Genomic DNA, 90,647 nt, shown 5'->3' with positions numbered 1-90,647 from the left:
GGGGGGGGGGGGGGGGGGGGGGGGGGGGGGGGGGGGGGGGGGGGGGGGGGGGGGGGGGGGGGGCGGGGGGGGGGGGGGGGGGGGGGGGGGGGGGGGGGGGGGGGGGGGGGGGGGGGGGGGGGGGGGGGGCCCACCCCCCCCCCCCCGCTTCCTACTATTCGAAGGTGACGATCATCGGCGACCTCGAGCGCGCCCGTCAGCTGGCCTTGGCTGCCAAGGAGGAGGCCGCCAAGGAAATCCTGCTTTCGCTGCTGGCCCGGGTTGAAGAGGCCGACCGCGACGATCTCGCATGCGAGGTGCTGGCTCAACTTGCCGAGATCTATTTGGTGCGCACGGCATACGACGGTGTCGAGGAAGGTATCCGGCGGATCCGTGAATGCCTGATGGCCTATGCCGACATCCGCTCGGGGCAGCGGCCCGATCTTGCCGCGCAGGTAACCATGTCCGATCACGAGGTCGACCACCTGATCTGCCGCTATACCCGGCGCGCCGAGTTCCTCGCGGCGGGCCTGGCCGCGGCGAATGGTGATCACGACGGTGCCGCGGCGAGACTGCAAGCATTGATCGAAACCGCTGGGGATTTCCAGGATTTGGCCGCCGAACACCGTGGCCTCATCTGCTACGCCAGGATTCTGATGGCCAGGGGTCTGTGCGACGACGACATGTACGCGGACTCCGTTCCGGTGTGGGCCGAGGTTCTCGATCTACTCGAGGAGTATGCGCGCGAGGGCGACCTGGAGTCCGATCACCTGTTCGTCGACGGTGCGCTCGCCTATGGCCGGTTCTGTGTCGAGACCGGCCGCCTGGATGAGGCCGAGCCGTGGCTGCGGCGGGCGGAGGCGCGTGCCGGGGCGCGGGACTGGCACCTGGCCGGTGCCCGGGCGCAGTTGGAACGTGCCGCCGCCCGGTGGGCGGACGGCGATATCGCCGAAACCCAGACGCTCGTCCATCGCGCGTACCCGGCGATCGCCGAGCATGTCCGGGCGCACGATGTCTCGCGCAGCTGGTTGTACTTCGGCCTGATCCGATTCCGGATGGGTGACCTGGACGACGCGGACGAATGCTGGGGACATGCCGAGCGTCATTGGCGCGAGATCGAGAAACCGCTACATATTCACCGAATTCTGTTACAGCGCAGCTGGATCTGCATTGTGCGTGGAGATTTCGCCGAAGCGGCCGAGAAGGTGACGCAGGCCCGCGAATTGCTGGACTCGTATCCGCGGCACAGTTGGCTGCAGTACGCCCGGCTCGACGATCAGCTGGGCAACATCTGGCGTGCCGACGCGCTCGCCGATATGGGCTTCGATCCTGCCGCCGGAACCGTGGACTGCGCCGAGGACAGCGCCGAGTACGTGCGCGCCATGGCCAAGCTCGAACAGGCCGCAGAGCTCAAGGTGCCGGCAGCGCTGGCGGTCGACGCCGTGCGCTACGCCATTCCCGAGGCCGGCGCGAGGATGCGCTGGGCCAGGTGTGTCTCGGCGCCGCTGCTGGCCGGCGCCTTCGCGGTGGCACAGGAATGGGAGCACACCGCGCTGGTGAGTGAGCTTATCGAATACCACAGTGCGCGAGGTGCTTTCACCGCTGATCTGGAGGATGAGGTGGACGGTCCGGTGCCGGGCGCGTGGGCGGCAACCGCTACCGCGGCCGTTCCCGCCGAGGGTGATATGGCGCTCGTTGCCGCGGCGCCGCCGGTGCAGGCGGACGGTGGTCTCACCCGCCTCGGGCCGCTGCCGCCCCTGCGGATGGACCCAACCGGCGATCCGATCATGAGCCGCTATCGGGAGCTGGCCCGCCAAAAGTACGGCCGCGAGGTCACCGCCCTCGACGAGGAGTGGTCGACGTGGCCGTGACGCCCACCCTGGTTTTGCGATTCGCCGATGTCGGCATCGCCACTTACGCGAGCCTGCGGGTGGTGAGTGACCCCTCGCGCACCGTCACCTGGGTAATCGAGCAGCAATCCATCGAAAAAACTTGCGATGCACTTGATTCGGCGCTTCCCGACCCGAACGGATCCGAGGCGCCGACCGATGCCATCGAACGTGCGTTGGCCACGGGAGCCTTCAGCGATCCGGCCGCAGAACTCGATCTGGCCCGTGTGCTCGGCTCCGAGCTGATCGCCGCCGACGGCTGGAAGCTGTTGTCCGAATGCGTGGCGTCTCCGCGTGCGGTGCTGTTCGTGACGCCCAGCCCGCGATTGGCGCGGGCGCCCTGGGGACAGCTGGCCATGCCGGGCGCGGACGGTTTCCGATTGATGGAGCTGGCCGACGTTCTGATGGCCGTGCCGCCGAACATCGTGCATGCGCCGCGCGAGCCCGCGCGGTGGCGCGATTGTCAGAACGGTCCGGTCGTGCTGCTGCTGGATCCGCGGATTCCCGGGCAGCGACCGGATTCGGCGTTGGGATCGGTACTGGGTCGTCCGGCGCCGGATAACCCGCTGACCCGTCATTTCGGCGAGCTGATGGACAACCACCGAGTGCTGCCCGTGGTCGGCGCGCCGGTTGAGTTGTTCCGACGGACTGATATCGACCGCGACTGGCTTGCCGGGGTGTGTGCGCAGCATCCGGCCCGGCTGCTCTACGTCGGGCATGCCAGTGCCGCCGAGGGCGCCATCGGACACGCCGAACGGGCTGCTCTGCACCTGGCCGAGGAGCGTCCACTGACCGCGGCCGACATGATGGTCACCCGGCTCCCGATCCCGCCGCGGGTCGCGCTATTGGCCTGCTCCTCCGGCGGGGACTACCGCTTCGACGAGGCCACCGGGCTGGCCGCCGCGATGATCCTAGGCGGAGCCGAGCTGGTGACCGCCACCCTGTGGTCGTTGCCGACGACCCTGGCATACCGCCGTTTTAGCTCTCACACAAGCGATCCCATGGCCGAAACAGTCGCCGCCATCGATCTTGCGCACCGCGAGGAGGACGCCGGCCGCGCGGTGAACCGCTGGCAGCGGGCCCAGCTGCGGCGCTGGCGCGACGGTGACCGGGCGGCCAGCCCGCTGCACTGGGCTGCGCTGATCAGCTTCGCCGTCGACGGCGCCCGCTGAATCAGTCGGCACGCACCCGCACCGCGATGATGCTGTGATCACCGGGCCGGTAGTACGCATCGATCACGCTGCCCGGCGCCATCTTCTGCAGCGCGGAAGCGGGTATCACCGCAGTTTCGCGTGCCGGGAACTGGCCGCCGTCCGGCCGGGTCACCATGAGGTCCAGTTGCATCTCGCGGCCCGAACCAGTGGCGCTCAACCCGGTGACGACCCCGCGCGAGCGGGTGCCCCCATGAATCACGGCGCGCTGTGCCCCGGTCAGCAGCCGCTTGCGGATCAGCACATGGTCGAATCCGGCGGCGAATTCCTCGATCGTGACGAGCCGCTCATCGGCCTCCGCGTCCGGGTCTGCCGACGTCTTCCGGCGGCCGGACAGCAATGCGGCGCATCCACCGAAAACCCTGGCAATGGTGGGAAATCGTCCTGTGGTCATGTCGATATCGTCGACCCGGCCGGCCGCTACCGAACCCAACTTTTGGGCGGCCGACAACGATTACCCTTATGACGGTGAGCATCGGTTCGGCAACATCCGAGGCCGCTGTCGCGATGCGGTCGGCGGTGCCTCGCCGCGCCGTGATCGATCGGGCCTGGCGGGCGATCGGCTCCGGTGTCGAGGTGCTCAGCGCCGATGACGGTGGGCCGCTGCGCCGGACGGTGAAACGGATTCTGGATCCTCTGGTGTTGAGGTTGCGTAGCAATGCGGCCTTCTCGGCTCCAGTACTGGGTCCCGAGGTGGCCGCGGCCATGCATGCTCTGATCGTGGGCCATGGTCCGCAATTGCGGGCCACGGCGGACTGGTTCGTGATGCTCAAGGCCGCGCGGCGCAGGCAGCGCATTACCACCGGTAACGCTCAAGAGCTCTACTTCCCGGTGTGTTTCGAATTGGCAGTCACCAAAGGCGTTCCGCAGGTTACGGATCAGCACACCGCGACGGAGGTTCTGCATGACCTGCACCGCGATCGGGACCGTACTGCGATCGAGGTGCTCAACCGTCATGTCGATGAGCCCGACGTGGTGGCCGGACTCGCCAAGTTGCGGGACCGGAGCTGGCGTGATGTGCGGCCGGACGACACCATCACCGGCCCGTTCTTCACGGGTCTGACCACAGTGCTCGGCACGGCCGGTGGTCATCGTGAGATGTCTGCGCGCCAACGGGTCTGGACAGCGTTGATCGCCGATGCCACCCCGTACAACCTGGGGGCGAGCGCGCATGGTCCGGTCGCCACGCTGCCATGGTCCATTGTCGAGATCGGATTGAGTTCCACTGAACCACAACGGCCCCCGGCCATCGATGGAGACACCGAGGGCGACCGTCCGATGGATCGCAGCGTCGTTGATCGGGTACGGGCCACATTACGCCGGGCACTGGACCGTGACGAGCTGCCCGACATTCCGCTGTTGTGTGCCGAGGAGGTCGACCGGGCTTGCGCCCCGTGGGGCCTGATGAGTGAGGACAAACAGGCCGCGCTGCTGGCCGGCGTTGAGGTAGCGACGGACCTGCGGCCACTGGATGATTCGGTGACGACGCGTTACGACGTGTCGGGGCGTATTCAGGCGCGGCTGGTGAAAGAGGCCTACGTGATGCATGCCCGGCGTTATCTCGTCGACGGTGAAGCGATCCACCCCCGGCAGCGACAGGTTGTTGACGACCTGGCCGCGTTCACGCGGCCCTACCTGAACCGGTTGTGGGCCAGGTTGCACGGTCGCGATGTCTGGCAGGAATCCTGTGGTGACGTCGATGATCTTCGGTCGCTGCTGGAAGGGGTGGCACGGTCGGTAAGCCTGGACCACCGGCAGCGGATCAAGGCCATGCTGGAATTACAGGCCACCGCATGAAGCTGAACAATGAATTCGGTATGTGGGCAACGGGTCCCGCACCTGCTCCGGTCGGTGCGGTGGCCGTTCTCGAGGTCAGTGGCGCCGTCTTGTCCTGGCCGATTGACGACCCATCGCATCCGCCGGTGATCAGTTTCACCGACGCGAACAGGGCCGACTGGATGTGGAGGGTTCTCGGTGAGGCCGGACACGTCGCGATCATCGAGGCGCTGCGCGGTCGTGATCCCAGCGAGGTGATCGAGTTGCCGTCGGTGACGATGCTGCCGGGGTCGACGGATTCCTTGCGGCGGTTGGCGTTGGGCCATTGGCTTCGGCGATGGTGGCCGACCAGTCGCCGCGACGGTATCGCTGCGCTCGATCGGCCGGTGCTCGACGCTGAGCTCGCGGTGCTGACCGCGGCTGCCGAGGACTATTTCACCGACGACACCCTGGACGCCGATGTGTCTGAGCTGTTGGCCCCCCATGGCGCGGCACTCGGTTCTTATCGCGATCCGCGAGTGGATGCACTCGCGGCGCGGTGCCGGGGCCTGGCCGACGAGGTCGGACTCCAGTGGGGTGTGCCGGGCGCCATGGCCCCGCGGCGCGAGGATTATGCGCTGGCGGCCGGTCCCGGGGGCGAACCCGAGCCATCGGGCGTCGTCGCCTCGGGGGACGTGACCATTGCCTGGTCGGACGTGCCACCGGGGATCTTCGATGCGGCCGAACGCAATCTGGCCTGGGGCGTTGTCGCCGAGGGCGCGACGGTAATCGCCCAGTTGCGGGCGGCGCTCTCCGGCCCTGAATCAGCCGCAGGCATTCCGGTCTCGTTGTGCTGCGGTGTGTTTCAGGCCGCCGGCGTCTTGGATGCAGAGGGCGGTGCCGTGCTGCCGGTGTTCGACGGTGATGGCCGACCCGCCGATGAGGCGCAAGCCTGGAATGCCGACTGGTCGGCGATGCGGGTCAGCGTGGGCGCTGGGAAGGCCGCCGAATCGAGCGAGTTACGTGATCGAGTTCGGGCATTCGCGCGCGCACGTCTGGCCACGCCCGCCCGTGATGCGTTCCTCGCCGAGCTGCTGGCCGCCGAATCGGACTACTGATGTCGCAGTCGGGGGTCATCAGCTGATCTGTTCGGATGTGGCGACCGTGACCGATCTGCCCGCCACCGCGATACCGGCGGGCCGATCCACAGCAGGCCTGCCGGTAGGAGTGCAGCTCATCGGTCCAATATTCGAGGACCGCACACCGCTAGTGGTGCCTCGAGATCCAGTCGGCGATAAAGCCTTCTTCCACCCGGAACAGGTCGTTGACGTGGTAGAGGATCAGGTCTTCGAGCTTGCCCCCGATGAACGGGATGTACACCTTGCACGTGCTGGAGAGCCTGAGCTGAGAACCCTGATCGGTATCGGAGAGCCTGCACACCCCGGTGAACGCCCCCGGTCCGGCGAGAACTGAGGCACCGTAGCTGCCCATCGCGGATCCCTTGCCCTGATCGAACGGGTCGAAATGTTGCGTCCGGGTGATGATCATGTCGCCGAGCATCACCTTCTGCGCGATCGGCGGCAGATACATGCGGGGCAGGTGCTGTTTGACCACCACATCGATGCCCCGATCCGCGACCGTAAACGAATGAATCTCCGAGACCGGTGTGATCCACCCATACGCCGACATCAAGGTTTCCCAGTAGTCCCGGCTCGCAAAGTCTTGATAGATCTTCTCGGCCGGAGCCGGAAAATTCACCGTGAACACCGAACGCCTGGACATCGGAACCAGGTTAGCCGTGGGTGGCGATCCACTCCGAGGTGAATCGCTGTTCGGCAGATAGCAGGTCCATGAGTTTTCCGCCGACGAAGCCCTCGATCTTGCCGCCGACCAGGGGGATCTTCACTTCGACACCGGCCTTCAGGTCCTGTCGTGAGCCCTTGGCCCCCGGGTGTAGCCGCGCGGTACCGGACAGGGTGACGGGTGCGCCCGCTATCGAGCCCACCACGGTGCCTTCGGACACACCGCCGGAGATGGCGCTCCATTTCTCGGTGCGGACAATCCGCAGGTCGCCTCGGTGAAATTGCGACACGATGCCCGGCAGCCGATCGCTGCGCAGCACCTGTGTGGTGACGATTTCGAGGGCGCCGCCATCGGATTTCAGGGAATCCAGTGTGGCAGTGTCAGCGCCGGAGCCGGCCAGCCGTTCATGCCAGTAGCTCTCGTCGGCGAAGGCCGCGTGGACTTGCTCGACGTTGGCCGAATACTCCACTGACAGGTCAAATGCGCGTGCCATGGGTGGCAAGGCTACCGTTAGCGCCCGTGAGCTTGGATGAGCCGCTTGCGCGAAGACCGAAAAGGCTGTCACCAACAACGCGCGCGAAGATCGAGGATCTCGGCGCCGCGGTGACCGACGACGCTCCCCTTGCCTCGTTGACGACCTTGCGCCTGGGGCCGGTGGCATCCACGCTCGTTCGGTGCGAGAGCAGCGCGCAGGTGACCGGCGCGCTGGCCGCGCTCGACGGTCATCCCGTCCTGCTGCTCGCCGGCGGCTCGAATCTGGTTTTGGCTGACGAACTTCCGGACCTCACGGTGGTGCACATCGTGTCGACCGGTGTGACCGTGGACGGGCCGCTGCTGCGCGCGGACGCGGGCGCCAATTGGGACGAGGTGGTGGCGCTGTCACTGCGGGCCGGCCTGGGGGGACTGGAATGCCTCTCGGGAATCCCGGGCACCGCGGGCGCCACGCCGGTACAGAACGTGGGTGCCTATGGCGTCGAGGTGGCCTCGCTGCTGCGGCGCGTGCGGGTGCTCGATCGGACGACCGGCCAGGTGCGTTGGTATGAGCCCGGCGAGCTGGGGTTCGGCTATCGCACCAGCATTCTCAAGGGTACTGATGCACGCGTGGTGCTCGGGGTCGAATTCGGTTTATCCACCGACGGTCTGAGCTCTCCGATTCGCTACCCGGAGCTCGCCAAGGAGATCGGGGTAGAGCCCGGGGAGCGTACCGATGCGCTTGCGGTGCGCGAGGCGGTGCTGGGCCTGCGGCGGCGCAAGGGCATGGTGCTCGACGAGTCCGACCACGACACCTGGAGTGTCGGTTCCTTCTTTACCAATCCTGTCGTTGCCCAAGGTGATTTGGACGGCATTCGGGCACACGTCCACGGACTACTGGGGCCCGATATCGCCATGCCGCAGTATTCGGCCCCGGACGGGGTGAAACTCTCGGCAGGCTGGCTTGTGGAGCGGGCCGGGTTCGTCAAGGGCTATCCGGGCACGGATTCTTCGGTGCGGGTGTCCACGAAACATGCACTGGCACTGACCCATCGCGGAGGAGGGAGCACTCGCGACTTACTGGAGCTCGCGCGTACCGTTCGCGACGGGGTCTTGGACGCCTTCGGTGTCCGTCTGGTCCCCGAGCCTGTGCTGGTGGGTTGTGCGCTGTAACTCGCCGCACGCCGCGCACAAGATCAGTGCGCGCCGTTCTGTGCCGTGCAGGCATGGCCGGTGCTTTCCCGGCACCGGCTCTCAGTGTCCGCGGCGGCCGCCACGCCGGAGCTAGTGCTGCTTCCTATCCAATAGCATAGTGCGCCAAGGCTGATCGCGGCGCCCAGCAGACAGACTCCGCCCCATCCGTGGGTCGAGTACACCCACGTCGACACGATGGCGCCGACAGCGCTGCCGATGGAATAGAACGTCATGTAGGCGGCGGTGAGACGACCGTGAAGGTCGGTGTCCAGCCGGTAGATGAGGCTTTGGTTCGCCACATGTACCGACTGCAGTCCGAAGTCGATGATCACGACCGCGACGGTTAGCCCGAACAGGGCCCAGCGCAGCGTCGCGGCGAAGGCCCATGCCGCCAGCATCAACGACAGGCCCACGCCGGTAACCCGATTGGTCCAGCCTCTGTCACACCACGATCCAGCCTTGAACGCACCCAGTGCACCCGCTGCCCCGGCCAGCCCGAACAGCCCGACTTCGGTATGCGACAAGTGATATGGCGCGGAAGTGAGCGATAACACCATGGGTGTCAACAGGACGGTGATGGCGGCGAAGGTGAGCATCGCGATGATTGCCCGCGAGCGCAATACCGGCACGTCGCGCAGGAGCCGCAGCGTGGAGGCGATGAGTTGTCCGTAGGGAAGCCTCTGGTGTGTGCGCGTCGCGTGCGGCAGAGCATGCGTCAAAATCGCCGCGGTCGCGACCGCGGCGATGGCGGCCACCACATACACCGCACGCCAGCCGAATAGGTCGGACAGGGCACCGGACACCGTGCGTGCCAAGAGAATACCGCTGATTATGCCGCTGGTTACCACGCCGACGGCCCATCCCTGTCGCTCCGGCGCGGCATGCACCGCCGTGTAGGCGACCATCACCTGCGTCACCACCGCGAGCGCACCAACCGCGGTGACGCTGAGCAGGAATGTCCACGCGTTGGGTGACATCGCCGTGGCAAGGAGGGAAACGCCCAGCGCAATGGTTTGCCCGATGATGAGCCGACGTTGGTTGACGGTGTCGCCGAGCGGCACGATCAGTAACAGGCCGATGGCGTACCCGATCTGAGTGAGGGTCAGCACGATACCGACTTGTGCTGTGGGCATGGAGAATTGCGCTCCGATGGTGTCCAGTAATGGTTGTGAGAAGTAGATGGTCGCCACCGCGAGCCCGCAGGCAATCGAGAACAACACGATGACGGGTCTGGTCAACATGGGCGCTCCTCGGTAGAGTTGGTTTCACTTCGCAACCGTTTGAGCTTGGCATGAATGGTTGCATATTGCAACCAAAGGAGGCTGTCCATGGTGGGTCGCGCCAGTCATGCGGACTCGAGCTGCACCTTGGCCAGGCCGCTGGGTGAGATCGGGGACGGCTGGTCACTGCTGATCGTTCGTGACGCGTTTGACGGACTGCGCAGATTCGGCGAGTTCCAGCGGAGTCTTGGGCTCGCGAAAAACATCCTGGCTTCTCGGCTGGCGACGTTGGTGGACAACGGCATCCTCGAGGTTGTTCCCGCCGGAGCGCGCCATGAGTACCGACTGACGGACAAGGGGCGCGGGCTGTTCCCCGTTTTGGTGGCCCTGAGGCAGTGGAGCGACGAGTTCTGTTTCGCGCCCGGGGAGCCGCGCGTATCCCTGGTCGATCGCGAGACGTCCCGTCCGGTGCAACGCTTCGAGCTGCGTGCGGCAGACGGTCGCGCACTGGCTCCGGAAGATACGGCCGTGGCGGGCGTCTAGTTCTGGTCGAGCCAGAATCCGCGCCTTGCGCATAGGCGCGTGACGGTCGTCTACCGTTCGGATGTCCCGGCACGAAAATGTCCCGGAACGAAGGAGGACCCATGCGGATCGGATTCCTAGTGCTGTTGGTCTGGGTCGGGTTACTCGCGGCGCCGCTCGCGACGGCCGACCCGGGTGCGACGCCGGTGGACCCGGCGTCCCCGGAAGCAGCCGCGATCCTGGCGCCGGCGCTCGCGGACGTGACGGCCCAGCTCGGCAAGCCGGTGCGTTTGGATGTGCGCAGCCTCAAGTCCGCCGAAGGCTGGGTCTTTCTCTGGTCGGCCATGCAGGAGCCCGACGGTAGCCCTGTCGACTACACCGGTACGCCCTTTGCCGAAGCCTCCGCCAACGGCGTCCTGTCGAAGAAATACGTAGCCCTGCTGCGCCAGGGCGAACAAGGCTGGGTGCTCGTCGACAAGCGGGTGGGACCGAGTGATGTCGCCTGGGCCGGCTGGGGTGCGCAGTACGGTGCGCCTGCGGCGATCTTCGATATCCCGGTCTACTAGCCGCGATACTCGACAAAACCCCAGGTACCGCACGATCCGATATGTGATCCTGCTCGGGCCGGGCGAAGCTGTCCGCGGCGGGCCGTATCGTTGGGTGTCGTGAAGTACCCCAGACCAGATCTCAGTGATGCGCTGACGCGACGGCGCGCGCTCACGATGTTGGGTCTGACGGTGCCCGCTGTTGCTGCCGCCTGCACCACCGTCGGCTCGAATGCTCCCCTGGACGCCCCGTCACCGGGAGTCGTCCTGACCTTCCTGCCCGACGACAAGGCCAAGGAGGTCAATCCGACCGCGCCGGTCAGCGTGACCGTGGCCAACGGGTGGTTCCAGGACGTGAAGTTGGTCAACGCCGACGGCAAGGTCGTCGCCGGAGTCCTCAGTCGCGACCAAACGAGGTTCCGCACCACCGAGCCCCTCGGATTCGACGTGACGTACACCTGGAAGGGTTCGGCGGTCGGGCTGGACGGTAAGGCCGTCGCGGTGTCCGGCACCTTCACCACCCTGGTACCGACGGCGAAGGTCAACGGTCAATTCCAGCTCGCCGATGGGCAGACGGTGGGTATAGCGGCTCCCGTGATCATCCAGTTCGATGCGCATATCGCCGACAAGGCCGCGGCGGAGAAGTCGCTGAGCATCGTCTGCGACCCGCCCACCGAAGGTGGTTGGGCCTGGCTGCCCGACGAGCAACAGGGTTCTCGAGTGCATTGGCGATCACGTGAGTACTTCAAGGCCGGCACCAAGGTCGGAGTGAAGGCGAATCTCTATGGAATTCCCCTTGGGGACGGGGCATTTGGAAACGAGGACATGTCCTTGGATTTCAGCGTGGGGCGCCGCCAGATTGTCTATGCCGATGCGCCGAGTCACCGCATCCGGGTGACCACCGACGAAGGCACCATTCTGGACCTGCCGTGTAGCTACGGTGAGGCGGACCTGCCGCGCAACGTCACCCGTAGCGGGATTCACGTCGTCACCGAGAAGTACGAGGATTTTTGGATGTCCAACCCGGCGGCCGGGTACACCAACGTTCACGAACGTTTCGCGGTCCGGATCTCGAACAACGGCGAGTTCATCCACGCCAACCCCAATACTGTTGGACAGCAAGGCAGTACCAATGTCACCAACGGCTGTATCAACTTGTCGTTGGGTGATGCCGAGTCGTACTTCCGAACCGCCATCTACGGTGATCCCGTCGAGGTGACCGGTACCTCGATCGAGCTGTCATACTCCGACGGCGACCTATGGGATTGGGTGGTGGACTGGCCGACCTGGCAATCGATGTCGGCGCTCCCTCCGAATCCGAAGGAACGGACGGTCACGTCGACAACCTCGTCCATCCCGACCACCGTCCCGTTGACCCCGTCGGGAGCACCGACGCTGTCGGGGACGCCGACGTCAGCACCGTTGACCCCGTCGGGTGCGCCGACGCTGTCGGGTACCCCGACAACCACGCCCCGATAGTCCAGTGCGGATCTGTTTGTTGAAGAAGAGGATTGGCGCGTTCAGTCGCGTGTCGCGCGGCGCGTGGATGAGGCCTGATCTCGCGGTTTGACGACGATCTGGTCCAGATTGACGTGCGGGGGCCGCGACGCGACGAACGCGATGATCTCGGCGACGTCCTCGGCGACCAATGGGGTGATGCCCTGGTAGACCGCGTCTGCCCGGTCCTGGTCACCGTCGAAGCGCACCACCGAGAACTCGGTTTCCACCGCACCCGGTGCGACCTCGGTGAGCCGCACGGGCTTTCCGAGAAGCTCGCCGCGCAGCGTGCGGTGCAACGCCGCCTGTGCGTGCTTGGCTGACGTGTATCCGCTGCCGCCGTCGTACACATCGAGCGCGGCGATAGAGGTGATGGTGACGATGAGTCCATCGCCGGAGGCAATCAGTTTGGGCAGCAGGGTGCGGGTCACCTGCAGGGTGCCCACCACATTGGTTTCCCACATCCAGCGCCAGTGCTCCAGATCTGCCTCCAGTACCGGTTCCAGCCCCCACGCGCCGCCGGCGTTGTTCACCAGCACGTCCACCCGGTCCAGGCTCTGCGCAAGGGCGGCAACCGAATCGGCGTCGGTGACGTCGAGCACAACCGCGCTGCCCCCGATCTCCTCGGCCAGGGCGTTGATGCGGTCCTCGCGACGAGCCGCAACCACAACGTGAAATCCAAGGGCGGCAAGAGATCTAGCGGTTGCCGCACCGATTCCTGAGCTGGCACCGGTAACGACCGCGACCCGGCCGTCGAACGTGGGATTGGTCATGGACGCCACTGTAGTCAGAACTCCTACTAGGACATCGGCTCGTAGGGATGCTAAATTGCGCCTGTGTCCATCAAGCGTGCCGCCGAACCCCGGGTCACTTTCGTGATCGCCGGTATTGGTTCTCGGCTGCCGCTGGCTCGCGAGCTGTGTTGTCGCTGCGTCTGTCGCTGCGCCTAGTTTCTGCACGTCTTTCCTGACGTCTCGGGCGTGGTATCGCCCCAGTTCACAACACCATTAGCCCTTGTAGCCCGCGCTTCAGCATTCGTCTGAATCCGGCCCTTCCGCCAAAGGACCCTTCTCATGACTTCTCCGGTTCGCCGACCTGTTTCTCGTCACCAGATTCATCCCCCCGCCCTGTACATCGGCGATAGCGCCGCGTCCTCGGTATTCCGCGCCGCACGTGTCCGCGGACCCGTGGCCCGCGATGCGATTGCCCAGGTCACAGGTCTTTCCATCGCCACCGTCAACCGGCAGGTCACCGCGCTGCTGGACGCCGGGCTGCTCCGTGAACGTGCTGATCTGGCGGTCTCCGGCGCCATCGGGCGTCCGCGGGTTCCGGTGGAGCTCAACCACGAGCCATTTCTGACCCTGGGCATTCACATCGGTGCCCGTGCCACCAGCATTGTGGCGACCGACTTGTTCGGACGGACCCTCGATGTGGTGGAAACTCCCACGCCAAGCGGTCCACAGGGGGCCGCATTGGCCTCGTTGGCCGGAAGCGCGCAACGGTACCTGGCCCGCTGGCACCGCCGTCGCCCGCTGTGGATCGGGGTGGCCACCGGTGGTGTGGTCGACGGACCGGCCGGAACGGTGGATCACCCGCGTCTGGGCTGGACCGAGGCGCCTGTCGGCCGAGTCTTCGCCGACACGCTGGGTCTGCCGGTATCGGTGGCCTCGCACGTGGACGCGATGGCCGGGGCCGAGCTGCTGCTGGGACTGCGGCGTTTCGCGGCGCGCTCCCTGACGAGCCTGTACGTATATGCCCGTGAGACAGTCGGTTTCGCGCTGGCCATCGACGGACGGGTGCACAGCCCGGCGAGTGGTCCGGGCACCATCGCGGCGTTGCCGGTTGATTCCGAATTGCTGGGCGGTACAGGCAAGCTGGAGACCACCGTGAGCGACGAGGCGGTGTTGGCGGCCGCGCGGAGGCTGCGCATCGTGCCGACAGGGGAGGGCGTCTCGGTGAGCGCGGTGTACAAGGCCGCGCGCGGCGGCAATGATTCTGCGCGCCAACTGCTTTCCGAACGGGGCCGGGTGCTGGGCCAGTCGGTGGCGCTGCTGCGTGACATCCTCAATCCCGACGAGGTGATCGTCGGTGGGCAGGCCTTTACCGAATACCCTGAGGTGATGAACGACGTCGAGACCGCGTTCCTGGACCGATCGACGTTGTCCAAGCGCGATATTCGTGTGACGGCGTTCGGTAACCGCGTACAGGAGGCCGGCGCCGGAGTGGTGTCCCTCGGCGGGTTGTTCGCCGATCCATTGGGTGCCATGCGGCGGGCATCGGCCCGGCGGCCGGAGACCTCCGCGCTGGCTTAGGGCTCCAGGCGCGGCGAGTGTGAAGCCACGGCGGAATTTGCCGCGAATTTCCGACGTAGCTTCACATTGGGCGAGGTGGTTGCTGGCGTTTTAGCCGCGAATCTGCGACTCGGCGCCGAAAAGTGATAGGGATGTGCATATGACGCATATCCACCACGTGTCCTCCGCAAAGGTGCCGATGGCATACGCCTTCGACTACGTCAGTGATGCGCACCATCTGGCGGACTGGATGTTCGGGATCGAGCACGTTCGCTTTGTCAATGACGTGTCCCGGGGGCTCGGAGCCAAATACGACATCGCCATCAACCTCGGCGCCACCCTCCGGTCGACGATCGAGGTGACGGGGTGGGATCCGGACACCCTGTTCACCACCGCGTCGCGCTCCGGGATCGACAACCAGATCGAATGTCGGTTCCGGCCCGTCTCGGAGGACGAGACAGAGCTGGAGATCAACATCGACTACCGGCTGCCCGGCGGGCTTGCCGGACGTGCCCTGGGCAAGGTCATCTCGCCGTTCATCTCGCTGGCCATCACGCACTCGGATGAGAAGCTGCGCAAGATCCTGGAAGAGGGATATCGCCAGAAGCTCACGGCGCGCTGAGGCTCAAAACGCTGGTAGGAGTGCTGCGCGTCGACAGCTTGTGTGTAAGTGACAAGATGGCGGTGTGCTTAGTGGCGATGAGTTCGCGCGCCGGGCGGTTTCGGCGCTGAAGCCGCGCCGCATCGCCGTCCTATCCGTACACACCTCGCCACTGGCCCAGCCGGGTATCGGCGACGCCGGCGGCATGAACGTCTACGTGCTGCAAACGGCCCTTCAGCTGGCCCGCCGGGGTGTCGCCGTCGACATCTTCACCCGCGCCACCGCGTCTTCCGACGAGCCGGTGGTGGCCGTTGCGGACGGGGTGACGGTGCGCAGCATCGTCGCCGGCCCGTTCGAGGGGCTGGACAAGTACGACCTGCCGACCCAGCTGTGCGCATTCACCGCCGGAGTGCTGCGTGCCGAGGCGATCCACGAGCCCGGCTACTACAACCTGGTTCACTCGCACTATTGGCTTTCCGGTCAGGCGGGCTGGCTGGCCCGTGACCGCTGGGGCGTTCCGCTGGTCCACACCGCGCACACGCTCGCCGCGGTCAAGAATCAGACGCTCGCCGAGGGGGACCGCCCGGAGCCCGCGCTGCGCGCGGTGGGGGAGCAGCAGGTCGTGGACGAGGCCGACAGGCTCATTGTCAACACCAAAGATGAAGCCGAGCAACTAATTTCGATACATAATGCGGACCCCGGCCGCATCGATATCGTTCACCCTGGCGTCGATCTGGACGTCTTCACGCCCGGTGACAAGACTGCCGCCCGCGCCGAATTCGGCCTGCGGACCGATGAGCAGATCGTCGCTTTCGTCGGGCGCATCCAGCCGCTCAAGGCCCCAGATCTGCTGGTACGCGCGGCGGCGAAGTTGCCGGGGGTTCGTGTTCTCATCGTTGGCGGGCCGTCCGGCAGTGGTCTCGACGAGCCTACGGCGCTGCAGGACCTCGCGGCGGACCTCGGCATCGCCGACCGGGTCACCTTCTTGCCGCCGCAGTCGCGAGAACGGCTTGCCCAGGTGTATCGGGCGGCCGATATTGTTGCGGTGCCGAGCTATTCGGAATCCTTCGGACTGGTGGCCATCGAGGCTCAAGCCTGCGGCACCCCGGTGGTGGCAGCCGAGGTGGGCGGTCTTCCGGTCGCGGTCGCCGACCAACGCACCGGCCTGCTGGTACCGACCCACCGCACCGAGGACTGGACGGACGCCATCGGGGACTTGTTGGTGCGCGCCGGGGCCGAGCTCAGCCGCGCAGCCGTCGAGCATGCCGCCGGTTTCTCCTGGTCCAGCACCGCCGATGCCCTGCTCGCCAGCTACAGCCGGGCCATCTCCGATTACCGTGCGCCACAAAGGCCCTCGACGCAGCGCCCGTCGCGTTCGCGGTTTCGGTCACGTCGGCTGTCGGGACTGCGGCGATGACCACCGCAGGGGACGCCTACGCCACCATCGTCCGGACACTCGTGGAGCGGGAGGTCGTCTTTACCGAGCATCATGGGCCAGACGGCAAGCCGGCGCTGATCGTGGAGCTGCCCGGTGAACGCAAGCAAAAGATCACCACGATGCTCAGCCCGGGCGAGCACGCCGTGCGCGTGGAGGTATTCGTCTGTCGTCACCCCGACGAGAACACCGAGGGTGTCTACCGGTACCTGCTCAAACGCAACCGCCGGTTGTACGCCGTCGCCTACACGATCGACAACATGGGCGACATCTACCTGGTGGGCCACCTGCCGCTGCCGGCGGTCACCCCCGATGAGATCGACAGATTGCTCGGACAGGTGCTGGAGGCCGCGGACAACGACTTCAACATCTTGCTGGAGTTGGGGTTCAAGACGTCCATCCAGAAGGAGTGGGCGTGGCGGACCTCGCGGGGCGAGTCGCTCAAGAATCTTGAGGCCTTCGAGCACCTCATCGAGGATTGACCCCGTCGATCAGTCGAGGCCCGAAGAGACTCAGAAGAGGCCAGGACCATCAGCACGGACTAGACGCGGCGTGCAAGACTGTCCGGCGTGACGTTCCGTAGCCCTCTGCCCGACGTTTCCATTCCCGACTGCTCTGTCTACGAGTACGTGTTCGGCGACCCGAGCGGAGACGACGATCGTGTCGCGCTCATCGACGGGCTTTCCGGGGCGCAGACCACCTTCGGCGAGCTACGTGCGCAGATCGACGCGGCGGCGGCGGGACTGGCCGACCGAGGGTTTGGCCTGGGCGACGTCGCGGCGGTCTTCCTGCCGAACTGCTCGGCCTTCGCCGTGGTCTTGCACGGAATCCTGCGCGCGGGCGGCACCGCGAGCACCGTCAACGTGTTGTACACCGCCGAGGAGCTGGCCAAGCAGCTCATCGACTCCAAGGCACAGCTCATCTTCACGGTGTCGCCGCTGCTGTCGCGCGCACTGGAAGCGGCGGAAATCGCGGGTATTGATGCCGCCGACGTGATCACCATCGACCCCGTCGAGGGACGCCTCTCGCTGGCTGATATCGTGCGGCCCGACCTGGCGCCGCCGGAGGTTTCCTTTGACCCGGCAACGCATTTGGCGGTGCTGCCGTACTCTTCCGGAACCACCGGCAAGGCCAAGGGTGTCATGCTCACCCACCACAACCTGGTCGCCAACATTGCTCAGGCCAAGCACCTCTACGGGGTGGAACGAGGCGACCGGGTGCTGGCCGTCCTTCCGTTCTTTCACATCTACGGTCTGGTCGTCCTGCTCAACGTGCAGCTCAAGCTGGGCGCCGAGCTGGTGATCCTGCCCCGGTTCGAGCTCGACACCTTCCTCGGCTCCATCGCCAACTACCGCGTGGACCACGTCTTCGTCGCCCCACCGGTGGCGGTCGTACTGGCCAAACACCCGGATGTCGACAAGTACGACGTCTCCTGCTTGCGCTCGGTGTTCTCGGGCGCTGCCCCGCTGGACGAGCAGCTGGGCAATGCCGTTGCCGCACGCCTGAATTGCCGTGTCAGCCAGGGCTACGGAATGACCGAACTGAGCCCCGTCAGCCACCTCATCCCGCCGGGTCGGCCCGATATCCCGCTCAACTCGGTGGGTATCCCGGTCCCGAATTCCGAGAACAAGCTCATCGACACCGAGACCGGCGCGGAGATCGAGATTCCGGCCGAGGGCGAGAGTGCGCCCGGGGAGCTACTGGTGCGTGGCCCCAATGTGATGGCCGGTTACCTCGGAAACGACGAGGCCACCGCCGCGACGATCGAACCCGACGGGTTCCTGCACACCGGAGATATCGCGGTCGTGCGCGCCGACGGGGTGGTGACGATCGTCGACCGGCTCAAGGAGCTCATCAAATACAAGGGCTACCAGGTGCCGCCCGCCGAGTTGGAGGCGCTGCTGCTGACGCACCCTGGTATTGGCGATGCCGCCGTGATCGGCGTTCCCGACCCGTCCAGCGGTGAGATTCCCAAGGCCTTCGTGGTGCGCACCGATCAGGACCTCACCGATGAGGCGGTCATGGCCTTCGTCCAAGAGAAGGTGGCTCCCCACAAGCGGATTCGGCAGGTGGAGTTCATCGACGCCATCCCCAAGAGCGCTGCGGGCAAGATACTGCGCAAGGATTTGCGCGCACGCATCTGAGCTGCGAATCCGCTGGCGGGTTGTCAGACCCGAGTGGCACCCTTGAGCCTATGAGCCACGTGTACGAGGAGATCGACGACAGGCTCGCTCGATGGTTGACCGAGCAGCCGGTTTTCTTCGTGGGAACCGCGCCGAGCGGCGCGGACGGTCACGTTAATGTCTCCCCCAAGGGGATGGCCGGAACCTTTGCGGTGCTGGGGCCACACCACGTGGGCTACCTGGACTACTACGGCAGCGGCGCGGAGACCATCGCGCACGTGCGCGACAACGGGCGCATCGTGCTGATGTTCTGCTCATTCGACAAGCGCTGTCGCATTATCCGGCTGCACGGCCGGGCTCGTGTGGTGCAGTTCAACGAACCCGAATACCCGAAGCTGCGTAGCCACTTTGCCAAGGAGCTCGAAAAAGGTGTGCGCTCAATCATTTTGGTTGACGTCACCCGGGTGGCCGACTCCTGTGGCTACTCGGTTCCGCTGATGGACTTCGTGGGTCATCGAGACGTGTACGAGAAGCATGTCGAGAAGACGCCCGCGGAGAAGATGACCCTGGAGAGTGCGCTGGAGCATAACGGCAGCTCGATCGATGGCCTCCCCGCGCTGCAGTAGTGTTCGCGGTACGACTAACCGGACATTAATCTCGCTGACCCCTTGACAAGCGGCCGGGCGTGACACACCCTTGGTTTACGTTTATGCGTGATGCGTAAGCGATAAGCGAAGGGTGATGCCAATGACGGCACCCGACGCGGGAGCCTGCCCGCGCCGACGTCCGAAGGTCAGCCACGGGGCCAGCGCGGTGGTGACGGGCGCGGGCAGCGGTATCGGACGCGCTTTCGCGGAGGCCATCGTGGCTCGCGGTGGTCGGGTGTTGTGCTCCGATATCAACCTGGCCAGCGCGCAGGAGACCGCCGACAAGCTTGGACGCGACAACGCGCACCCCGCGGTTTGTGATGTCAGTTCGTACGACGAGGTAGTCGAGCTCGCCGATACGGCGACCGCCTGGCTGGGCCACGCCCCTGATCTGGTCATCAACAACGCGGGCATCGGAACCGGCGGCAAACCCATCGGCGAGGTGTCGATGGACGACTGGAATGCCACCATCGGCATCAACATGTGGGGAATGATCTACGGTTGCCAGGTCTTCACTCCCCGGCTGCGTGAGCTGGGATTCGGCGGCATCATCAACGTATCGTCGGCCGCCAGTTTCGCGGCCGCGCCACTGATGGGTCCGTACAACGTCAGCAAGGCTGCCGTGCTCGCGCTGTCGGAGACGTTGCGTGCGGAGCTGGCGGGCAGTGGTGTGCGGGTAACGGTGCTGTGTCCCACGGCCGTCAAGACCAACATCCTCGACGGCGCGCGTATACCCGGGCCACTCACCAACCTCGCGAGCACTGCGTTCAAATGGATGGGCGTGTCGCCGGAGTGGATCGCGAAGACCACCCTCAACGCGCACGATCGGGGGCGGCTGTATGTGGTGCCGCAGCCCGACGCCAAACTCATCTGGGCGATGAAACGCCATGCACCCGTGCCCTATTCGTGGGGCACGGGAATCATCTCGCGGTTGGGTCGGCTGTTGCCCGAGGATGCCGATCCGCATGAGTTGTGGGATTCTGCCTACGAACAGCAATCCCCGGTCAAGGTGGTGCGCTGATGACGGGCCGTGCGCTGCCGGTGGTCGTCGTCGGCGCCGGATACACCGGCCTGGGCACCGCGGTGGGTTTGCGCGAGGCCGGGGTCACCGACTTCACCGTGCTCGACCGCGCCCGCCCGGCGCCGGGAAGCTGGCGCGACGACACCATTGCCCTGTTCAAACTCGGCCCCCACGTGAAGTTCGGCAATGATGTCACCCGGGTCGCGCTCGACGGCGACGTGTGGATCGTGGACACGGAAGCCGGACAGCGCTTCACCGCACGCGCGGTCGTGCTGGCCACCGGGTCGGTGGACGATGGCACCGACATCCGGGGTATCCAGGGGTACACCGGAAAGACCCTCGATGCCGCCCGGATCGGTGACGGTACAGAGCTCGCCGGGCTGCGCGTCGCCGTGGTCGGCAATAGTGCAGCCGCCGCATCGGTGCTGCCTGCAGTGGTGCGAAATGCCGCCAGTGTCAAGTTTTTCCAGAGTTCACCCGATTGGATACTGCCGCGCACGAGTGGCCGCGTAGGGCAGCTGGTCGATCGCACGCTGCGCCGCGAGACGCGCGAGGCCTGGTTCTCGGGTAGGCGTCCGACAACGCGCGGGCTACTCGAAGTGGTGGCTCAGCGGAACCTGCGCCGGTGTGTGCAGGACCCCTGGATCCGGCGTCAACTGACGCCGCTGAGGCTCACCGGTCGCCCCAACGTCGTGGTGACCGATGAGTTCCTTACCGCACTGCAAGCGCCCAACTGCAAGCTGGTGACCTGGCCCATTGCCCGGTTCAGCAGCGGAGGCATCCGAACCGCCGAAGGCATCGACCATCAGTGTGATGTCGTGGTCTTCGCATCCAGTCCAGATGCGGGATCGACCATCGCGGTGGTGCCGGTGGTGGGGGCCCAGCATCGTGCGTTGAAGCCGGCGGATTGCGTTTCGGCCACCGTGGCGGGTTTTCCGAACTTGTTCATCGCGGATCTGCCTGCCACCGAACCGAGTCGCGACAGCGCCCGCAAGACACAGGCGCGGATCAACGCCGTAGTCGGCGGTGTGTCCTTGGCATTGCGTTCGGCAGACATGGCCGCAGCAGTGGTCTCCGAGGCCTCGCGGCGCACCAAGGCCACCGCGGCGTTCACCGCCATCGGGTTGCGGCCAGTGCTGTCCCGAGCCCGCCTGGATAAAACCGGCAGGCCGGGCGTGCTGCTGGCGCGGCAGATCGTCTCGACCATCATGGCGGCCGGCGGATCGATGCCCCGCGGCACCGAGGTGAGACGGTTGAGGGATCCGCTACGGGGAGAATGGGTTCGGGCGGGGGCGGCACTCAGCGCCGACGACCCAGGACCGGTCATCCTGTACATCCACGGCAGCGGCTACGTCATCTGCTCGGCGAAAACCCACCGCTCGATGGTCGCCCGCCTGTCGGAGGCAACCGGGCTGCCGGCCTTCACCGTCGACTACCGGTTGGCGCCCGAACACGTTTTCCCGGCAGCTGCCGACGACGTTCGGGCCGCCTACGACTGGCTGTTGGAACGTGGTCATGATGCCCAGGGCATCGTGCTCGCCGGCGATTCGGCGGGCGGGCATCTGGCGGTGGACCTGCTCATCGAGAACCATCGGCTGGGTGTGCCCCAGCCGGGCGCGGTGGCGTTGTTCTCGCCGTTGCTGGACCTGACGCTCGGTCTGGCCGCCGAACGCGAGAAGGTGGAACCGGACCCTGTCATCACTGCCGCCGCCGCCAAACATTTGGTGGACAAGTACACGCGCTTTGAGCCCGCCGAGTCGCCGCGGCTACGTCTGAGCTTCCCCGCGGGGATCTCCCTGCCGCCCATCCTGATTCAGGCCGGTGGGGCCGAGTTCCTGGCCGCCGACGCAGAGGAGTTGGCGCGAATGATCGAGACGGCAGGTGGGCACTGCGAGCTGCAGATTTGGCCTGAGCAGATCCACGTATTCCAGGCGCTGCCCCGGCTGATTCCGGAGGCCAACGCGGCGCTGGGCGAGGCCGCCAGATTCATCAACGGGGTGCTGACCCAACAGCCCTTGCGCACGGCCCGGACCGCATAGGAAGGCGAAGAGATGGCCATTGTTCTGGAAGACATGCTGCAGACCATCAAGGACAAGCAGTGGGCCCTGGCCGATGTGGACTGGGAGGCTCCCGGCGCCGAGCAGATCACCGACGCACAGCGTCCCAAGCTGAAGGCCTTTATGGCCGATCTGGTATGGATAGAAAACATTGGTGCGCGCGGGTTTTCGGCGTTGGCCAAAAAGGCTCCCAATGAGACGCTCGCGGAGATCTACCGGTACTTCCACGCCGAGGAACAAAAGCACGCCAACGCCGAGCTGGCGCTGATGCGGCGCTGGGGCATGCTCGAGAAGGATGAAGTTCCCGTTCCGAATGTGAACGTGCGTTTGGCTATTGAATGGCTGGACCGGTATTCGGACGGGTTGTCGCTCACCGTGCTGGGCACCATCATCCCGTTGCTGGAAGTTGCCCTGGACGGTGCGCTGCTGAAGTTCCTTCTGGAGGAGGTCAATGACCCGATCTGTCACCAGGCCTTCCGGCATATCAACTCCGACGAATCACGCCATCTGGCAGTGGATTTCCACGTCCTAGACATGATGGGACAGGGCAATCTGCGCCGCGTCATCATCGAGAATGTCGCCACTGCACTCAACCCCTCGTTACTGATGGGATTGCTGCTGGGACTCGGCACTGGGATCCCGCTCATCAACAGGATCAAGGGCAATTTGATCGGCATGGGTCTGCGTGAGCAGCGCCTGTACGACGCCATGGAGAGATTCGTCAACGTCGGCAGCCGGGGCAACGGCACTCGATTGCTGGTGTACCAAGTCCTGCGGCTCGGGGCGGCGATGATCACCAACGCGCAGAACCCACTTCACCGCCCGTATCACGCGGTGGCCAACACCATGGTCAAGCTGTCCGACTACTACCCGAAGCGCTGGCTTGCCGAACAGCCGAGCTGGTCCAAGGAACTCACCTACGAGGTCAGTGCATGACCGACCAGCCTGATCATTATGTCGCCGTCATCGGTGCTGGGCTGGCTGGATTCGGTATCGGATTGGAGCTGCGCCGCCGGGGTATCGAAGACTTCGTCATCTACGAACGCATGGACGGCGTTGGCGGCACCTGGCGCCAGAACGTTTATCCCGGTATCGGCGTGGACATTCCGGCACAGGCCTACCAGTTTCGCCATGCCCTGAACCCCGAATGGACTCGGTTCTACGCCAAGGGCGGGGAGGTGCTCAGCTATATCGAGCGGCTCTACCGAGAAAACGACGTGCAGCGTTTCGTCCGATTCGGAAGCGATGTGGGCGCCCGCACCTGGGACGAGGGCGCGAAGTTGTGGCGGCTTCAGGTCAATGGGCGGGAGGTGACGGCGAGATTCGTCGTCGTTGCCGCCGGTCCTTTTCCTGAACCCAAACCGGCTGAACTGAAGGGGCTGGATGACTTCCGCGGCACTATCCTGCGTTCGGCGGCCTGGGACCACAGCATCGATCTGACGGGTAAGCGCGTCGCCGTCATCGGTACCGGGGCCAGTGCCGTACAGATCATTCCTGAGATCGCGCGCGAAGTGGGTCATCTCGACGTCTACCAACGCACCCCCATCTGGGTTTTCCCCAAGATCGACCCAAGCATGCCGACACCCTTGCGCGCGTTGTTCCGCCGGGTGCCCGCGACGCAACGGCTACTTCAGGAGGGCCTGGAGTTCATCGTGGGCGGTGCACTCGTCTACGGGGTGCTCTATGCCGGTCGTCTCGGAAACACCCCGGGGGCGCTGCGTTGGCTGCTCGGCAATGTCTCCTATCGATTGCAGGTACCCGATAAGGAGCTGCGGGCCAGGCTCACACCGGATTACGACTTCGGGTGCAAGCGGCCTGCCACGTCCAACACCTACCTGCGTACCTTCAACCGGGCCAATGTGGAGCTAGTGACCGACCCGATCGACACCATCACCGAGAACGGGGTCCGAACGGCGGCGGGTGTGGAACGGGAGATCGACGTCTTGATCCTCGCTACCGGTTTCCGGTTGTTCTTCGATCCGCAGGTGTACCGGGACCGGCCGGTGAGCGGGCGGAAGGGCTTCGATCTGGCCGACTTCTACCAGAGTCACCTCCCCCAGAGTTATCACGGCTTCTCGATACCGGGGCTGCCCAACAACTTCAACGTCTTCGGTCAATACGGCTGGACCGGTGGTACCTACCACAGCGTGGTGGACACCGCGGCCATCCACATCGGGCGGGTCATCGGGGAGGCGCGGCGGCTCGGGGCGACGGACGTCGAGGTGCGGGCCGACGCGGCCGACGCCTGGACCGAGGATGCCCGCTCGCGGTACACCTACTCGTTGTTTCAGACCGGCAACTGCGCCACTGCCAACAGCTACTACTTTGACCACAACGGTGAGTCCGCGTACATCCGGCCGCTGTCGACGCAGGCCGCGCGCCGCTCGTCGCGCACCTTCCCACTTCATGACTACGCCTTCGAAGCCTTCGAAGAGCCGGTCCACACAGTCGCGGCGGCGGTGACGGCGGAATAGGCGTCACCTCCTTAACATGCTGTTCTGCGCCGTGATCAGGTCCGGCGCTGCGCATCGGCCGCCCTGCAGCCTGTGTCGATGCCGTAGTGCGTGGCAATATGGAAAGTATCGGGTACTTTAAGTATCGATAACTGTGTGTATCGAGTACTTGGCTTGCCTAAGGAGCTTCATGCCCGAGCTGCTGCCGCCGCGCGTTCTATCGCCTTCGGAGTCTGCGTTCGTCGTCTCGGGTGCCACTGTGGCGCAGCATTGCTATGGCACGGGAACGCTGGACGAAGCTGCGCTGGAGGATGCCCTCGCGGGCATGATTGAGCTTTACCCGTTGTTGGGTGGTCGAATTCATATGTCGCGCAGAGGTTTTGAACTACGTTTTGCCTCGCGCAAGCGACCGCGGGTCACATTCCGGGATGTCGATGATGCCGACGTCGGGGACTATGTGGTGGCCGGTAGGTCGGCCTTACCCCTTGGGCAGGTGTGTGCGCTGCGGGTATACCGGTCTGCCGGGAAGTTCCGCATGACGTTTCTCTTGCACCACGCCATCGCGGACGCCGACGCTGCCCTGGCATATCTGCACGATGTGTGGACGCTCTACGCGGAGCGAACGCGGCGGGCGAACGGCGTCGTGAGGCCGATGGGTACGCCGCCGCATCCCATTCCGGCTAGTGCCGAGACTCTGCTTCGTGCGCGTGGCTACACCGAACCGGCGTCCGCGCCGATGATGGACCTTCGTCCGGCATACCGCGGGCCCGAATGGATCTGGACCGCTCTGCGTCCACGTCGTGCGCAGCGGGCACGCATTCACCTGTCGGTAGAGCAGACCGATCGTCTCCTCGAGGTGGGGCGCGCGCATGGCGTCACGCTCAATGGGCTCATCAGCGCGGCACTGGTGCTCGCCGAGCGCGAGATATCGGGGAAAAGTGAACTGTCCGTGGCGATGTCCTCATTCGTGAACTTGCGCTCCCGGATAGATCCGCCGGTTGCCCCGACCGAGGGCACCAACGTGCTGGGCATCGCCGAGATTATCCTTGACGTCGGTCGGGGCAGCGACGCGCTTGACCTCGCCCGCCAGGTTATCGCCGACATCCGCGATGGGTTACAAACCAACCGCATTCACCACACCGCATTTGTCCGCGGTGATATCCGACGTGCGCTGTCTCTGGCGAGGCGGTACTTCCTTCTCGTGCCGATGGGGGGATTGGTGCCAACCTTCACCGCCATCCAGATCACCAACTGGGGAAGGGTCTCGGAGTTCGCCACGCCGGCCGGCGTGGACATCAACGACTTTCGTTGTGGTGTCGAGCTTCATCCTGTGACTGCATTCATCGCGACACGGGCCGTCGCGATGGTGGAGGGTCGCATCTACTTCGTGACCAGCTACAACGGAAGGCTGAGTATTGACTTCACCAAACTCGTGAGCGGTGAGAACAGTGCGCGGCGAATTGAGCAGATATTACAGACTGAGATCGAGAAATTAGTTCCTGCAAAGGTTCTCGAATGAATCGGCGGGAAGAGCCCCGGGACCAATGGTCATCCATGATCGCGGGAGGTGTCGAAGTGAAGTCGCTTTTTGGCTCGTCGGGCTGGGGCCGAGAGCAGATGGGATTCACCGACGACGCCGGAATTTTCGAGGTCGCGGCGGCAGCTGCGGGCATCACCGTGTCCGCCGGCCTGTCGCCCCGGGCGGTCACCGCCGTATTTTTCGCCTCCGGTGCCGCTGCGGGACGAGGCGCCCCCGTCTACATCCAGCACGTCCAATTTTTTGAAGCGGCGATAGCCGAAGGGGTCCTTCTGGACATGGTTGTCCAGGAGCTCTCCGCGCCCGGCGCGGCGCAGCCCAGAATTGTCGATGACCCCGCGGCACGAAAAGTGAACGCATTGGCCGCGGTGATGAAGGTCCCGGCGCCGCCGGCGCCCCGATGGTCGGGCGCCGTGGTGGCGTTGCATATCGCCAATGCGCTCAACGTGCTCCGTATCAGCGTCGGCGTGGTGCGCGACCCGGTCGCGTGCCGATATTCCGTCAGCGAACTCGTGACGAATGCGTCGGTCATCGTGCGGGACATGCGCCGCGCCGAGCTGAACAGGGAACTGGGTTGATACGTCGAGAGCAGTCGGATAGCCACATGAGAGACTGGCGCCCATGAGCGGCGAGACCTCCAGTCAGGCAAACGGAGCCATCCTGATCCTGCTGCGCCACGGCGAGAGTCAGTGGAACGCGAAGAACCTGTTCACCGGCTGGGTCGACGTCGACCTGACAGAAAAGGGCAGATCAGAGGCTCAGCGCGGTGGTGAGCTGCTCGCTCAGCAGGGGCTGCTGCCCGACATTCTGTTCACCTCGCTGCTGCGCCGCGCGATCAACACTGCGCACCTGGCCCTCGACACCGCTGACCGGCTGTGGATCCCGGTACTGCGGGACTGGCGCCTTAACGAGCGCCACTACGGAGCCCTGCAGGGTTTGGACAAGGCCGAAACCAAGGCCAAGTACGGCGAGGACCAGTTCATGGCCTGGCGCCGCAGCTACGACACCCCGCCGCCGCCCATCGAGCGGGGCAGCCATTACAGCCAGGACCAGGATCCCCGCTACGCCGATATCGGCGGAGGACCGCTCACCGAATGTCTGGCCGATGTGGTGGCGCGGTTCGTGCCGTATTACGAAGAGGCCATCGTGCCGGAACTTCGCGCGGGCAAGACGGTTCTGGTTGCCGCCCACGGTAATTCGCTGCGGGCCCTGGTGAAGTACCTCGACGGCATCTCCGACGAGGAGATCGTCGGGCTCAACATCCCCACGGGTATTCCGTTGCGGTACGACCTTGACGAGAACCTCAAGCCTGTCACCGCAGGTGGCGTGTACCTGGACCCGGAGGCCGCTGCCGCCGGTGCCGCGGCGGTAGCCAACCAGGGCGCAAAATAGCCCCACGCTGAGCCTGGACCCACCAGAAGTTCGCCAATCGGCGAATATTCGGTGAACTCACGCCTAACACCTGTGCTGGAATGTGTGACTTGCTCGGCATTTAGCCGCACGCTGCTGGGGTGACGTTCACCGAATGCGTACGCTTTTCGCGTGACCGCCGCATCGGGCTCTCTGGTTGTGATCGTGACGATCGCGGCCCTGGCGGCGCTTGCTGCGGGGGCGGGGCTGGGCGCGTGGTACTCGCGTCGCTCCTCGACGCATCACAAGACCCGGAAGGGCTCGCAAGTAGCCCAGACCGGCCTGACCGTTTCCCAGATGCTCGAGCGCATCGTCGCCATCTCACCGACCGGAATCGTCGTCGTCGACAGGCATCAGGACGTCGTCTTGGTCAATGCTCGTGCTCGCGAGCTGGGCTTGGTGCGCGACCGCCAGCTCGACGAGCAGGCATGGAACGCCGCTCAGCGGACCCTGGCCACCGGTGAGGCCGTCGAAGTGGATCTGACCACCAAACCGAAGGCGCCGGGCCGTACGGGGTTTAGCCTGCGCGGGCACGTGCGCAGGCTCTCCGACGCCGATCCGCGCTGGGCGGTCATCTACGTCGACGACGACTCCGAGCATGTCCGCATGGAGGCCACCCGCCGGGATTTCGTGGCCAACGTCAGCCACGAGCTCAAGACGCCTGTCGGTGCCATGGGTGTGCTCGCCGAGGCGCTGCTGGAATCCTCCGATGAACCCGAGACCGTGCAGCATTTCGGCGAGCAGGTTCTCGCGGAGTCCCGCCGCTTGGGCAACATGGTCACCGAACTCATCGCGCTCTCACGGCTACAGGGGGCCGAAAAACTGCCCGACCTGGAGGTTGTCGATGTCGACTTCGTGGTCTCCGAGGCGCTGAGCCGGTCCAAGGTGGCTGCCGAGAACGCCGATATCGCGGTCACCACGGACGCGCCCAGCGGTTTCGAGGTGCGCGGTGACCCCACGCTGCTCATCACCGCCATCAGCAATCTGGTGGCGAACGCCATTGCCTACTCTTCGCATGGATCACCGGTATCGATCAGCCGCCGGCGCCGCGGCGACAAGATCGAGATCGCCGTCACCGACCGTGGCATCGGAATCGCCAAGGAACATCAGGAGCGCGTCTTCGAACGTTTCTTCCGGGTGGACAAGGCGCGCTCCCGTGATACCGGCGGCACCGGCCTGGGGCTGGCAATCGTCAAGCACGTCGCCGCCAACCACAATGGCGCCATCAAGCTGTGGAGCCAGCCGGGCACGGGGTCGACGTTCACCCTGTCCCTCCCTGTCTACGAAGACGAGGATGACGGGGTTGAGGAATCCGCAGACCACCCGCAATCAGACCAATCCATGTCTCGCAAAGAAGCGATCAACCACGCCCCGCCGCACGCATCAACCAGCCGCTTACGCGAGGATCGCCAAGCGACTACACGAGAGGAACATGTACGTCGATGACCAGTGTCTTGATTGTTGAGGACGAAGACTCGCTGGCCGATCCACTGGCCTTCCTGCTGCGTAAGGAGGGCTTCGAGGCGACCATCGTCAACGACGGTCCCTCGGCGCTCGCCGAATTCGAGCGCGCCGGTGCCGATATCGTGCTGCTGGACCTCATGCTGCCCGGAATGAGCGGCACCGATGTGTGCAAGCAGCTGCGCGCCAAGTCCAGCGTGCCGGTCATCATGGTGACTGCGCGCGACAGTGAGATCGACAAGGTCGTCGGGCTGGAACTAGGTGCCGACGATTACGTGACCAAGCCGTATTCGGCGCGCGAGCTCATCGCCCGTATTCGGGCGGTGCTGCGCCGCGGCTCGGATTCCGAAGAGACCGCCGCGGGTGACGGCGTGTTGGAGGCCGGCCCGGTACGCATGGACGTTGATCGGCACACGGTGTCGGTGAATGGGGAATCGATCACCCTGCCGCTCAAGGAGTTCGATCTCCTCGAATACCTGATCCGCAACAGCGGCCGGGTGCTCACCCGCGGCCAGCTGATCGACCGGGTGTGGGGCGCCGACTACGTGGGCGACACCAAGACCCTTGACGTGCACGTCAAGCGGCTACGCTCCAAGATCGAGTCGGATCCCGCCAATCCAGTGCACCTGGTGACGGTGCGTGGTCTGGGCTACAAGCTCGAGGGCTGACCTCGCACCGCGCATGGCCCGGCGCGTACGTGTTTAGACTCTGACGGCAATGAAGTGCGCGTACCCGCGCGCGCCTCGGATCGGTTCGGTCAGACACGTCGATGGAGCAACTAGTGGCGCAGGATCCGCCTCGCCGAGGACGGCCCCCGGTGTCCGGACTTGCCGACAGACGCCGCCAGCAGATTGTCGACGCGGCCTTCGCGGCATTCACCGAAAACGGCTACGAGCAGACCAGCATGTCCGATATCGCCACCCGCGCGGGTATGGGGCAGGGCACCGTCTACCGGTATGTCGACAGCAAGCGCGAGGTCCTGGACCTGGTCTTCGACTATGCCGTGGAGCGGCTGGTGGACACCCTGGCGCTCGACGATTTTCTCGACGTGGTCGGCGGAACGGCCGGTATCGAAGAACGAAACGACATCATCATGGAGGGCGGCCGCCGCCTCTATGCGTTGGTGGATCAGGAGCCGGCGCTGCTGAAGCTCCTGACGGTCCAGTCGGCCGCCGCCGATAAGGAACTCAAACAGCGTGTCCTGGGTATTCAGGCGATGCTCGATTCGTACGTGCAACGGGGTTTGGATAGCGGCCGGCGCGCCGGGTGGGTTCCGGAGGACGCCCAGAACCACGCCGTGCTCGCACGGCTGTTGCCGGCGCTCGTGCTCCCCGGCTTTCTGCTCGCCCAAAGTCGGCACGATAACCCCAGCACCCGAGAGCGATTTGTGAGTACCGCTTCGCAGATCGCGGAGACCGGTATTTTGCGTGACGGCGTGGTTCTGGAGCCCGGTGCCGGGCATCCGGACGCGGAAACCATTGACGCCGTGCATATTCAGGTGCCTGTTGCCGCCGACCGCCGTAATGAGCTTCTCGATGCCGCGCTTGGTTGCTTCCTGTCCGACGGCTACCACGGCGTTGGTGTGAACGAGATCGTGGAGCGGCTCGGGGTCAGCCACGGCACGTTCTACAACTACTACCAGAACAAACGCGACTTGCTCGATGCGCTGATGGTCCGTGAATTTTCGGCGATGGAGCCTGTGCTGTCGCGACCAGTCGGCCGTCTCGATGCGCGTCAGGACATTGAACACGCTCTGGCACAGGGATTTAGAAACGCGCTCGAGGCGGTGGCCGGTCGGTTATCGGCGCTGATTTTCGTGTGTACGGAGGCCGCCGGAGTGGATCCGGAGGCGCTCCAGTCCATTATTCAGTTCTTCCGCTTTGCGTCGGTGCGCAGCGAGCAATCCGTGTACTCGATGATCGGCGCCGACCGGATCAACCCGTCGATCGACACCGAGTTCCTCGGCCAGGCCTTTGTCTCGTTGCTGGTCGGTGCCGTCACCCTGATCGTTGACGACGACGGGCGGACGGACCATATTGACGAGTATGCGCGAGCCATCACGCAGTTTTTGCTCTATGGTCTGAACCCAGCGCCGTAGACCGGCGTGGGAAACGAAGGAGCACTCCCATCGGCGAACCGGTTGACAACGAGGTCAACGCAACTCGGGCCGGCGTGCCGCTGCGCGCGAAAAGGGCTGCGGCGCTGGGAAAGGTTGTTGCCGGTCACGCTGTGCGCTCGGCGATCACGACGGCCATAAAGCCGGTCGCCGCGGACGTGGCCGCCCGGCGGGACGCCGATATTCTGCGGTTCGCCGACGATCTCGTGGCCGTCGCGGGCTCGATGAAGGGGGCCGCGCAGAAGCTCGGCCAGCTGCTATCTGTCGTGGACGTGGGCATCACATCCAGCTCGGCCAGGGATGAGTTCACCGCACGGCTTGCGCCCCTATTCGACAATGCGCCAAGGGTTCCCGACGAGACGATGCACCATGCGCTGGATCGCGAGCTGGGCGGCCTACGTGCCAGGATCGTGAGTATCGAGGCCGGAGCCATCGCGTCGGCCTCCATTGGGCAGGTGTACCGCGCCCGCCTGGACGACGGGCGGATGGTCGCGGTCAAGATCCAGTACCCGGATATCGCGTCCAAGGTCCGGGCGGACCTGAAGAACCTGCAGCTGATCACCAAGCTGGCGTCCAAGAAGATGCCCGCGAGCAATAGCCAGGCCATCGTCGCCGAGGTGCAGCGACAGATGATCAAGGAAGTGGACTACCGCACCGAGCTGGCGCATCACCAGCGGATCTTCGAGGCATTTCGCCAACATCCCGGGTGGCGTATCCCCGAACCGATCACCGAACTGTGCACCGAACACGTTCTGGTGACCGAGTACCTCGACGGTGTGCCCTTCGACGGCCTCATCGGTGAGGATCAGCCGGTCCGGGACCGAGTGGGGGAGGCGATTTATCGCTTCTACTGCGGCGAGATGTACCGAACGGGATTCTTCTGCGCCGATCCTCATCCCGGCAACATCATGCTGCTTTCCGACGGACGGGTCGGTTTTCTGGACTTCGGGCTGTGTATGGATATGGATACCGAGGACGCTGATGTTCAGCGCAAGGTGTTCCGGGCGCTGCTCACCGGGAATGACGACGAGGCGTTCGAGCTCGCGGTGGCGGCGGGATTCCTGGCAGATCCGGAGGCCATGGAGCGAAGTGCTGCCACCGAGTACATCCGCGCTGTCAGCAGCTGGCATCTCGGGGACGGGAGCGTGCGGATGACACCGGATATCGCTCGGCGTTCGGTCGCCGATGCTGTGCTGCCCTCCTCCAAGTTCTACGAAGGCATTCGTAACCAGCGTTTGGTGGAGACCCACACGATGGCGCGGCGTACGGAGCTGTGTGTGGCGGCATTACTGGGCAAGCTTGGCGCCGAGGCGCCCTGGTCGGCGATCGCCCGCGAGTATCTCGGCCTCGCTGGTATCGCCACCCCGATGGGCGAAGCTATAGAAAGCTGGTCTCAACAGCGATAACGGCTCACCTGGCGTGCACGGCAACACTCTCTTGTATTTTTATGAATGGCATGTCAGTCTATTAAACAGTTGCCCATGCACGAGATCACCGAGGAGTGTCGATGACGGCCGATGTGGTGCCGCTGCACGTGGAGCGTATGCATGTGGAGCGTGTGCAGCTCACACGCGTTGAGCGAGGCTCGCTGACGGTTCTGCTGCGATTGGGGCGGTGGGGCATCCGGCTGTTCGCGTATCCGGTGATTGCGCTGTGGGCACGATTCCCGCGGTTGCCGTGGCCGTACCGAGTCGTCGACCTCGCGGCCGTGGTGCTGCGGCCCGTCCGGGGCGTGCGCCGTTCACGTGTGCGGCTTGCGCACTGCGAGGCCGAGCTGATGGTGCCCACGGGCGAGTCGCCCAGCGGTGCTGTGCTTTATCTACACGGTGGGGCCTTCGTCGTCGGCGGGCTGAACACGCACCGCAGGCTCGTCTCGCGCATCGTCGTGGGCGCGGGTGTCACCTCCCTGGCCGTCAATTACCGCAAATTACCGGGGCACCCTGTGTCGGCGGCGGTCGAAGACGCGCTCGACGGATACCGCTATCTCATCCATAGCGGATATCAGCCCGGAGAGATCGCCATCGCCGGGGATTCCGCCGGTGGCTTCCTCGGCTTGGTCACGAGCCTGATCGCACAGGGGCGCGGGCTCGGCTCACCGGGTGCCCTGGTGTGCATGTCACCCCTGGTGCAGCGCGACCCCGCGGGCAAGCTGGTGCTGGCCGGCCAATCCAACGATTCGTTGTTCCCGCGGGCGGCGCTGATCGCCATGGAGCGCCTCATGTTGTCTGCGGAGGGAACCACGGCGGGACTTGCCACCCTCGACAGCTTTGTCGAGGGTGACCTCGCGGCGCTGGCCTGCCTGCCGCCGACACTCGTTCAGGTGGGTAGTGACGAAATCCTGCGCCCCGATGCCGAATTCGCGGCTGTTCGGCTAGCCGAGGCCGGGGTGTCGGTCGAACTGCAGATATGGAGAAACCAGGTGCACGATTTCCAGATGGCCGCGGACGTGCTTGGCGATGCGAGGGCCGCCGTTGGCGACATCTCGACGTTCGTCAGGACTCACGTGGGCCGGCCGGCCGCATGAAGTTCACAGAGATCCAGATAGAGAGCGCCATCGCGTTGGTCACCGGTGGCGCCCGCGGCATCGGTTTGTCTATCGCGCAACGGCTGGCGCGCGAGGGGGCGCAGGTGATGATCGCCGACCTTGATGGCGAGGCCGCTGCACGAGCGGCACGTGACATCGGTTCGGGTGCACAAGGATTTGCGTTGGATGTGACCGACTCTGACGAGTATCTACGGGTAGTGGCTGAGATTGAAGAGTCCTTGGGGCCCATCGACATCGTGGTGAACAACGCGGGGATCATGCCCGTAGGCCCGCTGCTGGAAGAGTCGCGCGGGGTGGCCGAGGCGACGATGCGCGTCAACTTCTGGAGCCACTACATCTCCTATCAGGTACTCGCCCCGCGGATGATCGCCAGGGGGAAGGGGCATTTCATCAACGTGACGTCGGCGGCCGGTGCAATTCACTCACCAGGCCTGGCCAGCTATGTCGCATCGAAGCATGCCGCCACCGGATTCGCGCGCAGTGCCCGCGAGGAGCTGGCCGGTACCGGGGTGACGATCTCGACGGTCATGCCGGCGGCTGTCCGCACCCAGCTCGTGGACGGTATTCCCTTCAAATGGTGGGAGAAACTGGGGATAATCCCGCCCGGGTGGGTAGCACGCGATGCGGTGAGGACCGTGCGCAATCGGCCCGCGGTGGTCGGTTCCCCGAGGGGTACGGTTCTCGCGCTGCGTCTTCAGCACCTCGTTCCGGAGTGGCTGTGGCTGTTGGGTAGGCGAGTGGTGAATGCGGACAGGACCGTGGGGCCCGTGGACCGGCGAGCGCGCGGTGAATACGACGGCCGTATCGAACAGCAGGTCGAGGCGATCCTATGAGTAGCACCCCTCAACATGAGACCGTTGTCATCGGTGCCGGGATAGGTGGGCTCGGTGCCGCCATCGGGCTGAAGCGCGCAGGACTGACCGATTTCGTCATCCTCGAGAGGTCCGCCGGGATCGGTGGCACCTGGTACAACAACCACTATCCCGATGTGGCGGTGGATGTCCCGGGGATCGTGTACCAGTTCTCCTTCGCGAAAAACCCCGACTGGTCGCGCACCTTCCCCAAGGGGCGAGAGGTGCAGCAGTACATCGCGAGCCTGGTCGACCAGTACCGCCTCAACGACCATCTTCGGTTGGGGCACGAGGTCATGAAGCGGGTCTGGGACGAGGACAACCACCTATGGCGCCTTACTCTCGCCGACGGCCGGGTGATGACGTCCAGATATGTCATCACCGCAGTCGGGGCCTTCGTCGAGCCGAAGGTGCCGGATATCCCGGGCCTGGATTCGTTCGGCGGCAAGGTGATCCAGACTCAGAACTGGGACCATGATTTTGATCTCAAGGGTAAGCGGGTGGCGGTGATCGGTACCGGGGCCACCTCGGTTCAGCTGATTCCGCAGATGGCGCGGGTGGCCTCGCATGTGGATGTGTACCAGCGCCGTGCCATCTGGGTGTTTGCGAAACCGGACTTCCCGATACCGCGCATCGCCCGGCTGGCCCTGAGATATGTTCCCGGTCTGCAGTCGATGATCCGGGGCATCGCCGCGGCCGCGGTAGAAGTTGGCCTGGTGGCAATCACGGTGTACGGCAAGCAGATCGCTCCTATCACATTGATCCCGAAATGGGCCTGCCGCGCGTTCCTTTTCAGCCAGGTTCGAGACCAGGAGCTTCGCAAGAAGCTGACGCCTGAGTATGGATTCGGGTGCAAACGCCCGAGCGTTTCGAACATCTACTATCGCACTTTCACCGAACCGCATGTGGACTTGGTGACCGATCCGATCGCCAAGATCACCCCGACCGGGGTTGTCACCAAGGACGGTGTGGAGCGAGAGATCGACGTCTTGGTGCTCGCTACCGGGTTTGAGATGTCGCAAAGCCCTGAGGTCTACCGTGCACGTCCCGTCAAGGGGCGCGACGGCTTTGATCTAGCCGACTATTACGAGAACAATCGCGCTAGGGCATACGAAGGTGTGACAATGCCCCAGCTGCCCAACACCTTCATGGTTTTCGGTCCGTTCGCGTGGAGTGGCAGCTCGTGGCACGTGATGGTGGAGAACGCCACGCGTATCGCCGTACGGGTGATTACCGAGGCGCGCAAGCGTGGTGCGACGGCATTCGCGGTAACCGAAGAGGCCAATGATCGGTTCTTTGATTTCATTGCACCCAAAGCGGAGTCGACGCTTATGCATGGACGCGCATGTGCCAATGCCAACTCCTATTACATCGACCGCCATGGCGACTTCTCATTCCTGCGTCCCACCACGGCGTACCAGTCGACGCGGGCCAGTAAGAGCTTCCCACTCGACGACTTCCGGTTCGAGAAGCTACCCGTTTCGGGCGGTCGCACTGCCATGGCGGAATCCGCTGTCGGACCGGCGAACTAGCCGAGCAGCCGAAAGGGAGATACGTATCCATGCGGCTCTTGATCCGGATCGCTGCAGCGCTCAATAGGGCGATCCATTGAGGGGACACCAGCGTCGTGCCACGGCGGCCTCGGAGGGGGTCCGGGCCGGACTGGCGCGACTGGGCCAGTCCGACCCGGGCCATGCGGAAGAGCTGACATGGCAATGGCTGGACGAACTGGGCAAGGCGGGGGACATCGCGGCGCTCGAAGCGGTCTTTCTCACGGGAACCCCGTTGGGCCAACGGGACGGCCTGACACAAGCCAGATATTTGGCCAGCCCGTATGGCCGGATCGTAGACTCGCTGCTGCGATGGGGCCTCGGGCGCTGGTGGCAGGGGCATCGCTTCTCTGACGATGGGCGGCGCGGGATCTCGAACACGCATCGTGAGTTCCGGTGGGTGTGGCGCCTGATGTTTCCCGGCTACCCGCGCCCGGCGGGGTGTCGGGGTGAAGAGGTATTCGATTTTCGCACCGTGACCGTTGACGACGCCAAGAACCCGCAGCATTCGGTTACCGTGCTGGACTGGCATCTGCCCGCTGGGAAGATGAACCGCTGGGTGACCGCACTGGCACGTCCAGTGGTGCGGTGGTTCGTGTGGGATCTGACGCGGAGCGAATTGGTCGGTGTTGTTGGCGGACAGGTCATCCTGGCCCGGATCCCGGTGCGGATTCCCTTCGGCCGCCGTTGGCGCACTACCACTTTCTACATGCACAGATGGTTATCGCCATCGGACGAGTTATCAGTGAGCTGTCCACCCCGGACATCGAGTGAGGAGTCTCCATGACCACATCAATTCCCGATCATCACGTCGTCGTCATCGGTGCGGGCATCGGGGGCCTGTGTGCCGGCGTGCGTTTGCAGCAGTCGGGTGTGGAGGACTTTGTGATCCTCGATCGGGCCGCCGACTTGGGTGGGACCTGGCGCGACAATGTGTATCCGGGGATCGCGGTCGATATCCCGTCGGTGATCTACCAGTTCCCGTTCTTCCGCAACCCGCAGTGGTCTCGCGTTTTCGCACCCGGAGCCGAGGTGCAGGCCTACCACCAGCAGGTGGCCGAAAGATTCAATCTGCGACCGCACTTCCGTTTCGGAGTCGACGTTCGCAACGAAGTGTGGGACGAGGAGAACCACTGCTGGCGCCTGAATCTCGCGGACGGCACGGTGATCACCGCGCGGTTCGTGATTGCGGCAAAGGGCCCCTTCTTCGATCCCAAGCAGCCCGGCATCAAGGGGCTGGAGAGCTTCGCCGGCACCCAGGTGACACCGGTGAATTGGCTGCCGGAGCACGATGTGCGCGGCAAGCGGGTGGCCGTGATCGGCACCGGGGCGACCGGCGTCCAGTTGTGCGGCGCCATAGCGGACGAGACCGAATCGCTGGTGGTGTTTCAGCGGACGCCCGTCTATTGCATTCCTAAACCCGACTTCCGGATCCCCGTCATTGCTCAATGGGCACTTCGCATCCCGGGACTGTTCTCGGTGATCGAGTGGGGAGCACTACTAGGCGGGAGCCTGGGGCTGTGGTTCCTCATCAACACGCCAGGAGCCATCATGCGCCCGCTGATGCGGACATTCGACAAGGCCGGGCGGGCGCTGTACGGGGCCTACCTGCGCGCGGTGGTCAAGGATGAGCAGGCGGCGCGGGATCTACTCCCGTCCTTCGGGCCGATGGGGAACCGGCCAACCCTCAACTCGGCTTTCCCGCGGGTCTTCAACAAGTCGCACTGCTCGCTGGTCACCACGCCGATCGCGGAGGTGGTACCCGAGGGAGTGAAGACCACTGATGGGACCGTCCACGAGGCGGACTTCCTCATCACCGCAACGGGTTTCGACCTGTTCTCCGAACCGGCCTCCTACAAGCGTGGCTGCGTCGTCGGAGCCGGTGGGCGTGACCTCGGCGATTTCTTCAATACCCGTGGGATGCAGGCGTACGAGAGCGTCTCGATCACCGGATTCCCCAACCGCTGGATCATCGTTGGGCCCTACTCCTGGACCGGAAACGGCGGATGGCATGGGCTGGCCGACACCGCGGTCACCCACATTGTCCGGGCCATCTCGCTGGCGGGTGAACGTGGCGCTACTCGCATGGAGGTGCGGCAGGAGGCGCTGGACAAGTTCCACCAGAGCATGTTGCGCAACGGCCGCAACCTGAAGTACTACTTCACCGAACTCAATCAGGGCGTGCGGTCGTACTGGAAGAACGCCGACGACGATGTGCCGTTGCTGCGGCCCACCACGACTCTGCAGGCGCGACGCGCGGCGAGGAACTTCCCGGCCGGCGACTATCAATATGCACAACAGGCTCGGTCCATCGATTCGACTGCGGTCCTGAATGATTCGCAGGTAGTAGTCTAGCGAGAGAGATTCTGGCGGTATGCACCGCCGCATCGCATCACCTACTCCGCGGTGGCGGGCACATGGCCCTTGCTGAAGCTGTGGGCGGAGGACTACGTGCTTACCCGCACCCCTGACGGCTGCGCCGTCGACTGGACCGTCGCGATAACCGCGCGATTTCGTGTCCGGGTTACCACTACGCTGGGTCCAGCCGTTCCTGCGGGTGGTGTTCGCGTGGGGTTTTCGGCCGGGTATGCGATCGCTCATTGCGCGCTTGGACAGTGCGGGCCCACCTCACGAGGCGTGTGGGACTTAGCGTCCTTGTACGCGCCGATTGGTCTCCACCCGCACGGCGTCCGGCCAAATCGACTTGGCCGCAGGCGAATCACAGAACACGGGCGAGTCCTGCCAGTCCATGTCGATGGCTCCCAGGCCGGACTGCTTATGCACCATGCAGCTTGCGGTGAGCACTTTGTGGGTGTTCGGGTCCACTTCCTCGGTGGTCATCGTCAGGGTGATGATGTGGGTGTACCCGGCCGCGGTCGGTAGGTAGAAGTCGAGGTCGCGGCTGGAGAACGCGCCGCTGTTGACCACGACATAGCCGTCGCCGCTGGGGTAGATGGCCTGCCCGAACATCTGAACCCGCTCGAAGTGGGTCGTTTGCTTCTCGGCGCGCCATACCGAAAATCGGCTGTTCACAGCGCCATTCATGACACGGGTTGCGATCGGAATGACCATCTCGTCCCGGCCGTCACCGTCGATGTCTTGTAGACCGACCGGCGCGGGGCTGGTCGGCTCCAGTAGTTCGTTGACCTCTTGCAACCTTTCGCCGGAGGAATTCTTGATGGTGACCCGCACCGACAGCGGTGGGTATTCCGCAGCGCCTTCATGGTCGGAGTTTGGTTGCCAGTACTCGACATCGAAAGTGATCCCGGTGCCGTCGGCGGCCGACAGGCGGCAATCCGTGTGTGCCATAGAGCGTTCCGGGACGATCATGGTGGTTCGGCTGGGGCAGGGCGGCAATGCCGCCCGCGCCACGGCAACCGGGTGGATCGCCTGCGCCGAAGTCAGCAAGACAGCCGCGGCGACACCCGCACCCAGCTCACGCATACGCCGGGGCATGGCCTACTTCTGACCGGGCAGTGCAGGCAGCGGCGGGAGGCTGGGGGCGGGCACTTTTTTACCGGGCGCCGGGGCCAGCTCCTCGGGAAGCAGCTTCTGGTCGCCGGGATGCATGATGGTGCCGGTGGAGCTGGCATTCTTGGGTCCGATGTCGGTCACCTGCCATCCGTCTCCATCTTTTTTGACGGTGATTTGCAAGACCAGCGTGGTGGCCCGTGGCTCTGGGTTCTGCACGTTTCGGGTGGTCTGCCGGGTGGTGACCACAACCTGGTAGATGCCGTTCTGCTGCGCCACCGCATCGGAGGCGATGATTTCGCCCTTGGATGTCACCTGCGCCTGCAGCATGATGGCCTTGAGGAGCTTCTCGGCATCGCTGTACTTGCTCTGAAGTGGTTCGGAGGCACCTTCTTTGACGCTCTTGAAGAACCTTTCGGGGTCTTCATAGCTGTAGGTGAGCGACTTCATCGCGTATGCGGATGCCGCATCGGTGGCCGCGGTGCGTTCGGTATCACTCGCGCGGGTAGCGGCGAGGGTGTCGGACAACTTCTGGTATTGCCAGACCCCGAGAACAGCACCGAGGACTCCCAAGGCGAGCAGGCCGATGGCAAACCATTTCCAGATATTGGCACCGCTGTCGGGTGGGTCCGTATCGGATTTGTTTTCAACGACTTTCGAACGCCGTGCGGGCTTCTCTTTGGCCTTCGAAGGGCCCTCGGTTGCCTCGCCGGTGGTCTCCGAGAGTTCCTCGGGATCCGCGTCATCCAGGGTGAGCTTGCGCTCGTCGATGTCGGTCATGATCCGGGCCTTCCTGCTGTCGCTGTCTGTGGCGCCGCGGTTGTTTTGGGTGCGGCTGATTGAGCTCCTGGTGGAGCCGGTTTGGCTGCTGCTGGGGGCGATTCGGGCTGTGGCCACTCGGGCACGCCGAGGTGGACTCGCACTCCGCCCTGGTTGTTGAATGTCGAATCCCAAAAGTCCAGCCAGTGTCCGGCGTCCAACTTGATATCGCGTAGCGGAGCGACGATCGGCTCGAGGACCGTCACGAATTCCGAGAGCGGTTCGGACAGGGCATTGACATAGTCGAAGAGCTTGTCCACGAGGTCGGTCAGCGGCTTTCCGTCGCCCATACCGGCTTCGACGAGCGGTTCGAGCTTCTCGATCACCTTCACCAGGGCCACCAGGCCGTCCATGCTGGCCGGGACGGTTTTGGCGGATTGCTTCATGATCTCACCCGCTCTGATTTCGCCGAGTCCATTTGTCAGGGAAGATGTGTTGCCGATCAGCTGTGCCAGATACTGCTTGTCGTCCTTCACCATTTGCGCGAACAGTCCTGCGGTGGTGGCCAACTGGTCGATGGTCTTGGTGTTATCCATGAGTCCCGCCGCCACGTTGTTGAGCGTGATCTCCAGGTCGTCGGCGTTCATGGCCTGCATAAGAGCGTTGCCCTTCTGCAGCAGGTCGCTCACGGTGTACACGGGCGCTGCCTTCGAGGCCGGGATAACGGCTCCGTCGCTGTAGTACGGGGGCTCGATGCGAACGGGTTTGAACTCCACATACTGCTCGCCCGCGGCCGAGAGGTTCTGGACGCTCACTTGGCTGTCGACCGGGATGGGATAGCCGCTGTCGAGGGCCATCGAGACTGCCAAACCTGTTGGGGTGGCTTGAATGTTGGTGACCCGTCCCACCTTGATTCCCCGCAGGGTGACCTGAGAGGTGGACATCAATCCGCCTGAACTGTCCAGCATGAGCGTCATGCGATGGGTCTTGTTGGTCGAGGCGATATCGAGTACACCAAACGCCATATAGATGGCGCCGACAAGCGAGATGATCGAGAGCACCGCGAGGGTGATTATCACATTGAGCCTCATCGCACCAGCCCCATCGTCTGCATATTGCGTATGACCGAATCGGCACGTTCCCCGGGGCTGACACCCAATGTGCCATCGGGGGTTTGAATATCGGTGACGGTGTACTTGGGGCCGCCGTCCTTGAAGAACGGAATGATCCTGTCCCGGAGGGTCCGGACCATCTTGTCCCCGAGCACGGGGACGGTGGTGTCGGTGGTTGAGGTGGTGTGGATGAACGGGGTGAGGTAGGACAATATGTCCATGATCGCGGGGTAGTCCAGGATCTCTCCGACCTCCCGCCCGAGTTGTGCGCCGTTGATGATCAGATCGCTCAGGCTCAGTACCACTTTGGCCAGTGAGGGCAGCTTGGTCGGGCCCTCGGCGAGCAGCCGCCGATACGTTCCCTTGTTGGCCCGGAACGACTCGCTGATGGTTTGCATGTTGGTCAGGATCCGGTTGAGGGTGTCCTGGTTATTGGACAGATCATTGACCATTCCGGCCAGCGACCGATGGATACGGTCGAGCTCCTCCGGTGGGGGAAAGGAGCTGTTCATGTTGGCCACCGTGGTCTGCATGGTGTTGAGGCTGCCTCCACCGATCAGGTTCGACATGGACCTCATGAGGTCCTCCACATTCGCGGCCGGGACGGTGTTGGCCAGCGCGATGGTGTCGCCGTCCTTGAGGTGGGCGGGCGCAGGATCTGTCGGCGAGATCATGGCGATGTAGATATCGCCGAGCACGGTGGCCTGTCGGAGCTCGGCCTTGACGTTCTGCGGGAACCTAGCGCTGCCATCGATTTCGACGTACGCGACGGGAGTGGTGCCCCTGAGCTCCACCCGGTCCAGCAGGCCCACCTGTACGCCGCCCGAGTCGACCTTGGCCCTTCCGGGCAGGTTCAGCACGCTGGAGAACTCGATCTTGAGGCGGTAGGTGTCCTTCGGGATGTAGGCGCCGGGCATGGGCATCTTGGTGGGGTCGAGGGCCTCGGTCGAGCACGCCGGGACCACGGTGAATGCCGTGGCGAGAAGGACGATCAGTAGGCGTCGAATCATGACAGTGCCGCTCCCATGATCAGGTTGGTCAAACCGAGGGTCACCGGGTCCGACGCGGTCCCGGGTGCACACGCCGCCTGGGATCCGGGGGTGTTCCGGTCTCGCAGGTTTTGGCAGATGGCGCTGGCCTGATCCGGCGAGATGGCAACGCGCGGAGGAACATAGGTGACGTTGTGGGTCTTCGTGTTGGGCAGGTAGATGTCATCGGCCAGCCAATTGATGACCGGTGGCAAGGTGCTGAAGAACGTGAGGATATGCGGGGTGTAGGCGTTGAGGATGTCGCGTACCCAGGGCACTATCTTGTCGAAGAGGTTCTTGTATATCCGGCCGGCGGCGCGCTGCACCATGCCGTTCACTGTGGGAAGAACGGTGGTGAGGTAGTCAAGGCCGACGGCGAAGTTGTCCGAGATGCCCGCGATCAACCGGGCGACATCGGGGAGCACCTTGACCACGCCCGCGAACTCGTTCCAGTACTGCAGCCAGTTCGAGGTGACGATTGCGCTGTTCTCGAAAAGCTGACGGTAGTCGGCGTCGGCCTTGTACGGATCTCCCACCATGGTGGTGAGGTTGTTGAGCATTTCTTTGAATCCGGGGCCCACGCCGTCGAGCGATCGCGCCGCTCCCTTGAGGGTCTTGTTGAGCGCCTGCACGCCCGGCGAATTCGCCGGATCTTGGCCGGGCGCTGCCTGCATCAGGGTGTCGGCAAGCTCGCCGATGGCAGAGAACGATTCGGTGACGCTCACCGGTGTTCTGGTGTTTTCCAGTGAGATGCATTGACTCCCGGCAAATTTGGGGCCCTCGCTCCACGAGCGGGTGAGTTCGATACTGCGATTGGTGATCACCGATTGTGAATAGCTTGCCGCACCCACATCGGCGGGCAGGTCCATGTCGTCGGGAATCTCGAAGTCGACCTCGACATGGTCGGGCTTGTTGGTGACCGCTGTCACCGTCCCGATTTCGACACCGAGGAGCAGGACCTTGTTGCCCTTGTACAGCCCGGACCCGTCGCGGAAATCCGCGCAGAGCGATCTGGTGTTGTCCAACAACGGGATATGGGCATTTCCCAGGTACGGCATCACCATGTTCTTGACGGCAGGAAGGACGGTGCGAGCACCGAAGGTTCCGGCGACTGCCACCACCGCAACAAGCACCACACCGATGGCGGTCACCAGGGCCGCCCGTGCGCCGCGATGCATGCCGGTGAGGCGAGTCAGGATGTTCCGGACAAATGCTGGCTGTGTCATCAAGGGCCTCAACAGAACCTGAAGAAGTGGGGTAGGCAGACGTCCTGCCCGGGGATTACCCGGTCGTTCTCGTTGACAGTGATGCCATTGCCGCTGAGCATCGGCAGCACGACCCCGACGAGTTGGCCCCACTGTTCGGCGGCCTTACCGAGCTTCTCGGGATATTTGGTGAGGGTGTCGACGATGTCGTCCAATCCGTTGAGCATGGGCTCGTAATCGCGTGCGTACGCGGTGGTGAATCTGTTGACAAGCCGGAAGAGCTCCCGCAACAGGACGAAGACCTCGATCAGATCGGTCGTGCTGTTGCTGTATTTGGCGCCGAGTTTGGACATCATGGTGACGATCTTGGCGAGCTGTTCCTTGCCCGTCTTGAACGCTCGGAGGTACTCGTTCGCATAGTTCAGCGTGGCGTGGAAGTCCTCGGTGGTCGGCTCAAGTGCGCTGATGAGTGATTGAGACGAATTGAAGAAGTCACGTAAACCGTTGGGATACTTGTCGACTGCGTTGGCGACTTCCATCAGGCTGTCATGGATGACCTTGGCGTCCACCTTCTTGACCACGGGCGTGAACTTCTGGAACAGCTCATTGATCTCGAAAGGGATGCTGGTGCGCTCGGGCGGAATGGGGGTTTTCCCCAGCGGGGTCGAGCCCTCGGGGTAGAGAGCCACATAGTGCCCGCCCAGGGGGGTGAGCATCCGGATATCTACCCGCGAATCGGATCCGACCGGCACCGAGTGATCCACCGTAAAGGTGGCTTCTACCAACGATTTATCGATACGTACGCTCGACACCTTGCCCACCGAGATTCCGGCGATTCGGACGTCGTCGCCGGCGCGAAGCCCACCGGAGGCCCGAAGGTGCAGCGCGTAGGTCTTCATACCACTGGTATTGACGAATGCGACTCCGGTGGCGGCCAGTATCGCGACGATGACAAGGACTCCGATGAGTCCGTTGCGGCGATTGCGTTTAGCTGCCGCCGCTTCATCGAGGATCGGACGATTTCTCGCGAAAATTCGCGTGAGGGCGTTCACTTACATACCACCAGATCCTGATTGGCGAAGGACACCTCACCGATTCCGGGCATCTTCACCACACCGTTCTTGCACTCGAATGCGGTTGGGGGCGCCGTCTTCTCCTCGATCAGTGCATCGCGCATGCCCTGCACAAGGTCTGGAATCAAAGACAGCCCCGCCATGATGGTCGGCGTTCCCGGGGTGGTGCGGCTCGCCACGTCATACAGGGGCAGCTGGGCGCCATCGACCGTGTTCTCGATGTACCGCAGCATGCTGATTGCTCTGCGCAATATGGGCAGTGCATCCTTGCCGGCCCTGTTGAATTCGTCGGCCTGCTTCTCGAAGGGCTCGAGCACATCGTTGAGATCGTTGACCAGATAGAACAGCTGATCGGAGGTGCCGCCCAGATCCTTCGAGATATCACCAAGATTCGTGACGATGGTCTGGAGGGCGGCCTGGCGGTCTACCGAGAGTTTGAGGACGGCATCGATATCACGCAGGATCGGCCCTATTCCGCGCTCGTCACCCTGGATGAGCTGCAAAATGTTCTCGGTCAATCTGTTGAACTGGGCGGGGTCCAATGTTTGGAATATGGGCCGGAAACCGTTGAACAGCTTGGCGATATCGAATGAGGGGATGGTCTGCCCCAGCGGTATGGTCGAGCCGGCAGCCAAGGGCGCACTGGGTGTGGGTGCCTGGGCGATCTCGACGTACCGCTGACCGACCAGCGACTGGTACCGGATCGCGATGGTGGTGTTCTGGTACAGCGGATGGTCCGTCAGCACATTGAAGGTCACCCGGGCGTTCTTGCCGTCGAGATGAATTTTCTCGACCTTGCCGACCTGTACTCCTGAGATGCGCACGTCGTTGCCGATGATCAACCCCGAGGCGTCGGTGAACAGCGCATCGAAGCGTCGAACCGGACCGTTGACCGGTGTGCGCAGAGCATTCACGATGATCAGGGTCAGCACCACTGCCACGGCGACTGTGGCGGTGAGACCGGCAATCAGAAATGCAATCCGCTTCATCGCTGTCCTCCAGAGGTCGGCCCGGGCGCGGGTCCGGCAGCCGCCGAGGCGGCCCGGCCATCGGGCGCCGTCGGCAGTGCCGCGGCGAGCCCTGGCGCGGTGTCCATGATCAGTTGGACGTTGAGGCGTACCTTGCCGTCGTCGACGGGGAATGCGGCGGTTGTCCGGTCGAGCAGGCCATTGAGCCTGTCGTATGCCGGGGCGAGGCTGCCTAGGAAGTAGGTGGATGGAACGGCCAGATCCAGGAGCGACCGAACCAAGGGAACGATCCAATCGTTGTTGTTGTGAAGTCCGTCGCCAACTCCCTTGAGCAGGGTCGTCAACGAATCGATCGCGGCGGTGGCCCGCTCGGTGTCGCTCGGAGCAACCATGAAGTCGAGGCTGTCGAGCAGCTTGGTGGTGGACCCGATGACGGGCACAAATTCGTTGGTGCCCTCGATCAATGAAGCCATGACCGCCAGCGTTTGGGAGAAGGGCACTGTCTGAGAATCGGCGATCATGGCGAACAAGTCCCAGAAGGATTTCACGACCGGACCGGTCAGGTCGGCGTGCCGCTCGAATGTTGCGATGATCGCGTTGAATTCCCGGCTGTCCAGGATAGAGCCCAGCCGTTGACCCATTCGGAGGAATCCGGTGATGGATGCGGCCTCGACGTCGCTGCTGATCTCCAGCACCCCACCGGGTTTCAGCGGTTCGCCGACGCCATGACTGACGAGCTCAACGGCGGCGGTACCGAAGATATTCGACGAGGTGAATCGCGCCGTGGTATCGGCCGCGAGCGCCTTGGCTTGCCGGCCATCGAGGGTCACCGTCATCCGCTGCTTGTTGTACCCAGTGGTCTGCAGGGATTTGACCTTGCCAATGTTGAAGCCGCGGTATTTCACCTCGCCACCGGGGCCCATGCCCTCACCGATGGTGTTGGTGATCAGGGTGAGCTCGAAGGGCTCGCCATAACTGCCGATGCCGGACTGATAGAGCGAATAGCCGGCGGCGGCGACCACAAGTGCCAGCGCAAGCCCGCGCACCTTGAGGGCGCCCGGCCCTGCGGACCGTCCGCTCGGATCTTTATAGATGGCCACCCGTTACCCCGATATCTGAATTCCAGGATTGTTGCCCCAGAAGAGCAACGTGAGGAGCATGTCGAAGAGAACGATCGCGACCAGCGAGGCCCGGATTGCGCGCCCGGAGGCCATACCCACGCCCTCGGGCCCGCCGCCCGCGTAGTAGCCCTGATAGCACTGGATGGCGATGATGATGACGACGAACACCACGGCCTTGATCACCGAATAGAGCACGTCGATCGGGTGCACGAACGAGTCGAAGTAGTGCTTGTACACGCCCTGCGACTGGTTATGGACGAAGAACACCATGAACGCGCAGGAACCATAGGCCAACAGCAGCGTCAGTACGTACAGCGGAACGATGATGACGATTCCGGCAATCACGCGGGTGGTGACCACGAACGGGATGGACCGGATGCCCTGCGCCTCGAGTGCATCGATCTCCTCGGAGATGCGCATGGCCCCGATCTCGGCGGTCATGCGGCATCCCGCCTGTGCGGCGAATCCGATGGCGGCGATCATCGGGGCCATTTCCCGGGTGTTCACATAGGCGGAGATGAATCCGGTGAGCGAACCCATGCCCACCATGTCCAGGGTCGAGAAGCCCACGATACCGACCGACGCGCCGACCGCGATTCCCATGAAGACCAGGACGCCGATCACCCCGCCGCCGACGATGATCGAGCCGTTGCCCCAGGTCATGTCGACGAGCAGGATGCCGGTTTGGCGTCGGTAACGCTTGATGGTCTGCGGTATGGCGGCCAGCACCAAGCCGACGAAGGTGATCTGGTGGCCGAGATACTCGGCGGAGCCGCCCGCGCCTTTGGTGAAGTTCCAGATCGACCGCGCGACCGGGGGCAGTTCGTCGGGGAAGTACCGGGAGGGACGGGAGGTGGCCATTGTCAGCCCACCTTCGACGGCATGAACATCGCGACGATTTGAGTGATCACGGTGTTGAGCACCATGACCGTGACCACACCGATCACCACGGTGGCGTTCACCGCATCGGCGACTCCCCGTGCGCCCCCCTTGGCTTCCAGGCCGCGCTGACAGGCCACGAGGATGACCACCACGCCGAACAGCCAGGTCTTGAGAACCGCAACGGTGACGTCATTGACGTTCGCGAACGCGGCGAACGAGGACAGGTAACTGCCGGGGGTACCGCCCTGAAAACCGACGTTGACCAGGTAACCGGCGAAGATCCCGACGAAGATGATGAAGATGCACAGCAGCGGTGAGACGAACAGGATCGCCGCCAGCCGGGGTGTTACCAGCCGCTGGATGGGATTGACGCCCATCACCCGCATGGCATCCACTTCCTCGCGGATGCTGCGGGCGCCAAGGTCGGTGGCGACCGCCGAACCCGCCGCGCCACCGAGGAGTAGGGCCGCGACAATGGGCGCGCCCTGCTGGATGACACCCAGACCACCGGCAGCACCGGAGATGGAGGATGCTCCGACCTGCGAGATGATGCTGCCCGCCTGCACGGCGACGATCACACCGAACGGGATCGACACCAGGATCGCCGGAACAACCGTGACCGTCAGGATGAACCAGGACTGGATGACGGTGTCTTGCCACGGGTGACGCAGGCGGACGATGTCGCTCACCAGAAACGCGAAGGACTGCGCCACCAGATCGACATAGCGGCCCAACGTTTTCAGCATCGAATCGGTTTGGGAGGCCACATATTCGACGGGGCGCCGGACAAGTCGAGGGGCCCGATCGAGTAGCTGGAAGCCGCCACCCGATTCGGAAGAGGCCGGGCTGTCCACGGTGGATTTGCTGCCGTATCCCATATCGGGGGATTGGCCCCACTCGTCCGTGACGGACTCTGGGTGTGCCTCGGCCGCTATTTGACTCATGGCTGAGTTCAACAGCGGCTCCTTTGGCTTTGCATTTCCGGCCTGACCTCGATGGACAGACTGGCTAATGGACAGCTGTGTAACAGTGGGTATCTAGTACCCCACATCACAGTCGGTGGCTTAGTGTGGTGTAGCTCATGGTCCGTGTCAAGCGCGGGGTTACCGCGTCGATCAGGTTGCAGCATGTGCCCACGCAGGTACATATGTGACGCGTCCTGGTCGGGGCGCTGTCATGGCGAGGCTGTCGGAGGTCCCCCGACCCGGCCTTCTAGCAATTCACTGGTTCAGTGTTCAGTTTATTGGCTAGAGCAGAGGCTAGCGGAGGTTCACGATCTTGGGACGGGAATTGTCAAGAATTTGCGAGCGTGGGAGGGGCGGTCGTCACCGACCGCACGAGCTCGATGAATGAGCCGATGTATGCCTCGCGAGCGTCGCCCGCCAGTTCGCCTCGGATGGCCTTCAGGGTCGCGGCCATCGACAACCCGGTGATCGCGTGCGCCAGGAATTCGGTGTCGACGGCCGAGGTGATGGCACCGTCTGCACGGGCCTGCTCGATGATGGTGACGTTGATGGACTCGATGAGGCTCAGGATGCCGAACATCCGCTTGGTCATTGCTGAGTCGAGCAGGCCTTCGCGCAGGATGACCTGCATGATCTCCGGACTGTTGTCCAGCATGTCGAATAGCCGAGTGAATACCGTGCGCAGATGCTGGTCAAAGTCACCCGCATTGCCGAACAGGTCGCTGGTGTCGTTCACCGCCGCGAGCGTTCTCTGGAAGTAACTGTCTATCACCGCGTCCAGCGCGTCCCGCTTGGTGTCGAAGTACAGATAGAACGTGCCCCGCCCGACGCCCGCCCGCTGGGTGATGTCGGTGATGCTCGCCTTGTGGTAGCCCTTCTCGGCGAATTCCAGGGCGGCCGCCTCGGTCAGGGTGCGCTGACGCTCGCGTGCGCGCGTCGGATTCGGCGGGCGGCCCGGCCCTCGCCGGCCTCCATTGGTGCTGGCCACGCGAACACAGTAACCACTCCTGGCAAATCTGTTGGTAAATGCACTAACTTGCCGTCACATCATTCGGGCGCGATCACAACCATTTCATTAGCTGAACGGCCGGCCGGAGAAATATGCCGTGGTGGGGCGGTGGGGGTCGATACCTCTCTCTAAGGTGGCCGATATCGTCGGCATGACAGCATTGTTTGCTGTAGGTCTCGTGGGGATCGCTCATGATGGGCGCCCCGGGTGATTCTCGGTTCTTCTACGTCGCGCTATGCGCACCGGAGGCCCAGGTAGTCGGTCTACGATGTGGACGTGTCAACGCAGGTGTATCCCGATCGCGGCCTTCCTGAGCTGACCGGTGATGCGCGCGTCGACCGGTGGCGCGAGCATCGTGCAAAAGTTCGCGCGGAGCTGGTCGAAGCCACTCTGAATGCGATCGACGAGCTCGGCCCGGATCTCTCGATCGACGATGTCCTCAAGTCCGCGGGTATTTCCCGGCCCAAGCTGTACCGCTTTTTCGCCGACAAGGAAGCCCTCTTCACCGCGGTGGCCATGCGCGTTCAAGAATTGGTTGTCGAGCGGGTGGTGTCGAACATCGACTTGTCTCTGAGCCTGCTTGAGCTTTTCCGATCGGGCATGGCCGGTTACGTCGATCTCGTCGACGAGCAGCCCAACCTGGTGCGCTTTCTGCTGAGCGTCCAGTACGCAAATGCGACATCGCTCATCGAGAGCGGGCGGCCGCTGTCCGATGCCATTGCCCAGCTGGTGGGCTCGATTTTCAGTTCGCGCGGTGGCAACGCCGATCACATCGAGTATGTGATCGACGCGATGTTGGCTTCCACTGGTATCGCCGTCCTGCGCTGGTTCGACGAACCGGTCATCAGTAAGGAAACGCTCGTCGATGAGCTGGTGGTCTATGTGTGGGGCGGGCTGGCAGCGTCCGCCAAGGCTCGTGGTGTCGAGCTGCATCCGGACGACCCCATCGTCTTACCTGTCGATTAGCTTGTGGCCCCGCCGAGCGGGGCGCCCTCTGTCGTTGTCGCCGTAGGTCGCTCGCGGGCCACCCGGTGATCTCTTCAATCCATTTCACCTGCCGCGGTGTATTGCGCCTCGCGCCGTCGTCGTCTTATGGTGTACTGAAAGTAGTACTTCAAGTACTAGTAACTTTCCGTCACAAGGGAGTGGTGAAATGGCAAGTCCGGTTGCGGCGTACCCCAAGACGCGGCGGATCCGATTCCGTTTCGGCGACGACGGCAACGCGAACAAGTACTTCGTGGAAAACGACATCGTCTACAGCCATTTCGTCGCCGGACTGTCCGGCGGCTTCCCGCCCGGCGAAGAGGGATTCATCCGTTCGGTGCGCAGGTTCTCCGAGCAGATCACCGACCCGGTGCTCAAGAAGCGTGTCGCGGGATTCATCGGGCAGGAGTCCGTGCACGGACAAGAGCATCGACGGGTCAACGAGAAGCTGATCGAATTGGGTTACCCCATCGCGTGGTGGGATTCCCCGAAGCAGGTCGAGCGCTTGATCAAGTTCGAGAACATGCTCCCGGCCCGTGCGCATCTGGCGTTCACGGCAATGGCCGAGCACATGACCGCGATCCTTGCCGAGCGAACGCTGGGTAGCGAGGAAGTGCAGGCCATTCCGGGTGATCCGGAAGTGTGGCATCTGCTCAACTGGCACGCCCTGGAGGAACTCGAGCACAAGTCGGTGGCGTTCGATGTGTACCGCGCCGTCGGCGGTACCGAGACCATGCGGATCGGACTGATGCTTGTCGCGATGACCATCGTCCCTCCGCTGACGCTCGGCGTTCTCGCCGGCTCGCTGTTGTCGGACCCGGTTGCGCGGCGCCAGCCGCTTCGGCTGCTGCGCGAAGCGCGGGGGCTCTTCGGCGGACCATTGTTCAAGGGGATCGTGGGCGATGTCCGCAAGTATCTGCGGCCGGGCTTCCATCCAGATGACATCGATACCGAGGAGCTGCTGGATCGTTGGCAGCGCGAGCTTTTCGGTAGCAAGGGCATTCTCGTCGATCACCTCAAATAGCCCGCGACACGTCAAAGGAGACGCGAACCGTGAGCACTGCCGCACGGCATTCAACGACGGCTGAGTTGGAACAACCCGATCACGAGGTGGCGGTGATCGGGGCTGGCTTCGGCGGGATCGGAACCGGTATTGCACTGCAACGCAAAGGTATCCATGATTTCGTCATCATCGACAAATGGGACCAGGTGGGTGGTACCTGGCACGCGAACACCTACCCCGGGGTGGCGGTCGACATCCCGTCGGTGGTGTACAGCTTTTCCTACGAGCAGCGCGGCGACTGGTCGCGTCTGTTCGCGCCGGGTGATGAGCTGCAGCATTACGCCGATTTCATGGTGGACAAGTACGGACTGCGTGAGAAGCTTCGGTTGGGGACCAGCATCATTCGTGCGGAGTTCGACGAGCGAAATAGTCTGTGGCGGTTGATCACTGATGGCAACAGAGAGATTACTGCCAGATACTGCGTGATGGCGGTCGGTGGCCTGGAACGCCCGAAAATGCCCGACATCCCGGGGGTCGACGACTTCGCCGGCACGCTCCTGCATACTGCGCTGTGGGATCACGATGTGGCGCTTGCGGGTAAACGTGTGGCGGTGATCGGAACCGGGGCAACCTCACTGCAGCTGGTTCCCGCCATCGTCGACGACACGCTCCATCTCACGGTGTTTCAGCGCACGCCGATCTGGGTTGGCCCAAAATTCGACCTTGAAGTCGGCCCGATTGGCCGGACAGTACTGGGAAATAAGCAGATTCGCTCCACGATCCGATCGCTTGCGACGGTGGGGATCGAGCTCGCCATGAGCGGTCAGGTGGCAGGTCCGGCGTGGCTGATCAACGCGGCGCGCCGCGCCGGCGAGGCGCCGATGCGCCGGTGGATGCGTAAACAGGTCGACGATCCGGTGGTTCGCGAGAAGTTGATTCCCCAGTACGGATTGGGCTGCAAACGTCCGTCGATGTCGAACGAATACCTTAAAACGTTCAACCGGGATGACGTCAGCCTGATCACCGAATCGATCGAGTGCGTGACACCCTACGGGGTGCGCACGGTTGACGGTGTCGAGCACGAGGTTGATGTGCTGATCTGCGCCACGGGTTTCACACTGTGGGACAAGGGTTCGGTGCCACCGTTCCCGGTGCTCGGGCGCGGTGGTCAGGACCTCGGCGAGTTCTGGGATAAGCACCGTTTCCAGTCGTACCAAGGGGTTTCGGTACCCGGTTACCCCAACATGTTCTCCATTACCGGGCCGTACGGATTCGTACTGGGGTCCTATCTGTGGATGATCGAGGCGACATCCGCACATCTGGCCCGAGCCATCGCCGAGACCAAGCGTCGTGGGGCCACTGTCTGTGAGATCCGGCAGGAGGTTCATGACGAGTACTTCCGGAAGTGCTTGAAGCGGCAGGAGAAGAACTTCCTGTTCACCGATGTGTGCGCCGGTTCAAATACCTACTACCTGGATCAGAACGGTGACTCGCCGTTCCGGCCCACGACACACGGCGAGATGTATTGGCAGAATCGTCATTACGACCTCGACGTGTATCGCTACTCAACGAGTTCGGTGGTCCCCGAGGCCGTGGCATCGATCGCCGGGGAGAGTGCGTGAGAAACAACTCACTGGAGCCTCGGCTGGTAGTGGTGACCGGCGCAGGCAGCGGCATCGGCCGGGCGATCGCGATCCGATTCGCCAAACGCGGTGCCTACGTGGTGGTTACCGACCTTGATCTGGACACCGCCAACGAAACGGTGGACCTGATCCGGGCGCAGGGGCGCAACGCATCGGCGGTACAGCTCGATGTCATCGACCCCGACCACTGGGCAGATGTCGCTCGCTACGTTTCCATTGAACACGGCGTTCCGGATGTGTTGGTGAACAATGCCGGGATTGTGGTCAGCGGTCCGTTCCTCAAGCTGAGCGCCGCCGACTGGGACAAACAGTTGTCGGTGAATCTGATGGGGGTGGTGCACGGGTGCCGGGTATTCGGTGAGCAGATGGTCGCACGCGGCGGCGGGCATATCGTCAACATCGCGTCGGCAGCGGCGTACACGCCAACCGCCGTGATGGCGCCGTACTCGGTGTCCAAGGCCGGAGTGAAGATGCTCACCGAGTGCTTGCGGCTTGAATTGGGCCCCAAGGGTGTCGGTGTAAGTGCGATATGCCCCGGATTCATCAATACCAACATTGGTATCCACGGCACCATGGTGGGTATCGACCAGGAAATCGTCGATGCGAGCCAGCGGAGCATGCAGCGGATACGCGAGATCACGGAGAAGCTGCCCTGGACACCGATGAGTCCCAATCTGGTTGCGCGGGCAGTCACGCGCGCGATTCGTCTGGATCTGGTGGTGGTTCCGGTGAAGCTCGAATCATGGTTGGGGTATTTCCTGTCTCGGGCATTTCCGGCGGTCAACAGGCGCCTCATGGCCCCCTTCGGCGTTGACAGATTCGAGCGTCTGGGCGGGCGTGCGATGACCAAACACGGTGAGCGTCAGGCCCCGGTTCTTCTCGAGAGCGTGCGGTAGGGAGATCACGATGAAACTCAACAACCTCGAGCCGCAGCTGGTGGTGGTGACCGGGGCCGGTAGCGGCATCGGGCGGGCTACCGCCATTCGATTCGCCAAACACGGTGCCCACGTGGTCGTTTCCGATATGGATCTTGATTCCGCGCTGGCCACTACGGCAATGATCCGCGCCGACGGCAAGACGGCGTCGGCGGTGCGGTTGGACGTCACCGATCCGCACCAGTGGGAAACCTTCGCGCGTGACGTGCTCGCCGATCATGGCGTCGCCGATGTCCTGGTGAACAACGCGGGCATCGCGTTGGGTGGACCGTTTCTGAAACTCGGTCCGGCAGACTGGGACAGGTTGCTCTCGGTGAATCTCATGGGGGTCGTGCATGGGTGCCGGGTGTTCGGCGAGCAGATGGTCGAACGAGGCAGCGGGCATATCGTCAACATCGCCTCGGCCGCGGCCTTCACACCGACTCCGGTGATGGCGCCGTACTCGGTGTCCAAGGCTGGCGTGAAGATGCTGACCGAATGTTTGCGGCTGGAGTTAGGCCCGAAAGGAGTTGGCGTCAGCGCTATTTGCCCCGGCTTCATCAACACCAACATTGGGCTTAACGGGATAACCGTGGGCGTAGACTCGGAGATGGTCGATCGGGGCAAGGAAATCATGCTCCGGATGCAGGAGTTTGTGGCCGGCTTGCCGTTCTCCCCGATGAGCCCGGACTTGGTGGCACGCGCCGTGGTGCGCGCGGTGAAGTATGACCTTGCGGTGGTGCCGGTGCGCACCGAGGCATGGCTCGGATATGTGCTGGGCCGAGTCGCTCCGGGAATCAACCGTCGTACCACACAGGCGTTCTCGATCGAGCGTGCAGAGCGGTGGGGCGCCTGGGCGCTCGGCAAGCTGGATGATCTGAATCTGCTTCCGCGCCAAGGCGGCGTCGAGGCGGCTCCAAAGCTCACGGCAGCACGGAGGTAGACAGGATGGACGACACGGCAGACATCGGAGACGTGGCCCTGCACGCGCGTAACGTCGCGTTCGACTTTTCGGACTCACCGCTGCAATGGATACCGGATGAGCCGGTGGCCTCGCACGCGCTGTCGGCGCTGAACTTCATGCTGCCCGCCGGCGAGTTGTTCTTCGTCGACGTCTTCGGCCGGGCGCTGCCGCACATCAAGGACGAGAAGCTGCGCGAGGCCGTCATCGGCTTTATCGGCCAGGAGCAGTTGCATTCCGATACGCACGACAAAGCGCTGCTGGAGTACTTCGGCCAGCATGGTATCGATGCGCAGCCGCTGCACGACCTGACCGACCGCGTGCTCTCCACCTTCAAGCAGCAGACGGACCGGCTCCCGCCCAAGGTGCGGTATCGGGTGATGGTCGAAGGCATCGCCATCATCGCGGGCATCGAGCACCTGACCGCCACCGCGGGGGACTGGCTGCTCAACCACGACTTCGAGAAGTACGGTGCCGACCCCGTGATCACCGACATGTTCCGCTGGCACGGTGCGGAGGAAGTCGAACACCGCAGCGTCGCTTGGGATCTTGCTCGGCACCTCGGGGTTGGGCGCCCCCGCATGATGGCGTACTTCATCGGCTCCTGCGCGACAATCCCCGTGGGTCTGGTCTTCCTCAGCTGGCTGCTCGCACGTGCCGACCCGGACCTGCCGAAGGTGAGCCTGGCGCAATGGCTCCGCGAGACCAACAGCGCGATGAAGCGCGGTGCCACCCTGAGATGGAGCGTTCTGGGGGAGGGGTTCAGGAGCTTCCTGCGGCCCGGGTTCAGTCCGGAATCCATCGGGGACACCGCGCAGGCGGTTGCCTATCTGGCCAAGTCTCCGGCCGCCAAAGCCGCGGCCGCGGCATGACGCGGGCAGTTCCGGTGGCGGCCCCGAGGGGCCGCCACCCTCTCGGCTGGGGCATGAAGGTTCTTGACATCGTGGGGCCGACCGCCGTCGCGGCATTGGGCAAGACACTGCCTGCCGTGCTACGGCTGAGCCCCCTGCTGGGGCCCGTGCGTCAACCCAGATGGGTGGACCGGTCGCTGAATCTGGTTGTGCGAGAACGTTCCGTGGTAGCTGCCGACCAGGACGTGGTGGCCTTCACACTCGCTGCGGTGGGCGGAGGCGAGCTGCCGAGGTGGCGGCCCGGCGCACATCTGGACGTCACATTGCCTTCGGGGGCGGTGCGCCAGTACTCGCTGTGCGGTGACCCGCGTGACCGGTATCGATACCGGATCGCGGTGCGACGCATACCCGGTGGCAATGGGGGATCGATCGAACTGCACGACGGGGTGCGTGTCGGTGACACGCTTGGGGTCAAGGGTCCACGGAACGCCTTCCCGCTGGCGACCACCGGACATCTGAACGCCGGCACCCGCCAGTTCCATTTCGTGGCCGGGGGCATCGGTATCACGCCGATCCTGCCCATGCTGGCGGTCGCTACCGACCTGGGGCTGCCATGGACGATGACGTACAGCGGGCGCAGTAAGGAGTCCATTCCCTTCCGCGATGAGCTGGCCCGCTATGGCGATCGGATCACCATCCGTACCGACGATGAGGACGGGTTGCCCACATCGGCCGATCTACTGCCGTCGTTGCACCCCGATCTTGCGGTGTACTGCTGTGGACCGGGGCCGATGTTGAGGGTGATTCGCGACGCCGTCGCCGAATACCCAGGCATCGAGTTGCATTTCGAGCGGTTCTCGGCACCGCCGATCGAGAATGGGGTGCCTTTCCAGGTGCAGCTGGGCACGGGCGGCCCGGTGCTGGATGTGGGGCCCGAGAACAGTGCGCTGGACGCGGTTCTCGCGGCCAGACCTGGTACGCAGCACTCGTGCCGGCAGGGCTTCTGTGGCACCTGCAAAGTCATGGTGCTCTCGGGTAACCCCGATCACCGCGACACCCTCTTGACCAAATCACAGCGTGCCGAAGGCCAGATGCTCTTATGCGTATCTCGTGCCGATGGCGGGCGCTTGGTACTGGACATCTGAGAATGGAGATATGAGATGACTCTCACGACAGAGCGTGAAGACGGAGTGACGAACGACGGTGTCACCGAGCATGTGGTGCGCAACGGCGATATCGACGTCGCGTACTTCGTTCAAGGCAACCCCGACGGGGAAACCATTCTGCTGGTGCACGGGTGGCCGGATTCGCATCATCTCTGGGACGGCGTCGCGCCGTTGCTCAGGGACCGCTTCCGATTGGTGGCGATTGACAATCGTGGCGCAGGAAAGAGCTCCAACCCCAAGAGCTTCCGCGGCTTCCGGCTCGCCGAGATGGCCAGCGATTACGTCGCTGTCGCCGACGCGGTGAGCCCGGACAAGCCCGTGCACGTCCTCGGCCACGACTGGGGCAGCGTCGCGATGTGGGAAGCGATTTGCGCTCCAGACCTGGAACACCGATTCTCCTCATTCACCTCGGTGTCCGGGCCCTCGGCGCATCACATGAGCCGATGGGTGCGGGCCCGGCTCAGCAATCCAACGCCCAAGAATGTGGCGCTCGCACTTGGGCAGATCGGCTCCTTGCTATACATGTTCGGATCCATGACTCCGGTTATCCCGAACGTTCTACTCAAGCTCACCATGAACGAAAACCGTTGGCGTGCCGGGCTGTCCCTTGCGGAGGGTGCTCCCGTCGAGCAGATTCACCTCGGGCCGACATTCATGAGCGACATCACCAGGACATTGCGGGTGTACCGCGCCAACGCGTTGCCGGCGATGCTGCATCCGCAGGACCGGCACACCGGTGTGCCCGTGCAGGTCATCGTCGGTACCCGCGACCCCGCGGTGCGCCAATCGAATTACGACGACGAGCTCAAATGGAACCACCAGACATGGCGGCGGGTGCTCGATGGTGGCCACTGGTTGCCCTTCTCACACCCACACGTGCTCGCTGCCGCGGCTACCGAACTTATCGACGCGGTATCGGGCAAGGAGCCCGACCGTGCATTACGGAGGGCAGAAATGGGCAAGAGCCGCAAGCCGTTCGAGGACCAGCTCGTCGTCATCACCGGAGGGGGTAGCGGTATCGGCCGGGAGACCGCCCTCGAGTTCGCCCGGCAGGGCGCCGAGGTGGTGCTCTCCGATGTGAACCTCGGCGGTGCCAATGAGACTGTCGCGCTTATCGAACAGGCCGGTGGTGTGGCGCACGCGTACCGGCTCAATGTCGCGGACGAGGATGCCGTCGACGCGCATGCCGAGGAGGTCGTCGCGCTCCATGGCGTGCCCGACATCCTGGTGAACAACGCCGGAGTCGGTGCCGCGGGTGGATTCCTGGACACACCTTCCGAAGAATTCCGCCGCGTCATCGAGATTAACCTGTTCGGAGTGGTTAACGGCAGCAGGGCGTTTGGGGCGAAGATGGCCGAGCGCGGACTCGGTGGTCATATCGTCAACCTCTCCAGTATGGCTGCATACAGCCCGCAGAAGGCCTTCACCGCATACTCGACCAGCAAGTCCGCGGTGTTCATGTTCTCCGATTGCCTGCGCGCCGACCTTGCGGCGCACAACATCGGTGTCACCACCATCTGCCCTGGCGTGGTGCACACCAACATTGTGGCCAATACCAAGATTTCGGGTGTGGATGCCGCAGAAGAAGCGCGGATGCAACAGGCCGGCGACAAGGCCTATGCCATGCGCCGCTACGGCCCCGACAAGGTGGCGCGCCAGATCGTCGCCGCCGTGCGCAAGAACAAGCAGGTTGTGCCCGTGACGCCCGAGGCGCGGTTGCAGTACCTCAACAACCGTTTGGCGCCGGGACTGACGCGCTACTTCGCATCCAAGGCGGGTATGACCGACCTCATCAAGCTGGTGCCCAGCAAGAAATAGCGGACCGGTCCGCCGCTAGGTCGCGATCCGGAGGGCGGCCTCGCGGCGGGCACGGATGAATTGTCCTTGTCCGGTGAGTGTTTGGTCGATATCGGTCCACCCCTGGGTGCGCAGCCAGCCGGTCACTTCTGCGCGCCCGAACGCTCGGAAGCCGCCGATACGCATTGCCTGGGTGACACCCGGTAACGATGCGGCCGGGGTCCGCAGGGACGTGAAGATCACGATCTGTCCGCTCGATCCGGCCACTCGACACAGTTCGCGCACGGCCTGTTCGGGGTCGGGGATGAGGTACAGCGCAGCGAGGCACACCACGGTGTCGAATGTTGCGTCGGCGAAGGGCAGTGCGTGTGCACTGCCGCGTATGTAATCGACATGTTCGGCCGAGTTGTCGCGCACAGCCCGCCGCAGCATGGGGCCGGACAGGTCCAGACCGATACACACACCGTCGTGTCCGAGCTGGGCGGCGAGCTCACGGGTGTAGAGGCCGGGACCGCATGCGACATCAAGGATCTTGAGATCTCCACGACCGGAGATCTCGCCCATCAGTGCGGTGTGGGCCTTGAGGGTGCTTCTGCCGCCATAGCTGAACCCGCGGGTGAACATCGGCCGCCAGGCGCGCTCGTAGATCGCCGCCAACAGTCGACTCTGCATGAGCCGGTTGGCGAGGGAAACCGGCTCGTCGCTTTCGGGGCCGAGGACGTCGAGATAGCCGTGCTTGCGTACCGGCGGGTGGGCGGTCCGGGTGGGATCCACGAACGTTTCGGCGAGCTTCGGATCCGGCAGGTTGCCCACGGTCCCCTCCAGTGCACATCGGTGGATTCAGATTAGTGAAACGGATAGTACGGGATACTTAATGTCACGCATAGCCCCTCGATGTGCGAGTTTGCCCAGCGTGCGGAGGCGGGCCGCTCTTGTCATTTAGCGAATGCCATGTCAGTCTATTAAATACCTAGGCGGGGTCGGGTGGGATGTCTCGTGTGTGGCGGACATGTCCTGCGCGACGGCTCGCCCGGAAATGCCGCAGGCAATGGGAAGGAATATGCCGTGAAACGAACCATGGAACCCGCCATGGGTCTGTATGACGAACCCGATTACGAGGTCGCGATCATCGGTGCCGGGCTGGGCGGCATCTGTGCGGCCATCAAGCTGCTTGAGATCGGCATCGAGAACTTCGTCATCATCGATCGGGATGAGGACTTCGGTGGCACGTGGTTGCGCAACACCTACCCCGGGGTCGGTGCCGACATCCCGACTGTCGCCTACCAGTTCACCTTCGCGCCCAAAGGCGATTGGCAACGATTCTTTGCCACCGGTGCCGAAATACAGCAGTACGCACTGGATTTGGTTGACGGGCACGGCCTGCGTGCGTACGCGAGGTTCGGAACACGTGTCGAGCGTGAGGTGTTCGATGAAGGCAACCATCTTTGGCAGGTGCATACCGCACATGGTGAGGTCATCTCGTCGCGCTTCCTGATCAGCGCAATCGGTGCCTACATCAACCCGCGGACAGCTCCGGATATCCCGGGGCTGGAGACTTTCACCGGCCCGATCCAGGTGCCGTCTCGGTGGCAACACGATGTGGACATGCGTGGCAAGCGCGTCGGAATCATCGGCGTGGGAAGTTCTACTGTGCAGATCGCTCCGGCCATTGCCGGTGAGGTGGAACACCTCGACGTATACCAGCGGACGCCGCAGTGGTACTTCCCGAAGCCGGATTTCCGGATGCCGCGGACGCTGCAGCGGCTACTGGCGGGACGCAGATTCGCCAACGCGGTCAATGGTATTGCTTTGGCGGGCATCGAACTTGGCTTGCGTGTCCTGATTTACACGCCCAAGCCGTTGTTCCGGGCAGGTGCGGCGGTCTTCGACAGGGTGGCGCTGTGGGCGTATCTGGGCTGGCTCCGGTACAAGGTGGCTGACCCGGAGGTGCGGGAGAAGCTGCGGCCGCGATTCGGGGCAGGCTGTACGCGCGGCACGCTGGGTGCGGACTACCTGCCGACCTTTAATCGGCCGAACGTGACGCTGGTGTCGAACGGTATTGAGCGGATCACTCCGACGGGGATCGTGGACAAGGCCGGTGTCGAACGCCCTGTCGATATTCTGGTGCTGGCCACCGGGTACGAGATGTTCTCCGACCCGGAAACCTATCGGGTGGGAACCGTGCTGGGCACCAAGGGATTTGACCTGGCAGAGTTTTACCGCGACAACGGGCTGCAGGCTTACCAGAGCACCTCGGTCCCGGGCCTTCCCAACAGGTTCATGCTCGTCGGTCCGTATTCGTGGACCGGCACCAGCTTCCACTACATCCTGGAGAACTCGATGCGTCACATCGAGACCGTCATCAAACTTGCCCGCGCCAAACGGGCCACCTGGGTCGAGGTCACACAGGAGGCGCTGGACGACTTCCAGACGAGTATTGCCCGCAGCGGCGCAAACCTGAATCGCTATTTCACGGTGAACTGCTCCGGGTCGAACAGCTACTTCATCAATTCGCAGGGTGATACGCCCTACGTGCGCCCCTGGACGGTGTTGCAGTCCTATCGGCGTAGTGTCCAATTCCCTTCGGGTGCATATGATTTCAGGACAATAAACAGCCCGGCGAAGGAGATTGAACATGCGATTTGATGCAGTCCCCATCTCGGTGGACGGGGTCGAGGATTTCTTCGCTACCGCGCCGTTCGTGACTCGAGTTCGCCGTACGTTCGATGCGCCGCCCGAGGAGGTATGGCGGGTGGTGTCGGGTGACCGAATGTGGTCGTGGCTGCCCTCGGTATGGGGCTGCCGGTATCCGCAGGACATCACGCCGACCGCTGGCACCGTGCGGGACTTTCAGATGTACATCCACTCCTGGATGGTGTTCGCCCAGCACGAGCAGATCATTCATTTCGATGCCCCCCGCGTCATGCGGTATACGGCGCTGGACGCCACCCTGCCGGTATTCGGGTCGTGGTGCGAGGAGTACCGGGTCGTTCCGGAGTCTGATCCCGGTAAGGCCACCGTCGACTGGACACTGGCCTGCGCGCCGCGATATCTGACAAGCATCCCGGGATCGCAGTATCTGATCCGCCCGGTCGCCGCGATCCTGAAGCCCGTCTTCTGGTTCGGGCTGGGTGGCCTCGCGCGCGAGCTGCCGGTGCGCGGCCCGCAGCGCACCGGCTGACTCCCGCCGGGGGTTGTACGGTCGGTGCGTTGTGTTCCACTGGCAATATGCGGTTGATGGCGGTGCACGCCCACCCCGACGACGAGTCGAGCCGCGGCGCGGCGACCCTGGCCAAGTATGCGGCCGAGGGACACGAGGTTCTTGTTGTCACGGCCACCGGCGGAGAACGTGGAGACATTCTCAACCCGGCGATGAACCTGCCGGGTATCCGCGAGAATCTGTCCGATGTGCGCTGTGAAGAAATGGCGCTCGCGGCGAAAATTCTCGGCGTTGAACATCACTGGCTGGGCTTTATGGACTCCGGCCTGCAACTCGACCCGGCCCTGTTGCCCGGGGACGGGTTCGCCCGCGTGCCGCTCGCCGAATCGCTCGCCCGCCTCGTCGAAGTGATCAGGTATTTCCGGCCGCACGTGATGGTCACCTACAACGAATGCGGGGGCTACCCGCACCCCGATCACCTTCGCTGCCACCAGCTGGCCGTCGCCGCGTATGAGGCGTGCGAAGAGGTGGGCAAGCTCTACTATTTTCACGAAATCGTCAGGGTGACACCGCGAATGGTGAAGCTCGCGGGACGGGTGGAGCGGATCGTCAGCCGTATTCCACGCCGGAGAACTAGCGCAGGGCCGGCGGATCCGCGAGCCGGCGATGTCGCGGTCCCCGCCTGGGTGCGGCGGGTGAGCCCGCTGACACGTCGGCTGCGAGGGCGTCGGGTGACCACCGATGTCTCCTGCGGCGACTACTTCTCCATACGGGACAAGGCATTGCGGGCGCACGCGTCGCAAATCGATCCCGACGGCCCCTTTTTCCTGGTGCCGTGGACCTGGCGACAACAGCTATGGCCGACGGAGAAGTTCGAACTCGCGCACACCCGCGTGGCAACCACTGCGCCGGAGACTGACCTCTTCGCGGGTTTTTAACCGCTAGTGGGGTGCCGCGGCGACCGTCGCCGGATGCACCGCGACCAGTCCGAGCCCCCTGCGGCGCTTGCACATCGCGGCCAGCTCCGCGTAGGCCTTCTCACCGAGAAGCTCCGTCAGCTCGGGGCCGTACGACTGCCACACCTGCTTCTTGCCGACGTGCGCGGCCGGGTCTCCCGTGCAATACCAGTGCAGGTCGGCGCCGCCCTCGCCCCAGCCGCGACGGTCGTACTCGGTAATCGTCGTCTTGAGGATCTGCGAACCGTCCGGACGGTCCACCCAGGCCTGCGTCCGCCGGATCGGCAGCTGCCAGCACACCTCGGGCTTCATCGTGAGTGGCTCCACACCCAGCTTGATGGCCTTGGAATGCAGGGCGCAGCCGATGCCGCCGTCGAAACCGGGACGGTTCAGGAAGATGCAGGCACCCTTGTACTTGCGTGTGCGCCATTGTTTTTCCCCGTCGAGCTCATCTTTCTCCAGATAGCCCTTCCGCCCCAGGCCCTTCTCCAGGAATTGCCAGTCCGCGGCGGTGAGCTGCTTCACCGAGTCATCCAGCTTCGCGCGATCGTCGGCGTCGGACAAGAAGGCGCCGTGAGAGCAGCAACCGTCGTCGGGTCGTCCAGCAACCGTGCCCTGGCACGCGGGGGTGCCGAACACGCAGGTCCAATGTGACAGCAGCCAGGTCATGTCGGCCTTGATCAGATGCTCAGGATTCTCCGGATCGTAGAACTCCACCCACTCGCGGGCGAAGTCGAGCTCCACCTCTTTCCCGTCGAGGGAGGAGTCACGCCGATGTGGCTGTTTTGGCAGCGTCGTCACAGATGTAAACGGTAGACCCACTAACGTGTGCTGCGTGCGATTAGGCGTGCTGGATGTCGGCAGCAACACGGTGCACCTGTTGGTGGTCGATGCCCGGCGGGGTGGACACCCCACACCCATGAGTTCCACCAAAGCGGCACTGCGCCTGGCAGAGGCCATCGATGAATCCGGCAAGCTCACGCGCAAGGGTGCCGACAGCTTGGTGCACACCATTCAGGAGTTCTCCAAGATTGCCCGTAGCTCCGGCTGCGCGGAGATCATGGCGTTCGCCACCTCGGCGGTGCGGGACGCTACGAACTCCGATGAGGTGCTGACACGCGTCAAGAAGGAAACCGGCGTGGATCTCGCCGTTCTTTCCGGCGTCAACGAGTCACGGCTGACCTTCCTGGCGGTTCGCCGTTGGTACGGCTGGAGCGCGGGCCGCATCATCAACCTCGACATCGGAGGTGGCTCGCTGGAGCTGTCCTGCGGCGTCGACGAAGAACCCGACATCGCGTTGTCCCTGCCGCTGGGTGCGGGACGATTGACCCGGGAGTGGTTGGCCGAAGATCCGCCGGGACGTCGCCGCGTCGCTATGCTGCGTGACTGGCTGGAATCGGAACTGGTGGACGCTGCCAAACAGGTGGCGGCGGCAGGAGTGCCCGACCTGGCCGTAGCGTCCTCGAAAACGTTCCGGTCGCTTGCGCGACTCACCGGTGCTGCGCCTTCCGGCGCAGGACCAGGCGTTAAGAGGACACTTACAGCAAGCGGACTGCGTCAGTTGATCGCGTTCATCTCGCGAATGACGACCGCAGACCGTGCGGAGTTGGAGGGAGTCAGTGTCGACAGGGCGCCTCAGATCGTCGCCGGAGCACTCGTTGCGGAGGCCAGCATGCGTGCTCTGTCGCTAGAGGCGGTCGACATCTGTCCGTGGGCTCTGCGTGAAGGGCTAATTCTGCGCAAGCTGGATAGCGAAGCAGATGGCACCGCACTCGTTGACTGAACCCGTCCTCGGACGGTAGGAGAGGACATGACCGAGTCAGACGACACGCAGCGGCCGGTATCGGTTGCCGAGCTGCTGGCGCGCAATGGTGCCGCCGAAGGCAAGATCAGTGGTCACCGCCGCAGGATGCGCGGCAACGCCGACGCGATTCCGGTGGCCGAGTTGACCGGCGAGATCCCCGTCATCCGTGACAAGAAGGGCGGACGAGCGCGCCCCAACCCGGCGCCCTCGCCCACTCCGGAAACGTCGACGACGCCCGAGACACCCAAGACACCCGAAACGGGAGCGCGTTCCTACCTGCGTTCCAATGAGGATGCGTTGTTCGGCGGCGACAGCATGGCCGACGAGGCCGCACGTCGCGGTACCAGCACGTCGTCGACGCCAGCTCAGCCTTCCTCGATGGCGTCGCCGCTTCGCAGCATCTTCCCGCCGACCCCCACGCCCGTCGCCCGGCCGGGAGAACCGCGCAAGTCGATCGACTTCAACGACGCCACCGGTGTCATTTCCCCGGTCACCAAGGAACCGACCACGTCCGAGTCGGAGCCCGAGACCGGGCCGAAGCCTGCGGCGGCCGCGCCCGCGCCATCCGCGACGCCGCCTGCTCCCGCGGTTCCGGTCCCGCCGGTGTTTCGCCCTGAGCCCGTCGAAGCGGATCCCGAGCCCGAACCAGAGCCGGAGCCGGAGGCCGTCGCACAGCCGGAACCCGAGTCGGAACCGGAAACTCACGAAGACGAACACCTCGAGGCCCCGGGCCACGCGGATCACGACGAGCACGATCACGTCCCTGCCGTCGAGTGGACCTCACACGATGCCGAGCAGGACGTCGAGGATGACGAGTTCGAAGGCGAAGAAGACGACTACCAGCTGGAGCACGAGCTTCAAGAGCTCATCGGCGCGCACCGTAGCTCGGCCGAACCTGAGGCCAGCCAGTTTGCCGATGTCGAAGCCGACGCCGATAGGCCCGATGCCGAGGCAAAGGCCGGCCGCCGGGAGAAGATCAAGACCTACCTGCAGGGCAGCTGGATCGCCGCGCAGTACCTCTTGGCCGCGGCCGCAGGCGCGGGCCTCTTCTTCGTATTCCGGGAATTGTGGAGCTGGAACCAGGGCTTCGCGTTGCTTCTGGGTGTGTTGTTCATCGCAATTCTGGTCGCCTCGCTGTGGGTGATTCGCAAGACAGTGGACCTGGCCAGCATTCTGATCGCGATCGTGGTGGGAGCGCTGATCGCGTTCGGCCCGCTTGTCCTCATGCTGCAGTCAGTTGATTAGGTAGCGTTACCCAACCGTGCGCCCTGCGATCAAGGTTGGTCTGTCGACGGCCTCGGTATATCCACTTAAAACCGAAGCGGCCTTCGAATATGCGGCTCGGCTCGGGTACGACGGTGTCGAGCTCATGGTGTGGGCCGAGGCGGTGAGTCAGGACGTCAGCGCCGTCGCGAAACTCTCCCGCAAGTACGACATGCCGGTGCTGTCCGTGCACGCGCCATGCCTACTGGTGTCACAGCGCGTCTGGGGCGCCAATCCGATTCCGAAGCTGGAACGCAGCGTCCGGGCCGCCGAAAAATTGGGCGCGCAGACTGTCGTCGTACACCCGCCATTTCGGTGGCAGCGCCGATACGCCGAGGGCTTTGCCGAACAGGTTGCCTCGCTGGAGGATTCGAGTGACGTCCACGTAGCGGTGGAGAACATGTTCCCGCTGCGGGCCGACCGTCTGTTCGGCGCCGGGCAGACATCGGTGGAACGTATGAAGCGCCGCGGCGGCAGGCCCGGAATCGGAGTCTCCGCCTTCGCGCCGTCGTTCGATCCCACTGACGCCAACCATGCGCACTACACCCTTGACCTGTCGCATACCGCCACCGCCGGAACCGATGCGGTGGAGATGATGCGCCGGATGGGATCGGGGTTGACACACTTGCATCTCACCGATGGCACGGGTGCTTCTGTCGACGAACATCTGGTGCCGGGCAAGGGAACTCAGCCCGTTGCGCAGGTATGCCGGGAGCTGGCGGCCGGCGACTTCACCGGGCAGGTGGTGCTGGAGGTCCACACCTCGACGGCGCGCACCGAGGACCAGCGCGAGACGATTCTGAGGGAGTCGCTGGAGTTCGCCAGAACCCATCTGGTGCGATAGGTGGCGTGGCTAATGCTCCTTTCGCGCAAGCAATGTCTCTCACGCCCGTGGGCGACGGACTGTTTGACGCGCACCTCGACGACACCTGGACCATCGGACCCAAGCTGCATGGCGGTGTCATGCTCGCGCTACTGGCTGGGGCAGCGCGCGAGATGCTGGCTGAAGGTCTTCGCGCAGGCCGGGGGGACCTCCCGCTTTCGGGGGACTCATCCGTGGGCGAGAGTGAGCCCATCGCCGTCAGCGCGAGCTACTTGTTCGCCCCTTCGCCCGGGGACATGCAGGTGCGTACGTCCGTCCGCAAGCGGGGCAAGCAGATTTCACTCGTCGACGCGGAGCTCATCCAGGGCGATCGCACCGCAGTGCACGCCGTAGTCACGCTGGGCACACCCGAGCTGCATGTGGGCCCGCTACTGACGGCCCTGCCGCCCGCCCTGACCCAGCTGCCTGCTGAGCCGCCGCCCGGGGTGGCCCCGATCGCCGAGGGCCACCCGATGGGGGAGATCTTCCACCTGTTCGGCGGAATCGACGTTCGTCCCTCGCTGCGGTCGATGAGCGACCTGAGCGAGCGCGGCAAGCCTGAGATCGTGCTGTGGGCACGGCCGCGCGATATGGCGCCAGACGGGCTGTTCGCGTTGGTCTGCGGCGACATCTCGGTGCCGGTGACATTCCCGCTGGGGCGCTTCGGCTGGGCGCCCACCGTGCAGCTGACCACGTATCTCCGGACGCTGCCTGCGGACGGCTGGCTGCGAGTGTTGTGCAGCACCAACCAGATCGGCCAGCACTGGTTTGACTCGGAGCACACGGTCATCGACTCCGAGGGCGCCCTGGTGGTGCAGTCTCGCCAGCTCGCCATGGTGCCGGTAAACTGATCGGGCTACTCGACTGGAGGGTGTCCGACCATGGGTGACAAGCAGAAGACGCCTGACTGGGCCGCCGAGGGAGGCGCGTGGGTGCTCGAGAACGGGCACCGCGCCTTGTTGAAGCTGACCGGCGGCCGCTGGCCGCACAAGCTCGGGTTCATGCCGACGCTGGAGCTGCACACCATCGGGCGCAAGTCCGGTGAACGCCGGTCCTCCCTACTGAGCTCGCCCATCTTCACACCAGAGCGGATTGTCGTGATCGCTTCGCTCGGAGGGGCTTCGCATCACCCGGCCTGGTACCTGAATCTCGTCGCCAACCCGAATGTCGAGATCACCGTGCGCGGAAAGACCAAGCCGTACACCGCGCGCACCGCCTCGGAAGAGGAGAAGGCAGAGCTCTGGCCTGATATCACCCGGGGATTCGGCAACCCGTACGCGGGGTATCAGCGCAGCACCACCCGGGACATTCCCGTCGTCATCTGCGAACCGGTTTAAGGAGATTTCTGTGAGCAAGCAACCCGATTGGGCGATCCGGGCCGGCGCCTGGTTTCTGGAGAACGGACACCGGGCGCTGCTCGCGCTCACCGGCGGCCGGTACCCCAAGAAGGTGCTGGGTATGCAGGCGGTGGAGCTGTACACCATCGGTAGCAAGACCGGGCAGCGCCGCGGCACACTACTGACCGCACCGATCTACGAACCCGGCAAGGTGGTGCTGGTGGCCTCCTATGGTGGGGGCACGGACAACCCGGCCTGGTACAAGAACCTCGTCAAGAATCCAGCTGTCGAGATCGCCGTGGACGGTGTCGCACGCCCCTTCACGGCGCATACCGCCTCCGCCGAGGAGAAGGCCGCGCTGTGGCCAGCGATCGTCAAGGCCAACCCGGGTTACGCGGGCTACCAGAAGAACACCGACCGGGACATCCCGGTCATCGTCTGCGTCCCTGCCTAACCGCTCCGGCCGAGGGCGGCCGGCCACGGGCTAGCGCGCACTCCGCACGGTGGCCGCCCACAGCCGGGGGAAGGCCACGTTGTGCAGCGGGTTAGGCAGGATCAGATGGTTGTGAGCTAGCCCCATGGCAATGTGGCGCTTCGGGTCTGCCCAGCCCGTGGAACCGCCCGCGCCCATATGCCCGAAACCGCCCACCAAAACCGGTGCGGGGATGCAGTGGTAGCCGAGCTCCCAGATATCGCGGGTGACGGGAAGGGGCCTGCTCCCGCGGCCGTGGGCGAGTTCGGCGGTCTTCTCCGCCGAGAGCAGCTGTCGGCCGTCCACGCTTCCCTGATTGCTCAGTGCGCCGTAGAGCTTGGCCAGTGCCGGGGCGGTGCAGATGGCGTTGCCTGCGCCCATCTGGGTGTCGTAGAGCGGTGCGCTGGCGTGCCCGTCGTCGGCGACGATGCGCTCGGCCCCGGGCACGTGGATCGCTCCGGTGGCCCCCCGTGCACCAGGAATGAAGTCGACGATGCGCGACCCGATGGACAGGCCGCGTGAAAGAAACGGCATCCTCACGGCCTTGTCGAGTTGCTTGTAGATACCTGCGGGGACCGTCGGTGAATCGGCGGGCGGGCGGCCCAGGTGAATGCCGTCGACCCCGAGGACCTCCGCAATCTCGGTGCGATACAGCGCGCGCATGTCCTTGCCGGTGATCGCTCGCGCGAGCCCGGCCAGTAGCCAGCCGTAACTCATCGCGTGATAGGCGGCCTTCCCGTAGTAGCGCCCGACGGGTATGGCGGCGAGGCGCTGCTCCATGAGTTCGTGGTCGAGAAGCTCTTCGGGCGTGGCGGCGATCGCTCCCAGCGCCGCCAGACCCGACTTGTGCGCCAGGACATCCCGGACCGTGACGGCTTCCTTGCCATTGGCGGCAAACTGCGGCCAGTAGCGGGCGACCGGAGCGTCATAACTCAGCAGTCCCCGGTCGGCCAGGCGATGGATCACCGTGGCGGTCACGCCCTTGGACGCCGAATAGACGATCGGGGCGGTGTCGTGTGTCCACGACAGGCCAGGCCGCGCCTCACCGGCCCAAATATCGAGTACCGGCTCGCCGTCGACATAGGCACAGAGCGCGCCGCCACCGGGATGGCCGACATACATCGACGCGAACTTCCGGATCACCCGTTCGAAGTCGGGTCGTGCCCACCCGTACACCCCGTCGGGCAGGCCGAAGCCGAAGGATTCAGGTGTGGAAACGGGGCCCGTCTCTACGTGACGCTGCGGTTGTGACATATGTAACTTGTAGTCCGGATAACCCGCTGTGCGCTACCACCTGGTGCGAGGTCTGCGAATAGTCACAAACCCGGGCGAGTGTGCATATCTGCGTGCACAGGTGCGTCGCACGCCCCCGGAAAGCCGTTTCCGGGGGCGCTAGCTGGTCTGCCATGCTGTTCGTCATGTCCAGAATCGCAATTATCGGTGGCGGCAATATCGGCGAAGCACTGATCTCCGGGCTGCTGCGGGCCGGGCGGCAGGCCAGGGACATCGTTGTTTCCGAGAAGGTCCCCGCTCGGGCGAAGGCCCTGGCCGAGGCGTACTCCATCCGGATCAGCGAGGTGGCCGACGCCGTCGAGGGCGCCGACTTCATCGTGGTGGCGGTCAAGCCCTCCGATGTCGAGAGCGCGACCAGCGAGATCGCCGCCGCGCTGGCGAAACTGGATGCAGAGGGTAGTGAGCGGGAAACCGAGCAGGTGCTGGTGTCGGTGGCCGCGGGAGTGTCCGCGGGCTTCTTCGAGTCGAAACTGGCCGCGGGGGCGCCGGTGGTACGTGTGATGCCGAACGCTCCGATGCTCGTCGGCGCCGGCGTCAGCGCCATCGCCAAGGGCCGGTTTGCGACCGACGAGCAGCTGAGCGCCGTCGCCGAGCTGCTGGAGTCGGTGGGCAGCGTCATCAAGGTGGCCGAATCGCAGATGGATACCGTCACCGCGCTGTCCGGATCGGGCCCGGCCTACTTCTTCCTGCTTGTCGAGGCGCTTGTCGACGCGGGGGTCGCTTCGGGTCTCACGAGGCCCGTCGCAACCGATCTGGTCATCCAAACCATGGCCGGATCCGCTGCAATGCTCCTCGAGCGGGCGGAAACCGACGAAAATCGTGCCCCGGGATTGCAGACCCGCACCGAGGTCGATACGACTGCTGCCGAGCTTCGCGCGACGATTACCTCGCCGGGTGGTACTACCGCCGCTGCGCTGCGTGAATTGGAACGCGGAGGTTTGCGGGCAAGCGTCTACGCGGCCGTCGAAGCCGCAAAAACCCGTTCCGAGCAGCTCGGAATCACATCAGAGTAATTTAACCAAATCTTGATCAATTAGCCCACACGGGTATCAGTAACCCCACTGGTCCCGCTATTCTCCTTCTAGCACGTGCGTGTCCGTACCGCCGATGGGGAAGATCGGCGGCACGACATGTGCCGAGGGAAATGGGTATGCGATGACGTCAATGAACGGGCCATCCGCGCGCGACGGGGCCGGCGCAAAGCCGGGCCGGGATGCGGCGGCTACTGGCCAATCTGGAAAGGCTCAGTTCCTTACAGTCGCCGAGGTCGCCGCGTTGATGCGCGTCAGCAAGATGACTGTTTACCGACTGGTGCACAACGGAGAGCTGCCCGCGGTGCGGGTCGGCCGGTCGTTCCGTGTGCACGCCAAGGCCGTCAACGATCTGCTGCAGGCTTCGTACTTCGACGCTGGATAGTCGATAGGCGAGTAGGAACCGACCGGACCGCACTTCGCGATTCGGCCGGTTTCCTGACGGGGGTCCGGAACGGGTAGAGTCGTGCGGCACCCTGGTTTTAAGCCTTGAGGGGTTAGGGCGCTTGTGTACGGCTGGCATAAGCCGCTGTGCACCGCCCACGGTAAAGACGATTTCAATGTAGTTAGCAGGAGTTCATGGGTTCAGTCATCAAGAAGCGGCGTAAGCGTATGTCCAAGAAGAAGCACCGCAAGCTGCTTCGCCGCACCCGGGTTCAGCGCAGAAAACTCGGTAAGTAAACCTTGCGTTAGTGGGCATCCGCTCAGGATGCCCACTGATGCTGTGATGGATAGGCTTCGTCCGTGAGCGCCGGTGAGACCAATCTGCACTACCCGCGGGTGGTGCTGGTCACCGGAGCCAGCCGATTCCTCGGGGGTTACCTGGCCGCGCGCCTGGTGCAGAACCCGATGATCAACCGCGTCATCGCGGTGGACGCCGTCGCTCCGAGTAAAGACCTGCTGCGCAGGATGGGTCGGGCCGAGTTCGTGCGGGCCGACATTCGCAATCCGTTCATCGCGAAGGTCATCCGCAACGGTGAGGTCGATACGGTGGTGCACACCGCCTCGGCCTCGTACTCGCCGCGCTCGGGTGGGCGCGCCGCGCTCAAGGAACTGAACGTGATGGGCGCGATGCAGCTGTTCGCGGCCTGCCAGAAGGCGCCCACCGTGCAGCGCGTCGTCGTCAAATCCACCGCACAGGTGTATGGGTCAAGCGGCCGCGATCCGGTGATGTTCACCGAAGAGATGGGTGCGCGTCGTCCGCCGTCCGACGGGTTCGCGCGGGACAGCATCGATATCGAGAGCTATGCCCGCGGGCTGGGCCGTCGTCGGCCCGATGTCGCGGTGACGATTCTGCGGTTGGCCAACCTGATTGGCCCCGGCATGGATACCGCCCTGGCTCGCTATCTGGCCGGACCCGTGGTTCCGACCATGCTCGGACGTGACGCCCGCCTGCAGCTGTTGCATGAGCAGGATGCGCTGGGCGCCCTCGAGCGCGCCACCATGGCAGGTAAGGCGGGCACGTTCAATATTGCCGCCGACGGCATGATGATGATGTCGCAGGCGGTCCGGCGTTCCGGCCAGCTCGGCATCCCCGTGCCGTCGTTTGCGGTAGCGGCGATCGCGTCGTTCACCAAGGGCACCAGATACACCGAACTGAGTTCCGAACAGCGTGACTGGTTGGCATATGGGCGTGCGATCGACAACACCCGCATGAAGACGGAGCTCGGGTACCAGCCCAAGTGGACGACCATTGGGGCCTTTGGAGATTATGTTCGGGGCCGCGGGATCACTCCAGTTATCGAGCCAGAGTGGGTACGCTCACTGGGAGATCGCGCGGTGGCTCTCGCGCAGAAGATCAGTTCGTAGAAATAGGGTGGAGGTGAAAAGCATGGCCGGGGAGACAAAGGCCAAAGTCATTCAACTGCAGGCTAATTCGGAGCGCCATGCTGCACGCGCTCGCCGGGCCGAGGCGCGTGCCGACGCCGGAAGACGGCACCCGTCATCGTTGGCCGGCAGTGCGCCGGCCGGAGATTCCGCGGATACCGCCGCGGTGATCCATGATCTCAACGAAATTCGTGCGGCACAGGGCAACGCACACGTGGGCGACGAGGAGTCGCTGACCGCGCTCGCGGCCAACATTGCCGCCGTCGCTGAGTTCATTCGCCGCCGCGTGGGCGGCGACTACAGCGTTGACGATTTCGGGTTCGACGAGCATCTCAACGAATCGCTTTTACTTCCTTTGCTGAGGCCATTGTTCAACCGATGGTTCAGGGTGGACGTGACCGGCGTCGAGAACATTCCGGCGACCGGTGGAGCCCTGGTTGTGGCTAACCATGCAGGTGTGCTGCCGCTCGACGGTTTGATGCTGTCGGTGGCCGTGCACGACCGCTGCCCGGGCAACCGGACCCTGCGCAATCTGGCCGCCGACATGGTGTTCGACGCGCCGTTCCTGGGACAGTTGGCGCGAAAAGCCGGTCATACGCTGGCCTGTACTGCCGATGCGCACCGGCTACTGTCTGCGGGCGAGCTGACTGCCGTGTTCCCCGAGGGCTACAAGGGCCTGGGCAAGCCGTTCAAGGATCGCTACAAGCTGCAGCGGTTCGGTCGCGGGGGATTTGTCGCGGCCGCCATTCGGACCGGAGCGCCAATCATCCCGTGCTCGATCGTCGGGTCCGAGGAGATCTATCCGATGATCGCCGACCTGAAGGTGATCGCTCGACTGTTCGGGCTGCCGTACTTCCCGGTGACCCCGCTGTTCCCGGCGGCCGGACCTGTAGGCCTAGTGCCGCTGCCGTCCAAGTGGCATATCGAATTCGGCACGCCCATCTCGACGGGCGGGTACGACGATGCGGCCGCCGACGACCCGATGGTCACTTTCGAGGTCACCGACCAGGTACGCGAGACGATTCAGCAGACGCTGTACCGGCTGCTTGCCGGCCGGCGCAACATGTTCTTCGGCTGAGCGATTTTTCTTCTCCACCGACACGCCGTTTCTGCGTGCACCATCCGGACGATGCGTCGAAAGCCGTAGTCTCACTGACTCGATAGCGTGATCAGTCGCGCTCGCGGATCTGCTGCCATCGAGACCGGGTGATCGGCGTAGGTTCGACGAGTGGTTACGAACCGGGTTACCGAGATGCTGGGTGTGGAGCGGCCGATCGTGCAGGCGCCGATGGGGTGGATCGCACGATCCCAGCTGGCCAGCGCGGTCTGCAATGCCGGTGGCCTCGGCATCATCGAAACCAGCTCCGGCGAGCTCGATGCCATCAAGGGCGAGATTCGCGTCATGCGTGAGCTCACCGATAAACCCTTCGGGGTGAACATCGCGCAGGCCTTCGTGCGAGATCCGTCCATCGCGCAGTTCGTGGTGGATCAGGGCGTCACCTTTGTAACTACCAGCGCGGGTGACCCGAACAAATACACCCGCATCCTGAAGGCTAACGGGCTCACCGTCTTTCATGTCGTCCCCACGCTGGCGACGGCACTCAAGGCCGTCGACGCGGGAGTCGATGGGTTGGTGGTGGAAGGCGTCGAGGGTGGTGGCTTCAAGGACTCCAAGGGCGCATCCACCATGGTGCTGCTACCGCTGGTGCGCTCACACGTGGACGTCCCCATCATCGCTGCCGGAGGTATCTGCGACGGCGCGTCGATGGCTGCCGCGTTCGCGCTCGGAGCCGAGGGCGTGCAGATGGGCACCCGGATGATGTCGGCTGCCGAATCGCCCATCCACGGAAACTGGAAGGCAGCCGTCGTCGCCGCTCGCGAGACCGACACCGTGCTGCTCAACCGGCTGACCAAGCCGGGCCTGCGTGCGTTGCGCAGCGAGCGCACCGAGGAGATGGAACGGCAAGACCTGGTGTCACTGCTGGAAACGGGGAATCCGTTGGATCTCTACTTCGGAGGCAACATGGACACCTTCGTACCGCTCGGCGGTCAGGTCGCCGGGCGGATCGGTGCCGTTGAATCCGTGAAGGACATCCTCGACACCACCATGGACGAGTTCACTGCCGTGATCGGCAAGCTCGCCGCCCAGTACGGCTAACCACGATTTCGGCACAGAGCGGGCGCTGAGCGCCGATCTTTTCGTGGCCGTCGGTTGCCCGGATACCGTGGGATAGCCGGCGGCAAACCGCATGCCCACCGGAGTGTCTCCGCGGGTCGCATGCTGCCATCGTCGCTGGTCTCGGCGGTGCGGGTCAGCTAAAACACCAGGTCAGCAAAGATGCTTAGGGCTGGCGTCAAGGGCTATCGGTGGTTTCTCGCAAACAGCTGGTGGTCTTCTGTAACGAATGTGCCGCCGTGCCGATAGGCCCTATTGATGTTAGCCTCTTATCTATTGAGGGGGGCGCTCAGCTGTTACACCGCTACCCTGAATTGAGGACAAGTATTGTGACTCAACCTTCGCTGGAAGGTACGAATGGTGTCGTCGCCATTCACCATGGCAGCGGCAATTTTCCTGTGGCGCCAATGATCTTCGGAGGCGTTATCGCGACCTTCATCGTGGTTGCCACGCTAGTGGGGATCGAAGACGGTAGGAACTTCAATGCCTCTCGATCGGCGTCAATTCACGAAGTTGCTTCGGCGGTACCTGACGGGGGCGGCCCTGGACGCGGGGGGCGAGCTGGTCAGTTAGCTCTGGCCGTGACTGACGTGACGGCGTCCCCGGCGGCGGGCGATCCCGAGCTGCCCCAGGCGGTACAGGGCGGCCACGTTCTGGTCGGTGTGCGGGTGATCAATGACGGTGACGCACCTCAGAGGTTCGAGCCCGCGATTCAGCAACTTGTTGCGGGCGATCGAACCTTCGGCGCAGACCAGACGGCCTCGCAACCCGTACTCGGCGCGGATCTCGGTCCTGGCGAGAGCATCGTTGCGTCCATAGCGTTCGACGTCCCAGCCGGGGCGGAGCCTTCGGCGATCATCCTGCGCGACTCAGTGACGGCCCCCGGCACTGAGGTGAGTCTGGCTGAAGTGGGCGGCAATAGTGGCGTTGCGCAGTGATCAACCCAGTTTCTGGTCGGGAAAGGCGACTTACGGGTACTGGTCAGCACCCGGGTCAAGAGTGAGAGGCGCTGTGTGACCACGGATCTGAACCCGGAAGCGATCTGGAGGGCACTGCCCGACGAGCTCAAATCAGCACTGCGCCGGCGGGCCGCAGAGCCCCTGAATGACGAGCTGCTGATCAAGTGTCATCGGGCAGTCGAAGAGAAGGACCTGCCGATTTTCTGGCGGCCCGACCCAGCCGCCGATTTCGGCCGGCATCGACTGCACCCGGCCCTCGTGGAATACATCACCCGCTAGGGATTGCACCCTCCGGCGCTCACCCAGCGGCCGTTGTAGTGCACGCACGCACTGACATTCGACCCCGGAGGTGGGGGAGGGGGGTCTTCGGGCATCGGTGCGTAATACGCAGGTGGAGGCACGTAAGGTGCCACCGCGTCCGCGATATTGGCGCACCCGCCCACCGAAACCCGTCGCCCGGCACTCGCACACACGTCCGCGTTGGCGACACCTGACGGCGGCGCCATCGTCAACAGGCTCACCAGTGCAGCGGTCGCAGCAGTCGCGGCCACCACGCGCCTCATGGCTGAACCTGCGGTGCGGCGGGCAGCTGGCAACGGTCTCGCAGCTCGACGAGCGGTTGCCGGATACCTCGCAGGTCTGCTGCCGTGTCCGGATTGGCATCCATATAACTCTTCACCGCGCTCTGCGCCTCGGGGTGTGGACGCCCCTGCAGGCCGGTGAAGAACTCGTTGACCTCCGGATGGGTGAACAGGTAGGTCGAGGTGGACGCGGCGACGCCCGCCGAGACGCCCGCCAGATCTGCCGCTGTACAGTCGGCCGGTCGTTCCGGCTCGGCGTTCGCGACCGCGGCCGTGAGGAGCGCCGCCGCGGCCAGAGCGGTAAACAGGCTTGTGGCAATTGGTTTCATGTTCGACTCCTTGCTATCACGGGACGCGCTGAACAGCGGGCGGTTTCCAGGTGCCGTCGATGATGGATGGCGGTGTTTCCCTGGGCCAGTACATGCGAAGCACCAGATTGAACCTGTCGGCCGGGGCGGGCAGCCAGTTGGACTCCTTTCCGGGGCCCGGGTTCTCATGTTGCAGATAGAGATCCACCGAGCCGTCGGGATTGGGGACGAGGTTGTTGCGCTCGCTGAGTGTGTAGCGATTGAGCGGGTTGGCCACGAAGTAGAAACCCTCGTCGTACATGGTCAGCGACCAGAATCCTTCCGCGGGTGGTAACTGATCCTTGGCGAAGCGCAGCACATACTTGTTGGCACCGCTGTAGGGTCGGCCAGTGCCGTCGGCCCCGGATGTCGGGTAGACCGCATCCTGAGGACGGTTGGCCCCCAGCCCGAGTGCCGTAACGGCTGCGCGCTGCAGGTAATCCGTGCCGTAGAGACCCATCTTGGTAGTGAATTGCCAGCCGTTGATGTCCTGGCTGGCCTCCTTGAAGTGGGCCAGGATCTTTTCGACCGCTTCCTTGGGCACTGACTGCAGCGCGCGCGCAGTATCGGCGCCGAGCCTGTCGATATCAAAGGGCTTCCCGGCCTCGATGCCGATCTTGGCCATCTTCTCCACCATCGCCTTATCGGCCTCGGCGGGCGGATTATCCTTCATCAGGGTTGCCAGCAGATCAAAGTACGCCTTGGTGCTCAGATTGTTGACCTGATCGCGGACAGGCGTTTTCATGTCGATGCTCGGGTCAACTGTGCTCGTGGGCGGGGTGTACGGCTTGCCGTACGCACTGAGCGGGATCAACGAGGTCTCGTCCTGCAGTGTGTGAACGGCCGCGTAGTCCTCGGGGGTACCTGTGCAGTAGGTGCGGCCGATCAGCCAGACGATGGACGTGGGGGACTTGTACTCCTTTACCCCTTCGGGGAGTGTGCCTTTCCACCCGGGGCCAGTGATGACGTAGGTCTGCGGAGCGGTGCCGGTCGTGCGCTTGCCGGGAACCTCGAACACGTCGGTCCACCCGTCGAGCATCGGGAACAGGTAGTAGCGACCGTTTGCCTCGGGCAGGGTCAGGACGTACGGTTCCTTGCTTACATCGGCAAAAGCGGTGGTGTACAGGGTGTCTGCGTTCGGGGTGGTGACATCACGGAAGGCTGCGTCGGGATACTCACGCAGCCGCGCGAGCTGTCCCATGGGTGCGCGCATGGCCTCGGGCTTCGCCACGTTGGTCATCACGCGCCGCGTCAACTCCACCGTGACGAGCGGGTAGCCGTAGGTGTAGGCCTCTATGGCAATCGCTTTTGCCTCGTCTGATGAAAGCTTTTGGGAATCAGCTGCTTTCGTGCACCCGGCGGTGGTAGCCGCCAATAGGGCGACGCTCGTGACAACCAACCACCTGATGCACTGCCTCACGGGCTCATCCTCTCGGGGTATTTGATGATCTTGATGGCCGAACGTTGATCGTGCAGCATGCCCTACCTGCTTGTCTTGACAATGAGAGACAAATATTTGACAGTTGGGGACATGTCAGTGATCCGGGGCTCGGCGCTGACTAACTACCGCCAATTGGTGGCCGAGCTCGGCGGTGACGGCAGCAAACTACTTGCCGCAGCCGGGGTTTCGCCTGCGGATGCCGGCTCGTACGAGCGGTTCGTCTCGTTGCCCAACAGTTTGCGTGCTCTCGAGGCCACCGCGGTGGCCCTGAACGCAGCGGACTTCGGGCGGCGACTGGCCCGCCGCCAGGGCATCGAAATCTTGGGGCCGGTCGGCTTGGCCGCACGCACGGCCGCAACTGTCGCTGATGCCTTCGCCATCCTGGAGAAGTTCATGGGTGCGTACTGTCCGGTCATCAGCGCCCGGATCATCGACCATCCTGATCCGATGCTGTGCCGCTTCGAATTTGAATTCCTGCTCACTCCGGCGCCCCCGCAGGCACAGGCGATCGAGCTGTCCTTGGGGGTCACGCTGCGGGTGTTGCACCATTTCCTGGGCGGCAGCTACCGGCCGGTGTCCGTTCATCTGCCGCATCAGGCCCTTACGGCGGCATCCACATATCAGCGCTACTTTGGCTGCCGCGCGTTTTTCCGTGAGCCTGCTGGGGGGTTCATCCTGCGCGTCACTGATATGCAGAAGTCACTGCCCAAAGACCATCTGACGCACCAGACCGCCGTCGACTATTTGACGGGCACTCTCGTCAGCCGCAAACCGGATTCCAGTCAATTGGCTCGGACTCTCATCCGCCAACTGCTGCCTACCGGGGCGATCGGATTGGGGGACATCGCATTACACCTCGGCCTGCACCCGAAGGCGCTGCAACGACGACTGGGCACGGACGGCACGACCTTTGCCCAGTTGGTCGACCAGACTCGTCGTGAAGCCGCCGAGCGGTTGCTTTCCGATACTGAGCTGAGCCTCGACCACGTCAGCAGACAGCTCGGTTACGCCGAACAGAGTGTATTCACCCGAAGTTGCAGACGCTGGTTCAGAACTACCCCGAGCGCATACCGGCTCAGTCGGAAATCGTTTTAGCCCTTGCGATGTGAGGCGATGTTGGCGGCCATGGAGTTCGCGTCGGTTTCGTGCCCCTCGGCCTCGCCGATCATGGTGACGATGCTCGTCGCCACCGGTTGCCCGTCGGCATCAGTGACTTCGGCGCGCACCTCGGCGGTCACCATGCCGTGCGACTCCAGCACGCTGTCCAGGTAGCTGTCGAAGTACAGCCGGTCGCCTGCGCGGACAGGGCGGTGGAACTTCAGCTTCTGGTCGCGGTGCAGCACTCGTGCCACATTGATGGGCAGATCCATCTCGGTGAAGATCTTGTGCTGCACGCGCCGGCCCGCGACAGCGAGGAAGGTGATGGGCGCGACGACACCGGAGTTCACCTCGCAGTCGTCCTGGATGGCCGCCGCGAATTCGCGCATCTTCTCGCGGCCGACCTCGAAGTAGTCGGGGTAGCGGTAGTGCGTTCCGATGATGTCTTGGCGGATGGCCATGCATTAACCCATTTCGCTGCAGGTCAGGTACGAATCTAGAACGGTCCGAGCGGCGCTGAGCCTATCAGCAGCGGTAATGGTGATCGTCATTTCTCGCGTCGGGCCAGTGCGGCCGCCAATGCACCGCCCGCGGCACCGAGCAGCACCGCAGAAGGCACGCCGATGCGGGCGGCCTTGCGCGCCGTGCGGAAGTCACGCACCTCCCAGCCCCGGCGTCGTGCCACGTCCCGCAGCTCCGCGTCGGGATTGATGGCCACGGCAGTGCCCACCAGCGACAACATCGGCACATCGTTGACGCTGTCGCTGTAGGCGGTACAGCGCTTGAGATTCAGCCCATTGCGGATGGCCAGGTTGCGCACGGCCCGGGCCTTGCCCGGTCCGTGCAGGATGTCGCCGACGAGGCGCCCGGTGAACACCCCGTCCACGGATTCGGCGACGGTACCCAGCGCCCCGGTGAGGCCCAACCGTCGGGCGATGGTCTCGGCCAGTTCCTTGGGTGTGGCCGTGACGAGCCAGACCTGTTGACCGGCATCGAGGTGCATCTGGGTCAGCGCCCGGGTGCCGGGCCAGATCTTGTCGGCGATCGTCTCGTCGTAGATGTCCTCACTGAGCGCGACGAGTTCGTCGACGCTGCGACCCTCGATGAACGAAAGCGCCTTCTGCCGGCCCGCCGCGACGTCATCGGAGTTCTCTCGGCCGGTCAGCCGGAACTTCGCCTGCGCCCAGACGAACTGAAGCATGTCCGAGTACTGGAAGTAGTCGCGCTGCGCCAGGCCCCGGCCGAAGTGGACCAACGAGGAGCCATGCACCAGCGTGTTGTCGACATCGAAGAACGCGGCGGCGGTCAGATCGGAGGGCGGAGGGCCCGGAGTTAGGTCCGCGGCAGTGGCGTCTGCCTGGGCGAAGGATGCGGCGCGTGCGACGTCTTCGGCGAACGCCTCGGCAAGCAGCTGGTCCTCGGCGGAGCCTTCGGCAGGGGGGTTGCCGTTGATCTGGGGGCTGGTCATAACCGGCTTAACCGCCCTTCCTGTCCGCCGTTTCCGAGTGCTGTTTAACCCTACTGAGGGTGTCGGGAACTCGGGGGACCCGGTGGCAGAATTGGCATATGACGTCTCTAACGCTGCTGACGCGCCCGGGGTGCTCTGCCTGCGAACGAGCGCAGCGTGAATTGGCGGCCCTGGCCCAGGAGTTCGGGATCCCGCTCGTCGTCACCGATGTTGATGAGGCCGCGATCACAGATTCGTCGTTGCGCGCGGAGTTTGGGGACCGGCTTCCCGTGGTGCTGCTGGACGGTCAGGAGCACAGCTATTGGGAAGTGGATGAGCCCCGGCTCCGGGCGGACCTGAAACGTGACCCATAACAGGCTGTTTGGATTTTGCCCAGTGGCCATTTTCGGGCTACCGTGCATGAAGTTCGAGCCTCACCAAAGCAAGGGAGCTGGACAGTGAGATGTCAGCGGAGTGACCTGCGGTGAGCGTCCTGCTGTTCGGAGCCTCGCATCGTAGCGCGCCTGTGCCGGTGCTGGAGAAGCTGGCGATTGGCGAGTCCGATCAGCCCAAGATCATCGAACACATTCTGCAATCCCCCCTCGTCAGCGAGGTCATGGTGCTCTCGACCTGCAACCGGGTCGAGGTATATGCCGTGGTCGAAGCCTTCCACGGTGGCCTGACGGTTATCGGTGAGGCCATTGCCCGGCATGCCGGTATGGGCATGAACGAGCTCACCAAATACGCCTACGTCCGGTACAGCGAGGCGGCCGTCGAGCACCTGTTCGCGGTGGCCAGCGGCCTTGATTCCATGGTGATCGGCGAGCAGCAGGTATTGGGCCAGGTGCGTAACGCGTATGCCACCGCCGAAACGCATCAAGCGGTGGGCCGCGTACTACACGAGCTCTCGCAGAGCGCCTTGCGTGTGGGCAAACGAGTGCATTCAGAGACCGGTATCGACGCGGCCGGGGCCTCGGTGGTGTCGGTGGCCCTCAATCTGGCAGACAGCAAGCTCGGCGGTTTGCCCGGACGAACCGCTGCCGTTGTCGGCGCGGGCTCGATGGGCTCATTGGCGACCGCGCAGCTGATCCGTGCCGGCATCGACAACCTTTGGGTGGTCAACCGCAGCGCGGAGCGCGCACAACGGCTCGCCGCGACCGCGCGCGAGGCGGGAGTGAACGCGCAGGCGATCACCCTCGACCACCTGGATCAGGCGCTGGCTCAGTCCGATGTGGTGGTGTCGTGTACTGGGGCGGTCCGGCCGGTGATTTCGCTGGCCGATGTGCACCACGCCCTGGGCAGCGGCCGCCGACTCGTGTTCTGCGACCTGGGTATGCCACGTGACGTCGACCCGACGGTTGCTGGTCTACCCGGTGTCGTCGTGGTGGACATGGAGCGCATCCAGCGTGAGCCCACCGCACGTGCTGCGGCCAACGACGCGGGCGCGGCTCGTCAGATCGTCAACGACGAGGTCGCCCGATACCTGACCGGCGAGCGGATGGCGGAGGTCACCCCGACGGTCACCGCGCTGCGCCAGCGGGCCGCTGAGGTGGTGGAGGCCGAGCTGCTGCGGCTGGACGGCCGTCTGCCGAGTCTGGCCGGGGCCGAGCGGGACGAGGTCGCCAAGACCGTTCGCCGCGTGGTGGACAAGCTGCTGCACGCCCCCACGGTGCGGGTGAAGCAGCTGGCGTCGGCACCCGGCGGCGACAGTTACGCCGAAGCGTTGCGTGAGCTGTTCGAGCTCGATCCGCATACCGTCGAGGCGGTGGCGACGGCTGGTGAGTTACCGCTTGCTGCAAAGGAATTACACGAAGAAAGCCGTGGTTGATGGTCCTCACCCGAGTGGCACATCGATTCCTCACGGTCTTCGCGTAAGCAGCTCATCGATCCTGAACGTCTTCGCCCGAGAGGCTCATCCAACTTTGACTGTCTTCGCCCGAGAGGCTCATCCAACCTTGACTGTCTTCGCCCGAGAGGCTCATCCATGATCCGAATTGGTACCCGCGGCAGTCTGTTGGCGACCACTCAAGCCGGGGGAATCAGGGATGCTCTGCTTGCCAAGGGGCACGAGGCAGAGCTGGTAATCGTGACCACGGCAGGGGACCAGTCGTCTGCACCTGTCGAGCAAATCGGTGTGGGGGTCTTCACGGCCGCTCTGCGCGAGGCCATCGCCGATAACGTCGTCGATGTTGCCGTGCACTCCTACAAGGATTTGCCGACGGCGACCGACCCGCGATTCGTCATAGCCGCCATTCCGCCTCGTGAGGACTATCGGGACGCGCTCGTGGCTCGGGATGGACTGGTGCTGGGAGAGTTGCCCACGGGCTCGGTGATCGGTACCTCGTCCCCGCGGCGGGCCGCGCAGCTTAGAGCACTGGGTCTCGGTTTGGAAATTCGCCCCCTAAGAGGCAACCTGGATACCAGGTTGAGCAGGGTCTCCAATGGTGATCTTGATGCTGTGGTAGTCGCCCGGGCGGGTTTGGCCCGTATCGGACGTTTGGACCGCATCACCGAGACACTGGAACCGGTGCAGGTATTGCCTGCGCCGGCTCAGGGAGCGCTGGCGGTGGAGTGCCGCAGTGAGGTCACCGATCTGGTGGCTGTACTGGCGGAACTCGATCACGCCGACACGCGCGCCGCGGTGACTGCCGAAAGGGCTCTGCTTGCCGAGCTGGAGGCGGGCTGTACCGCACCGGTCGGCGCGATCGCCGAGGTGGTCGAGTCGATCGATGAGGATGGCCGTGTCTTCGACGAACTGTCGCTGCGCGGATGTGCGGCGGCGCTGGACGGATCTGACGTGATTCGGGCCTCCGGGATTGGCACCCCCGATCGGGCCGCCGAGCTTGGGCTCGCGGTTGCGAGGGAACTGCTCGATCTCGGTGCGCGAGCACTGATGACAGCTGAATAGGCGGCGAAAACCGCCGATATGGGAGGCAGTAGTGACCCGAGGGCGCAAGAAGCCAGGGCGCATCCTGTTCGTTGGTTCCGGCCCGGGAGATCCTGGCCTGTTGACCGTCCGGGCGCGCGCGGTACTCACCGGTGCCACGGTCGCGTTCACCGACCCCGACGTGCCGCAAGCGGTGCTCGATCTCGTCGGGTCCGCGGTCGAACTTCCTGAACCGGCGCCCGTCAAACCCGCGACCGGTACCGAGGAAGCGCCCGCGTCAGGTGACGCTGAGGCCGCGGCCGAACCGCCACTCACCATCGACATTCGCCCCGCCCTGGGCGATCCCGCCGATGTCGCCAAGACCTTGGTCGCCGAGGCCAAGAACGGCGTGGACGTGATACGGCTGGTCGCCGGCGACCCGCTCTCGATCGATTCGGTACTTGCCGAGGTCACCGCGGTGACGCGTACCCAGGTGGCCTTCGAGATTCTGCCCGGTCTGTCGTCGAGCACCGCGGTGCCCGCCTACGCGGGCCTGCCCCCGGGTTCCGCGCACACTGTCGCCGATGTGCGTGGGGACGTGGACTGGGCCGCACTGGCTGCGGCACCGGGCCCGCTGATCCTGCATGCCACTCCGACGCATGTGCCCGATGCCGCCAAGGCGCTCATCGAGCACGGTTTGTCCGATCAGACCCTGGTCGCGGTCACCGCACAGGGCACCACCTGCGCACAGCGGACCGTGGAGACCACACTGGCCTCGCTGATCGACGGTGTCCCGGTGGACGCCAATGATCCGCACGGGCCGATGACCGGCGCCCTGGTGTTGACCATCGGCCGTGTAGTCGCTGGTCGCTCCAAGCTGAACTGGTGGGAGAGCCGCGCACTGTACGGCTGGACCGTGCTGGTGCCGCGCACCAAGGACCAGGCCGGTGAGATGAGCGAGAAGCTTGTCGGATACGGAGCCCTGCCGGTCGAGGTGCCTACCATCGCCGTCGAGCCGCCGCGTAGCCCCGCCCAGATGGAAAGAGCCGTCAAGGGTTTGGTCGACGGTCGATACCAATGGGTGGTCTTCACCTCCACCAATGCCGTGCGCGCGGTGTGGGAGAAGTTCGCCGAGTTCGGTCTGGATGCCCGCGCTTTCTCCGGTGTGAAGATCGCATGCGTGGGCCAGGCCACCGCCGACAAGGTGCGTGCCTTCGGTATCAACCCCGAACTGGTGCCCGCGGGCGAGCAGTCCTCGCTCGGTCTGCTCGACGAGTTCCCGCCCTATGACGACGTTTTCGATCCGGTGAACCGGGTGCTGCTGCCCCGGGCCGACATCGCGACCGAGACCCTTGCCGAGGGTCTGCGGGAGCGCGGCTGGGAAATCGATGACGTGACGGCTTACCGCACCGTGCGGGCGGCACCGCCGGCGGCGCAGACCCGCGAGATGATCAAGACCGGCGGATTCGACGCCGTGTGCTTCACGTCGAGCTCGACGGTTCGCAACCTCGTGGGTATCGCCGGAAAGCCACACGCGCGCACCATCGTGGCCTGCATCGGACCGAAAACCGCTGAGACCGCGATCGAATTCGGGCTGCGGGTGGATGTGCAGCCGGAGACCGCCGCTGTCGGTCCGCTGGTGGAGGCCCTTGCCGAGCACGCCGCCCGGTTGCGTACCGAGGGCGCATTGCCGCCGCCGCGTAAGAAGAGCCGACGGCGTTAGCAGCGGATAGATAGCGGGAGAAGTAGCGGAGGTCCTTACTGTGCCCTTTCCCTACCAGCGTCCGCGTCGGCTGAGAGCCACCCCGGCGATCCGTCGGCTGGTGGCCGAAACCACCTTGGCGCCGCGACAGTTGGTGTTGCCGATGTTCGTGGCCGACGGTGTGGTGGAGTCGCGCCCCATAGGGTCTATGCCGGGCGTGGTGCAGCACAGCATCGAATCGCTGCGCAGGGCCGCCGAGGACGCGGTAAAGGCCGGTGTCGGCGGGCTCATGCTGTTCGGGGTTCCCGAGGAGAAGGACAAGGACGCCACCGGGAGTGCCGGGCTGGCTCCGGAAGGCATCCTGAACCGGGCGCTGTCGACCCTATCCGCGGACCTCGGCGATTCCACGGTGCTGATGGCCGATACCTGCCTTGACGAATTCACCGACCATGGCCATTGCGGGGTGCTGGATGCCTCGGGCCGGGTAGACAACGACGCGACCCTGACTCGGTACGTAGACATGGCCGTGGCACAGGCGAATTCGGGTGCTCGTGTGGTGGGCCCCAGCGGCATGATGGATGGCCAGGTGGCGGCCATTCGCGAGGGTCTGGACGCTGTCGGTCACACCGACGTGATCATCTTGGCGTACGCCGCGAAGTACGCCTCGGCGTTCTACGGACCGTTCCGCGAGGCGGTCGGGTCGTCGCTGCGCGGAGACCGGCGCACCTATCAGCAGGACGTGGCGAACGGCCGGGAAGCCCTGCGTGAGGCCGAGCTTGACGTCGAAGAGGGCGCCGACATCCTGATGGTGAAACCGGCTATGGCCTATCTCGATGTGCTCCGGCAGGTGGCCGATGTATCGCCGGTGCCGGTCGCGGCATATCAGGTGTCGGGTGAGTATTCGATGATTTGTGCTGCAGCGCAGAATAATTGGATTGATTTGCAGGCCATGGCGCTGGAGACGCTGACGTCCATCCGGCGTGCGGGGGCAGATATCGTGCTGACGTATTGGGCCGCGGACGTCGCGGGCTGGCTGGAGTAGACGGTTTGTCCCTTTCCACTACCGTGGTCGCGTGATGTATCCCGATCCGCACGATCAGAGCGGGTTGGCTGGACAATCCTCGACAGGTCCGGCCAAGCCGCGACCCGACGATATCGACACCGGCTGTTGGCTGTGGCTGGCCGCGCTCCCCCTGATGATCGTGAGTTACCTGGCCGCGAATGTCGGTCAATGGCAGCAGGACCCCGAGGTGCGCAAGGCCGCCCCGCTGTGGACGGTGTACGCCTTCAACGGGTTCATCGTCGTTGTGGTGGGGGCACTCGTCGTCACGGGGATCTTCTTGATGCGCGCGGGATACCGCTTGGCCCGCACCTTCCTGACCGGGGGTGCGGTGGGTTCGGTGGTGTTCACCGCGACGCGGTTGGTCGAGCTGGAGGGTCTGCCGGCGATTGTGCAGGCGCTCTCGGGGATCACCGCGTCCGTTTTGATCTGTGGCGGGCTATTCCTGCTGCATCGCGAGGACTCCACCGCGTACCTGACGAGGCAGCGCTAACACCCCGATACGCTGCCGGAATGATGCCCGAAATGACGATAGGGGCCCGAATGACACCCGAACAACCGCGCCCGCGCATCGTCGATGTGGCGTTCTGGTTCTGGGTGGTCTCCTCGGCCGCCCTGTTCCTCAACGGTCTGGCCGGAGTGACCCAGCGCTACGACGCGGTGCGGGCCGCCGCGAAGCCCGAGCTCACCGACGCAGATGTACGGGATCTCGTCAGCTATTTCCGGGCGTGGGGCGTGTTGTGCATCCTGCTGGCGGCCGGTATCGCCTTTCTCGCCGGGCGGACGCGGCAGGGGGATAAGCGGTATCGCCGGGCGTTGATCGCCCTCTCGCTGGTCTCGGTACTCGGCGCCATCGCCATGGCCAGTACCGGTTCGGTGGGTCCGCTGCTGCTCGTTGCCGCGCTGTCGTTGATCGTGGCCAATGTGCTGATCATCAGGCCTACCGCGCAGAGCTGGTTCGAGGGGGATGAACATGGCTGACGTGCCGGACGGCGACGCGCGGCTGTTCTATGAACCCGGCAGCCGGTGGCGATGGCTGCTGCTTGGCCCGCTCGCCGGGTTGATCATGTTCGGGCTTCAGCTGTGGGGCAAGGGAGGCATGAGCCCCGTCATGCCGGCGATCACGGCGGCCATCGTCGCCTTTTTCCTCGCGTTGCAGATCTATGCCGCACGGGTGCATGCCACCGTGGAGCTGACGCCCTCGGAGCTCCGCCAGGGCGGCGAGACGCTGGCGGTCAGCGAGATCAAGTGGCTGTATCCCGACGCCGACCGTCACATCTGGGAGGAGTCCCGCCCGCTGGGAGAGCTGACCGGGGTGCCCAAGGGACGCAAATCCATTGGTTTACGCCTGGCCGGGGGACGCCGCGCGCAGGCGTGGGCCAGGAAACATGAGGAGCTGCGGACGGCGCTCATCACGTTGGTGCCTGCGCCGCCGGCAGGCATGGATCTGGGTGATGACCCGGAGATCGATACCGAGAGTGAGCAATGGTGAAGTTCGGCAAGCGAGTAGTGGTGGATCTGGCCATCGCAGCGATGGCGATGGCACTCGCCGGCTGGGCGGCGCTGGCCGCGCGCGTACCCACCGAGGTCGCGCCCATCGCGAAGGGCGAACCGACGTTGTACTTCACCGCATTGGATGGCGCCTGTGTGGCCCGGGCGCTCGCGCTTACCGCTCTGGCGGGGATATTCCTGGTCATGGCGATATCGCGAGGTGTTCGTGACTATCGCCTGGCGGATCAAACGATTCATAGCTAATTCTTATGTCAGTGTAGCTGACATAGATATAGGCTGGGATCATGACGAACGCCGCTGATATCGACGTGATGCCACGGGCTGGATTCGGTGCCTGCGTGCTGGACCGCAAGTTGCAGACGGACCGACTCGAGTATCTGGACCGCGACGATGTTCCCGCAAAGAAACGGGCCGTCGTTGCGTCCCTTGACCTCATGGGCGAGAAGAAGGGTCTGCACAGGTGGAATGCGGAGCAGGCGGCCGGGTTTCTTGTCGGTATCGCCAACCCTCGGGTGCTTGAGCTCGGTGCCGCGCACGGCGGCCTCTCGCGTGAGCTGCTGAAGCTACGGCCTGATGCCTCGATCACGGTGACGGATATCGAGCCCACTTCCGTCGCGGGTATCGCGGCGTCCGATCTGGGTTCGGATTCCCGGGTCAGTATCAGGGCCATGGATGCCACAGCTATCGACGCGGCCGACGGGTCATTCGATCTGGTGGTGTTCGCGCTGTCGTTTCATCATCTCTCGCCGTCGCTTGCCGCGAAGGTGTTCTCCGAGGGCACCAGGGTGGGGCGCACGCTCTTGATCATCGACTTGCTGCGCCTACCGGCCCCGCTGTTGGCTCCGGCGTTCCTTTTCGCGGCGGCCGTGGGTTGGGTGCGTCCGGTCGCTCACGACGGTGCGATCAGCCAGTTGCGCGCCTACGGTCCGGAGGCGTTGCGTACCCTGGCTGCGCATGCGGACCCGTCGATCGTTGTCGAGCTCCGGGCCAGGGTTCAGCTGCCGATGCCACTGCAGATCGTGGCGGCTCGGCGGCGTCAGTAGCGCAGATCACCCTATCGATTAGTACCCCCTAGGGGTACCATTTAGGCATGGAGTTTGTTGACACCGGCATGGAGACCACCGATCTGCGCCTTCATGGCATGACATGTGCCTCGTGCGCGTCTCGCGTGGAAAAGGGGCTCAACAAACTCGAGGGTGTGACGGCGCGGGTAAACCTGGCGCTGGAGAGCGCCCGCGTCGAGCACGACGGTTCGATCTCCGATGATGATCTGGTCAAGGCCGTCGAGTCTGTCGGCTACAAGGCCCAGATAGTCGGCGGCTCTCGGGTCGGTGCTCACCCGGCCGGCCATGAGCATGACGGTCTCGATCCGCAGGATCACATGAACAACGATGTGCCCGACGGTCAGCTCAAAGCACGCCTTATCGGCTCGCTCATCCTGGCCATCCCGGTGGTGGCCATCTCGATGGTGATGCTCTGGCATTTCACCGGATGGGAGATTGTGGTCGCGGCACTGACCACCCCGATTCTGGTGTGGGGCGGCTACCCGTTCCACCGTGCGGCGTTCGTCAACGCACGCCATGGCGCCTCGACGATGGACACCCTGGTGTCCCTGGGCACCATCGCCGCGTACGTGTGGTCGCTATGGGTGCTGTTCGCCGGCGCCGGGCACACCCACGGCGACGTCCACGTCTACTTCGAGGTGGTCGCGGCGGTCACCGTGTTCCTGCTCGCGGGCAGGTTCGCGGAGTCACGCGCCAAGCGGTCGGCGGGCTCGGCGCTGCGCGCGCTGCTGTCCCTGGGCGCCAAGGACGTCGCGGTGTTGCGCAGCGGGCACGAGACACGCATCCCCGTTGACCAACTGGCTGTGGGCGATCAATTCGTCGTGCGGCCGGGGGAGCGCATTGCCACCGACGGTGTGGTGGTCGACGGCCATTCGGCGCTGGACACCTCCACCATGACCGGCGAGTCTGCGCCCGTCGAGGTGGGCGCGGGGGACCCGGTGGTGGGCGGTTACGTCAACACGCATGGCCGGATCGTGGTGCGTGCCAGCAAGGTGGGTGCTGATACGCAGCTGGCCCGCATGGCACAGCTGGTGTCGGATGCACAGACCGGCAAGGCGCAGGTGCAGCGGCTTGCCGATCGGGTGTCGTCGGTGTTCGTACCCGTTGTGCTCGGTATCGCGGCCCTGACCTTCGTGGGCTGGGTGGCGCAGGGGTACCCGCTCTCGTCGGCGTTCACCGCGGCCGTCGCCGTACTGATCATCGCCTGCCCATGCGCGCTGGGATTGGCCACGCCCACAGCGATTCTCGTGGGCACCGGGCGAGGCGCGCAGCTCGGCGTGCTGATCAAGGGTC

General features: G+C 64.3%; 90 protein-coding genes and 2 pseudogenes (1 of these 92 running past the window's edge). 68 read left to right on the top strand and 24 right to left on the bottom strand.

Annotated features, from left to right (window positions below; translation table 11 throughout):
- Positions 1-164 precede the first annotated feature (164 nt).
- Together AC5Y5C_RS14395 and AC5Y5C_RS14390 are read left to right on the top strand one after the other, a co-directional pair.
- Complete coding sequence (locus AC5Y5C_RS14395) at positions 165-1,850, top strand: hypothetical protein (RefSeq protein WP_499973114.1); 1,686 nt, start codon at positions 165-167, stop codon at positions 1,848-1,850.
- Positions 1,847-3,040, top strand: a complete 1,194-nt coding sequence (locus AC5Y5C_RS14390) for a CHAT domain-containing protein (RefSeq protein WP_499973270.1) — start codon at positions 1,847-1,849, stop codon at positions 3,038-3,040. The genes AC5Y5C_RS14395 and AC5Y5C_RS14390 overlap by 4 nt, the downstream gene beginning before the upstream one ends.
- 1 nt (position 3,041) lies before the next feature.
- Here the strand turns inward: AC5Y5C_RS14390 and AC5Y5C_RS14385 are convergent, their stop codons facing one another.
- Positions 3,042-3,479, bottom strand: a complete 438-nt coding sequence (locus AC5Y5C_RS14385; protein ID WP_499973269.1) for a hypothetical protein — start codon at positions 3,477-3,479, stop codon at positions 3,042-3,044.
- Positions 3,480-3,586: 107 nt separating this feature from the next.
- Here AC5Y5C_RS14385 and AC5Y5C_RS14380 point away from each other — a divergent pair, with 107 nt between their 5' ends.
- Positions 3,587-4,876, top strand: coding sequence for a hypothetical protein (locus tag AC5Y5C_RS14380; RefSeq protein ID WP_499973265.1), 1,290 nt, complete (start codon positions 3,587-3,589; stop codon positions 4,874-4,876).
- Entirely contained in the window at positions 4,873-5,952 is a 1,080-nt protein-coding gene (locus tag AC5Y5C_RS14375; RefSeq protein WP_499973112.1) for a hypothetical protein, read from the top strand. Before AC5Y5C_RS14380 ends, AC5Y5C_RS14375 begins: the two co-directional genes overlap by 4 nt.
- Positions 5,953-6,100: 148 nt before the next feature.
- Here AC5Y5C_RS14375 and AC5Y5C_RS14370 read toward each other — a convergent pair whose 3' ends face one another.
- Both AC5Y5C_RS14370 and AC5Y5C_RS14365 read right to left on the bottom strand, forming a co-directional pair.
- Entirely contained in the window at positions 6,101-6,616 is a 516-nt protein-coding gene (locus AC5Y5C_RS14370; RefSeq protein ID WP_499973110.1) for a DUF2505 domain-containing protein, read from the bottom strand.
- 10 nt (positions 6,617-6,626) lie between these two features.
- Complete coding sequence (locus AC5Y5C_RS14365) at positions 6,627-7,130, bottom strand: DUF2505 domain-containing protein (RefSeq protein ID WP_499973109.1); 504 nt, start codon at positions 7,128-7,130, stop codon at positions 6,627-6,629.
- A 65-nt stretch (positions 7,131-7,195) separates the two neighbouring features.
- Between AC5Y5C_RS14365 and AC5Y5C_RS14360 the strand changes: the two genes are divergently transcribed.
- Positions 7,196-8,281: a UDP-N-acetylmuramate dehydrogenase gene (locus AC5Y5C_RS14360; protein WP_499973263.1), complete on the top strand. Its 1,086-nt coding sequence runs from the start codon at positions 7,196-7,198 to the stop codon at positions 8,279-8,281.
- On the opposite strand, the pseudogene AC5Y5C_RS14355 reads toward AC5Y5C_RS14360, so the two are convergent.
- Positions 8,186-9,543, bottom strand: a pseudogene (locus AC5Y5C_RS14355) (MFS transporter). The gene AC5Y5C_RS14360 and the pseudogene AC5Y5C_RS14355 sit on opposite strands and share 96 nt — an antisense overlap.
- 87 nt (positions 9,544-9,630) lie before the next feature.
- Here AC5Y5C_RS14355 and AC5Y5C_RS14350 point away from each other — a divergent pair.
- The 3 genes from AC5Y5C_RS14350 to AC5Y5C_RS14340 all read left to right on the top strand — a co-directional run bounded on the left by AC5Y5C_RS14350 (position 9,631) and on the right by AC5Y5C_RS14340 (position 12,068).
- Complete coding sequence (locus tag AC5Y5C_RS14350) at positions 9,631-10,065, top strand: winged helix-turn-helix transcriptional regulator (RefSeq protein ID WP_499973108.1); 435 nt, start codon at positions 9,631-9,633, stop codon at positions 10,063-10,065.
- 101 nt (positions 10,066-10,166) lie between these two features.
- The gene (locus AC5Y5C_RS14345) at positions 10,167-10,610 is read left to right on the top strand and encodes a hypothetical protein (RefSeq protein WP_499973107.1); all 444 of its coding nucleotides are present in this window, start codon (positions 10,167-10,169) and stop codon (positions 10,608-10,610) included.
- Positions 10,611-10,709: 99 nt separating this feature from the next.
- Positions 10,710-12,068, top strand: coding sequence for a L,D-transpeptidase (locus AC5Y5C_RS14340; protein ID WP_499973105.1), 1,359 nt, complete (start codon positions 10,710-10,712; stop codon positions 12,066-12,068).
- A 41-nt stretch (positions 12,069-12,109) separates the two neighbouring features.
- Here the strand turns inward: AC5Y5C_RS14340 and AC5Y5C_RS14335 are convergent, their stop codons facing one another.
- Positions 12,110-12,859 (bottom strand): SDR family NAD(P)-dependent oxidoreductase, encoded by a 750-nt coding sequence (locus AC5Y5C_RS14335; protein WP_499973104.1) that lies wholly within the window; start codon positions 12,857-12,859, stop codon positions 12,110-12,112.
- A gap of 300 nt (positions 12,860-13,159) precedes the next feature.
- Here AC5Y5C_RS14335 and AC5Y5C_RS14330 point away from each other — a divergent pair, with 300 nt between their 5' ends.
- The 23 genes and pseudogenes from AC5Y5C_RS14330 to AC5Y5C_RS14220 form a co-directional block, all read left to right on the top strand.
- A complete protein-coding gene (locus AC5Y5C_RS14330) occupies positions 13,160-14,398 on the top strand; it encodes an ROK family protein (RefSeq protein ID WP_499973103.1) in 1,239 nt (412 codons plus the stop codon).
- A gap of 139 nt (positions 14,399-14,537) precedes the next feature.
- On the top strand, positions 14,538-14,999 hold the full coding sequence (locus AC5Y5C_RS14325; protein WP_499973101.1) for an SRPBCC family protein: 462 nt from the start codon (positions 14,538-14,540) through the stop codon (positions 14,997-14,999).
- A 64-nt stretch (positions 15,000-15,063) separates the two neighbouring features.
- Positions 15,064-16,395 (top strand): D-inositol-3-phosphate glycosyltransferase, encoded by a 1,332-nt coding sequence (mshA, locus tag AC5Y5C_RS14320; RefSeq protein ID WP_499973097.1) that lies wholly within the window; start codon positions 15,064-15,066, stop codon positions 16,393-16,395.
- Positions 16,392-16,895: a type III secretion system chaperone family protein gene (locus tag AC5Y5C_RS14315; protein ID WP_499973095.1), complete on the top strand. Its 504-nt coding sequence runs from the start codon at positions 16,392-16,394 to the stop codon at positions 16,893-16,895. The genes mshA and AC5Y5C_RS14315 overlap by 4 nt, the downstream gene beginning before the upstream one ends.
- Positions 16,896-16,982: 87 nt before the next feature.
- Positions 16,983-18,557, top strand: coding sequence for an AMP-binding protein (locus AC5Y5C_RS14310; protein ID WP_499973093.1), 1,575 nt, complete (start codon positions 16,983-16,985; stop codon positions 18,555-18,557).
- Positions 18,558-18,607: 50 nt separating this feature from the next.
- On the top strand, positions 18,608-19,162 hold the full coding sequence (locus tag AC5Y5C_RS14305) for a pyridoxamine 5'-phosphate oxidase family protein (protein ID WP_499973090.1): 555 nt from the start codon (positions 18,608-18,610) through the stop codon (positions 19,160-19,162).
- Between the two features lie 121 nt (positions 19,163-19,283).
- Complete coding sequence (locus AC5Y5C_RS14300) at positions 19,284-20,204, top strand: SDR family NAD(P)-dependent oxidoreductase (RefSeq protein WP_499973087.1); 921 nt, start codon at positions 19,284-19,286, stop codon at positions 20,202-20,204.
- Positions 20,204-22,243, top strand: coding sequence for an alpha/beta hydrolase fold domain-containing protein (locus AC5Y5C_RS14295; RefSeq protein ID WP_499973085.1), 2,040 nt, complete (start codon positions 20,204-20,206; stop codon positions 22,241-22,243). Before AC5Y5C_RS14300 ends, AC5Y5C_RS14295 begins: the two co-directional genes overlap by 1 nt.
- 12 nt (positions 22,244-22,255) lie before the next feature.
- Positions 22,256-23,197, top strand: coding sequence for a ferritin-like domain-containing protein (locus AC5Y5C_RS14290; protein ID WP_499973083.1), 942 nt, complete (start codon positions 22,256-22,258; stop codon positions 23,195-23,197).
- On the top strand, positions 23,194-24,735 hold the full coding sequence (locus tag AC5Y5C_RS14285) for a flavin-containing monooxygenase (protein ID WP_499973082.1): 1,542 nt from the start codon (positions 23,194-23,196) through the stop codon (positions 24,733-24,735). Before AC5Y5C_RS14290 ends, AC5Y5C_RS14285 begins: the two co-directional genes overlap by 4 nt.
- A gap of 169 nt (positions 24,736-24,904) precedes the next feature.
- Positions 24,905-26,233 carry a phthiocerol/phthiodiolone dimycocerosyl transferase family protein gene (locus AC5Y5C_RS14280; protein WP_499973080.1) on the top strand — a complete coding sequence of 443 codons (1,329 nt, stop codon included), beginning with the start codon at positions 24,905-24,907 and terminating at the stop codon, positions 26,231-26,233.
- Complete coding sequence (locus AC5Y5C_RS14275) at positions 26,230-26,829, top strand: hypothetical protein (protein WP_499973079.1); 600 nt, start codon at positions 26,230-26,232, stop codon at positions 26,827-26,829. Before AC5Y5C_RS14280 ends, AC5Y5C_RS14275 begins: the two co-directional genes overlap by 4 nt.
- Before the next feature lie 43 nt (positions 26,830-26,872).
- On the top strand, positions 26,873-27,643 hold the full coding sequence (locus tag AC5Y5C_RS14270; protein ID WP_499973076.1) for a phosphoglyceromutase: 771 nt from the start codon (positions 26,873-26,875) through the stop codon (positions 27,641-27,643).
- A 150-nt stretch (positions 27,644-27,793) separates the two neighbouring features.
- Positions 27,794-29,107 (top strand): sensor histidine kinase, encoded by a 1,314-nt coding sequence (locus tag AC5Y5C_RS14265; protein WP_499973075.1) that lies wholly within the window; start codon positions 27,794-27,796, stop codon positions 29,105-29,107.
- Complete coding sequence (locus tag AC5Y5C_RS14260; RefSeq protein ID WP_499973073.1) at positions 29,104-29,790, top strand: winged helix-turn-helix domain-containing protein; 687 nt, start codon at positions 29,104-29,106, stop codon at positions 29,788-29,790. The genes AC5Y5C_RS14265 and AC5Y5C_RS14260 overlap by 4 nt, the downstream gene beginning before the upstream one ends.
- Before the next feature lie 149 nt (positions 29,791-29,939).
- On the top strand, positions 29,940-31,220 hold the full coding sequence (locus tag AC5Y5C_RS14255; protein ID WP_499973072.1) for a TetR/AcrR family transcriptional regulator: 1,281 nt from the start codon (positions 29,940-29,942) through the stop codon (positions 31,218-31,220).
- Positions 31,221-31,294: 74 nt separating this feature from the next.
- Entirely contained in the window at positions 31,295-32,644 is a 1,350-nt protein-coding gene (locus tag AC5Y5C_RS14250) for an ABC1 kinase family protein (RefSeq protein WP_499973071.1), read from the top strand.
- Between the two features lie 101 nt (positions 32,645-32,745).
- The gene (locus AC5Y5C_RS14245; RefSeq protein ID WP_499973069.1) at positions 32,746-33,762 is read left to right on the top strand and encodes an alpha/beta hydrolase; all 1,017 of its coding nucleotides are present in this window, start codon (positions 32,746-32,748) and stop codon (positions 33,760-33,762) included.
- Entirely contained in the window at positions 33,759-34,616 is an 858-nt protein-coding gene (locus tag AC5Y5C_RS14240) for an SDR family NAD(P)-dependent oxidoreductase (protein ID WP_499973068.1), read from the top strand. The genes AC5Y5C_RS14245 and AC5Y5C_RS14240 overlap by 4 nt, the downstream gene beginning before the upstream one ends.
- Positions 34,613-36,166 carry a flavin-containing monooxygenase gene (locus AC5Y5C_RS14235; RefSeq protein ID WP_499973065.1) on the top strand — a complete coding sequence of 518 codons (1,554 nt, stop codon included), beginning with the start codon at positions 34,613-34,615 and terminating at the stop codon, positions 36,164-36,166. The genes AC5Y5C_RS14240 and AC5Y5C_RS14235 overlap by 4 nt, the downstream gene beginning before the upstream one ends.
- Positions 36,167-36,242: 76 nt before the next feature.
- Positions 36,243-36,971, top strand: a complete 729-nt coding sequence (locus tag AC5Y5C_RS14230) for a hypothetical protein (protein WP_499973063.1) — start codon at positions 36,243-36,245, stop codon at positions 36,969-36,971.
- Positions 36,968-38,539, top strand: coding sequence for a flavin-containing monooxygenase (locus tag AC5Y5C_RS14225; protein ID WP_499973061.1), 1,572 nt, complete (start codon positions 36,968-36,970; stop codon positions 38,537-38,539). Before AC5Y5C_RS14230 ends, AC5Y5C_RS14225 begins: the two co-directional genes overlap by 4 nt.
- Positions 38,540-38,834, top strand: a pseudogene (locus AC5Y5C_RS14220) (SRPBCC family protein); the annotation flags it as partial.
- Here AC5Y5C_RS14220 and AC5Y5C_RS14215 read toward each other — a convergent pair.
- The 11 genes from AC5Y5C_RS14215 to AC5Y5C_RS14165 all read right to left on the bottom strand — a co-directional run bounded on the left by AC5Y5C_RS14215 (position 38,831) and on the right by AC5Y5C_RS14165 (position 49,756).
- Entirely contained in the window at positions 38,831-39,640 is an 810-nt protein-coding gene (locus AC5Y5C_RS14215) for a hypothetical protein (protein WP_499973059.1), read from the bottom strand. The pseudogene AC5Y5C_RS14220 and the gene AC5Y5C_RS14215 overlap by 4 nt on opposite strands.
- Before the next feature lie 3 nt (positions 39,641-39,643).
- Positions 39,644-40,435 (bottom strand): hypothetical protein, encoded by a 792-nt coding sequence (locus AC5Y5C_RS14210; RefSeq protein WP_499973056.1) that lies wholly within the window; start codon positions 40,433-40,435, stop codon positions 39,644-39,646.
- The gene (locus tag AC5Y5C_RS14205) at positions 40,432-41,505 is read right to left on the bottom strand and encodes an MlaD family protein (protein ID WP_499973054.1); all 1,074 of its coding nucleotides are present in this window, start codon (positions 41,503-41,505) and stop codon (positions 40,432-40,434) included. Before AC5Y5C_RS14205 ends, AC5Y5C_RS14210 begins: the two co-directional genes overlap by 4 nt.
- Positions 41,502-42,536, bottom strand: coding sequence for an MlaD family protein (locus tag AC5Y5C_RS14200; protein ID WP_499973052.1), 1,035 nt, complete (start codon positions 42,534-42,536; stop codon positions 41,502-41,504). Before AC5Y5C_RS14200 ends, AC5Y5C_RS14205 begins: the two co-directional genes overlap by 4 nt.
- Positions 42,533-43,780: an MlaD family protein gene (locus tag AC5Y5C_RS14195; RefSeq protein WP_499973049.1), complete on the bottom strand. Its 1,248-nt coding sequence runs from the start codon at positions 43,778-43,780 to the stop codon at positions 42,533-42,535. The genes AC5Y5C_RS14200 and AC5Y5C_RS14195 overlap by 4 nt, the downstream gene beginning before the upstream one ends.
- Before the next feature lie 8 nt (positions 43,781-43,788).
- A complete protein-coding gene (locus AC5Y5C_RS14190; RefSeq protein WP_499973260.1) occupies positions 43,789-44,793 on the bottom strand; it encodes an MlaD family protein in 1,005 nt (334 codons plus the stop codon).
- 14 nt (positions 44,794-44,807) lie between these two features.
- Positions 44,808-45,821, bottom strand: a complete 1,014-nt coding sequence (locus AC5Y5C_RS14185; RefSeq protein WP_499973047.1) for an MlaD family protein — start codon at positions 45,819-45,821, stop codon at positions 44,808-44,810.
- Positions 45,818-46,900, bottom strand: a complete 1,083-nt coding sequence (locus AC5Y5C_RS14180; protein WP_499973044.1) for an MlaD family protein — start codon at positions 46,898-46,900, stop codon at positions 45,818-45,820. Before AC5Y5C_RS14180 ends, AC5Y5C_RS14185 begins: the two co-directional genes overlap by 4 nt.
- Positions 46,901-46,903: 3 nt before the next feature.
- Positions 46,904-47,782 carry an ABC transporter permease gene (locus tag AC5Y5C_RS14175; RefSeq protein WP_134082182.1) on the bottom strand — a complete coding sequence of 293 codons (879 nt, stop codon included), beginning with the start codon at positions 47,780-47,782 and terminating at the stop codon, positions 46,904-46,906.
- A gap of 2 nt (positions 47,783-47,784) precedes the next feature.
- Positions 47,785-48,747 (bottom strand): MlaE family ABC transporter permease, encoded by a 963-nt coding sequence (locus tag AC5Y5C_RS14170; RefSeq protein WP_499973258.1) that lies wholly within the window; start codon positions 48,745-48,747, stop codon positions 47,785-47,787.
- A 349-nt stretch (positions 48,748-49,096) separates the two neighbouring features.
- The gene (locus AC5Y5C_RS14165; RefSeq protein ID WP_499973041.1) at positions 49,097-49,756 is read right to left on the bottom strand and encodes a TetR/AcrR family transcriptional regulator; all 660 of its coding nucleotides are present in this window, start codon (positions 49,754-49,756) and stop codon (positions 49,097-49,099) included.
- 291 nt (positions 49,757-50,047) lie between these two features.
- Between AC5Y5C_RS14165 and AC5Y5C_RS14160 the strand changes: the two genes are divergently transcribed.
- The 8 genes from AC5Y5C_RS14160 to AC5Y5C_RS14125 all read left to right on the top strand — a co-directional run bounded on the left by AC5Y5C_RS14160 (position 50,048) and on the right by AC5Y5C_RS14125 (position 59,117).
- The gene (locus AC5Y5C_RS14160; protein WP_499973040.1) at positions 50,048-50,743 is read left to right on the top strand and encodes a TetR/AcrR family transcriptional regulator; all 696 of its coding nucleotides are present in this window, start codon (positions 50,048-50,050) and stop codon (positions 50,741-50,743) included.
- A 187-nt stretch (positions 50,744-50,930) separates the two neighbouring features.
- Positions 50,931-51,785, top strand: a complete 855-nt coding sequence (locus AC5Y5C_RS14155) for a metal-dependent hydrolase (RefSeq protein ID WP_499973038.1) — start codon at positions 50,931-50,933, stop codon at positions 51,783-51,785.
- Positions 51,786-51,814: 29 nt separating this feature from the next.
- A complete protein-coding gene (locus AC5Y5C_RS14150) occupies positions 51,815-53,386 on the top strand; it encodes a flavin-containing monooxygenase (protein ID WP_499973036.1) in 1,572 nt (523 codons plus the stop codon).
- Positions 53,383-54,303 (top strand): SDR family NAD(P)-dependent oxidoreductase, encoded by a 921-nt coding sequence (locus tag AC5Y5C_RS14145; protein ID WP_499973034.1) that lies wholly within the window; start codon positions 53,383-53,385, stop codon positions 54,301-54,303. The genes AC5Y5C_RS14150 and AC5Y5C_RS14145 overlap by 4 nt, the downstream gene beginning before the upstream one ends.
- 10 nt (positions 54,304-54,313) lie before the next feature.
- Complete coding sequence (locus tag AC5Y5C_RS14140) at positions 54,314-55,264, top strand: SDR family NAD(P)-dependent oxidoreductase (protein ID WP_499973031.1); 951 nt, start codon at positions 54,314-54,316, stop codon at positions 55,262-55,264.
- Positions 55,265-55,269: 5 nt separating this feature from the next.
- Complete coding sequence (locus tag AC5Y5C_RS14135) at positions 55,270-56,154, top strand: metal-dependent hydrolase (RefSeq protein WP_499973029.1); 885 nt, start codon at positions 55,270-55,272, stop codon at positions 56,152-56,154.
- Positions 56,155-56,207: 53 nt separating this feature from the next.
- Positions 56,208-57,278: a PDR/VanB family oxidoreductase gene (locus tag AC5Y5C_RS14130; protein WP_499973027.1), complete on the top strand. Its 1,071-nt coding sequence runs from the start codon at positions 56,208-56,210 to the stop codon at positions 57,276-57,278.
- A 15-nt stretch (positions 57,279-57,293) separates the two neighbouring features.
- A complete protein-coding gene (locus tag AC5Y5C_RS14125) occupies positions 57,294-59,117 on the top strand; it encodes an SDR family oxidoreductase (protein WP_499973025.1) in 1,824 nt (607 codons plus the stop codon).
- 15 nt (positions 59,118-59,132) lie between these two features.
- Here the strand turns inward: AC5Y5C_RS14125 and AC5Y5C_RS14120 are convergent, their stop codons facing one another.
- Entirely contained in the window at positions 59,133-59,909 is a 777-nt protein-coding gene (locus tag AC5Y5C_RS14120; RefSeq protein ID WP_499973021.1) for a class I SAM-dependent methyltransferase, read from the bottom strand.
- Positions 59,910-60,173: 264 nt separating this feature from the next.
- Between AC5Y5C_RS14120 and AC5Y5C_RS14115 the strand changes: the two genes are divergently transcribed.
- From AC5Y5C_RS14115 to mca, 3 genes are read left to right on the top strand one after another with little or no spacing between them, the layout of a single operon-like run.
- Positions 60,174-61,742: a flavin-containing monooxygenase gene (locus AC5Y5C_RS14115; protein WP_499973257.1), complete on the top strand. Its 1,569-nt coding sequence runs from the start codon at positions 60,174-60,176 to the stop codon at positions 61,740-61,742.
- Positions 61,732-62,277, top strand: a complete 546-nt coding sequence (locus tag AC5Y5C_RS14110) for an SRPBCC family protein (RefSeq protein ID WP_499973018.1) — start codon at positions 61,732-61,734, stop codon at positions 62,275-62,277. Before AC5Y5C_RS14115 ends, AC5Y5C_RS14110 begins: the two co-directional genes overlap by 11 nt.
- A gap of 47 nt (positions 62,278-62,324) precedes the next feature.
- Positions 62,325-63,194 carry a mycothiol conjugate amidase Mca gene (gene mca, locus AC5Y5C_RS14105; protein ID WP_499973255.1) on the top strand — a complete coding sequence of 290 codons (870 nt, stop codon included), beginning with the start codon at positions 62,325-62,327 and terminating at the stop codon, positions 63,192-63,194.
- 3 nt (positions 63,195-63,197) lie between these two features.
- On the opposite strand, the gene AC5Y5C_RS14100 is transcribed toward mca, so the two are convergent.
- Positions 63,198-64,013, bottom strand: a complete 816-nt coding sequence (locus AC5Y5C_RS14100; RefSeq protein WP_499973016.1) for a DUF3109 family protein — start codon at positions 64,011-64,013, stop codon at positions 63,198-63,200.
- A 34-nt stretch (positions 64,014-64,047) separates the two neighbouring features.
- Between AC5Y5C_RS14100 and AC5Y5C_RS14095 the strand changes: the two genes are divergently transcribed.
- From AC5Y5C_RS14095 to AC5Y5C_RS14070, 6 genes are read left to right on the top strand one after another with little or no spacing between them, the layout of a single operon-like run.
- Positions 64,048-64,995 (top strand): Ppx/GppA family phosphatase, encoded by a 948-nt coding sequence (locus tag AC5Y5C_RS14095; protein WP_499973015.1) that lies wholly within the window; start codon positions 64,048-64,050, stop codon positions 64,993-64,995.
- A 27-nt stretch (positions 64,996-65,022) separates the two neighbouring features.
- Complete coding sequence (locus tag AC5Y5C_RS14090; RefSeq protein WP_499973014.1) at positions 65,023-66,261, top strand: Rv0497 family membrane protein; 1,239 nt, start codon at positions 65,023-65,025, stop codon at positions 66,259-66,261.
- 16 nt (positions 66,262-66,277) lie between these two features.
- Positions 66,278-67,123 carry a sugar phosphate isomerase/epimerase family protein gene (locus tag AC5Y5C_RS14085; RefSeq protein WP_499973012.1) on the top strand — a complete coding sequence of 282 codons (846 nt, stop codon included), beginning with the start codon at positions 66,278-66,280 and terminating at the stop codon, positions 67,121-67,123.
- Positions 67,124-67,128: 5 nt separating this feature from the next.
- Positions 67,129-67,992 carry a thioesterase family protein gene (locus AC5Y5C_RS14080; RefSeq protein ID WP_499973010.1) on the top strand — a complete coding sequence of 288 codons (864 nt, stop codon included), beginning with the start codon at positions 67,129-67,131 and terminating at the stop codon, positions 67,990-67,992.
- A gap of 30 nt (positions 67,993-68,022) precedes the next feature.
- The gene (locus AC5Y5C_RS14075; protein WP_499973008.1) at positions 68,023-68,478 is read left to right on the top strand and encodes a nitroreductase/quinone reductase family protein; all 456 of its coding nucleotides are present in this window, start codon (positions 68,023-68,025) and stop codon (positions 68,476-68,478) included.
- A 10-nt stretch (positions 68,479-68,488) separates the two neighbouring features.
- Entirely contained in the window at positions 68,489-68,932 is a 444-nt protein-coding gene (locus AC5Y5C_RS14070; RefSeq protein ID WP_499973005.1) for a nitroreductase/quinone reductase family protein, read from the top strand.
- A gap of 30 nt (positions 68,933-68,962) precedes the next feature.
- Here the strand turns inward: AC5Y5C_RS14070 and AC5Y5C_RS14065 are convergent, their stop codons facing one another.
- Positions 68,963-70,204, bottom strand: coding sequence for a serine hydrolase domain-containing protein (locus AC5Y5C_RS14065; protein ID WP_499973003.1), 1,242 nt, complete (start codon positions 70,202-70,204; stop codon positions 68,963-68,965).
- A 164-nt stretch (positions 70,205-70,368) separates the two neighbouring features.
- Between AC5Y5C_RS14065 and proC the strand changes: the two genes are divergently transcribed.
- The 8 genes from proC to AC5Y5C_RS14025 all read left to right on the top strand — a co-directional run bounded on the left by proC (position 70,369) and on the right by AC5Y5C_RS14025 (position 76,515).
- On the top strand, positions 70,369-71,256 hold the full coding sequence (gene proC, locus AC5Y5C_RS14060; protein WP_499973002.1) for a pyrroline-5-carboxylate reductase: 888 nt from the start codon (positions 70,369-70,371) through the stop codon (positions 71,254-71,256).
- 142 nt (positions 71,257-71,398) lie between these two features.
- Entirely contained in the window at positions 71,399-71,659 is a 261-nt protein-coding gene (locus AC5Y5C_RS14055; RefSeq protein ID WP_078294123.1) for a helix-turn-helix domain-containing protein, read from the top strand.
- A 194-nt stretch (positions 71,660-71,853) separates the two neighbouring features.
- Positions 71,854-71,955, top strand: coding sequence for a 30S ribosomal protein bS22 (locus AC5Y5C_RS14050; RefSeq protein WP_003402602.1), 102 nt, complete (start codon positions 71,854-71,856; stop codon positions 71,953-71,955).
- Between the two features lie 63 nt (positions 71,956-72,018).
- Complete coding sequence (locus AC5Y5C_RS14045; RefSeq protein WP_499973000.1) at positions 72,019-73,083, top strand: SDR family oxidoreductase; 1,065 nt, start codon at positions 72,019-72,021, stop codon at positions 73,081-73,083.
- Positions 73,084-73,105: 22 nt separating this feature from the next.
- Complete coding sequence (locus AC5Y5C_RS14040) at positions 73,106-74,179, top strand: lysophospholipid acyltransferase family protein (RefSeq protein WP_499972999.1); 1,074 nt, start codon at positions 73,106-73,108, stop codon at positions 74,177-74,179.
- A 150-nt stretch (positions 74,180-74,329) separates the two neighbouring features.
- Complete coding sequence (locus AC5Y5C_RS14035; protein ID WP_499972997.1) at positions 74,330-75,259, top strand: NAD(P)H-dependent flavin oxidoreductase; 930 nt, start codon at positions 74,330-74,332, stop codon at positions 75,257-75,259.
- A gap of 425 nt (positions 75,260-75,684) precedes the next feature.
- Positions 75,685-76,215: a DUF4352 domain-containing protein gene (locus AC5Y5C_RS14030; RefSeq protein ID WP_499973253.1), complete on the top strand. Its 531-nt coding sequence runs from the start codon at positions 75,685-75,687 to the stop codon at positions 76,213-76,215.
- A gap of 75 nt (positions 76,216-76,290) precedes the next feature.
- Positions 76,291-76,515 (top strand): hypothetical protein, encoded by a 225-nt coding sequence (locus tag AC5Y5C_RS14025; RefSeq protein ID WP_499972994.1) that lies wholly within the window; start codon positions 76,291-76,293, stop codon positions 76,513-76,515.
- Here the strand turns inward: AC5Y5C_RS14025 and AC5Y5C_RS14020 are convergent.
- Genes AC5Y5C_RS14020 through AC5Y5C_RS14010 form a run of 3 tightly spaced genes read right to left on the bottom strand, consistent with a single transcriptional unit; the run spans position 76,512 to position 78,584 of the window.
- Entirely contained in the window at positions 76,512-76,799 is a 288-nt protein-coding gene (locus AC5Y5C_RS14020; RefSeq protein WP_499972991.1) for a hypothetical protein, read from the bottom strand. The genes AC5Y5C_RS14025 and AC5Y5C_RS14020 overlap by 4 nt on opposite strands.
- Positions 76,796-77,146 carry a heme-binding protein gene (locus AC5Y5C_RS14015; RefSeq protein WP_499972989.1) on the bottom strand — a complete coding sequence of 117 codons (351 nt, stop codon included), beginning with the start codon at positions 77,144-77,146 and terminating at the stop codon, positions 76,796-76,798. The genes AC5Y5C_RS14020 and AC5Y5C_RS14015 overlap by 4 nt, the downstream gene beginning before the upstream one ends.
- A 16-nt stretch (positions 77,147-77,162) precedes the next feature.
- Complete coding sequence (locus AC5Y5C_RS14010) at positions 77,163-78,584, bottom strand: DUF1254 domain-containing protein (RefSeq protein WP_499972985.1); 1,422 nt, start codon at positions 78,582-78,584, stop codon at positions 77,163-77,165.
- Between the two features lie 111 nt (positions 78,585-78,695).
- Between AC5Y5C_RS14010 and AC5Y5C_RS14005 the strand changes: the two genes are divergently transcribed.
- Entirely contained in the window at positions 78,696-79,700 is a 1,005-nt protein-coding gene (locus AC5Y5C_RS14005) for an AraC family transcriptional regulator (protein ID WP_499972981.1), read from the top strand.
- Here the strand turns inward: AC5Y5C_RS14005 and AC5Y5C_RS14000 are convergent.
- Both AC5Y5C_RS14000 and AC5Y5C_RS13995 read right to left on the bottom strand, forming a co-directional pair.
- Entirely contained in the window at positions 79,697-80,164 is a 468-nt protein-coding gene (locus AC5Y5C_RS14000; protein ID WP_499972978.1) for an FAS1-like dehydratase domain-containing protein, read from the bottom strand. The two genes, AC5Y5C_RS14005 and AC5Y5C_RS14000, sit on opposite strands and share 4 nt — an antisense overlap.
- A gap of 86 nt (positions 80,165-80,250) precedes the next feature.
- The gene (locus tag AC5Y5C_RS13995) at positions 80,251-81,171 is read right to left on the bottom strand and encodes an HAD family hydrolase (protein WP_499972975.1); all 921 of its coding nucleotides are present in this window, start codon (positions 81,169-81,171) and stop codon (positions 80,251-80,253) included.
- A 98-nt stretch (positions 81,172-81,269) separates the two neighbouring features.
- Between AC5Y5C_RS13995 and AC5Y5C_RS13990 the strand changes: the two genes are divergently transcribed.
- The 11 genes from AC5Y5C_RS13990 to AC5Y5C_RS13940 all read left to right on the top strand — a co-directional run.
- Positions 81,270-81,524 carry a glutaredoxin family protein gene (locus tag AC5Y5C_RS13990; RefSeq protein ID WP_499972970.1) on the top strand — a complete coding sequence of 85 codons (255 nt, stop codon included), beginning with the start codon at positions 81,270-81,272 and terminating at the stop codon, positions 81,522-81,524.
- A 110-nt stretch (positions 81,525-81,634) separates the two neighbouring features.
- Positions 81,635-82,978 (top strand): glutamyl-tRNA reductase, encoded by a 1,344-nt coding sequence (locus AC5Y5C_RS13985; RefSeq protein WP_499972968.1) that lies wholly within the window; start codon positions 81,635-81,637, stop codon positions 82,976-82,978.
- 156 nt (positions 82,979-83,134) lie between these two features.
- On the top strand, positions 83,135-84,058 hold the full coding sequence (gene hemC / locus AC5Y5C_RS13980; protein ID WP_499972965.1) for a hydroxymethylbilane synthase: 924 nt from the start codon (positions 83,135-83,137) through the stop codon (positions 84,056-84,058).
- 31 nt (positions 84,059-84,089) lie between these two features.
- Complete coding sequence (locus AC5Y5C_RS13975) at positions 84,090-85,739, top strand: bifunctional uroporphyrinogen-III C-methyltransferase/uroporphyrinogen-III synthase (protein WP_499972961.1); 1,650 nt, start codon at positions 84,090-84,092, stop codon at positions 85,737-85,739.
- A gap of 40 nt (positions 85,740-85,779) precedes the next feature.
- Complete coding sequence (gene hemB / locus AC5Y5C_RS13970) at positions 85,780-86,760, top strand: porphobilinogen synthase (protein ID WP_499972957.1); 981 nt, start codon at positions 85,780-85,782, stop codon at positions 86,758-86,760.
- Between the two features lie 34 nt (positions 86,761-86,794).
- Positions 86,795-87,271 carry a hypothetical protein gene (locus AC5Y5C_RS13965; protein ID WP_499973251.1) on the top strand — a complete coding sequence of 159 codons (477 nt, stop codon included), beginning with the start codon at positions 86,795-86,797 and terminating at the stop codon, positions 87,269-87,271.
- A gap of 50 nt (positions 87,272-87,321) precedes the next feature.
- Positions 87,322-87,759 (top strand): hypothetical protein, encoded by a 438-nt coding sequence (locus AC5Y5C_RS13960; RefSeq protein ID WP_499972954.1) that lies wholly within the window; start codon positions 87,322-87,324, stop codon positions 87,757-87,759.
- Entirely contained in the window at positions 87,752-88,270 is a 519-nt protein-coding gene (gene mce1N / locus AC5Y5C_RS13955; protein WP_499972950.1) for a transport-regulating membrane protein Mce1N, read from the top strand. The genes AC5Y5C_RS13960 and mce1N overlap by 8 nt, the downstream gene beginning before the upstream one ends.
- Positions 88,264-88,533, top strand: a complete 270-nt coding sequence (locus AC5Y5C_RS13950; protein ID WP_499972947.1) for a hypothetical protein — start codon at positions 88,264-88,266, stop codon at positions 88,531-88,533. The genes mce1N and AC5Y5C_RS13950 overlap by 7 nt, the downstream gene beginning before the upstream one ends.
- Before the next feature lie 41 nt (positions 88,534-88,574).
- Positions 88,575-89,333 carry a class I SAM-dependent methyltransferase gene (locus AC5Y5C_RS13945; RefSeq protein WP_499972945.1) on the top strand — a complete coding sequence of 253 codons (759 nt, stop codon included), beginning with the start codon at positions 88,575-88,577 and terminating at the stop codon, positions 89,331-89,333.
- Between the two features lie 47 nt (positions 89,334-89,380).
- Positions 89,381-90,647 carry the 5' portion of a heavy metal translocating P-type ATPase gene (locus AC5Y5C_RS13940; RefSeq protein ID WP_499972942.1) on the top strand. Its footprint extends 911 nt past the window's final position, so the window shows 1,267 of its 2,178 coding nt (coding positions 1-1,267); its start codon is at positions 89,381-89,383; the stop codon falls past the right edge of the window.

This window comes from Mycobacterium sp. NGS15 (assembly GCF_059813245.1).
Note: the sequence above shows the minus strand (reverse complement) of the source record. Positions and strands in the feature narration are given on the sequence as shown.

Bases quoted from the DNA above. Each gene is read 5' to 3' on its own strand.
- AC5Y5C_RS14380 (WP_499973265.1), top strand. From the start codon at position 3,587: ATGCGGTCGGCGGTGCCTCGCCGCGCCGTGATCGATCGGGCCTGGCGG.
- AC5Y5C_RS14375 (WP_499973112.1), top strand. From the start codon at position 4,873: ATGAAGCTGAACAATGAATTCGGTATGTGGGCAACGGGTCCCGCACCT.
- AC5Y5C_RS14370 (WP_499973110.1), bottom strand. From the start codon at position 6,616: ATGTCCAGGCGTTCGGTGTTCACGGTGAATTTTCCGGCTCCGGCCGAG.
- AC5Y5C_RS14365 (WP_499973109.1), bottom strand. From the start codon at position 7,130: ATGGCACGCGCATTTGACCTGTCAGTGGAGTATTCGGCCAACGTCGAG.
- AC5Y5C_RS14350 (WP_499973108.1), top strand. From the start codon at position 9,631: ATGGTGGGTCGCGCCAGTCATGCGGACTCGAGCTGCACCTTGGCCAGG.
- AC5Y5C_RS14345 (WP_499973107.1), top strand. From the start codon at position 10,167: ATGCGGATCGGATTCCTAGTGCTGTTGGTCTGGGTCGGGTTACTCGCG.
- AC5Y5C_RS14335 (WP_499973104.1), bottom strand. From the start codon at position 12,859: ATGACCAATCCCACGTTCGACGGCCGGGTCGCGGTCGTTACCGGTGCC.
- AC5Y5C_RS14330 (WP_499973103.1), top strand. From the start codon at position 13,160: ATGACTTCTCCGGTTCGCCGACCTGTTTCTCGTCACCAGATTCATCCC.
- AC5Y5C_RS14325 (WP_499973101.1), top strand. From the start codon at position 14,538: ATGACGCATATCCACCACGTGTCCTCCGCAAAGGTGCCGATGGCATAC.
- AC5Y5C_RS14315 (WP_499973095.1), top strand. From the start codon at position 16,392: ATGACCACCGCAGGGGACGCCTACGCCACCATCGTCCGGACACTCGTG.
- AC5Y5C_RS14305 (WP_499973090.1), top strand. From the start codon at position 18,608: ATGAGCCACGTGTACGAGGAGATCGACGACAGGCTCGCTCGATGGTTG.
- AC5Y5C_RS14300 (WP_499973087.1), top strand. From the start codon at position 19,284: ATGACGGCACCCGACGCGGGAGCCTGCCCGCGCCGACGTCCGAAGGTC.
- AC5Y5C_RS14295 (WP_499973085.1), top strand. From the start codon at position 20,204: ATGACGGGCCGTGCGCTGCCGGTGGTCGTCGTCGGCGCCGGATACACC.
- AC5Y5C_RS14290 (WP_499973083.1), top strand. From the start codon at position 22,256: ATGGCCATTGTTCTGGAAGACATGCTGCAGACCATCAAGGACAAGCAG.
- AC5Y5C_RS14285 (WP_499973082.1), top strand. From the start codon at position 23,194: ATGACCGACCAGCCTGATCATTATGTCGCCGTCATCGGTGCTGGGCTG.
- AC5Y5C_RS14280 (WP_499973080.1), top strand. From the start codon at position 24,905: ATGCCCGAGCTGCTGCCGCCGCGCGTTCTATCGCCTTCGGAGTCTGCG.
- AC5Y5C_RS14275 (WP_499973079.1), top strand. From the start codon at position 26,230: ATGAATCGGCGGGAAGAGCCCCGGGACCAATGGTCATCCATGATCGCG.
- AC5Y5C_RS14270 (WP_499973076.1), top strand. From the start codon at position 26,873: ATGAGCGGCGAGACCTCCAGTCAGGCAAACGGAGCCATCCTGATCCTG.
- AC5Y5C_RS14260 (WP_499973073.1), top strand. From the start codon at position 29,104: ATGACCAGTGTCTTGATTGTTGAGGACGAAGACTCGCTGGCCGATCCA.
- AC5Y5C_RS14245 (WP_499973069.1), top strand. From the start codon at position 32,746: ATGACGGCCGATGTGGTGCCGCTGCACGTGGAGCGTATGCATGTGGAG.
- AC5Y5C_RS14240 (WP_499973068.1), top strand. From the start codon at position 33,759: ATGAAGTTCACAGAGATCCAGATAGAGAGCGCCATCGCGTTGGTCACC.
- AC5Y5C_RS14235 (WP_499973065.1), top strand. From the start codon at position 34,613: ATGAGTAGCACCCCTCAACATGAGACCGTTGTCATCGGTGCCGGGATA.
- AC5Y5C_RS14225 (WP_499973061.1), top strand. From the start codon at position 36,968: ATGACCACATCAATTCCCGATCATCACGTCGTCGTCATCGGTGCGGGC.
- AC5Y5C_RS14215 (WP_499973059.1), bottom strand. From the start codon at position 39,640: ATGCCCCGGCGTATGCGTGAGCTGGGTGCGGGTGTCGCCGCGGCTGTC.
- AC5Y5C_RS14210 (WP_499973056.1), bottom strand. From the start codon at position 40,435: ATGACCGACATCGACGAGCGCAAGCTCACCCTGGATGACGCGGATCCC.
- AC5Y5C_RS14205 (WP_499973054.1), bottom strand. From the start codon at position 41,505: ATGAGGCTCAATGTGATAATCACCCTCGCGGTGCTCTCGATCATCTCG.
- AC5Y5C_RS14200 (WP_499973052.1), bottom strand. From the start codon at position 42,536: ATGATTCGACGCCTACTGATCGTCCTTCTCGCCACGGCATTCACCGTG.
- AC5Y5C_RS14195 (WP_499973049.1), bottom strand. From the start codon at position 43,780: ATGACACAGCCAGCATTTGTCCGGAACATCCTGACTCGCCTCACCGGC.
- AC5Y5C_RS14185 (WP_499973047.1), bottom strand. From the start codon at position 45,821: ATGAAGCGGATTGCATTTCTGATTGCCGGTCTCACCGCCACAGTCGCC.
- AC5Y5C_RS14175 (WP_134082182.1), bottom strand. From the start codon at position 47,782: ATGGCCACCTCCCGTCCCTCCCGGTACTTCCCCGACGAACTGCCCCCG.
- AC5Y5C_RS14170 (WP_499973258.1), bottom strand. From the start codon at position 48,747: ATGAGTCAAATAGCGGCCGAGGCACACCCAGAGTCCGTCACGGACGAG.
- AC5Y5C_RS14155 (WP_499973038.1), top strand. From the start codon at position 50,931: ATGGCAAGTCCGGTTGCGGCGTACCCCAAGACGCGGCGGATCCGATTC.
- AC5Y5C_RS14140 (WP_499973031.1), top strand. From the start codon at position 54,314: ATGAAACTCAACAACCTCGAGCCGCAGCTGGTGGTGGTGACCGGGGCC.
- AC5Y5C_RS14135 (WP_499973029.1), top strand. From the start codon at position 55,270: ATGGACGACACGGCAGACATCGGAGACGTGGCCCTGCACGCGCGTAAC.
- AC5Y5C_RS14130 (WP_499973027.1), top strand. From the start codon at position 56,208: ATGAAGGTTCTTGACATCGTGGGGCCGACCGCCGTCGCGGCATTGGGC.
- AC5Y5C_RS14125 (WP_499973025.1), top strand. From the start codon at position 57,294: ATGACTCTCACGACAGAGCGTGAAGACGGAGTGACGAACGACGGTGTC.
- AC5Y5C_RS14115 (WP_499973257.1), top strand. From the start codon at position 60,174: ATGGAACCCGCCATGGGTCTGTATGACGAACCCGATTACGAGGTCGCG.
- AC5Y5C_RS14110 (WP_499973018.1), top strand. From the start codon at position 61,732: ATGCGATTTGATGCAGTCCCCATCTCGGTGGACGGGGTCGAGGATTTC.
- mca (WP_499973255.1), top strand. From the start codon at position 62,325: ATGCGGTTGATGGCGGTGCACGCCCACCCCGACGACGAGTCGAGCCGC.
- AC5Y5C_RS14090 (WP_499973014.1), top strand. From the start codon at position 65,023: ATGACCGAGTCAGACGACACGCAGCGGCCGGTATCGGTTGCCGAGCTG.
- AC5Y5C_RS14075 (WP_499973008.1), top strand. From the start codon at position 68,023: ATGGGTGACAAGCAGAAGACGCCTGACTGGGCCGCCGAGGGAGGCGCG.
- AC5Y5C_RS14065 (WP_499973003.1), bottom strand. From the start codon at position 70,204: ATGTCACAACCGCAGCGTCACGTAGAGACGGGCCCCGTTTCCACACCT.
- proC (WP_499973002.1), top strand. From the start codon at position 70,369: ATGTCCAGAATCGCAATTATCGGTGGCGGCAATATCGGCGAAGCACTG.
- AC5Y5C_RS14055 (WP_078294123.1), top strand. From the start codon at position 71,399: ATGACGTCAATGAACGGGCCATCCGCGCGCGACGGGGCCGGCGCAAAG.
- AC5Y5C_RS14050 (WP_003402602.1), top strand. From the start codon at position 71,854: ATGGGTTCAGTCATCAAGAAGCGGCGTAAGCGTATGTCCAAGAAGAAG.
- AC5Y5C_RS14040 (WP_499972999.1), top strand. From the start codon at position 73,106: ATGGCCGGGGAGACAAAGGCCAAAGTCATTCAACTGCAGGCTAATTCG.
- AC5Y5C_RS14030 (WP_499973253.1), top strand. From the start codon at position 75,685: ATGATCTTCGGAGGCGTTATCGCGACCTTCATCGTGGTTGCCACGCTA.
- AC5Y5C_RS14020 (WP_499972991.1), bottom strand. From the start codon at position 76,799: ATGAGGCGCGTGGTGGCCGCGACTGCTGCGACCGCTGCACTGGTGAGC.
- AC5Y5C_RS14015 (WP_499972989.1), bottom strand. From the start codon at position 77,146: ATGAAACCAATTGCCACAAGCCTGTTTACCGCTCTGGCCGCGGCGGCG.
- AC5Y5C_RS14005 (WP_499972981.1), top strand. From the start codon at position 78,696: ATGTCAGTGATCCGGGGCTCGGCGCTGACTAACTACCGCCAATTGGTG.
- AC5Y5C_RS14000 (WP_499972978.1), bottom strand. From the start codon at position 80,164: ATGGCCATCCGCCAAGACATCATCGGAACGCACTACCGCTACCCCGAC.
- AC5Y5C_RS13995 (WP_499972975.1), bottom strand. From the start codon at position 81,171: ATGACCAGCCCCCAGATCAACGGCAACCCCCCTGCCGAAGGCTCCGCC.
- AC5Y5C_RS13990 (WP_499972970.1), top strand. From the start codon at position 81,270: ATGACGTCTCTAACGCTGCTGACGCGCCCGGGGTGCTCTGCCTGCGAA.
- hemC (WP_499972965.1), top strand. From the start codon at position 83,135: ATGATCCGAATTGGTACCCGCGGCAGTCTGTTGGCGACCACTCAAGCC.
- AC5Y5C_RS13965 (WP_499973251.1), top strand. From the start codon at position 86,795: ATGTATCCCGATCCGCACGATCAGAGCGGGTTGGCTGGACAATCCTCG.
- AC5Y5C_RS13960 (WP_499972954.1), top strand. From the start codon at position 87,322: ATGACACCCGAACAACCGCGCCCGCGCATCGTCGATGTGGCGTTCTGG.
- mce1N (WP_499972950.1), top strand. From the start codon at position 87,752: ATGGCTGACGTGCCGGACGGCGACGCGCGGCTGTTCTATGAACCCGGC.
- AC5Y5C_RS13950 (WP_499972947.1), top strand. From the start codon at position 88,264: ATGGTGAAGTTCGGCAAGCGAGTAGTGGTGGATCTGGCCATCGCAGCG.
- AC5Y5C_RS13945 (WP_499972945.1), top strand. From the start codon at position 88,575: ATGACGAACGCCGCTGATATCGACGTGATGCCACGGGCTGGATTCGGT.